Here is a 115,343-nt window from a genome sequence, read left to right as displayed (position 1 = left end):
GGCGGCCTCGATGGACAGCCGTCCGGGCTTGTCCTGGCACTGGTACAGCTTCTGGCCGTCGTACGGCGGCGCCGCCGGGTAGCCGGTCGCCTCGATGCTCTCGACCTCGGGCACCGCGGGCGCCCCGAAGTCCACCGGCAGCGCGGCGCCGACGGTCTCCTCCAGCGACTTGCCGCCGCCGCCCTTCTCCGGCGTCACGTGGATCACGGCGTAGTCGTACGGAGCGCCGTCACCGCCCGTCGCACCGCCCTGCTCGATCCACTGGTCGGAGGTCTGCGCCCAGTCGCCCCACCAGACGCCGTAGGGAGCGAGCTCCTCCTTGGTGGCGTCCTGGAGCTCCGCGGCCGACTTGCCGGCGTCGTTGTACGAGGGAACGAAGGCGATGTTGCGGTACCAGCCGCCCTTCTTGCCGGCGTGCACGCAGTGGCCGGCCGTCCACACCAGGTTGGACTTGCCGGGGTTGGCCGGGTCCTCGACCACGGTCGCCGAGCAGACCATCGAGCCCTCGGGCGAGTCGAAGAGCACCTTGCCCGCCGTGGCGGCGCTGTCGTGGTACTTGGGAGCGACGGGCCGGGCCTCGACGGGTGCCGGCTCCGGGTCGGTGACGCCCTGGTCGCCCGAGAGGTCGCTGTCGTCGACCTCCTTGCCCGGCTCCTCGGCGTCCCGCATCCGGTCCGGGTCCCACAGGCCGGCGATGATCGGGTTGACGAAGTCCTGCGCCTCGCGCAGCCAGTCGTCCTTGCTCCAGTCCCGCCAGGCGCCGTTCTTCCAGTCGTCGACGTCGATCCCGCGTTCCTTGAGCTTGTCCTTGATGTGCTCCGGGATGCGGATGCCGCCGTTGCCGTCGTCCGCGGCGGTCGCGGAGGCCGACGCCTCGCCGCCCGCCTCGGGGTCGCCGGACTCGCACGCGGTGGCGGTGAGCGCGAGCGCCGAGACGAGCGCCACCGCGGCCGCGGACGAGCCCCCGCGCCGTCCGCGCCCCTTTCCGCGCATGCTGAACGACGGACGTATGGATCGCATGGTGTCGACTCCCCCTGCTGTGAACGAACGTGGTGCGGCGCCGGCCGCTCCGCCTCCCCGGTCCGGCCTGCCGGCCGTCCCGGACTTCGCGGGGCGGCGGCGACCTGGAACGGGACCACACACTATGCGCCGCCTGTGGGGGAGTTCCGACGGAACGGCAACGGTTCGGACACAGCCGCCCCGACGGCAATGATCTTCGGGCAACCCGTAACCCCTGGCACGCGCACCGGTTGCTAGCGGTGGGGGTCGCTGCCGGGTGACCAGGGGAGGTGGGGGAGCCGTGGTGGAGTCCGCGTACGAGGTGATCACGGCCGCGGCCGGGAGCGCCGGGCCCGGAGGTGCCGGCACGGAGGGTGAGCGGGCGGAGTTCGGGGACTCCGCCGCTGCCGGGCCGGGGGGCGCGGTGAGGCGCCGGCAGGCGCGCGAGAGCGCGGCGCGTACCTACGCGCGCGCCCTGCCGGTCGTGCCGGTGCGGGCCCGCGGGCTCACCATCGAGGACGCCGACGGCCGCCGCTACCTCGACTGCTCGTCGGGAGCGGGGTCCCTGGCGCTCGGACACAACCACCCGGTGGTGCTGGAGGCGATCCGCAGGGTGCTCGACTCCGGCGCGCCCTTGCAGGTCACCGGCCTCACCACGCCGGTCGAGGACGCCTTCGTCGCCGAGCTGCTGCGCACCCTGCCGCCGGGTCTCGCCGGCCACGCGCGCGTGCGGTTCTGCGGACCGGGCGGCACCGAGCCGGTGGCCACCGCCGTCGCCCTGGTCCGCGCCGCGACCGGCCGGGCCCGGGTCGTCACCCCCACCGACGCCCAGTACGCGGCGGACCCGGCGACGTGCTGGCCGGAGGCCGGTGAGGCGCCCGCCGGGGTGCTGGTCGAAGCGGTGCGCGGCGAGTGCGGCCCGCGGCCCGTTCCCGGCACCTGGCTGCGCGGCCTGCGCCGGATCACGGAGCGGCGGTCCGTGCCCCTCGTCGCGGACGAGACCGAGACGGGCGTGGGGCGGACCGGGGCCTTCTGGGCGGTCGAGCACAGCGGCGTCACCCCCGACGTGCTGGTCCTCTCCAAGGCGATCGGCGGCAGCCTCCCCCTGGCCGCGGTGGTCCACCGCACCGATCTGGACGACGGACGGGCCTCGGGCGCCGCCGCCTTCCGCGGCAACCAACTCGCCCTGGCCGCCGGCACGGCCACCCTGGCCTACGTCCGCGCCCACCGCCTCGCCGAGCACGCCGCCCGCGTGGGGGCCCGGATACTGGCCCGACTGCGCGACCTGTCGGGGGAGTTCGCCTGCGTCGGGGCGGTGCGCGGGTGCGGCCTGGCGATCGCCATGGAGCTGACGACTCCGGACGGCGGGCCGGGCGGGGGCACCGCGGGGGAACTCGCCGCCGCCGTCCAACGGGAGTGCCTGCGGCGCGGGTTGATCGTGGACCTGACCGGCCCCGCCGGGAACGTGCTGCGACTGCTGCCGCCCCTCATCGTCACCGAGGAGCAGACGTCGGCGGTCCTGGACCGCCTCGCCGACGCCGTGCAGGCGGCGGAGCGAAGCCGCGCCGACCACGGCCCACCCCCGGGGGCGCGCACCGCGCGTTGAGCCCCGCCGCCCCGCTCCAGCACGTCACGAGGACCCCGTTGCACAGCAGCCCCACGCCCGAGCCGGGCACCGCCGAGCAGACCTTCACCGAACCGGCCGGACCCCGGCCGTCCGCCACTCCGCCGACCGCACCCGCCCTGATGTCCGTCCCGTCCCCCAGACCGTCGCCGCCCGCCGCCCCGGTGTCCGGCCACCACGCCGCGGCACAGGCGGCCACCGTCGGGAACCTGCTCCGCTGCTGGGTCCGCGAGAGAGGCGTCGACGTTCCGCACAGCGGCGTCCTGCACATCCCGCTCCCGGCCTCCGGTACGGCCCTGGCGGTGCCCGTCCGCTACCGGTCCGCGACGGGCCGGCACCGCTTCGGCCTCCCGCGCCTCTCCGGCACCCCGTCCTCGGCGCCTCCCGTGGACGCGGTCGCGCTCGCCGCCCTGCTCGCGCGTGAGTCGCCCGGCGATCCCGGCCCCGACGGAACCGACCTCCTCGCGCGCGTGGCCGATTCGGTCCGCCGCACCGCCGTGTTCCTCCGCGACCGCGCGGAGCGCCCCGACGGTCCTCCCGCCACCGAAGCCGGCACCGACCTGTTCCTCACCGCCGAACAGGCGCTCCTCCTCGGACATCCGCTGCATCCCACCCCCAAGAGCCGGGAAGGCCTCACGGAGGCGGAGGGGCGCCGGTACTCACCCGAACTGCGCGGGTCCTTCGCCCTGCACTGGGTGGCCGTCGCCCCGTCCGTCCTCGCCGCCGACTCGGCCTGGACCGAGCGCGGCCGCCGGGTGGCCGCCCCCGACCTCGTCGCGCGCCTGGCCGCGGACGGGCCCGCGCCGCCCGACGGGTACGCGCTCCTGCCGCTCCACCCCTGGCAGTTCCGCGCCGTCCAGCAGCGGCCCGGGACCGCCGCGCTGCTGGACGCCGGGCTGCTCAGGGACCTCGGCGCCGGGGGCGCCCCGTGGCACCCCACCTCCTCGCTGCGGACCGTGTACCGCACCGGCGCCCCGGCCATGCTGAAGCTCTCGCTCGCCCTGTCCATCACCAACTCCCGGCGCGAGAACCTCCGCAAGGAACTCCACCGCGGTGTCGAGGTCCACCGCCTGCTGCGCGCCGGGCTGTCCCGCGAGTGGCAGGCGGCCCACCCGGACTTCGACGTCGTCCGCGATCCCGCCTGGCTGGCCGTCGACGGCCCGGACGGCGACCCGGTGCCGGGGCTCGACGTGGTCCTCCGGCACAACCCCTTCCGCCCCTCGGACGACGTCTCCTGCGTGGCCGGCCTCGTCGCGCCGCCGCCCCACGCGCGGGAGGACGCTTCCGAGGGGCCGGAGGCCGACCGGGCGGACCTTCCCTCCTCCCGGCTGGCCGCGGTCGTCACCCGGCTCGCCCGGCGGACCGGCCGCCCGCGCGGGGCCGTCGCCGCCGAGTGGTTCCTGCGCTACCTCCACCACGTCGTACGGCCCGTCCTGTGGCTGGACGCCCACGCGGGGATCGCCCTGGAGGCGCATCAGCAGAACACGCTGCTGATGCTGGACACCGACGGCTGGCCCGCGGGCGGCCGCTACCGCGACAACCAGGGCTACTACTTCCGCGAGTCCCACCGCGCGGCACTCGACGCCCGGCTGCCCGGCATCGGTGAGCGCAGCGACACCTTCGTCGCCGACGACGTCACCGACGAGCGCTTCGCGTACTACCTCGGCGTCAACAACGTGTTCGGGCTCATCGGAGCCTTCGGTTCCCAGGGCCTCGCCGACGAAGGGCTGCTGCTCTCCGCGTTCCGCCGCTTCCTGGCCGCGCGGGCGAGGGGCTCCGGCGAGCCGTGCGGATCACTCCCGGCACACTTCCTCGAATCGCCCGTCCTGCGCTGCAAGGCGAACCTGCTGACCCGGCTCCGCGGCCTCGACGAACTCGTCGGCCCGGTGGACACCCAGTCCGTCTACGTCACCGTCGCCAACCCCCTGCGTGCCTGACCGGCCCGCTCCCGACCCCGGCCCGCCCACCCCTCCGTCCCGAAAGAGCGAACCCTTGGCTTCCACCGACGCGAGTGCCGACGACACCCTCGACCTGCACCTGCCCGCGGAGTTCATCGCCCTCTACGGCAGCGCGGGGAACGACCCCGGCACCGGCGGGGACGGCCTGCTCGGCCGGGTCGCCGACTGGGGCCCGGCCGACACCCCCGTGGGCGTGTTCCACCTGGCGCCCGTGGACCTCGACCGGGACCTTCCACTCATCGCCCGCTGGATGAACGACCCCGCCGTCGCCGCCTACTGGGAGCTGACCGGACCGCCGAGCGTGACGGAGGACCACGTCAAGGCCCAGCTCACCGGAGACGGCCGCAGCGTCCCCTGCCTCGGACTGCTCGACGGGGCCCCGATGAGCTACTGGGAGATCTACCGGGCCGACCTCGACCCCTTGGCCCGGTACTGTCCCGTCCGGCCGCAGGACACCGGCCTCCACCTCCTGATCGGCGAGGACGCCGACCGCGGGCAGGGCCTCGGGACCGTGCTGATCCGCGCCGTCACCGACCTGGTCCTCTCCTCCCGGCCCGCCTGCACCCGGCTTCTCGCCGAACCCGACGTACGCAACGCCCCCTCCGTCGCGGCGTTCCGCGCCGCCGGGTACCGGTACGCCGCGGAGGTCGACCTGCCCAGCAAGCGGGCCGCCCTCATGGTCCGCGAGCGGGCGCCGCGTACGTGACCGCGGAGTGCGGCGGGCCGCTGCCCGCGCGGGCGGCCGTCTTGCCCGCACACCGCACCCCGAGGGCCGCGCACTCCACGCCGTTCACCGACCCGTTCACCGACCGGATCCGCGTCGCGGGTCGCCGTTCCGCCCCGGAGACTCCCTTGCCCCACCCGGCCCGCCGGCCCCTCGCCTCGCCCCTCCCGCCCCAGCGGTCCCTCGAACCCGCCTTGCCCGCCCGATTGTCAGTGCCGGGTCGTAGGGTGGTCGCGCTATGACGAAGCCCTCACTCCCCGAACTCCTGCACGCCGCCGTCACCGCCGTCGGCGGCACGGAGCGTCCCGGCCAGGTGGCCATGGCCGAAGCCGTCGAGGAAGCCATCGACGGCGGCTCCCATCTGCTGGTCCAGGCCGGCACCGGCACCGGAAAGTCGCTCGGCTACCTGGTGCCCGCGCTGGCGCACGGGGAGAGGGTCGTCGTCGCCACCGCGACGCTGGCCCTCCAGCGCCAGCTGGTCGAGCGGGACCTGCCCCGCACGGTCGACGCGCTCCACCCCCAGCTGCGCCGGCGCCCGGAGTTCGCGATGCTCAAGGGCCGGTCGAACTACCTGTGCCTGCACCGGCTGCACGAGGGCGTCCCGCAGGACGAGGAGGAAGGCCTGTTCGACCAGTTCGAGGCGGCGGCCCCCACCAGCAAGCTTGGCCAGGACCTGCTCCGGATGCGCGACTGGGCGGACGAGACCGAGACCGGCGACCGCGACAACCTCACGCCGGGCGTCTCCGACCGGGCGTGGGCGCAGGTCTCCGTGTCCTCGCGGGAGTGTCTGGGGGCCACGAAGTGCGCCTACGGCGCCGAGTGCTTCGCCGAGATGGCCCGCGAGCGCGCCAAGCTCTCCGACGTCGTCGTCACCAATCACGCCCTGCTCGCCATCGACGCCATCGAGGGCGCCCCCGTCCTGCCGCAGCACGAGGTGCTGATCGTCGACGAGGCGCACGAGCTGGTCTCCCGCGTCACCGGCGTGGCCACCGGCGAGCTGACCCCCGGCCAGGTCAACCGGGCGGTGCGCCGTGCCGCGAAGCTGGCCAACGAGAAGGCCGCCGACCAGCTCCAGACGGCCGCCGAGGGCTTCGAGCGCCTGATGGAGCTGGCGCTGCCGGGCCGCCTGGAGGAGATCCCGGAGGACCTCGGCTACGCGCTGATGGCACTGCGGGACGCCTGCCGCACGGTCATCTCCGCCATCGGCGCCACCCGCGACAAGTCCGTCCAGGACGAGGACGCGGTCCGCAAGCAGGCCCTGGCCTCCGTCGAGTCGGTGCACGACGTGGCGGAGCGCATCACGAACGGCTCCGAGTGGGACGTCGTCTGGTACGAGCGGCACGATCGCTTCGGCGCCTCGCTGCGGGTCGCCCCGATGTCCGTCGCGGGCCTGCTGCGCGAGAAGCTCTTCACCGACCGCTCGGTCGTCCTGACCTCGGCGACCCTGAAGCTGGGCGGCGACTTCAACGGCGTCGGGGCCTCGCTCGGCCTCGCCCCCGAGGGCACCGAGGGCGACGAAGTGCCCCAGTGGAAGGGCGTCGACGTAGGCTCGCCCTTCGACTACCGCAAGCAGGGCATCCTCTACGTCGCCAAGCACCTGGCCCGCCCCGCCCGCGACGGCGACCGCGGTGACATGCTCGACGAGCTGACAGAGCTGATCCAGGCCGCGGGCGGCCGCACCCTGGGGCTCTTCTCCTCGATGCGCGCGGCCCAGCTGGCCGCCGAGGAGCTGCGCTCGCGCATCCCGGAGTACCCGATCCTCCTCCAGGGCGAGGAGACCCTGGGCGAGCTGATCAAGAACTTCGCGGCCGACCCCGCGACCTGCCTCTTCGGCACGCTGTCGCTGTGGCAGGGCGTCGACGTTCCCGGGCCGAGCTGCCAGCTGGTCGTGATGGACAAGATCCCCTTCCCGCGTCCGGACGACCCGCTGATGAGCGCGCGCCAGAAGGCGGTGGAGGAGGCCGGGGGGAACGGCTTCATGGCCGTCGCGGCCACGCACGCCGCCCTGCTGATGGCGCAGGGCGCGGGCCGGCTCGTGCGGGCCTCGGGCGACCGCGGGGTGGTCGCCGTACTGGATCAGCGGCTGGCGACGGCCCGCTACGGCAGCTATCTGAAGGCGTCCCTGCCCGACTTCTGGTTCACCACCGACCGCAATCAGGTCCGCCGCTCCCTGGCCGCCATCGACGCGAAGGCACGGGAGACGGAAGACGCCTCCTGAGGTCTCCGGGGCGATGGCTCCCTCGGCCTGGGCCTCCGAGGAGCGGCCGCGCCGGGCGGGGCTCCGCACAGCGCAGGGCCCCGGAACCGGCGCAGAGGTTCCGGGGCCCGGTCGGGTCGGCGGGCCACCGTCCCGGTGTGCCCGCCCGCCGTGGCGCTCAGACGCGGCGCAGTACGGCCACCACCTTGCCGAGGATGGTCGCGTCGTCACCGGGGATCGGCTCGTAGGCCGAGTTGTGCGGGAGCAGCCAGACGTGGCCGTCCTCGCGCTTGAAGCGCTTGACGGTGGCCTCGCCCTCGAGCATCGCGGCGACGATGTCGCCGTTCTCGGCGACCGGCTGGCGGCGCACCGTGACCCAGTCGCCGTCGCAGATCGCGGCCTCGATCATCGAGTCGCCGACGACCTTGAGCACGAACAGCTCGCCGTCGCCGACCAGCTGCCGGGGGAGCGGGAAGACGTCCTCGACCGACTCCTCGGCGAGGATCGGACCACCGGCGGCGATCCGGCCGACGAGGGGGACGTACGAAGCGGCGGGCTTCCCGGCGGTGTCCGTGGGCTGCACGGTGGCGGCCTGGTCGGAGCCGCGCACCTCGTAGGCGCGCGGGCGGTGCGGGTCGCGGCGAAGGAAGCCCTTGCGCTCCAGCGCCATCAGCTGGTGCGCGACGGAGGAGGTGCTGGAGAGGCCGACGGCCTGCCCGATCTCCCGCATCGACGGCGGGTACCCCCGGCGCTGCACGGAGTCGCGGATGACCTCGATCACCCGGCGCTGCCGGTCGGTGAGTCCGGAGCTGTCCGCCCGGATGCCGGGAGGTCGGCCCGGCAGGGAGCGCTTGTGCCCCTCGGGATTCGCGGCGTCGCTCGTCGCGTGCACCGGCTCAGGTCGGCCCTGGGGGCGGTCCTGGGCAGTGATGGTGGCACTGTCGGCGGTGGTGGTCACGTCGGCCCCTCTCGATGGTCTCCCTGCTGCACAACGGTAGTAGCTTTCGAAAGGTTGCGCCAAACACACGTTCGAGTGAAAAAACGCGAATCGCTCGCTCGTACTGCATGTCTGGGTGTATGGCTACCGTGACGCCCGGCGGACAAAAGCGCACATTGCTGTACTCTTCACCGCCGTGGTGACAACCTCGGGGATGTCGCCCCAGTCTGCCATCCGGCAGCCCGTTCGACGGGGTGGGATTGTCATCTGTTCTCATCTGTTGCGGTAGTCCCACCTCCCCTCCGCGACGCGCCCACGCTATCTCCGCATGCGCATGGGCGATACGGCCGTCCGGGTGCCGGGGTGCGGGGCCGTGTGCGTGCGCTCCGCTGTCGCCCGTGCGCGTGTCGCGACCGGGTGCGCGGGTGCGCGACACGCCGACGCCGCCGCGCGGACCTGTGCGTACGGAGACGACTTGCTTGCGAGGCGTGTTTGTATGCGCCAATCCCCACATCTAGTGGTTGGATTGCACGAGCAGCCCACAAGTTGTGGTCCCCCGGGTCTTCGGGTCCGCCGAGATCGCCTATGCTGGGGGCTGCTTCGAGGGGCCTGAGTGCTCTTTCGAGGCTATTGAGTCTGCTGTGAGGAGGGTTCGGAAGCCATGCACTGTCCCTTCTGCCGGCACCCCGACAGTCGCGTCGTCGACAGCCGTACGACCGACGACGGCACGTCGATCCGCAGGCGCCGCCAGTGCCCCGACTGTTCCCGCCGGTTCACGACCGTCGAGACGTGCTCGCTGATGGTGGTGAAGCGGTCCGGGGTCACCGAACCGTTCAGCCGGACGAAGATCATCAACGGTGTGCGCAAGGCCTGCCAGGGCCGCCCCGTCACCGAGGACGCCCTCGCCCAGCTCGGCCAGCGGGTCGAGGAGGCGGTGCGGGCCACCGGAAGCGCCGAGCTGACCACCCACGACGTGGGCCTGGCCATACTCGGCCCGTTGCAGGAGCTCGACCTCGTCGCCTATCTGCGATTCGCCTCCGTCTACCGGGCGTTCAATTCGCTCGACGACTTCGAGGCCGCGATCGCGGAGCTCAGGGAGGCGACGGGGAATCCCGGCGACGACGGCGACGGGGCCGTCGAGGGGAGCCGGGACGCAGGAAACGAACGCGGGTCCGCGGGGGCGGCACAGGTCCCCGAGCCCGCCGGCGCCGCCGACTGACCGGCGGCCGGACCCGGCCTCGGCGCCCGGGCCCGGCCGGACGGCGGCGAGCCACCAAGACCTGTCGCGGACGCAGTGAGAGATGTCCGCGGCACCAGACAGAAACACCGTGCCATGGGAACAAACGTGGCACTTCAGGGCGTTTTCGCCCGTACAGGGAGGCGGCATGACAGAGACGGCGAGCGGTCCGGCACGGAGTTCCCGCGCCAAGGCCACCAAGGCGGGCAAGGGACTCCGCGTCGAGCGCGTCCACACCACTCCCGGCGTCCACCCCTACGACGAGGTGGCCTGGGAGCGTCGTGACGTCGTCATGACCAACTGGCGCGACGGCTCGGTCAACTTCGAGCAGCGTGGCGTCGAGTTCCCCGAGTTCTGGTCGGTGAACGCGGTCAACATCGTCACCAGCAAGTACTTCCGCGGTGCCGTCGGCACCCCGCAGCGCGAGGTGAGCCTCAAGCAGCTCATCGACCGCATCGTGAAGACGTACCGGAAGGCCGGTGAGGACCACAAGTACTTCGCCTCGCCCGCCGACGCCGAGATCTTCGAGCACGAGCTGGCCTACGCCCTCCTGCACCAGATCTTCAGCTTCAACAGCCCCGTGTGGTTCAACGTGGGCACGCCCCAGCCGCAGCAGGTCTCCGCCTGCTTCATCCTGTCCGTCGACGACTCCATGGAGTCGATCCTCGACTGGTACAAGGAAGAGGGCATGATCTTCAAGGGCGGCTCGGGCGCCGGCCTGAACCTCTCCCGGATCCGCTCCTCGAAGGAACTCCTCTCCTCCGGCGGCAACGCCTCGGGACCGGTCTCCTTCATGCGCGGCGCCGACGCCTCCGCCGGCACCATCAAGTCGGGCGGTGCCACCCGCCGTGCCGCCAAGATGGTCATCCTCGACGTCGACCACCCCGACATCGAGGACTTCATCCAGACCAAGGTGAAGGAAGAGGAGAAGATCCGCGCCCTGCGCGACGCGGGCTTCGACATGGACCTGGGCGGCGACGACATCACGTCCGTCCAGTACCAGAACGCCAACAACTCGGTCCGCGTGAACGACACGTTCATGAAGGCCGTCCAGGACGGCGGCAAGTTCGGCCTGACGTCCCGCATGACCGGTGAGGTCATCGAGGAGGTCGACGCCAAGTCGCTCTTCCGCAAGATGGCCGAGGCCGCCTGGGCCTGCGCCGACCCGGGCATCCAGTACGACGACACCATCAACCAGTGGCACACGTGCCCGGAGTCGGGCCGCATCAACGGCTCGAACCCGTGCAGCGAGTACATGCACCTGGACAACACGTCCTGCAACCTCGCCTCGCTGAACCTGATGAAGTTCCTGAAGGACGACGGCAAGGGCAACCAGTCCTTCGACGCCGAGCGCTTCTCCAAGGTCGTCGAGCTGGTCATCACCGCGATGGACATCTCCATCTGCTTCGCGGACTTCCCGACCCAGAAGATCGGCGAGAACACCCGCGCCTTCCGCCAGCTCGGCATCGGCTACGCCAACCTCGGCGCCCTGCTGATGGCGACCGGCCACGCGTACGACTCCGACGGCGGCCGCGCCCTGGCCGGTGCCATCACCTCCCTGATGACCGGCACGTCGTACCGCCGCTCCGCCGAGCTGGCCGCGATCGTCGGCCCGTACGACGGCTACGCCCGCAACGCCGAGCCGCACCTGCGGGTCATGAAGCAGCACTCCGACGAGAACGGCAAGGCCGTCCGCATGGACGACCTCGACACGCCGATCTGGGCCGCCGCCACCGAGGCTTGGCAGGACGTGCTGCGCCTCGGCGAGAAGAACGGTTTCCGTAACTCCCAGGCGTCCGTCATCGCCCCGACCGGCACCATCGGCCTGGCGATGTCCTGCGACACCACCGGCCTGGAGCCCGACCTCGCGCTGGTCAAGTTCAAGAAGCTGGTCGGCGGCGGCTCGATGCAGATCGTCAACGGCACCGTCCCGCAGGCCCTGCGCCGCCTGGGCTACCAGGAGGAGCAGATCGAGGCGATCGTCGCCCACATCGCCGAGAACGGCAATGTGATCGACGCCCCCGGTCTCGCGCACGAGCACTACGAGGTGTTCGACTGCGCCATGGGCGAGCGCTCCATCTCCGCGATGGGCCACGTCCGCATGATGGCGGCCATCCAGCCGTGGATCTCCGGCGCGCTCTCCAAGACGGTGAACCTGCCCGAGTCGGCGACCGTCGAGGACGTCGAGGAGGTCTACTTCGAGGCCTGGCGCATGGGCGTCAAGGCGCTCGCCATCTACCGCGACAACTGCAAGGTCGGCCAGCCCCTCTCCGCCAAGACCAAGGAGAAGGAGAAGACCGAGACCGACGCCGTCGCGGACAAGACGGAGGCGGCGATCCGCGAGACCGTCGAGAAGGTCATCGAGTACCGCCCGGTCCGCAAGCGTCTGCCGAAGGGGCGTCCCGGCATCACCACCTCCTTCACGGTCGGCGGCGCCGAGGGCTACATGACTGCCAACTCCTACCCGGACGACGGCCTGGGCGAGGTCTTCCTGAAGATGTCCAAGCAGGGCTCGACCCTCGCGGGCATGATGGACGCCTTCTCCATCGCGGTCTCCGTCGGCCTCCAGTACGGGGTGCCGCTGGAGACGTACGTCTCGAAGTTCACCAACATGCGCTTCGAGCCGGCCGGCATGACGGACGACCCGGACGTGCGGATGGCGCAGTCGATCGTCGACTACATCTTCCGCCGCCTGGCGCTGGACTTCCTGCCCTTCGAGACGCGCTCCGCCCTCGGCATCCACTCCGCCGAGGAGCGCCAGCGTCACCTGGAGACGGGGTCGTACGAGCCCTCGGACGACGAGGTCGACGTCGAGGGCCTGGCGCAGTCCGCGCCGCTCGCCCAGGAGCTGAAGGCCGTCGCGACGCCGAAGGCCGAGGCAGAGGCGGCCAAGCCCGCCCCGCAGCAGGCGCACACCAGCGCCGAGCTGGTGGAGATGCAGCTGGGCATCCAGGCGGACGCCCCGCTCTGCTTCTCCTGCGGTACGAAGATGCAGCGGGCCGGTTCCTGCTACATCTGCGAGGGCTGCGGCTCCACCAGCGGCTGCAGCTGAGCCGGATCGCGGCTGAACAGCACGGCTGAGTAGAGGTAAGGGGCGTCCGCCATGGCGGACGCCCCTTACTCGTGCCCGTGTGGTCAGGAACGCCGGGCCGCGCCCATGGCGCGGGTGAACGTCGCCGGGTCGTCCTCGAAGCCGTGCACCCCGGCCCGGAACTGCCAGGCGCCGGTCTCGTCCCGGACGAACTCCGCGACCGTCGCCGCGGTGGCGCCGAGGACTCCGGAGAAATCGTCCGTGGCCAGGTCCGTGTAGCCCTCCCGGATCCGCAGCCCCGGACTGGGCACGTCCGCGAAGGTCCGGTCCTCGGCGCGCTGCTGTATCGCGACGCCCACGACCACGCGCGCGTACCGGGCGTCGAGCCGCTCCAGTTCGAGGGTCATGACCTCGTCGAACCCGAAGCCCTTGCCGTCGGTGCTGTCCCGGTTGAGATAGATGGTGCCGTCGGGGGAGCGGCTGTCGAAGTGCACGACGTAGGCGGGATCGCCGTACGGATCGTCCGCCGCGTACGTACCGGCGACGAGGTCCAGGTCGACGGGGGGCTCCCCCGCCGGACCCGGGTCCCACCGCAGCGCGATCTCGACCTTGCCCGTCCCCTTGCTGAGGCCGTTCACAGACTTCCCCTTCCCAGGTCCCCCGCCCTGCCCGGCGACCTGAACTGCCGGGCGGTGACGGCCGGTTGTCCATCCTCCCACGCACAGCGACCCGCATGGTAAGGGCGGTCCGCCGGAGGGTGGCCGGTGCCATGCCCTCCGGGGCCCGTGGCCTTACCATGGCGCGGTGCTGGTCAAGTGGATTCGCTGCACCGTGGTGGACCGCCGCGGTTTCGAGCGGGGGCAGCGGAAGTGGGCGGGGCTTCCGGGGGAGCCGGGTTTTCGGGGACAGGGGGGTGGCTGGAGCCGGCGGCGGCCGGACGTGGCACACGTCTTCGCGTTCTGGGAGAGCCGCGCCTTCTACGACTCCTTCATGGCCAGGTCCCACGACCGGCTCGCCGCCGCCCAGGTGGGCACCTTCAAGGACGCCCGGGTCAGGCTCTTCGACCACCGCTTCGACGTGAAGACGGGCTTCGAACCGCGCTTCACCGACGCCGACCTGCTGCGGGTGGCGCTGTGCCGGGTGCACGAGGAACGGGCCGAGCACTACGTCCTCATGCAGGAGAAGGTCTGGAATCCCGCCATGGCCGGCTCACCCGGCATGGTCCGCGGCCTGTTCGGCGAGGCGCCGGGCCACGAGTACCTCGTGCTGTCCATGTGGCGGGCCGCGGCCGAGCACGGCAAGTACCGCACCGAGCGGATCGAACGGCTCGCCCTGCGCGCCCGGACGGAGGCCGACATCGCCGCCCTGACCGGGGACATCGTGGAGATGGAACCCACCTGGACCGTATGACCCGGGGCCCCGCCCTGCCGCCGCCGGGTGTGGAGACCGTGTGACGTACGCCGTACGGAGCTCGCGGGAGTGCCTGGTTTTGGCGGTATCGATCTAGGGTGCTGGCATGGCACGACCACGGCGCATCGTTCTTGTCCGGCACGGCGAGTCGACCGGCAACGCCGATGACACCGTGTACGAGCGCGAGCCCGACCACGCGCTGGCCCTCACCGACCGGGGCCGGGTGCAGGCCGAGGAGACCGGCAAGGAACTGCGCGACGTCTTCGGCCGCGAGCGGGTCAGCGTCTACGTCTCCCCGTACCGCCGGACCCACGAGACGCTCCGCGCCTTCCACCTGGACCCGGAGCTGATACGGATACGGGAGGAGCCCAGGCTGCGCGAGCAGGACTGGGGCAACTGGCAGGACCGCGACGACGTACGCCTCCAGAAGGCCTACCGCGACGCCTACGGGCACTTCTTCTACCGCTTCGCCCAGGGGGAGTCCGGCGCCGACGTGTACGACCGGGTCGGCGGCTTCCTGGAGAGCCTCTTCCGCAGCTTCGAGGACCCCGACCATCCGCCGAACGTGCTGCTGGTGACCCACGGGCTGGCCATGCGGCTGTTCTGCATGCGGTGGTTCCACTGGACGGTCGCGGAGTTCGAGTCCCTGTCGAATCCGGGGAACGCCGAGATGCGGATGCTCGTTCTCGGGGAGGACGGCAAGTACACCCTTGACCGGCCCTTCGAACGCTGGCGAGATCCGGAACCGTACGGGATCACCGGATAGAGTGGCAGGGCGATGACCGCTCATTCATCCCCCGACGGGCGCCTGGACCGGGCCCTGTCCAGCCTGCGCGGACTGTCCGTGGGCGACGCGCTCGGTTCCCAGTTCTTCGTGCCCGAGAACTATCCGCTGCTGAAACGCCGCGAGCTGCCGCCCGGCACCTGGCAGTGGACGGACGACACGGAGATGGCCTGCTCCGTGGTCTCCGTCCTCGCCACCCACCTGCGCGTCGACCAGGACGCGCTGGCCCTCTCCTTCGCCCGCCACCACGACTTCGACCGCGGCTACGGCCCGGCGGTCAACCGACTGCTGCGGCTGGTCCGCGAGGGCGGCGACTGGCGCGAGCTGGCCGCGGCCCTGTTCAACGGCCAGGGTTCCTGGGGCAACGGCGCCGCGATGCGCATCGCCCCGCTGGGCGCCTGGTACGCGGACGACCCGGAGCAGGCGACCCACCAGGCCGAGATCTCCGCCTACCCCACGCACCAGCACCGCGAGGCGGTGGTCGGCGCCATGGCGGTCGCCGCGGCCGCGGCACTGGCCGCGGACCCGGCCGGCCCGCCGAAGGCGCACGCCCTCCTCGACGGGGTGATCGCACTGGTGCCGAAGAGCGCGGTGGGCGCCGGACTCCGCCGGGCCCGGGACATGCTGGACTACGGCGACGCCGCCACGGTCGCGGCGGTCCTCGGCTGCGGCAGGCGTACGACCGCGCACGACACGGTGCCCTTCGCCCTCTGGTCCGCCGCCCGCGCCCTCGGGGACTACGAGACGGCCTTCTGGACCACCGCCCAGGTGGGCGGCGACGTGGACACGACCTGCGCGATCGTGGGCGGCGTGATCGCGGCCGGCCGGACGGGCGCGCCCCCTGCCGAGTGGGCGGGGCGGGTCGAGGAACTGCCGGAGTGGCTGGCGACGGCGTCCTAGCCCCCTCCGCGTTCTGAGTTCTGCCCCACCCTGCGCTTCCCGCGGGACTCTCCGTGCCTTACGGAAACTCTCCGTGCACCATGGGAACTCTCCGTGACGATTCATGCGTTCTCATGACAACCGCTGTGAGAAGTGGCCGCCGGGACGGGGCCAGTGGTGTCGTGAGGGGGTGGGGCGTGGACGCTTTCGAGTCGCCGGCCGGACGCGGACGGGGCGGGCAGGAGGAGCCGTCGCGGACGGATCCCCGTGCCCGCCCCGGCGGGACCGCCCGGTCAGCCGATGCCGGGACCGGCCGAGCCGGACAGGGCCTCCAGGTCGCTCTTGCGGACCCGGATGAGCAGCCATGCCGTGAGCAGGGCCAGGACGGCCATGGCCGCCGCGGGGATGAAGGCCGCAGAGATGCCCTGCGCCAGTACGTCGTGGCCCCAGGGCGCCGGCAGCTGCTGCGTCTGCGCGAACTCGGCCTTCTGCTCCGGCGAGCCGTTGGCGAGGAAGTCCGGCACCTGCTTCTCCGCCTCGTCCCGGCTGGCCGTCCCGAAGACCGTGGTCAGGATCGCCAGACCGATCGATCCGCCCACCTGCTGCATCGCGTTGAGCAGACCGGACGCCGCGCCCGCCTCGTGCTGGGCCACTCCGGAGACCGCGGTCAGCGTCAGTGTCACGAAGTTCAGTCCCATGCCGAAGCCGAAGATCAGCATCGGACCCAGCACACCGCCGACATAGGAGCTGTCGGAGCTGATGAGGGCCTGCCAGCCGAGTCCGACCGCGGCGAGCGCCGAACCCGCGATCATGAACGGCTTCGGTCCGAAGACCGGCAGGAACCGCTGCGAGATCCCCGCGCCGAGCGCGATCACGACTGTGACCGGCAGGAAGGCGAGGCCCGCTTCGATGGGCGTGTAGCCCAGCACGTTCTGGACGAACAGCACGATGTAGAAGAACATGCCGAACATCGCGGCGGCCAGGCTGAGCATGATCACGTACGTTCCCGACCGGTTGCGGTCGGCGAACATCCGCAGCGGGGTGATCGGCTCCTTGGCCCGCGACTCGATGAAGGCGAAGGACAGCAGGAGCACCACGGCCGCCGCGAAGGAACCGATGGTCAGGCCGTCCCGCCAGCCCTCGTCCGCGGCGCGGATGAAGCCGTAGACGAGGGACGCCATGCCCGCCGTCGAGGTCACCGCGCCGGCGATGTCGAAGCGGCCGGAGTGCCGTTCGGACTCGCTGATGTACATCGGGGTGAGCACCGCGATCAGCACGCCGATCGGCACGTTGACGAAGAGCACCCAGCGCCAGTCCAGCCACTCGGTGAGCATGCCGCCGGCCAGCAGCCCGATGGCGCCGCCACCCGCGGACACGGCCGCGAAGACGCCGAAGGCCCGGTTGCGTTCCGGGCCCTCGGGGAAAGTGGTGGTTATGAGGGCGAGCGAGGTGGGCGAGGCGATCGCGCCTCCCACACCCTGCAGGACGCGTGCCGCCAGCAGCTGCCAGGGTTCCTGGGCGAAGCCGCCGAGCAGCGAGGCGAAGGTGAACAGGAGGATGCCGGTCATGAAGACCCGGCGCCTGCCGAGGATGTCACCGGCTCGGCCGCCGAGCAGGAGCAGGCCGCCGAAGGTCAGCGTGTAGGCGCTGACGACCCAGGTGAGGTCGGTGGTGCTGAAGCTGAGCGCTTCTTGAATGTGCGGGAGCGCGATGTTCACAATCGTCGCGTCGAGTACCACCATGAGCTGGCAGGCCGCGATGACGGTGAGCGCGATGCCGGGATGCCCCTCCCGGCGGGCCGCTCCCGGCTTCTGGTCTCGGATCAGAGAAGAGGTTGTCACTGTGAATCCCCCACGAATCACTTAGTGAACGACAGCGTTCACTGTTGCCGCAACGTTAGTGACTCCCGCACAGTGAACGCAACCGTTCACTTTCGGCGTCGTCGTGTGTCCCGTCCCCCTTGTGGCCGCGCGGCGCCCCCTCCCGTCCCCGAAACCCGCTGCACCCGCTAACTGGAGACCCGCGACATGGTTGCTTCGAACTGGGTGGCCGCCTCCGCCCAGACGTCCTCGCGGCGGCGCGGAGCCGTCCTCGAACGCGCGATCCTCGACGCCGCGCTGGAGCAACTCGGCACCGTCGGCTGGAACGGCCTCACGATGGAGGGCGTCGCCGCCGGCGCCCAGACCGGCAAGGCGGCGGTGTACCGGCGCTGGCCCTCCAAGGAGGACCTCGTCGCGGACGCCCTGCGGTCCGGGCTGCCGCGCTTCGACACGGTGCCGGACCTCGGCGGCGTGCGCGAGGACTTGCTGGCGCTGTGCCGCCGGGCGCGCGACGCGATGTTCTCCCGGCCGGGGCTCGCCCTTCGCTCAGTGGTTCACGAATGCGACAACGTCCAGGCCGAACGCTTTCACGGCGTGATCGTCAAGGGTGTCGTCGAGCCGACCCTCGAGATGCTTCGTGAGGTCATCAACCGCGGAATAGAGCGGGGTGAGGTCCGCCGCGACGCGGCCAACGCCTACGTCTTCGACTGCATCCCGGCGATGATGATGTACCGGTCAAAGATTTGTGCCAGTGAATGGGCGGATCGCGAGATCGAGGAAATGATCGACCAGTTGATGGTCCCGCTGCTGCGGCCGGACGGAGCCTGATCCGCGTCGGTCCGCGTCGGCGGGCGTCCCCGATCGACCACCGTGAGTGCTTCGGCGCTCTTCGGGGCCCGGGGTGTCGCCGGGGGTTGGCGTCGGCGTAGGCTGGGTGCGCCATGCCGTACGAACCACCCACTCACACCGTCGAGCGCTCCCTTCGCGCCACGACCGGAGCGAAGATCATTGCCGGTGTCGACGAGGTGGGGCGGGGTGCGTGGGCCGGTCCCGTGACCGTCTGCGCCGCGATCACCGGACTGCGCCGGCCGCCGGCCGGTCTCACCGACTCCAAGCTGCTCACCATCAAGCGACGCACCGAGCTCGCCCTCGAGTTGCGGACCTGGGTGACGTCCCATGCCCTCGGGCACGCGTCTCCCGAGGAGATCGACGCCATGGGCATGACCGCCGCGCTGCGACTGGCGGCGGTGCGTGCGCTGGAAGCCCTGCCGGTCCGCCCCGAAGCCGTCATCCTCGACGGCAAGCACGACTATCTCGGGGCGCCTTGGCGGGTGCGTACGGTGATCAAGGGTGACCAGTCCTGCGTGGCCGTGGCGGCGGCTTCGGTCCTGGCCAAGGTCCAGCGCGACAAAATGATGGCCGAACTGGGTGTCGACCATGCAGACTTCGCCTTCGCGGACAACGCCGGGTATCCGTCGCCCGTGCACCGGGCCGCACTGGAGGAGCGGGGGCCCACCCCGTACCACCGGTTGTCCTGGGCGTATCTTGATGCGCTGCCCCAGTGGCGGCATCTCAAGAAGGTCCGCAGTTGGGTGGACGGAAGCGTTCCGGAAATCGAGGGTCAGCTCGGCTTCGATTTCTGACTGTTCCGCTCGCAGACAGGTGCCACCCGCCGACGCGAGCCGCACCAACGTTTGATAGATATCAGCTCATGCCTCTCATTCCCGAGGAGCCTCAGATTCACGAGAAGGCCCAGGGTCCCCGCGCCACTCCGGCCAGCGGCCGTACCGCGTCGACCCCTCGCCCCGTACCCGGCCCCCGTCCCGCGGCTCCGCCGCGCCCCGGTCGCCCCGGCCCGGTGCGGCCGACCGCTCCGGCGCAACGCACGCCGCGCGACACGGCCGCCGTCAAGCCCGGACCCCCGGGCCCCGCCACGCCGTCCGCCCCGGCAGTCGCTCCGGCTGCTCCGGCAGCGGATGCGGCCACCGTCACGACTCCGCAGATCCAGCTGATCCCGGCCACGCCCGACGGTGCGCTCGACGCCGCCGAAGAGGCCGTGGACCTCCTGCTGGACTCGGGCCGCACCCCCGGTGACGTGCTGGTGATCACCACCGGCGAACCGCACCCGTGGGCCGCCCACGAACTGTCCTTCGGCGATGCCGCCTACTGGGCTCAGCACGACGCGGGCGACGACGTCTTCTACGCGGACGCCGCCGTCGCGGAACGCGCCAAGTCGCGGGCCGTGGTCGTGGTCGCGGTCAACGGCGGACCCGAAGCGGCCGCCGCCACCGCGCTCGCCGCGGCTCACACCCGGGCCGGCGCCCTGCTGATCGTCTGCGGGGAACCGCAGCGGATCAACTTGGTGCTGGGCGCGGGAGTCTGAGCGGTCCCGTCGCACGCGGGGGCCGCCGGTCACTCCGGTGACGCGGCGGCGCCGGTGCGGATGCCCGGTGCCTGTCCCGGGCGCGCCCGATGGGTGGCGGGCCGGGGACGCCGTTCCCGGTCTCGACGCTCGGCGTGCCCGCGGCTGTCATCGCGGCGGCGTGCGCTTCCGGGCGCGACGTGCGCCTACGGACGCGGCGTACGGCCGGGCGTCCGTCGTCCCTCGCACGGTGGTCTCGTCAGCGTGCGCAGGGGGTTTCGGCCTTGAGGTGATCAAGGTCGTGCCGGACTGCGTGCCTTGCCGCGCCGTGCCGGGGGTCAGGCGTGTCTGCGGCGGTCGCACCTCTGCGAGGCGCGGGTTCTGTGCCCGCACCGGTGCGGGGCACGGTGCGTCTGCCTGCCGGAGCCACTCGTGCGGTGGCCCTTGCGGCCACCATGGGGCTCGCCGAGGGTCAGCGGGCCGCCGCCCTGCGAAGTACGTCCGACGCGACCCCGCCCGTGCGGGGTGGCGGAGGCGGCGTCTCCGACGTGGCGAAGGGCTCCGGCGTCGAGGCCGCGCTGGGCCGACGCCCGCCGCGGCCCTCGCCGAGTACCTGCCACCCGTCGCGGGTCAGCGTGATGTACGCGCCGCAGCGCAGCCCGTGCAGTGTGCAGGCGTCGCGCAGCCCCCACATCCACGCGCCGTCCTCCTCCGTCCAACGCGTGTCGCCTTCACGGCAGTAGAGCAGCACGGCGGTGCGCACCGGCGTGCGGCGCCGCAGGTCGTGCGGGATGACGCGGCGCAACTGCGAGAGCAGCGCGTTCCGGAACATCCACCCGTCCGCCGGGGAACGCCGACTGGTGAACGAGGCGCTGGCGCGAAGCCGTTCGTCGGGATCCAGTACGGCCACGATCGCGGTCGCCGGCCTGGGACGGTGCCGGGAGTGCAGGCCGCTGACGACCTCCCGCGGATTGCGCAGCAGCGGGATTCCGGCGGCGGACCACTCCGCCGGTTCGAGCAGGCGAGTGGCGGAAGCCGCGGACGACGAAAACGAGGCGGCCGAGGACGGAGCGAATCCGAAGGTCACGTTCCTCCCTTCGGCTACGCGCCCACACTGCGGGCAGGGGTCGGATTCGGGGAGCGCGCACCGCAGTGAAGCCCTGCCGGATCACGGACGGGCCGTGCGGGGAGCGGACTTCAATTCTTCCTGCCGAACTTGGATGCGGCAACGAGCAATTGGGACCGACGACCGATATCGGCTGAAGCGCGTCCTATATCCCTACCCGGAGTGTCGCCCGGTGACGCCTGGGACTCGGAACGTGCGAGGCCGGAGGCGGCACGAAGGCAGGCCCCGGCCTCGACCTCGGCTCGCCGGCGTGGGCATCCCGCCGGGCGGTGTCGGCACCTTCGTACGCCTCGGCGTCAGCCGCCGGTCCCGCGGAGGCTGGACGCGCGGGCCGGCCGTGGGGGCGTGTCGCGCCCGCGGGCGTGTCCCGTTGGGGTCCGTGTCCCACCCGCGCGGCCTGTCGGCGTCCGCGTCGCACGCGCGTCACCCCTGCACCGCCAGGACCAGCGGCAGCACCCCCTGGGCGCCGGCGCGGCGGAGCAGGCGGGCGGTCACCGCGAGGGTCCACCCGGTCTCGGTGCAGTCGTCCACGAGGAACACCGGCCCGTCCAGTCCGGCGAGGGCCGACGCGAGGGCGTCAGGCACAGTCAGCGCGCCGTCCAGCGCCTTGAGCCGCTGCGCGCTGTTGCTGCGGGAACCGCCCGGCGCCTCACCCGCGTACTCGACCCTACCGAGCAGCGGAAGCCTGCCGATCTCGGCGATCCGGGTACCGAGGGAGTGGATCAGCTGCGGCCGGGTGCTCGAGGCGACGGTCACCACGCCGACGGGCCGCGGCGGGGCTTCGGCTGCGCCCTGGGCCCAGCCGCCGGGGCCCTTCGCCCAGTCGGCCAGTACCGTCACCACGGCCTTGGCGACGTCGTCCGGCACGGGGCCGTCCGGTGCCTGGGCCGCGAGCATCGGCCGCAGCCGGTTGCCCCAGCCGATGTCGGAGAGCCTGCCCAGCGCTCTGCCCGGCGCGGCCTGTTCCTTCGCGGGAATGCGGCCCTTGAGGTCGACGCCGATCGCCGGGAGCCCGGTGGGCCACATGCGTCGCGGCTCCACCTCGACGCCGGCCCGCCCCAGGTCGTCCCGAGCGGCGTCGAGGGAGTCGGCGGAGGTGTCGGCCGTGAAACGGGCTCCCGCGCAGTTGTCGCACTGGCCGCAGGGCTTCGCGCCCTCGTCGTCCAGCTGCCGTTGCAGGAACTCCATCCGGCATTCCGACGTCGCCGCGTAGTCGCGCATCGACTGCTGCTCGGCGTCCCGCTGGCGCGCGACCCAGTCGTACCGCTCCGCGTCGTACGTCCACGGCTGTCCGGTCGCGATCCAGCCCCCCTTGACCCGCTTGACGGCCCCGTCCACGTCGAGGACCTTCAGCATGGTCTCCAGTCGGGAGCGGCGCAGCTCCACCAGCGGTTCCAGCGCCGGCAGCGACAGCGGACGCTCCGCCCGCCCGAGGATGTCCAGGGTGCGGCGCACCAACTCCTCCGACGGGAAGGCCAGCGAGGCGAAGTACTGCCAGATCGCCTCGTCCTCCTTGCCGGGCAGCAGCAGGACCTCGGCGTGCTCGACACCGCGTCCGGCGCGGCCGACCTGCTGGTAGTAGGCGATGGGGGAGGACGGGGAGCCCAGGTGCACCACGAAACCCAGGTCGGGTTTGTCGAAACCCATCCCCAGCGCCGACGTGGCGACCAGCGCCTTGACCCGGTTGGCCAGCAGGTCGTCCTCGGCCTGCTGCCGGTCCGCGTTCTCCGTCTTGCCGGTGTAGGAGGCCACGGTGTGGCCGCGCTGGCGCAGGAACGCCGTGACCTCCTCGGCGGCGGCCACGGTGAGCGTGTAGATGATCCCGGAACCCGGGAGCCGGTCGAGGTGGTCCGCGAGCCAGGCCATCCGGTGCGCCGCGTCCGGCAGTCGCAGCACCCCCAGACTCAGGCTCTCCCGGTCCAGCGGACCGCGCAGCACCAGGGCGTCGGACGTACCGCCCGTACCGAGCTGCTCCGCCACGTCGGCCGTCACGCGCGCGTTGGCCGTGGCCGTGGTCGCCAGGACGGGGACTCCCGGGGGGAGGTCGGTGAGCATGGTGCGCAGCCGCCGGTAGTCGGGGCGGAAGTCGTGGCCCCAGTCGGAGATGCAGTGGGCCTCGTCGACCACCAGCAGTCCGGTCGCGGCGGAGAGCTTGGGCAGTACCTGGTCGCGGAAGTCCGGGTTGTTGAGCCGCTCAGGACTCACCAGCAGGACGTCGACCTCACCGGCCGCGATCTCGTCCTGAACCGTGTCCCACTCCTCGGTGTTGGAGGAGTTGATGGTCCGGGCACGGATGCCGGCCCGGGCCGCGGCCTCGACCTGGTTGCGCATGAGCGCGAGCAGTGGGGACACGATGACCGTCGGACCGGCGCCCCGGTCCCGCAGCAGGGCGGTCGCCACGAAGTACACCGCGGACTTGCCCCACCCCGTGCGCTGGACGACCAGGGCCCGGCGCCGCTCGGCGACCAGCGCCTCGATGGCCCGCCACTGGTCCTCCCGCAGCTTGGCCTCGCCGGAGGCGTCGCCGACGAGGCGGGCGAGGACCGTGTCGGCCGCTGTCCGGAGATCCGGGTTGCTCGTGTGCTCCATGCATTCCATACAACAGGACGGGACCGACAATCGGGCGGGCTGTGGACGAGCGGACGGTGCCGGGGCCGCCGCCGCGCCCGTAGTGACGCGTCCCTGATCGAAGTTATCCACAGGGCAAAGCGGAACTTCTCGATCCGCGAGATCGTCGGGCCATGACGAACCACAGCGAAACAACCGGATCCTCTGAGAACGGGGACATCCCGCGCCCCACGCAGCCGATCGGAAAGGCCCTGGTCCCGGGCGTCCCCGGCGGGGACGAACACCAGGTCACCCTGCGCACCCCGGCCGAGCTGGCCGACGCCCTGCCCTATCTCCTGGGGTACCGGCCGGAGGACAGCATCGTCCTGGCCGCTCTCCGGGACAGGGAGGGCCGCGGGCGCTTCGGCGGCCGCGCGCGGCTCGGCATTCCCGCGAGCGCGGACGACTGGACGCCCGCAGCGCGACAGTTGGTGCATGGCTTGGTCACCGGCAGTGAACGCCGGGGTGTCCGGCCCGAGCAGATGGTCGCCTACCTCTGCCAGGAGCCGGCGCCCGGGGAGACCGGCCGGGAGGTGATGGAGCGACTGCGGCCGCTCGCCCAGCGGTTGCGAGTGGAGTGCGGTGCTCTCGACGTGCCCGTGGTCGAGGCGCTGTGCATCTCGGCCGGCCGCTTCTGGTCGTACTGCTGCGACGATCAGACCTGCTGCCCGGCCGAAGGCCTGCCCATGGGTCTGCCGGGGACCTCGGTGCTCGCGGCGGCGGCCACCTACGCCGGCATCCAGGTGCGCGGCTCGCTGAGCGACCTGCGGGCGCGGCTGCTGCCCGGGGAGAACGCGTCGTCTGCTGCGCAGACCGCCGCCCTGGACGCCGCCGCCACGACCCTGGTCGCGCGGATCCTCGACGCCGAGGGCCGTTCGGAGGTGGCCCGGGAGACGCTGGAGACGGCGGAGCGGGTCCTGCGCCGCCTCGCCGGAGCCCCGCCGGTGTCAGGTGTACCGGCCGAGGACCTCCGCGACGACCACCTGCTGGGACACGACGAAGCGGCAGCCCTGATCCTCGGCCTCCAGGACCGCACGACCCGCGACCGGGCGGCCGGGTGGATGGAGGGCGACGAGGCGGCACCGGCGCTGCGCCTGTGGCGGGCCCTCGCCCGCCGCTGCGTCGGTCCGTACGGCGAGCACGCGGCCGCGCCGCTCACTCTCGCGGGCTGGGTCGCCTGGTCGACCGGTGACGAACTGGAGGCGCGAGAGGCCCTGGCCATGGCGCTCGGCGCTGACCCCGACTACCTCTTCGCCCGGCTCCTGCACCAGGCGTGCAACGAGGGCCTGGACCCCGAGTCGATCCGCCGCTGCCTGCGCGCCGAACGCGAGGATCGCGCGGGCGCGGGCCATGGCGGAGAGGGGGAGTCCGTGTCGGGCGAGGAAGGCGGACGCGGGGGAGGTGCCGGCCCAGGGGGAGGCGCCAGTCAGGGCGGAGGCGCCGGGGTCGACGGGGACGGGCAGACCGGCGTCACCGGGCTCCGCGAGCCGTGTGAGCGAGGCGAGCCGTCACTGGCTCCTCAGCAGCAGCCCTCCGGTCGCCGGCGCCGCACACGCGGGCCCAACTCGGCGGACGCTGCCCGGCGCCGGGCGCAGACGGCGAGCCGCGAACCGAGGGCGGACGTCGTGCGCCCACGCTCCTCGGCGGGCACCGACCGTCCCGGAGTCCCGCATGCGGGCCGGTCGCGTCCGCGCACCCCGGGGTCGTCCGCAGCGGGGCGAAGCGGCAGCCGCTCCGAGGAGGCGCGCGCCAGGGGACACCGGAGCTGAGGAGGTGGGGAGTAGCGAGGCGGTGGAGGCCAAGGGTGCATCCCACCTGGGCTGAGGTGCTCTTACCCCGCCCCTGCGAGGGGTCGGCGGGCCCCTTGCGGACTGAAGTGGATCAGGGTGCGAAGCGTCCGAGAAGGGAGTGCTTATCGTCAGGCAGACGACTATGATCGCCGCATGCCCTACGACCCGTCAGCCTTTCCGCCTTTCGCCGTCACCGTGGACCTGGTCGTGCTGACCGTGCGCCGCCACTCCCTGTGCGCGCTGGCGGTGCGCAGGGGAGAGACGCCGTTCCAGGGGCGCTGGGCCCTGCCCGGAGGCTTCGTACGGGAGGACGAGGACCTGGCCCAGGCGGCGGCGCGCGAGCTGGCCGAGGAGACGGGGCTGTGCGTCCACGACCCGGCCGCGCCCGCCCAGGACGACGGCGCTCACCTGGAGCAGCTCGCGACCTACGGCGACCCGGACCGGGACCCGCGGATGCGTGTGGTCAGCGTCGCCCACCTGGCGCTCGCCCCCGACCTGCCCGCACCCCGCGCGGGCGGCGACGCGAGCAACGCGCGCTGGGCCCCGGTCGAGGAACTGCTGGAACAGAGCGGCTACGGGCGCACCGGTGAGCCGCCCGCGCCCCTCGCCTTCGACCACGCCCAGATCCTGGCGGACGGTGTGGAGCGGGCCCGTTCCAAGATCGAGTACTCCTCCCTGGCGACCGCGTTCTGCCCTCCGGAGTTCACCGTCGGCGAGCTGCGCCGCGTCTACGAGGCGGTGTGGAGCGTGGCCCTGGACCCGCGCAACTTCCACCGCAAGGTGACGGGTACGCCCGGATTCCTCGTCCCCACCGGCGGCACGACCACCCGCCAGGGCGGCCGTCCCGCCCAGCTCTTCCGGGCCGGCGGCGCGACACTCCTCAACCCCCCGATGCTGCGTCCCGAGGTGTGAGGGCTCCTCGCCCCCGTTAGGCCCTGCGGTGCCCGAAAAACCGGATATGGCGCGCTATCTTGCTGCGGGTGATCCAGGCCTTCGGACTGACCAGCAATCCCCGCAAGGAGCTTCCGCCCGCCGTCGACGACGTCTCCTTCGAAGTGCGTGCGGGCCGCGTCACGGCACTGCTCGGAGCGTCCGGTGCCGGTAAGACGACCGTGCTCAGACTCATGCTCGAGCTGCAACACGGGCGTGGCCTCACCCACTTCAGAGGCCGCCCCCTGCACCGCATCGCCCACCCCTCGCGCGAGGTAGGCGTCCTCCTCGGAGACGTCCCCGGGCATCCCGGCCGCACCGTGCGCGGCCACCTCCGCATGCTGTGCGCGGCGGCGGGGGTCCCCGTCCAACGGGCCGACGAAGTCATGGAGTCCGTCGAACTCCTCAGCCTGCGCGACGAGCGGCTCGGCACCCTCTCCCGGGGGATGGACCGTCGCCTGGGACTGGCCTGCGCGCTCGTCGCCGACCCGCACACCCTGGTGTTCGACGACCCCGTGGGCGCCCTCTCCGTGCGCGAGGCGCGCCGGCTCCACAGAGCTTTGCGTGCGCACGCCGTCCAGGGCGGCACGGTCCTGTTCAGCACCGCTGACCCCAAGGAGGCCGCGCGGGCCGCCGACCACGTCGTCACGCTGGAGCAGGGCAGAGTCGTCGCCGACCAGGAAGCGGTGGACTTCGCCCGTACCCGGCTGCGCCCGCGCGTGGCGGTCCGCACCCCGCACGCCGCGCGCCTCGGTGCCCTGCTGGCCCAAGAGGCACGCTCGGCACGCCGTTCCGTCGAAGTCGTACGCGAGGGCGGCAACCGGCTCGCGGTGTACGGCAGTACGTGCGCGGACATCGGCGAGGCCGCGTTCCGGCACAGGATCCTCGTACATCAACTGGCTGACGAGGTGGGGGACATGGGGCCCGGCGCGGGCGTCGGAGACGAAGCCTGGGCCGGTGACGGTGGGAGTGCCGGCGTCCCCTCGGCTCGGCAGCGGGCGGCGGACGGTGAGCGTGCGCCGGCTCCCCGCAGGCCGACGGTCGCCCGCCCCTCACCCACCGGGCCACCGCGCCCCACGGCGACGGATCCTCCGTCGGCCGGTTCCGCGGAGGCCGACGAAAGAGCCCTCGATGCCGGCCGCGGTGCCGGTGCGGCAGTGCCGCAAGCTTCCGCGGCCGGTACCGACCAACCCGCCGCCCCCGGAAATCCACACCCTCCGGTGGCCGAGCGCACCCCGCACGAAGCCGCCGAGGTGCCCGGCTCCATCGCCCGGCGCGGGTCGACGCAACGCACGCACGCCACCCTCGCCCCCGGAACGACGGCGTCCACCCTTCCGCCGCCCATCTCGGTACGCTCCGCCCCCAGCCCGCTCCGCCCGCTGCGCTACGAGATCCGCCGTGCCCTGGGCATCAGTACCGGGTTCGTCGTCGGCGCCGTCGTGCTCGTCGTGTCCGCGGTGATGGCCGTGATTTTGGCCAGGATCGGTCACACTCCGCAGGCCCGGCTCCTTGCCGCGTGGCCACGGGAGCTGCCCCTGCCGCCCGCGGCGCTCGGCGCGGGGCTGCTCGGCGCGCTCTCCTTCGGCGACGAGTTCCGCCACCCCGCCCTGGCCGCGGACCGGGGCACCGTGCCGCGCAGGCTTGGGCTGCTGACCGCGAAACTTCTCGTGTCCGCCGCCGTGGCACTCGTACTGGCGGCTCTGGCGGCAGGTACCAACGCCGAAGTGCTGCATCTGTTCTACGGGCGAGAACTCGCGCGAATCCCCTCCGACTGGTCCGCACTGGGCGCCGGTTGGGCCGCGCTCGTCGTCGGGTGTGCCTGGGCCGGCGTGCTGGCCGCCGGTCTCTTCCGTTCCACCACCGCCGGACTCGCCGCGGTGGTCGCCGTTCCGGTCGTCGTGGTGCCCCTCGTACAGAAGGTCTGGGAGGGTCCGGACGTACGGACCGCGGCCGGGTTTCCGCTGCGGGTGCGCGAGGTGCTTCTGACGCAGTGGCCGTTCGGAGGGGAGCGCTACGTGGCAGAGGTGCTGCGGGTCGTCGTCCAACCGGTGGGTGGCGCAATGACGTTGTCGCTGACCACGCTGCTCTGCGCCTACCTGCTCACGACCCTGCGCAGCAGGACGCGGTGACGGTCGTCTCACCCTTCCGGTCCGACCCTGCGCGCAACTCCCCGAGGAAAGCCCATTTCTTTCCGATAAGGCGTCAATTGCGACGGGGTGAGCGATCACCCTTTCGTGTGCTTTTCACCAAAGACCTCAAGGGAGTTGGGAACTGCGCCGACAAAGGATGCGTGAGTACCCTTGCGCACACCATGATGACCGCCGCCCGTTCCGCCGACTCAGGCCTCGTGAACCCGGGCGAACTCGACCGCTACCCCTACGCGGAGACGCCCGGCGTCGACCGCGTCGGGACCCCTTCCTGGGAAGGGGTGGAACCGGAACTGGGGCGCGTGGGCCGGCGCACCGCGGGCAACCGCGGCCGCGGACTGCACGGGCAACTCGTCCAGCAGCTTGGCCAGATGATCGTTTCGGGTGACCTCGGTGCCGACCGTCCCCTGGTGCCCGAGGAGATCGGCCAGCGTTTCGAGGTGTCCCGCACCGTTGTCCGGGAGTCGCTCCGGGTACTGGAGGCCAAGGGCCTCGTCAGCGCGCGCCCGAACGTGGGCACGCGTGTGCGCCCCGTGAGCGACTGGAACCTGCTCGACCCCGACATCATCGAATGGCGTGCCTTCGGCCCGCAGCGAGACGACCAGCGCCGCGAGCTGAGCGAGCTGCGCTGGACGATCGAGCCGCTCGCCGCGCGACTGGCGGCCGGCCACGGCCGCGAGGATGTGCAGCAGCGCCTGTCGGACATGGTCGGGATCATGGGCCACGCCATGGGCCAGGGTGACGCGCTCACCTTCTCCCGGGCCGACGCCGAGTTCCACTCGCTCCTCATCCAGGTCGCGGGCAACCGCATGCTGGACCACCTCTCGGGCATCGTCTCCGCCGCCCTCCACGTCTCCGGGGGCCCGGTCACGGGCTGTGACCGGCCGAACGACGTGTCGCTGGCCCAGCACGGCAGGATCGTCGACGCCCTCGCCGCCGGCGACGGCTCGGCGGCCGAGACGGCCATGCGCCAGCTTCTGACCGTCCACCCCGAGGTGGAACGCGTGGTGCCCGCTCCGCGCGAGCACTGACCGCGTTCCGCCGGCGCGGTCGGCCGGGCACGCCAAACCCCTCCTGTGGCAGTGCCCGGCCGGACCCCGCCACCGTCGGACCCCGTGGCGTCCCCCGTGGCGCCACGGGGTCCGGTCGTGTGATGAGAGGCTGAGACTCCGGCCTCCCTCGCGTGGCCGGGCGGGGTGAGTTGGTGATCCTCTTTATTCGTGTCTGACCGGTTTTGATCGCTTACGGGGTGTGACTCGGGCCACGCGGATTGGGCGTAACGCTCCCGGGAACAACACGATGACCTAAGAGGTGACAGCCGCGGAGGGAATACGGGCGCCGTTCACGGCGCTGTGCATCTCCCCCGGCGACGCCCGCACCGTCGGCCCATCCCCAAGCCGGTGGTCGGTTCCAGTCCGTCGTGGACGGAGCCGGAAGCCGTTTTCCAACCATCCGAGAGGTTGTTCGTGTCGGCCAGCACATCCCGTACGCTCCCGCCGGAGATCGCCGAGTCCGTCTCTGTCATGGCGCTCATTGAGCGGGGAAAGGCTGAGGGGCAGATCGCCGGCGACGACGTGCGTCGGGCCTTCGAAGCTGACCAGATTCCGGCCACTCAGTGGAAGAACGTACTGCGCAGCCTCAACCAGATCCTCGAGGAAGAGGGTGTGACGCTGATGGTCAGTGCCGCAGAGCCCAAGCGCACCCGAAAGAGCGTCGCAGCGAAGAGCCCCGCCAAGCGCACCGCCACGAAGACGGTCGCGTCCAAGGCGGTGCCCGGCAGGAAGGCCGCCGCTCCCGCCACCCCGACGGCGCCCGCCCCCGAGCCCGCCGCCGAGGAAGAGTCGGAGGCACCCGCCAAGAAGGCGGCGGCCAAGAAGACCACCGCCAAGAAGGCGGCGGTCAAGAAGACGACCGCCAAGAAGACGGCGGCCAAGAAGACCGCCGCGAAGAAGGAAGACGGCGAGCTTCCCGAGGACGAGGCGATCGAGGAGCCGAAGGCCGCGACGGAGGAGCCCGAGGGCACCGAGAACGCGGGCTTCGTGCTGTCCGACGACGACGAGGACGACGCCCCGGCCCAGCAGGTCGCGGCCGCCGGCGCCACCGCCGACCCGGTCAAGGACTACCTGAAGCAGATCGGCAAGGTCCCGCTGCTCAACGCCGAGCAGGAGGTCGAACTCGCCAAGCGCATCGAGGCGGGCCTGTTCGCCGAGGACAAGCTGGCGAACTCCGACAAGCTCGCGCCCAAGCTCAAGCGCGAGCTGGAGATCATCGCCGAGGACGGGCGCCGCGCCAAGAACCACCTCCTGGAGGCCAACCTCCGCCTGGTGGTCTCCCTGGCCAAGCGCTACACGGGTCGCGGCATGCTGTTCCTGGACCTCATCCAGGAGGGCAACCTCGGCCTGATCCGCGCGGTGGAGAAGTTCGACTACACCAAGGGCTACAAGTTCTCCACGTACGCCACCTGGTGGATCCGCCAGGCGATCACCCGCGCGATGGCCGACCAGGCGCGCACCATCCGCATCCCGGTGCACATGGTCGAGGTCATCAACAAGCTGGCCCGTGTACAGCGCCAGATGCTCCAGGACCTGGGCCGCGAGCCCACCCCGGAGGAGCTGGCCAAGGAACTCGACATGACCCCCGAGAAGGTCATCGAGGTCCAGAAGTACGGCCGCGAGCCGATCTCCCTGCACACTCCGCTGGGCGAGGACGGCGACAGCGAGTTCGGTGACCTCATCGAGGACTCCGAGGCGGTCGTCCCGGCCGACGCGGTCAGCTTCACCCTCCTGCAGGAGCAACTGCACTCCGTTCTCGACACCCTCTCCGAGCGCGAGGCCGGCGTCGTCTCCATGCGCTTCGGCCTCACCGACGGGCAGCCGAAGACCCTCGACGAGATCGGCAAGGTGTACGGCGTCACGCGCGAGCGGATCCGTCAGATCGAGTCCAAGACCATGTCGAAGCTGCGTCACCCGTCGCGCTCCCAGGTGCTTCGGGACTACCTCGACTAGGTCCTCTCCGCATCAGGCAAGGCCCGGTTCCGCTGCGGCGGAGCCGGGCCTTCGCGTTGATCAGCGGGTGCGTGCCACGGCGTACTGGATCACTCTGGGTGTCCCATGAGCACCTAGGAGTGAGGAGCCTGCATGCGTCGCCTTTCTGCCCGGGCACTGGCCCGGCCGCTGGTCCTGGCGGCCGCGGCGACCGCGATACCGCTGGGATCCGCCGCCCCCGCGTCCGCCGACAGCGTCGTCGTCGGCGGATTTCCGGTCGAAGTCGCCGACAGCCCCTGGACCGTCGCCCTGTCCAGCCGTGACCGGTTCGGGGGTACCCGGGCGGGGCAGTTCTGCGGGGGCGTGGCCGTCGGCCGGACGACCGTACTCACCGCGGCCCACTGCCTGGGCGAGGAGGTGCTCGGTTCGCCACCCGACCAGGTGGAGGACCTCAAGGTCATCGCCGGACGGACGGACCTGCTGTCCGACGAGGGCCAGGAGGTCCGCGTCAGCGCGGTCTGGGTCAACCCGGCGCACGACGACGCCGACAACTCCGGCGACTTCGCGGTGCTCACCCTCTCCGAAGCCCTTCCCGCCGGCTCGGTCGTGGGGATGGCCGCGGAGGGTGATCCCGCCTACACGCCGGACACGCAGGCGCTCGTGTACGGCTGGGGCGACGCCTCGGGGGCCGGGGACTACGCGAACGGACTGAGGGCGGCACGCGTGCGCGTGCTCCCGGACGCGAGCTGCGAGCGGGCGTACCCGGGCAGTGACGAAGGGCGCTATCTCGCGAGCAGCATGCTCTGCGCGGGCGAGGACGCCGGCGGGCGCGACGCCTGCCAGGGAGACAGCGGCGGGCCGCTGGTCGCCCAGGGCAGGCTCATCGGTCTGGTGTCCTGGGGGAGCGGCTGCGGGCGCCCCGGCAGCCCCGGGGTCTACACACGCGTCTCCTCGCTGCTGCGGACGCTGGGATGGGACGCTCCGACCGCTGCCACCAAAGGGCAGCGAGAGGGCGTCTGACGCCCTCTGAGGGGCCTTGCGGACACGAGCACGGGCGGCTGCCTCCGGGTAATACCGGAGGCAGCCGCCCGTTTCATCGGCCTTGCGCCGATTCGGCTCGTCGTCGGGCGCGTAGTGTCAGCGCTCTTCCTCGGCGGAAGAAGCCGGAACGGCCGTGAGGCGCTCCGTCTCGTCCTGTATCTCAGCGGCGATCTTCTTGAGTTCCGGCTCGAACTTGCGCCCGTGGTGGGCGCAGAAGAGCAGTTCTCCGCCGCTCAGCAGGACGACGCGCAGGTATGCCTGGGCGCCGCAGCGGTCGCAGCGATCGGCGGCCGTCAGCGGGCTTGCGGAAGTCAGAACAGTAGTCACGTCGCCTCTTCTCTAGCTCGACGAGCTGTCGTACCAGGGTCAACATCCAACCAGCCCCAAAACGTTCCCGCTCGTGGCTTTTCCTCGAAAAAACTTTCCGAGGGGCCGGCTGTTGCCGATTGGCGGCGAATGTGCCGTATTGCGTGTCTCTGTGTCGTACGGGTTCGCGCTGTCGGTCAGTGTCGGTCCGGCCGGCTGGGTTGCCGGTTTGTTCATGAGGACGTGCCCGGAGCCTAAATGGTTCATGCCTCGAAGGGAACGTGATGTGTACTTCACCCCATCGAGGGATCGAACAGGCATGCGACTCTCGACTAGGGTGAGCCGGGGACGAGGGTGGCGTTACAACGGCTCTACCAGGCCTCGGTACCCTCTGACCGGTGAACCGAGCCGCGCCCTTACCCAGCGGGGCCCCATCTGAAATTCAGCGAGGAGCGAACCGCGTGACCGCCGAGACATCCGTGCCGTCCACTGCGCTGCTGGCAGGAGCAGACCGGGACGGATCCAACTACACCGCGCGGCACCTGCTCGTCCTCGAGGGGCTCGAGGCCGTACGCAAGCGCCCGGGCATGTACATCGGATCCACCGACAGCCGCGGCCTGATGCACTGCCTGTGGGAGATCATCGACAATTCCGTCGACGAAGCCCTGGGCGGATACTGCGACCACATCGAGGTGATCCTCCACGACGACGCCTCGGTGGAGGTCAGGGACAACGGGCGGGGCATCCCCGTCGACGTCGAGCCCAAGACCGGTCTGTCGGGCGTCGAGGTCGTCATGACCAAGCTGCACGCCGGCGGCAAGTTCGGCGGCGGCTCCTACGCAGCCTCCGGCGGCCTGCACGGCGTGGGCGCCTCCGTGGTGAACGCGCTGTCCGCCCGCCTGGACATCGAGGTCGACCGCAACGGGCACACCAACGCCATCAGCTTCCGGCGCGGTGTCCCCGGCGCGTTCGCCGGGAGGGGACCGGAGGGGAAGTTCGAGGCCGGCAGCGGGCTGCGCAAGGCCAAGAAGATCCCCAAGAGCCGCACCGGCACGCGCGTGCGGTACTGGGCGGACCGCCAGATCTTCCTCAAGGACGCCAAGCTCTCCCTGGACACGCTGCACCAGCGGGCCCGCCAGACCGCCTTCCTGGTGCCCGGGCTGACCATCGTCGTGCGCGACGAGTTCGGCCTCGGCGACGGCGGCAGCAAGGGTGAGGAGTCCTTCCGCTTCGACGGGGGAATCAGCGAGTTCTGCGAGTTCCTGGCCAGTGACCGGCCCGTCTGCGACGTCCTCCGCTTCAGCGGACAGGGCAGCTTCAAGGAGACCGTCCCGGTCCTCGACGAGCACGGTCAGATGACGCCCACCGAGGTCACCCGCGACCTCGGTGTCGACGTCGCGATGCGCTGGGGCACCGGGTACGACACCACCCTCAAGTCGTTCGTGAACATCATCGCCACGCCCAAGGGCGGCACCCACGTCGCCGGCTTCGAGCAGGCGGTGGCCAAGACGATGAACGAGGTGCTGCGGACCAAGAAGATGCTCCGCGTCGCCGAGGACGACATCGTCAAGGACGACGCCCTGGAGGGGCTCACGGCGGTTGTCACCGTGCGCCTCGCCGAGCCCCAGTTCGAGGGGCAGACCAAGGAGGTGCTCGGCACCTCGGCGGCCCGCCGGATCGTGAACAATGTGATCACCAAGGAACTCAAGGCGTTCCTGACCTCCACCAAGCGGGACGCCGCCCAGCAGGCCCGTGTGGTGATGGAGAAGGCCGTCGCCGCCGCGCGCACGCGGATCGCGGCCCGCCAGCACAAGGACGCGCAGCGCCGCAAGACGGCCCTTGAGTCGTCCTCGCTCCCGGCGAAGCTCGCCGACTGCCGCAGCGACGACGTCGACCGCAGCGAACTGTTCATCGTCGAGGGAGACTCCGCGCTGGGAACGGCCAAGCTCGCCCGGAACTCGGAGTTCCAGGCGCTGCTGCCGATCCGCGGCAAGATCCTCAACGTGCAGAAGTCGTCCGTGACCGACATGCTCAAGAACGCCGAGTGCGGTGCGATCATCCAGGTCATAGGAGCGGGCTCGGGCCGCACCTTCGACATCGACACGGCCCGCTACGGCAAGATCATCATGATGACCGACGCCGATGTGGACGGCTCCCACATCCGCACCCTGCTGCTCACCCTGTTCCACCGCTACATGCGGCCCATGGTGGAGGCCGGCCGGGTCTTCGCCGCGGTGCCCCCTCTGCACCGCATCGAGCTGGTCCAGCCGAAGAAGGGGCAGGACAAGTACGTCTACACGTACTCGGACCGCGAGCTGCGCGACAAGCTCATGGAGTTCCAGAGCAAGAACATCCGGTACAAGGACTCGATCCAGCGCTACAAGGGCCTCGGTGAGATGGACGCCGACCAGCTGGCCGAGACGACCATGGACCCGCGCCGCCGCACCCTGCGCCGGATCAACCTGACCGACCTGGAGTCCGCCGAGCAGGTCTTCGACCTGCTGATGGGCAACGACGTCGCCCCCCGCAAGGAGTTCATCTCCAACTCGGCGGCGACCCTGGACCGGTCGCGCATCGACGCGTGACCGCCTGCATCCGCCGAGCCGGGCCCGGGAGCGAATCCGGGCCCGGCTCGGCCGTGTGGGGATGCCGGTCCTGCCCGGGCCCCCACCGAGGAGCCGCGCGACGCCATGAACGGGGCGGGCCCGCGCAGGCCGGTGCCCGTCCGCGGAGCACCGACCGGGCCCGCACGGGCCGTCCCCCGCCCTCTCCACCTCCGGGTGGAGACGCGCAAGGCGCCAGCCTCCACCCATGATCCACCCCGGGTCCGATCCCGTGACCAGGCGATTTCCGTAACGTCGAAGGCGCCGGCGGGATCCGCCGCCGGCATCATCCCTTTGCACGCTCACGGAGGCACGATGTCCGCGCTCGTCGACGCGTTGGTGATCACGGCGGTGGCCGGTCTGGTGATCGCCCGCCAGTTCCGCCTCAGCCGCGTCGACACGGGCCGGCGCTGGTGGGTGCTGCCCGCGGTGCTGGCCGTCCTCGCCCTGCGCGAACCCGGCATGATCGACGCCCATCACCGGACCGCCTCCGTACTGCTCCTCGCCGCCGAAATGGTCGTCGCCCTGGCCACCGGGGCCGCCTGGGCCTGGACCACCCGCACGTGGAAGGAGCCGGACGGCGCCGTGTGGAGCCGGGGCACCCGGGCGAGCGTCGCGGTGTGGGCCGGCGGCATCGGGCTACGCGCCGTCCTCTTCGCCCTCGGCACCGTCCTCGGAGTCCGTCAGGACAGCTCCGCCCTGCTCCTCGCCCTCGCCGGCACCCTGCTGGTCCGCTCCGGCGTACTGGCCTGGCGCGTCCGGACCCCGAGCCCCACCGTGCCCGCGTACGGTGCCGCAGTGTCCCGGCCCGCCTGGAAGGAGCCCGCGTGACGGAGAACGTCTGGACGAGGTGGCCCTCCAAGGAAGCGCTCCGCCACGAGGGCGTCTCGACCCCCCGCCGCCTGCTGGCCCGGACCGTGCGCCTCGTGGTGCTCGGGGCACTGCTCTGGGGGGCCTTCACGAGCAGCCGTGTGCACGGCTGGGGCGCGATCGCGGCCGTCGCCGGACTGCTGACGGCGGTGTCCCTCGCCTGGGCCTTTTCCCGCACCACGCTCGCGCACCGGATGGGGCCCTCCCTGGTGCTCCTGGCCGCCCTGCTGGGGGTCGCCTTCGCGGCGCAGAGCACCGGCTTCCGGGTGCCGGCCCTGGTCATCTGGTGCGCGGGCTCCGTCGCGGCGCTGGAGAGGCTGCCCCTTGCGGCGGCACTGCCCATGACCGCGGTGGGGCTGACCTCGTACGCCGTCGCCACGGACGACCCGTGGCTGCCCACCCTGGCGACGACGGCGGGGCTGGCCCTCGCCGGCTACGTGCTGAGGCTGGACGCCGAGGCCAGAGGCGGGGCGATACGCCTGCTGGCGCAGGAGCGCGCCGCGCGGGCGGCCGAGGCGGAGTCCGCGGCGCTCGCCGAGCGGGCCCGCATCGCCCGGGAGATCCACGACGTACTGGCGCACAGCCTCTCCGCTCAACTCGTGCACCTGGAGGCGGCCCGGCTGCTGATCGAGCGGGATGCGGACCGGCAGCAGATTCTCGACCGGGTGGTGGCGGCGCGCGGCATGGCCCGCGACGGGCTGGCGGAGACCCGGCAGGCGCTCTCCGCCCTGCGCGGTGAGCTGACGCCGCTGGAGGACTTCCTGTCCCACCTCGTCCGGACGACCGAGACCGACGCCGAGGTCACCATTACGGGGGACCGCAGGGCCCTTCCGGCGGAGGCGTCGCAGGCCGTGCGCCGGGTGGCCCAGGAAGCGCTGACCAACGCCCGCAAGCACGCCCCGGGCGCCAGGGTGCGGGTGCGCCTGGACTACGGCGTCCATGAGGTGATGCTGGACGTGCGGGACTCGGGCGGACCGGCCGGCGAGCTCACCACCACCGGAGGTGGGTACGGTCTGCTCGGCATGCGGGAGCGTGCCGAGCTGCTGGGTGGCTCGCTGAGGGCGGGCCCGGGCGAGGAGGGGTTCGTGGTGACCTTGAAGGTGCCGGTATGACGGAGGAGGGCGGGGAGGCGCCCGCGCGCGTGGTCGTCGCGGACGACCAGACCGTGGTGCGGGAGGGGATCGTGATGCTCCTCGGACTGTTGCCCGGCGTCGAGGTGGTCGGCGCGGCGGGGGACGGCGAGGAGGCGGTGCGCCTGGTCGCGGAACTCGCCCCGGACGTCGTGCTGATGGACCTGCGCATGCCTCGCTGCGACGGTGTCGAGGCGACCCGCAGAATCCGCGCCGAGCACCCCGGGACCCAGGTCGTCGTGCTCACCACGTACGCGGACGACGAGTCGCTGTTCCCGGCGCTGACGGCGGGTGCCCGCGGCTATCTCACCAAGGACGCGGGCGGGGACGAGATCGTCCGGGCGGTGCGCAGTGTGCTGTCCGGGGACGCGGGGCTCTCGCCGAGCATCCAGCGGCGCCTGCTGGAGCGCCTCTCCGAGTCCGAGCCCCGGCCGGGCGGGCCGCAAGAGCCGCCGGACGGTCTCACCACCCGGGAGACCGAGGTCCTGGTCCTGATCGCGGAAGGGCTCAACAACCAGCAGATCGCGAGCAGACTGCACGTCTCCACGGCGACCGTGAAGACCCACATCAACAATCTGTTCGCCAAGACGGGGCTCAAGGACCGGGCACAGGCCGTGCGTTACGCCTACGGGAAGGGACTGGTGCCACCACCAAGGGGTTGAATCACCTGATGGGGTGAAGTGCGAGGGGAAGAAGAGTCGGGGATCTTCCCGTTCTGTCCATCCTTGGGCATGCAGTCAAGCAATGACCGTTCCCGCGGCGCCGGGAGTGGTTCCGAAAGCGTGGTCGACCCCCGTGTCGTGCCGGACCGGGCGTACGTCCAGGCGCCACAGGACCCGCGGTACGACGATCCGCGGTACGACGACCCCTGGTACGACGCGCTGGCCTCCGGCTGGGGTGAGACGGCGGACGCGGGGCCGCCCGAGCCGGCGCTGCCGCGGATGCGAGGCGAGTCGGTCGACCCTTCCCGGGACGCGGCGGAGGTGTACCTGGAGGTGCAGCGAAGCCCGGCCTTCCAGGAAGTGCGCAGCAGGTACCGGAGGTTCGTCGTGCCGGCCGTCGTCGCCTTCTTCGTCTGGTACGTCGCCTACGTGGTCGCCGCCACCACCGCACCCGAGCTGATGGCCCGGCCGGTGGCGGGAGCGGTGAACGTGGCGATGGTCGCCGGGCTGGGGCAGTTCGTCACCACGTTCGTGCTCACCTGGGCGTACGCCCGGCATGCTCGGCTGCGCAGGGACCGACCGGCGCTCGAACTGCGGTGGGACACCCAGGAACTGACCCGCGGCGCAAGAGGCGGAGTGTCATGAGCGGCGACCACCAGACGCTGGCGCTGCTGCTGTTCAGCACGTTCGTCGCCGTCACCCTGGGGATCACCACGTGGGTGAGCCGCCATCGGCAGGGGTCGGCGGAGGAGTTCTACGCCGGCGGCCGTCTCTTCTCGCCGATGGAGAATGGTTTTGCCATCGCGGGCGACTACATGTCGGCCGCGTCGTTCCTCGGCATCTCGGGGCTCATCGCGCTCTACGGGTACGACGGGATGCTGTACTCGGTGGGCTTTCTGGTGGCCTGGCTCGTCGTGCTGTTCCTCGTCGCCGAACTGGTGCGCAACTGCGGGCGGTTCACCCTGGCCGACGTCGTCGCCGCCCGGATGCGGGAGCGGCCGGTGCGGATCGCGGCCGGAACCTCCTCGGTCACGGTGTCCGTGCTGTACCTGGTGGCGCAGATGGTCGGCGCCGGCAGCCTGGTCGCGCTGCTGCTGGGCGGGACGACCGAGGCCGCGCGCACCTGGACCGTCATCGGGGTGGGCGCCCTCATGGTCGTCTACGTGTCGCTGGGCGGCATGCGCGCCACCACGTGGATTCAGATCGTGAAGGCGGTGCTGCTGCTCGGTGGCACCGTGGCCCTGACCACGCTCGTCCTGGTGCGCTTCCACGGCGACTTCGACCGGCTGCTCCGCACGGCGGCCGAGCGCAGTGGCCACGGCGAGGCGTTCCTGGCGCCGGGGCTGGCCTACGGCGGTGACTGGACCTCCCGCCTCGACTTCATAAGCCTCGGGCTGGCCCTGGTGCTGGGCACGGCCGGACTGCCGCACATCCTGTCCCGCTTCTACACGGTGCCCACGGCGCGCGCCGCCCGCCGGTCCGTCGTCTGGTCGATCGGACTCATCGGCGGTTTCTACCTGATGACGATCGTCCTCGGCTTCGGCGCGGCCGCCCTCGTCGGACCGGACGCCGTACGCGCGTCGAACGCGGCCGGCAACACGGCGGTCCCGCTGCTCGCCCTCGACCTGGGCGGCGGCGCGGGCTCCACCGGCGGAACGGTGCTGTTCGCGGTCGTCGCCGCCATCGCCTTCGCCACCATCCTCGCGGTGGTCGCCGGCATCACCCTCGCCTCCTCGGCGTCCGTGGCCCACGACCTGTACGCGTCCCTGCGGCGTCGCCGGGCCGAGCCGCGCAGCGAGGTCGCCGTGGCCAGGGTCGCCGCCGTGGGAATCGGTGCCGTCGCGATCGGACTGGGCCTCCTGGCCCGTGACCTCAACGTCGCCTTCCTGGTGGGCCTCGCCTTCGCCGTCGCCGCCTCCGCGAACCTGCCGGTGCTGCTCTACTCGTTGTTCTGGCGGGGCTTCACCACGCGCGGAGCGGTGTGGTCCGTGTACGGCGGTCTGGTCCCCGCCGTCGTACTCGTGCTGCTGTCCCCGGTGGTGTCGGGCAGCCCGCAGTCGCTCTTCCCGGACGTCGACTTCCAGTACTTCCCGCTGCAGAACCCGGGACTGGTCTCGGTCCCCCTGGGCTTCCTCGCCGGCTGGCTGGGCACGGTCACCTCGCCGGAGCTCCCGGACGAGGCGAAGCACGCCGAGACGGAGGTGCGGTCGCTGACCGGGGCGGGAGCCGTGTAGCGGGCGGCCGTGCGGCCCCGGCGCGGGCTCAGGTGCGGGTCGCCCACGCGTAGCGGTGCTCGGGGCGGCCCGCGTCACCGTACTTGAGCGTCAGGGTGGCTCGTCCCGTGCGCTCCAGGAGCTTGAGATAGCGCTGTGCGGTCTGACGGCTCACCCCGGTCCGTTCGGCGATCTCCTGGGCGGAGAGCGGCCCGTCGGACCGCAGCAGGCACTGGCGCACCAGCTCGGCGGTGGTGGGGGAGTGCCCCTTGGGCAGCCCCGGGTCGGACGGCGCCGACAGGGCGCCGAAGATGCGGTCCACCTCCGCCTGCTCCGCCTCACCGCCGCCTTCGAGGGTGCGCCGCAGCTCGGCGTAGGCCGCCAGCTTGGCGCGGAGCCCCGCGAATGCGAACGGTTTCACCAAGTACTGGAGCGCGCCCTGCCGCATCGCCGCCTGCACGGTCGACACGTCCCGGGCGGCCGTCACCATGATCACGTCCGTCTGGAGGCCGCGCCGCCGCATCTCCTGGACGACCTCCAGACCGGTCCGGTCGGGCAGGTAGTGGTCGAGCAGGATCAGATCGACGCGGGGCAGCCGTTCCACGCCGCGCAGCGCCTCCTCGGCGCTGTGCGCCTCGCCGGCGACGTGGAAGCCCGGCACCTTCTCGACGTAGGCGGCGTTGACCCGCGCCACGCGCGTGTCGTCGTCCACGACCAGGACCTCGATCATCGGGACTCCTCCTCGGCGGCGGGGTTCGCGCCGGCGGCGTTCGCGGTGACGGTCACCGCGTGGTCGGGCTTCGGGCCGGCTTCCGCGAGCGCCTCGGGCAGCACGACGACGAACTCCGCGCCCCCGCCGTACGCCGCGTCGACCGTGGCGCTGCCGCCCTGCCTCTCGGCCAGCCTGCGCACCAGCGACAGCCCGATACCCCGCTGACGGTGCGCGGGCGGCTCCTTGGTGGACCAGCCCGCCGTGAACACCAGCTCGCGGTCCTCCACCGGAACCCCGGGGCCCGTGTCGCGGACGCGGAGGGTCACGGTGCGTCCCTCCGCGCGCAGTTCGACCTCCACGCGCGCGTGCGGTCCACCCGCGGCGGCGTCCAGGGCGTTGTCCACCAGATTTCCGACGACGGTGACCAGCCCCCGGGGATCGACCAGCCGGTCCGGCAGCCGCGTCCGGTCGGACACCCGCAGGGCCACGCCGCGCTCCGCCGCGACGGTCGCCTTGCCGACCAGCATGGCGGCGAGCAGCGGGTCCTGGATCCGCTCCGTGATCTGCTCCGCCGTCACCCGGTGATCGCCGACCACCTCTCCGACGAACTCCACTGCGTCGTCGTACATCTCCAGTTCGAGCAGTCCGAGCAAGGTGTGCATGCGGTTGGCGTGCTCGTGGTCCTGCGCGCGCAGCGCGTCGATCAGGCCGCGCGTCGAGTCCAGCTCCCGGCCGAGCTGCTCCAGCTCCGTGCGGTCGCGCAGCGTGGCCACGGCACCGCCGTCGTCGGTGGGCATCCGGTTCGCGACCAGGACCCGCCGGCCGCGGACGGTCAGCAGGTCGGTGCCGGTCACCCGGCCCGCCAGGACGTCGGCCGTGCGCCCCGTGCCGAGGGCCTCGTCGGGAGACCGGCCGACCGCCTCGGCGCCGACGCCGAGCAACCGCTGCGCCTCGTCGTTGAGCAGCCGCACCCTGCCGCCGCGGTCCAGCGCGACCACGCCTTCCCGGATGCCGTGCAGCATCGCCTCCCGCTCCGCGAGCAGCCCCGCGATGTCCGAGAAGGCCAGGTCACGGGTCTGCCGCTGCACCCGGCGGGAGATGAGCCAGGCCGCGAGCGCACCCACGGCGAGCGCGCCGCCCGCGTAGGCGAAGAGCCCGGGAACGGCGTGGATCAGCCGGGCCCGGACGCTGTCGTACGCGATGCCGACCGAGACCGCGCCCACGATGTCGCCGTCGGCGTCGCGCAGGGGCACCTTGCCGCGGGCGGAGCGGCCGAGGGTGCCGTCGTCGATCTCCATCACGTCCCGTCCGGCCAGCGCCTGACCGGGGTCGGTCGAGACGACCTCACCGATCCGCTCCGGGTCGGTGTGCGACCAGCGCACGCCCTGCCGGTCCATCACCACGACGTACTCCGCCCGCGTGGCCTTGCGGATGCGCTCCGCCTCCGTCTGCACCGGCCCGTCGGCCGCCGGACGGGTGCTCCGCAGCTCCTCCGCGACCTGCGGACGCGCGGTGGTCTGCGCGATCGCCAGCGCCCGGCGCATCGCCTGGTCGTCGAGCTGGTCGCCGAGCGGGGCCAGGAAGAGCCCGGTCGCGAGCACCGCGACCCCCGCGGCGATCGCCAGCTGCATGAGCAGGACCTGCGAGAACACCCGCCGCGGCAGGCCGAGGCGCCTGCGGCGTACGGGGGGAGTGGAGCGCATACCCAAGACCGTACGTGGGAGGCGGGGGCGTGCCGTAGGGGGATGTGGCGCGGATCTCCCGCACGGAGCCCCGGGTGGTGCGCCGGGTCAGCTCGCGAGCGCCGCCGTCACCGTCAGGGCGCGCACCGCCGCGATCTCCATCCGGGCCGGCGATCCCAGGACCGCCGCCCCGCAGCTCTCCGGGCGTGGTGGTGACGACGCGCCCTGTGCGACGGTGACCCGCCAGTGCCGCCCGTCCGTGTGGGCCAGGGTCACCTCCCAGCGCGGTGCCGACCCGTCCGTCCGTACGACGCTCAGCGCCCCGGCGGCGTCCTCGCCCAGGGCCGAACGCACGGCCAGCTCGGCCGCCTGCCCGGGGCGGTCCCAGGCCGAGTTGCCACGGCAGCCGCCGGCGACGATCCGGCCCTCGCGCGCGCCGTGCAGGATCTCCTTGACGTCGTGGGCCTGGACGCGGCCGTAGACGTACCCGTGGGGCAGGACGAGCACCGTCGGCGAGAAGCGGTGGCCTCCCAGGTGGGTGACCTCCCAGACGCCCGCCGCGCCGGAGGCGGCGAGTTCGGCGGCCAGTGGGCGGCCCAGGAGTGCGCAGCAGCGGTCGCGCTTGCCGTTGGTGCAGACGAGGGCCAGAGGATCGCCCAGGTGGGGGCCGCCGCCGAGGGCCGCGTCGAAGCCGCGGTGGTCGCCCCGGCCGAGCGCCGCGAGATCGAGGTCGAGCAACCGACGGGGGTCCCGGATCGTGGCACCGCGCACCCATACGTTGCCCGGAACGGTGTGGGCCGCGTACACCCTTCGTTCCACCGGAGTGCCGCGGTCGGCATGCCGTCCGGGGCGGCGGATGAGCGCGACGCGCACGCCGGTGCCCTTTGCCGCGGCTTCCAGGGCGCGGCCGAGCGCGGGGTCCAGGTGGCTCGACGTGAGCGCCTTGGCGCCCCACGGGCCGGGCTGTTCGAGCAGCAGCCAGGTCCTCGCGACGGGTGCGGTGCCCGAAACGGGCTCGTCGAGGTCCCAGGAGACGGTTGAGCACGTACTCACAGAGGTGAGCCTAACCTGACTTGCCGCGGGGTGGCCTCCCACCGCGCCCGAACGCTACTCCGGCAGTGGCCGCGGCGGCCGCGGGCCCGTGTAGAGCCCGCTCGGACGCATCCGCAGGGGGCGTTCGCCGTACTCCTCCAGCGCGTGTGCGATCCAGCCCGCGGTACGCGCCACCGCGAAGATCGTCTCGGCCGCGGTGGAGCGCATGCCGGACGAGGCGGTGAGGACGGCGAGGGCCAGGTCGACATTGGCGTGCAGGGGGGTGTGCCGGGCGGCGGTGGCCTGGACGTCACGGGCCGCCGCGAGGGCGGGCGCGGCCCGCGGGATGTCCTCCAGGAGCGTGAAGAGGGCACGCGCGCGTGGGTCCTCGCCCGGGTAGAGGCGGTGGCCAAGACCGGGAACGCGGCGGCCGGCCCGCAGCTCCTCGGCGACCACGGGCGCGGCGCGGCCCTGGTCCAGCACCTCCAGCAGCATCCGGTGGGCGAGGCCGCCCGCGGCGCCGTGCAGCGGCCCCTCGATCACGCCGAGCCCGGCGGAGACCACCGCGTACGCGTGTGCCCGGGCCGACGCCGCCAGGCGGACGGCGAGCGTGGAGGCGGCCAGATCGTGGTCGACGAGCAGGGAGAGCGCGGTGTCGAGGGCGCGCAGCGTCGGTCCGTCGGCGGGGCGTCCGCTCAGCCGGGTCCAGAGGCGGTGGGCGAGGGGGGCGCGGTCGTCGCCGGCGCGGGCCACGGGCGGAAGCGCGGCGACCAGGGTGGGGATGAGGGTGCGCGCGGTGCCCAGCACCGCGTCCTCGGTCAGGTCGTAGCGCAGGGGGTCGGCGACCGCGGCGGCGACCGCGGCGACCCGCAACCGGTCGGTGGGAGCCGCGTGTTCGGGCAGGGCGTCGACGGCCCGGCGGGCGGCGGTCACGGAGGGCTCGGGCGCGGAGAACGTGGCGCCGGGGCGCAGTTCCCCGGTCCAGAGCCACTCGGCGACCTCTTCGTAGCTGTGGCGGGAGGCGAGTTCGACCGCGTCGACGCCCCGGTAGTAGAGCCGGTCGCCCTCGATGAGCGTGAGGCGGGTGTGCACCGCCGTCTCGTGGCCGGCGGTCGCGGAAGTGCCGCCGTCGCGCCGGTTGCGGCGGGCGAGGGCCCGCACCTCCTGCGCGTCGAAGGTGCTGCCGCGGCCGTCGTGGGTGCGCCGGCTGCCGAGTCGGCCGCGGCTGACGTACGCGTACACGGTCTCGGGTTTCACCCCGAGGAGTTCGGCCGCTTCCTTGGTGGTCAGACGCCGTTCGGCGTCGTCCGGGCGGCCGGGGTCCTGATCGCGCATGAGGTCACCGTATCGATCCTGGGGGTTCCTTCTGAGCCTTATGTTGATTCAGTCAATATTGACAGTGAGATGGTCAAGTGTAGACAGTTGAATCAAGTTCGAGGAGGTAATCATGTCCGTCAACAGGCACGTGACCGGCCCGTCGGGCCCGTCGCCCGTCGATGTGCCGCGAGGGCTCGCGGGTGTCGTCGTGGCCGAGACCGAGGTGGGCGATGTGCGGGGGCTCGAGGGCTTCTACCACTACCGCCAGTACTCGGCCGTCGAACTGGCCCGCAGCCGCAGTTTCGAGGACGTCTGGCATCTCCTGGTCCACGGAGAACTCCCGGACGCGCGCCGCGGAGCCGCCTTCACCGCCGAGACCGCGGCCATGCGACGCCTTCCCGACGCGGTGAGCGCGGCGCTGCCCGCCGTCGCGGCGGCCGGCGGGCACTCGGGTCCGTTCGCCGGCCTGCGCACGGCCCTGTCGCTGCTCGGTGCGGCCCGGGGGTTCCGGCCGGTGTACGACCTCTCGGCGGAACAGCGCCGCCAGGACACCCTCGTGGCCGCGGCCGCCGTGCCGACGCTGCTGACGGCGCTGCACCGGCTGGGCCGCGGACTGGATCCCGTCCAGCCGCGCGAGGACCTGTCCTTCGCGGCGAACTACCTGTACATGCTGACCGGCGCGGAGCCGGACGCCCGGCGCACGCGGGCGGTGGAGCAGTACTTGATCTCCACCATTGACCACGGCTTCAACGCGTCAACGTTCACCGCGCGGGTCATCGCCTCGACGGGTGCCGACGTCGCCGCGGCGCTCACGGGAGCCCTTGCGGCGCTGTCCGGTCCCCTGCACGGAGGGGCGCCCAGCCGGGCGCTGGACACCCTGGACGCCATCGGCACCCCCGAACGCATCGACACGTGGATCCGCGAGCGTGTGCTCTCCGGTGAGCGCATCATGGGCTTCGGCCACGCCGTCTACCGCACGGAGGACCCGCGCTCCAGGATGCTCCGGGAGGTGGCGCAGGGGTTCGGTGGTCCGCGCGTGGAGTTCGCCGTCGAGGTGGAGCGCCGGGTCGAGGCGATCCTCGCGGAGCTGAAGCCGGGGCGGGAGCTGCACACCAACGTCGAGTTCTACGCGGGCGTGGTCATGGAACTGTGCGGGCTGCCGCGGGAGATGTTCACCCCGACGTTCGCGGCGGCGCGGACGGTGGGCTGGAGCGCGAACATCCTGGAGCAGGCGCGGGACTCGAAGATCATCCGGCCTGCGGCCCGGTACGTGGGACCGGGGGCGCCGGTCGGAGTGCCGGCGGTGGCCTGAGAGACGAGCGGCCTGGTGCCGTTCGGGCGCCAGGCCTGGTCGAGAGGGCGCCGGGCATGGACGGTGTGCCGGATGCCTCGACGGTGGGGTGTCCGGCACGGGCGGCGGTGGGCGCGGCGGCGGACACGGACTGCCGTCAGGCGTCGGGGATGTCCGCCTTGGCCCGGATGAGGGTTTCCCTGCTCACGACCACGATGCGTTCGTAGTCGGCACGGGCGGCGTCGGCGGGCAGTTCACGCTCCAGCGCTTCCGTGGCCTCGGTGCCGATGACGGCGAAGTTGCCGTCGCTCAGCTCGAAGAGGTCCGGGCAGGTGGAACCCGAGTTGCTGCCCCGGGCGCTGGGCGGCACACCAATGCGGCGCACGATCTTCAAAGGTACCGGTCCTTATGAGTTACCAAAGTGATGGCGAGCACACGCTACTGGGGTTGATGAGGTCCACGTGACCAGCGGCCGAAAGTCACCCGGTCGTGTCGCGTCGCCATGCCCGCCGGAAGGCCGACGTCAGTCCGTCGGCGGGTTACCCACGACCCACCATTCGTCGGTGTCCGCCTCGTCGAGATCCCGTACGAGCCCGTCGACCATCTGACCCAGCCGAGCCTCCTCGGACGTGTCGTTCAGCGAGGCGCGCATGTGACCGGACGCCTCCCAGTACTCCCGGAACACGGGGCTCTGCAGGAATTCCCGCAGGTGCCGGTAGAGCTCCTCCAGGTCCAGAAGCCCCGCTCGATGGGTGTGGAACAGATACGTGTACCAGGCGTTGGCGTAGAGGAACTGCCGCCGCCGCTCGGCCGGGATGCTCTGGTCGTACGTGTCGATGACCTCGGCGAGAGTCGGGTCGTCGATCGCCCGGGTCAGCAACTCCCAGTGCATGCGCTGCTGGTGCTGGAGTGTGTTGCGGCGGAGCGCAAGCTCCTCCAGCTCCAGTTGCCGCTCATGCAGACGAGCCTTTTCCAGCCACCGCTGCCGTGCGGCGAGGGATATCCCCGCCGTGGCGAGCAGCAGCCCGGTCGCCGCAGAGCCGAACCTCCCCGTGATCTTCTTCCGTGTGGCCATGTCAACCCCCGAATCAGGCGACCGCCCGCCGGTCGTCGAGTGCGGGTCGGCTGACGGGGACCGGCGAGCGATGGGCGGCGCGTGCCACCTCCAGAGTGCCGAGCTGCGCTGATCGACGGGGAGGCGGAGAGGAGGCGCACGGAGGGAAGCGAGGGTCGCACACTCCGGCGCCTTGCCAGACGTCTGCCCCGCCGACGCTGCTAACAATCGTTCACTCCACGCTGCCTGTGGCGACTCGTATCCTGAGCAGGGCATTCCGCGCGCGGTGCACGACGTGCCGTGAGACGGCGTACGCGTAGGTGAGAGAGAGGTCGCACGGTGGGGCAGCGCCCGACTCCGCAGCAGATCCCGGTCGTGGTCCTCGCCGGATTCCTCGGCTCCGGGAAAACCACACTCCTCAACCACCTCCTGCACCGCAGCGGAGGCAGCCGGATCGGCGCCGTCGTCAACGACTTCGGGTCGATCGAGATCGACGCCATGGCCGTGGCGGGCGCCCTCGGCGACTCCACCGTCTCGCTCGGCAACGGCTGCCTGTGCTGCGCCGTCGACGTGAGCGAACTCGACGGGTACCTCGCGCGGCTCGCCCGGCCCGAGGCCGGCATCGACGTCATCGTCATCGAGGCGAGCGGCCTGGCCGAGCCCCAGGAACTGGTGCGCATGGTGCTCGCCAGCGAGCAGCCGGAGGTCGTCTACGGCGGGCTCGTCGAGGTCGTCGACGCCGCCGAGTTCGACGCGACACGGGCGCGGCACCCGGAGATCGACCGGCACCTGGCGCTCGCCGATCTGATCGTCGTCAACAAGACCGACCGAGCTCAGGACGCCGAGCGCGTGCTCGCCCTCGCCCGCTCGCTGGGCGAGGGCGCGGCCGTGGTGCCGGCGACCTACGGCCGTATCGACCCGGCGTTCCTCTACGAGTGCCGGCCGAGCGAGGAACGCGTCGGCCAGCTGTCCTTCGACGACCTCCACGACCTCCACGACCACCCGGCCGGCGACGCGGCCGACGCGAGCGGCGCGCCCGACACGCGCGGCGCCCACTCCGAGCATCTGCACGCGGCCTACGACACCTTGTCGTTCGCCTCCGACCTGCCGCTCGACCCGCGCCGGCTCATGCGGTTCCTCGACAGCCGCCCCGAAGGCCTCTACCGGATCAAGGGCTACGTCGACTTCGGCCCCCACGATCCGCGCAACCGGTACGCCGTGCACGCCGTGGGACGCTTCCTCCGCTTCTACCCGGAGCCCTGGCCCGCCGCGGCCGACCGCCGCACCCAGCTCGTCCTGATCGGCGCGGGCATCGACGCTTCCGCCCTGGACAAGGAACTCGACGCCTGCCGCAGCGAAGCCCCGCACGCCGACGAGCACGGCATGTGGGGCGTCCTGCGCTACGTACCGTCCCCCGACGGCGGGACCCCGGACGGCGACGAGCCGCCCACCGCCTAGGGCCTGATCCAGACGACAGGCCCTAGACCGGCCCCGCCACCACCGACACGGTCTTCGGCAGGGACACGCCCGAACCGTCGCGGCGCGGGTCGATGTCCGGGAGCTGAGCCGGTGTGCCGTTCTTCTGGGCGGCCAGGGCCGGGGTCGGCCCCGCCCAGGCGAAGGCCAGGCAGTCCTCGCCCTTCAGGAACCGCTGGCAGCGCACGCCACCCGTGGCGCGGCCCTTGCGCGGATACTGGTCGAACGGGGTGAGTTTGGCCGTGGTCTGCACGGAGTCGTCCAGGGTGCCCCGCGAACCGGCCACCGTGAAGACCACCGCCTCCGCCGCCGGGTCCACCGCCGTGAAGGAGATGACCTTGGCGCCGTCGGCGAGCTTGATGCCCGCCACACCGCCCGCCGGACGGCCCTGCGCACGCACCTGGGAGGCCTGGTAGCGCAGGAGCTGGGCGTCGTCCGTGATGAAGACCAGGTCCTCCTCGCCGGAGCGCAGCTCGGCGCCGCCGACGATGCGGTCGCCCTCCTTGAGGGTGATGACCTCCAACTCGTCCTTGTGGGACGGGTAGTCGGGCACCACCCGCTTGACCACGCCCTGTTCCGTGCCGAGCGCCAGCCCCGGCGAGGACTCGTCCAGGGTGGTCAGGCAGACGACGTTCTCGTCGTCCTCCAGGGACACGAACTCCGCCAGCGGCGCGCCGCCCGACAGGTTCGGCGCCGGCATGGACTCGGGGAGCTGGGGGAGGTCCACCACATTCACCCGCAGCAGGCGGCCGCCGGACGTCACCACGCCGACCTCGCCCCGCGCCGTGGCCGCCACCGCCGAGACGATCAGGTCGTGCTTGGCGCGCTTGGCGCCGGCCTCCACGACCAGCGGCTCGGCGTTCGCGGTGCGGGCCAGCAGGCCTGTGGAGGAGAGCAGCACCCGGCACGGGTCGTCCGCCACCTGCAACGGCACGGCGGCGACCGGGACACCGCCGGACTCCAGCAGCGTCGTACGGCGGTCGGTGCCGAACTTCTTGGCGACCGCGGCCAGTTCGTTGGAGACGAGCTTGCGCAGCTCCGCGTCCGAGTCGAGGATCCGGGACAGCTCCTCGATCTCCGCGTTCAGCCGCTCCTTCTCCGACTCCAGCTCGATGCGGTCGTACTTGGTGAGCCGGCGCAGCGGCGTGTCCAGGATGTACTGGGTCTGCACGTCGCTCAGCGAGAACTGGTCCATCAGGCGCTGCTTGGCCTGCGCGGAGTTCTCGCTGGAGCGGATGAGGCGGATGACCTCGTCGATGTCGACCAGCGCGGTGAGCAGGCCCTCCACCAGGTGCAGCCGGTCGCGCTTCTTGCTCCGGCGGAACTCGCTGCGCCGCCGTACGACGGTGAAGCGGTGGTCGAGATAGACCTCCAGCAGCTCCTTGAGGCCGAGGGTGAGGGGCTGCCCGTCCACCAGGGCGACGTTGTTGATGCCGAAGGACTCCTCCATCGGCGTCAGCTTGTAGAGCTGCTCCAGGACGGCCTCGGGCACGAAGCCGTTCTTGATCTCGATGACCAGACGCAGTCCGTGCTCGCGGTCGGTGAGGTCCTTGACGTCCGCGATGCCCTGGAGCTTCTTCGAGCCCACCAGGTCCTTGATCTTCGCGATGACCTTCTCGGGGCCGACCGCGAAGGGCAGCTCGGTGACGACGAGGCCCTTGCGCCGCGCCGTCACGGTCTCCACGGACACCGTCGCGCGGATCTTGAACGTGCCGCGGCCCGTCTCGTACGCGTCCCGGATGCCGGGCAGGCCGACGATCCGGCCGCCGGTGGGCAGGTCGGGGCCCGGCACGTGCTTCATCAGGGCTTCGAGATCGGCGTTCGGGTGCCGGATCAGGTGCCGGGCGGCGGCGATGACCTCGCGCAGGTTGTGCGGCGGCATGTTCGTGGCCATGCCGACCGCGATGCCGGAGGCGCCGTTGACCAGGAGGTTCGGGAAGGCGGCGGGCAGGGCCACCGGCTCCCGCTCCTGGCCGTCGTAGTTGGGGCCGAAGTCGACGGTGTCCTCGTCGATGGAGTCCGTCATCAGGCTGGTGGCCTCGGCCATCCGGCACTCGGTGTACCGCATGGCGGCCGGCGGATCGTCGTTGCCCAGCGAGCCGAAGTTGCCGTGGCCGTCCACCAGGGGCACGCGCATCGAGAAGGACTGGGCCATGCGCACCAGCGCGTCGTAGATGGACGCGTCACCGTGCGGATGCAGCTTGCCCATCACCTCGCCGACGACGCGGGCGCACTTCACGTAGCCGCGCTCCGGCCTGAGGCCCATCTCGCTCATCTGGTACACGATCCGGCGGTGCACCGGCTTGAGGCCGTCGCGGGCGTCCGGGAGCGCACGGGAGTAGATGACCGAGTACGCGTACTCGAGGAAGGAGCCCTGCATCTCGTCGACGACGTCGATGTCGAGGATCTTCTCCTCGTACGAGTCGTCGGGCGGCGGGGTCTTCGTACTACGGCGGGCCATCGCTGCCGGCTCCTTGCTGAAGCGTGAACGGTGATCTGACGCCGTCCATTGTGGACTGCGGCACTGACAGCCACCGACCAGGACCCGACACGGGCTGCCCGGCCCGGCGCTGCCCGCAGGGTACGCCCTCGCCCCGCCTCCCCGTCCCCGGCGGGCCGCCAACCCCGTTCTCGCTCTCGGCGTACGCGGCCCGGGAACTCCACCGGGGCCCCGCACGCTTGCATACAGTGGCAGGATCGGCGGAATTCCGCAGTTCCGCCCAATGATTCCGCCAAGTATTCCGCGATCGAAGGGACGTACATGCCCATGGGTCACACGGCCACAGCCCAGGCAGGCTCCGGCGGCCTGACAGCGACCGAGCACCGCCTGGCCAACGGCCTGCGCGTGGTGCTCTCCGAGGACCACCTGACCCCGGTCGCCGCAGTGTGCCTCTGGTACGACGTCGGCTCCCGCCACGAGGTCAAGGGACGCACCGGCCTGGCTCACCTCTTCGAGCACCTCATGTTCCAGGGCTCCGCCCAGGTCAAGGGCAACGGCCACTTCGAGCTGGTGCAGGGCGCCGGCGGCTCCCTCAACGGCACCACCAGCTTCGAGCGGACCAACTACTTCGAGACCATGCCCGCCCACCAGCTGGAGCTCGCCCTCTGGCTCGAGGCCGACCGCATGGGTTCCCTGCTGTCCGCCCTGGACGAGGAGTCCATGGAGAACCAGCGGGACGTCGTCAAGAACGAGCGCCGCCAGCGCTACGACAACGTCCCCTACGGCACGGCCTTCGAGAAGCTGACCGCCCTCGCCTACCCGGAGGGCCACCCCTACCACCACACGCCGATCGGTTCCATGGCCGACCTGGACGCGGCCACCCTGGAGGACGCCCGCGCCTTCTTCCGCACCTACTACGCGCCGAACAACGCGGTGCTGTCGGTCGTCGGCGACATCGACCCCGAGCAGACGCTCGCCTGGATCGAGAAGTACTTCGGCTCCATCGCCTCGCACGACGGCAAGCAGCCTCCCCGGGACGGCTCCCTGCCCGACGTCATGGGGGCGCAGTTGCGCGAGGTCGTCGAGGAGGAGGTCCCGGCCCGCGCCCTGATGGCGGCCTACCGGCTCCCGGAGGACGGCACGCGTGCGTGCGACGCGGCCGACCTGGCGCTCACCGTCCTGGGCGGCGGCGAGTCCTCCCGCCTCTACAACCGGCTGGTGCGCCGCGACCGCACCGCCGTCGCCGCCGGCTTCGGCCTGCTGCGGCTCGCCGGGGCGCCCTCCCTGGGCTGGCTGGACGTCAAGACCTCCGGCGACGTGGAGGTCCCGGTCATCGAGACCGCCATCGACGAGGAGCTGGCCCGGTTCGCCGAGGAGGGCCCCACCGCCGAGGAGATGGAGCGCGCCCAGGCACAGCTGGAGCGCGAGTGGCTGGACCGGCTCGGCACGGTCGCCGGCCGGGCCGACGAACTGTGCCGGTACGCCGTGCTGTTCGGCGACCCGCAGCTCGCCCTCACCGCCGTGCAGCGCGTGCTCGAAGTGACGGCCGAGGAGGTCCAGGAGGTCGCCAAGGCCCGCCTGCGCCCCGACAACCGCGCGGTGCTCGTCTACGAGCCCACCGCCCCCACCGACGCCGACGCCACCGACGAGAACGAGGAGGCGGCCAAGTGACCGAGCTCGCCACGATGGACTTCCACTCCCAGCCGCAGGCCGGCGAGCCCAAGCCGTGGGCGTTCCCGGAGCCCGGCCGCGGCAGCCTCGACAACGGGCTGACGGTACTGCGGTGCCATCGCCCCGGCCAGCAGGTCGTCGCCGTGGAGGTGCTCCTCGACGCGCCCCTGGACGCCGAGCCCGCCGGTCTCGACGGCGTCGCCACGATCATGGCGCGCGCCTTCTCCGAGGGCACCGACAAGCACTCCGCCGAGGACTTCGCCGCCGAGCTGGAGCGCTGCGGTGCCACCCTGGACGCCCACGCCGACCACCCCGGCGTCCGGCTCAGCCTGGAGGTGCCCGCCTCGCGCCTCGCCAAGGCCCTCGGCCTTCTCGCCGACGCCCTCAGGGCACCCGCCTTCGCGGACGGTGAGGTCGAGCGGCTGGTCCGCAACCGCCTCGACGAGATCCCGCACGAGCTGGCCAACCCGGCCCGCCGCGCGGCCAAGGAACTCTCCAGGGAGCTGTTCCCGGCCGGCACGCGCATGTCCCGCCCGCGCCAGGGCACCGAGGAGACGGTCGCGGCCATCGACTCCGGTTCCGTACGCGCCTTCTACGAGAAGCACGTCCGCCCCGCCACGGCCACCGCCGTGGTCGTCGGCGACCTCACCGGCCTCGACCTGGACGCCCTGCTCGGCGACACCCTGGGCGCGTGGACCGGCTCCGCGGCCGAGCCGCGCCCCGTGCCGCCGGTCACCGCCGACGACCGCGGCCGGGTCGTCATCGTGGACCGTCCCGGCGCCGTGCAGACGCAGTTGCTGATCGGCCGCACCGGTTCCGACCGGCACGACCGGGTGTGGCCGGCGCAGGTGCTCGGCACCTACTGCCTCGGCGGCACCCTCACCTCCCGCCTGGACCGCGTCCTGCGCGAGGAGAAGGGCTACACCTACGGCGTACGGGCGTTCGGCCAGGTGCTGCGGTCCGCGCCGGACGGCACCGGTGCCGCCATGCTCGCCATCAGCGGCTCCGTCGACACGCCCAACACCGGTCCCGCCCTCGACGACCTGTGGACGGTGCTGCGCAAGCTCGCCGCGGAGGGGCTCACCGACGCCGAGCGCGACGTGGCCGTGCAGAACCTGGTGGGGGTGGCGCCGCTGAAGTACGAGACGGCCGCGGCCGTGGCGAGCACCCTGGCCGACCAGGTCGAGCAGCACCTGCCCGACGACTACCAGGCCACGCTCTACCGTCAACTGGCCGCCACGGGCACCGTGGAGGCCACCGCGGCGGTCGTGAACGCCTTCCCGGTGGACCGCCTGGTGACCGTCCTCGTCGGCGACGCGTCGCAGATCAAGGAGCCCGTCGAGGCCCTCGGCATCGGTGAAGTCACCGTGGTGGCCGCCGAGTAGCGGCACGCGCGTGAAGAGGCCCCGGTGACCGGAGTGTCACCGGGGCCGCCGTTTGTCCGAATTGAGGGAGTGCTGCCCGTCTGCCCTGTGGCATGCGCTACAAAAGACCTGTTGCGTTTGAGAATTGAACACAGTCGCGTTTAGCGTCATCCGGGCTGTTCGTCAGGCAGTGCGCCGCACCCGCGGCACCGGACAGTCATCGCCGAGTCCCCGCATGGCGCGAGCCAGGGGAGCCGGGGACCCACCGCAGTCCCTGGGGTGAATCGGACGCCCGCGCGTGTCGCGAGGGGGCCCGTAGGAGACCTTCCTGCTCCGAACCCGTCAGCTAACCCGGTAGGCGAGAGGGAAGGAAAGGACCAGCCTCTACATGGCGTTCACGCGCGCCACCGGGAAGCACCGGCGTCCCGGCAGGATGCACCGCAGCACCGCCCGCGCGGCGGGTGTCGCGGCCCTCGCCACCACCGGCGTCGTCGGCAGCCTCGCCGCTCCGGCGCTCGCCGCCGAGCCCGAGGTGGAGCGGAGCGGCATCACCCCGGTCGTCAGCATCGGCGACTCCATAGCAGAGGAGATCGACGCCCAGGCCCTCGCCCAGCGGCAGGCGGCCGCGGACGCCGCGGCCCGTGAGGCGGCCCAGGAGGCCGCCCGCGAGCGTGCCGCCGAGGCCGCCAAGGAGGCGCGCGAGGCCAAGGAGCGCGCCGCGCGGGAGGCGGAGCGCAAGCGCCTCAACACCTTCGTCCCGCCGATCACCGCGTCCTACGTCTCCACCGCGTACCAGGCCGGCAGCTCGCTGTGGTCCTCCGGCAGCCACACCGGCATCGACTTCCACGCCTCCAGCGGCACCACGGTGCACGCCGTCGGCGTCGGCACCGTCGTCGAGGCCGGCTGGGGCGGGGCGTACGGCAACCAGGTCGTGATCAAGATGCACGACGGCACGTACACGCAGTACGGGCACCTGTCCTCCGTCGGAGTCTCGGTCGGCCAGTCGGTCGAACCCGGTCAGCAGATCGGCCTCTCCGGCGCGACCGGCAACGTCACCGGGCCCCACCTGCACTTCGAGGCGCGCACGGGCCAGGAGTACGGCTCGGACATGGACCCCGTCGCCTACCTCCGCGCGCACGGCGTCGACGTCTGACGGCGGACGGCCCCACGGGCACCAGCCTCCTGAAAGGCCCCGGCTCACCGAGCCGGGGTCTTTTGGTTTCCGAGCGCACATGCGGCCCCCGCCGACGGCCAAAAAATATCCATGAAATCCGCCCCGCCGTCGGAATATCCGCCTGCTTGGCCTAGAGTCGCGGAAAGACGTCAAACGGCGGCGTTTCACGGGGATTAAGGCGGAGGTCGGTCATGCGAATTCCGGCGCATTCTGTGTGCACGGCCATCCGGGACGACATCGTCGCCGGCGTCCACGCGCGCGGGGGCCGGCTCACCGAGGAGATCCTCGCCCGCCGCTACGGCGTCTCCCGCGTCCCCGTCCGCGAGGCGCTGCGCACCCTGGAGGCCGAGGGCTTCGTGGTGACCCGGCGCCACGCGGGCGCGTGCGTCGCGGAACCGACGGAGCAGGAGGCCGCCGACCTGCTGGAGTCGCGCACGCTGCTGGAGCCCCTCGGTGCCGCCCGTGCCGCCCGGCGCCGGACCGACGCCCACCTCAAGGTGTTGCGGGGGCTGGTCCGGCTCGGGCAGGAACGCGCCAGGCAGGGCGGCGGCGAGGACCTGCGCTCCCTGGGCGGCTGGTTCCACGAGACGCTCGCCCAGGCGGCCGGCAGCCCCTCCCTGACGGCCCTGCTGACCCAGCTGCGCCACAAGATCGCCTGGATGTACGACGTGGACGCGCCGGCCGGGCCCGTGGAGTACTGGGCCGAGCACGGGGCGATCCTCGACGCGGTGGCCCGGGGGGACGGTGAACGCGCGCGGGCGCTCATGGCGCTGCACGCCGAGCGCTCGGCGCCCGGACACCGGCTGCGATTCACCTCCGGCGCGGAGAGGACTGAGCGTGTGAGGAACTCGCAACGTCCCGTAAACACGGCGAGCCTGCGTCATTAACACGGGCGCCGTATACAAAGAGGGGGAAATTCCGAGGGGTTGTTTTCCGCTGCTCGAATTCCAGGCGCCAGAAAGAGAAAAGGCCCGTCCGGCGGTCCCGGCGGGCCTTTTCTCGTGCTGCTGTCCGTCAGACGGTCTCGGGAAGCTCCTCGAGCCCCTCGGCGACCAGCTTCGCCAGCCGGTCCAGGGCGACGTCCGCGCCCTCGGCGTCGGAGGCGAGGACGATCTCCTCGCCGCCCTGGGCGCCGAGGCCGAGGACGGCCAGCATGGAGGCCGCGTTGACGGGGGAGCCGTCGGCCTTGGCGATCGTGACCGGGACGCCGGTGGCCGTGGCGGCTCGGACGAAGATGGAGGCGGGGCGGGCGTGGAGACCCTCGGCCCAGCCGACGTTGACGCGGCGCTCAGCCATGTGATGCTGCCCTTCAGGTGTTCAGAGGCGTTGAGGTTGTCTAGACCAGTGTTGTCTAGACCAGTTTCCCACATCGTGAAGCATGCCGGGACGACCGTGAGCCGTCCCCGCGGTGGCCGGACCGCGGCCTCGGTCCGGTGTGTGTGTCCCCCACAGACTGCCCCGCGCCGTTGTCATACGCGAGCCGTAGTCTGGGGCCCATGCAGACCTCGTCGGACCGGCACGAGTACCCCGCCCACTGGGAAGCCGACGTGGTGCTGCGCGACGGCGGCACCGCGCGCGTCCGCCCCATCACCGTCGATGACGCCGAGCGCCTGGTCAGCTTCTACGAGCAGGTGTCCGACGAGTCGAAGTACTACCGCTTCTTCGCGCCGTACCCTCGCCTGTCCGCCAAGGACGTCCACCGCTTCACCCACCACGACTTCGTGGACCGGGTGGGACTCGCGGCCACCATCGGCGGCGAGTTCATCGCCACCGTACGCTACGACCGCATCGGCCCCGGTGGAACGCCTGCCTCCGCCCCGGCCGACGAGGCCGAGGTCGCCTTCCTCGTCCAGGACGCCCACCAGGGCCGGGGTGTCGCGTCGGCGCTCCTGGAGCACATCGCCGCCGTCGCCCGCGAGCGCGGGATCCGCCGCTTCGCCGCCGAGGTGCTGCCCGCCAACACCAAGATGATCAAGGTGTTCATGGACGCCGGCTACACCCAGAAGCGCAGCTTCGAGGACGGTGTGGTCCGGCTGGAGTTCGATCTCGAACCCACCGACCGCTCCCTCGCCGTGCAGTACGCGCGCGAGCACCGCGCGGAGGCCCGTTCCGTCCAGCGCCTGCTCCAGCCGGGCTCGGTCGCGGTCGTCGGCACCGGCCGCACCCCGGGCGGTGTCGGCCGCAGCGTCCTCGGCAACATCCGGGACGCGGGCTACACCGGCCGCCTCTACGCCGTGAACAAGGCGTTCGCCACCGGCCTGACCGACCTCGACGGGGTGCCCGCCCGCCGCTCGGTGCGGGACATCGAGGGCCCCGTCGACCTCGCGGTGGTCACCGTCCCGGCCGAGCAGGTCCCCGAGGTGGTGACCGAGTGCGGCGAGCACGGCGTGCAGGGACTGGTGGTGGTCTCCGCCGGATACGCCGACGGCGGAGCCGACGGACGCGAGCGCCAGCGGGCCCTGGTGCGCCAGGCCCGCACCTACGGCATGCGGATCATCGGCCCCAACGCCTTCGGCATCATCAACACCTCGCCCGAGGTCCGGCTCAACGCCTCCCTCGCCCCCGAGATGCCCCGGCCCGGACGGATCGGCCTCTTCGCCCAGTCCGGCGCCATCGGCATCGCCCTGCTGTCCCGCCTGCACCGGCGCGGCGGCGGGGTCACCGGCGTCACCGGCGTGTCGACCTTCGTCTCCTCCGGCAACCGGGCCGACGTGTCCGGCAACGACGTCCTCCAGTACTGGTACGACGACCCGCGGACCGACGTCGCGCTGATGTACTTGGAGTCCATCGGCAACCCGCGCAAGTTCACCCGCCTGGCGCGCCGCACGGCGGCGGCCAAGCCTCTGGTCGTGGTGCAGGGCGCCCGCCACGGCGGAGTGGCACCCCAGGGCCACGCCGTACGGGCGACACGCCTGCCGCACGCCACGGTCTCCGCACTGCTGCGGCAGGCCGGCGTCATCCGGGTCGACACGATCACCGACCTGGTGGACGTCGGGCTGCTGCTCGCCCGTCAGCCGCTGCCCGCCGGACCGCGGGTCGCCATCCTGGGGAACTCCGAATCACTCGGGCTCCTGACCTACGACGCGTGCCTCTCCGAGGGGCTGCGGCCGCACCCGCCGCGCGACCTCACCACGGCGGCCTCCGCGGACGACTTCCACGCCGCCCTCTCCCGGGCCCTCGCCGACGACACGTGCGACGCGGTCGTGGTGACCGCCATCCCGACGGTGGGGGAGGGGCCGTCCGGGGACGCCGCGCTGGCCGAGGCGCTGCGCTCGGCGGCGGCCGCGGTGCCCGCCAAGCCGGTCCTCGTGGTCCACGTGGAACTGGGCGGCCTCGCGGAAGCCCTCTCGGCCGCGGCCAGCACCGCGCCGCAGCCGCCCCCGGAGGCCCCCGGCACACCGCGGCCCGCGGACGCACCCCGCACACCGCCGCCCGCCGGCACCGGAGCGCCGACGGCACCCGAGCGGCCCGACGGCTCCGAACCCCGGGAAGCCTCCGCCGCCGGTCGGCGCCCCACCCCCGCGGGCACCGACTCCCCGCCTGTGGCCCCCGCTCCCGGCAGCGGCGACGGCACCCGCCTCATCCCGGCCTACCCCGCCGCCGAACGCGCGGTACGCGCCCTGGCCGAGGCCGTCTCCTACGCCCAGTGGCGCCGCGACGCCGCGGACCCCGGCAAGGTCCCGGAGTACGAGGACATCGACGAGAAGGGCGCCGCCGAGCAGATAGCCGGCCACCTCGCGCGCGGGCAGGGGCTCACCCTCGGCGCGGCGGAGACCTGCGAGCTGCTCGGCAGGTACGGCGTCGAGGTCCACCGCGCGCTGCCCGCCCCCGGCCCCGACGAGGCCGCCTCCGCCGCGCGAGCGATCGGCTACCCCGTCGCCCTCAAGGCCACCGCTCCCCACCTGCGCCACCGCGCCGACCTGGGCGGCGTCCGCCTCGACCTCGCGGACGAGGAGCAACTGCGCCGGGCGTACGCCGAGTTGACCGACCTGTTCGGCAAGCCCGCAGAGCTGCGCCCGGTGGTGCAGGGCATGGCCCCGCGCGGCGTCGACACCGTCGTACGGGCCGTCATCGACCCGGCGGCCGGCGCGGTGCTCTCCTTCGGGCTGGCCGGCGCCGCCACCCAGCTGCTCGGCGACACGGCCCACCGGCTGATTCCGGTCACCGACCGCGACGCAACCTCGCTGATCCGCTCGATCCGCACGGCACCCCTCCTCTTCGGCTGGCGCGGTTCGGCTCCGGTCGACGCACCCGCCCTGGAGGAGCTGCTGCTGCGGGTCTCCCGACTGGTGGACGACCACCCCGAGGTCGTCGCCGTCACCCTGGAACCGGTGGTGGTGGCGCCGCACGGCCTGAGCGTCCTCGGCGCCTCCGTCCGGCTCGCGCCCCCGCCCGCCAGGGACGACCTCGGACCGCGGACCCTCCCCGCGTACTGACCGCCCGCGGCCCGGTGCGGGTACCGCGGGAGCGTGCCGCGCAGTCAGTGGGCCCCCTTAGGATGGAGGGCATGGCCAAGACCAGTACGACGACCCAGGGGCTGCGAGCGGCGATCGAGCGCAGTGGCTACTACCCGGCCCTCGTGGCCGAGGCGGTGGAAGCCGCCGTCGGCGGCGAGCCGGTGCGGTCGTACGTGGTCCACCAGGAGACGACGTTCGACCAGAACGAGGTGCGCAGGCACGTGACCGTGCTCGTGCTCACCGGCAACCGCTTCATCGTCAGCCACACCGACGAGCAGGCCGCCGACGACACCTCCCCGACTCCGTACGCCACGACGTCCACCGAGTCCGTCAAGCTCGGCCGGATCTCGTCCATCGTCGTCAGTCGCGTCGTCGCCAACCCGGAGCAGTACAAGCCGGGCACCCTGCCCCGCGAGATCGTGCTCACCATCGGCTGGGGCGCCGTCTCCCGCCTCGACCTGGAGCCCGCCGCCTGCGGCGACCCCAACTGCGAGGCCGACCACGGCTACACGGGCAGCTCCACGGCCGACGACCTCAGCCTGCGCGTCAGCGAGGCGGGCGACGGCCCCGAGACGGTGCGCCAGGCGCTCACCTTCGCTCAGGCCCTCTCCGAGGCGACCGCGGAGACCGGCCGCTGATGGTGCAGCCGGCCCCCTGGGACACCGACCCGGAACCCCTCCCCGTCGACTCCGCCCCCGTCCCCGAGTACGGCAGGGGCTCCCTCGCCGACCTCCTGCCCACCCTGGCCGCCGGACTCGGCGTCCCCGGCATGACCGCGGGCATCACCGAACTGACCCCGGCCGACCGGAACTGCGTCTTCCTGATCGACGGACTCGGCTGGGAGCAGCTGCGCGCCCACCCGCAGGACGCCCCCTTCCTGTCCTCGCTGCTGGGCACCTCGCGCGGCGGCACCGGACGTCCGATCACCGCCGGCTACCCGGCGACCACGGCGACCTCCCTCGCCTCCGTCGGCACCGGACTCCCGCCGGGCGCCCACGGCCTGCCCGGATACACCGTGCGCGACCCGGCCACGGGCGCGCTGATGAACCAGCTGCGCTGGCAGCCGTGGACCGCGCCGGCCGCCTGGCAGCCGTACCCCACCGTCTTCCAGCTCGCCGAGCAGGCGGGCGTGCACGCGGCGCAGGTGTCGTCGCCGACGTTCGCGAACACCCCGCTGACCAAGGTCGCGCTCAGCGGCGGCACGTTCGTGGGACAGCTGTCCGGCGAGGACCGGATGGACAGCGCCGCCGCGCAGTTGGCCGGCGCCGACCGCGCCCTCGTGTACACGTACTACTCCGAGGTCGACGGCGCCGGACACCGCTTCGGCGTCGACTCCGACACCTGGCGCGGCCAGCTCGGGCACGTCGACCGGCTCGTCCAGCGCCTCGCCGAGCAGCTGCCGCCGCGCAGCGCCCTCTACGTCACCGCCGACCACGGCATGGTCGACGTGCCCTTCGACGAGGAGCACCGCGTCGACTTCGACGAGGACTGGGAGCTGAAGGCGGGCGTCGCCCTCCTCGGCGGCGAGGGCCGCGCCCGGCACGTGTACGCCGTCCCGGGTGCGCGGGGCGACGTGCTGGCCTGCTGGCGCGAGGTGCTGGGCGACCGATTCTGGGTGGCGTCCCGGGACGAGGCGATCGAGGCGGGCTGGTTCGGCCCCCGGATCGACGACCGCGTGTACGACCGCATCGGCGACGTGGTCGCCGCCGCGCGGGACGACGTCCTCCTCATCGCCTCCGAGCGGGAACCGAAGGAGTCGGCGATGGTCGGCAACCACGGTTCGATGACCCCTGCCGAGCAGTTCGTGCCCCTGCTCGAAGTACGTACCTGAAGCCCCCCGAGTCTCCGCCCCGTTGCCGAAAGGTGCCCAACCCCTCATGCCCGAGCTGGTGTTCTTCTCCGGAACGATGGACTGCGGGAAGTCGACACTGGCTCTCCAGATCGAGCACAACCGCTCGGCCCGCGGACTCGCCGGGATGATATTCACCCGGGACGACCGCGCGGGCCAGGGCAAGCTCTCCTCGCGTCTCGGCCTCGTCACCGACGCGACGGAGGTCGAGGACGGCCAGGACCTGTACGCCCACGTCGTCGACCACCTCTCGCGCGGCGGACGCGTGGACTACGTGATCGCGGACGAGGCGCAGTTCCTGTCGCCGGGCCAGATCGACCAGCTCGCGCGCGTGGTCGACGACCTGGAGCTGGACGTGTACGCGTTCGGCATCACCACCGACTTCCGCTCCAAGCTCTTCCCGGGCTCCCAGCGCCTGGTCGAACTCGCCGACCGGGTCGAGGTGCTCCAGGTGGAGGCCCTGTGCTGGTGCGGCGCCCGCGCCACGCACAACGCCCGCACCGTGGGCGGCGTCATGGTCGTCGAGGGCGCCCAGGTGGTGGTCGGCGACGTCGCCCAGTCACCCGACGAGATCGGCTACGAGGTCCTGTGCCGGCGCCACCACCGCCGCCGTGCGACCGCCGCGACGGCACGCGCGGGGGCGCTGTCGCCGGACGTGCTGCCGGTGTCACCCGCCTGAGGCGCCGGTGGGGGCGTGCGCCGGGTCCCGCGGGCTCTGGAGCAGCGCGAACCGCGCCCCCTCCGGATCCGTCACCATCGCCAGCCTGCCCCGGGCCGATTCCCGGACCGGCTCGACCGCATGGCCGCCGAGGCCCACGAGCCGTTCCAGCGAGGCGTCCGCGTCGGCCACCTCGAAGTACGTCACCCAGTGCGGTCCCCTGTCGCGGGGGAGCGCACTGCCCACACCGCGCAGGCCGGCGACCGGGCGGCCGTCGAGCCGCAGGGTCACGTAGTCGGAGCCGTCCGCTGCCTCCGGCTCCAGCTCGAAGCCGAAGACCGTTTGGTAGAACTTGGCGACGCCGGCCGTCTCGAAGGTGGTCAGCTCGTTCCACACCGGGGTGCCGGGCACTCCCGTGACGGCGGTGCCGAGGTGCGCCGCCGCCTGCCAGACACCGAAGACGGCGCCCGACGGGTCCGAGGCGATGGCCAGCCGGCCGGCCTCGCCCGCGTCCAGCGGGCCGACGCCGACCGTGCCGCCGCACAGCCGCACCGTCTCGGCGGTGCGGTTGACGTCGGCGGAGGCGAAGTAGGGCGTCCAGGCGATCGGAAGCTGGCGGTCCGGCGGCAGTTGGCCGATTCCCGCCACCTCGTACCCGTCGAGCAGGGCCCGGGCGTAAGGGCCCAGTTGCTGGGGCCCGGGCCGGAACTCCCAGCCGAACAGGGCCCCGTAGAAGTCGTGGGTCGCGGCCGGTCCGTGCACCATCAGACTCACCCAGCAGGGTGCGCCGGGTGTGCGCCGGGCGTTCGTCTCGCCGTTCCGGCCCTCCGACCCCCGTGCGTCCGTCATCGTCACTCTCTTCTCGGCCCCTCGCGGGCCGTGCGTCCGCTTCCGCTCCGACGGACCCCGCGCCGATGCCGTCACCGGTCCCGGCGCCGTGCGTCTCGGGTGCGCTCATGGGGCAGCCGGGCTGCCCGGGTGGTACAGCATGTGCCCGAACCCGCACGCCTCGTGATCGGTACTGTCCGGCGGGCAGAGTAGCCCGACATCGGCGCCTCGGCCACTCGGTACGCCAGGATGGGGCCATGAACGCCATCATCTCCGCATCCGACCTCCGCGAGGCGCTGGCGGGCGCCGAGCCGCCCGTCCTGCTCGACGTCCGCTGGCAGTTGAGCGCCGCCAAGGCCGCGGGCGCCCCGCACTTCGACGGCCGGGCCACGTACGCGGCCGGGCACCTGCCGGGCGCCGTCTACGTCGACCTGGACCGGGAACTCGCCTCGGCTCCGGGCGGGGGTGGCCGGCATCCGCTGCCCGACGTGGCCGAGTTCGGCGCCGCCATGCGCCGGGCGGGCGTGTCGTCCGGCCGGCCGGTCGTCGTCTACGACGGCGGTCAGGGGTGGGCGGCGGCCCGCGCGTGGTGGCTCCTGCGCTGGACGGGTCACCCGAACGTGCGGGTGCTCGACGGCGGGTTGCCGTCCTGGCCGGACCCGCTCGCGACGGACGTACCGGCGCCCGAGGAGGGCGACTTCGCGCCGGCGCCGGGCGCCGCGGGGCTGCTGGACGCGGACGGTGCCGCGGCGCTGGCCCTCTCCGGGGTGCTCCTCGACGCCCGCGCGGGGGAGCGGTACCGGGGCGAGACCGAGCCGATCGACCCCGTCGGCGGCCACATCCCGGGCGCGGTGTCCGCGCCGACGACGGACAACGTCGCCGCGGACGGCCGCTTCCTGCCCGCCGGTGAACTCCGGGCGCGTTTCAGGACACTCGGCGCCACGGAGGACGGCGAGGTGGGCGTGTACTGCGGCTCGGGCGTGTCGGGCGCCCACGAGGTGCTGGCCCTCGCGGTGGCCGGCATCCCGGCTGCGCTGTACGTGGGTTCGTGGTCGGAGTGGTCCTCGGACCCGACCCGGCCCGTCGCGGTGGGACCGGACCCGCAGTAGGGGGTACGGCACGGCACGGCGAGGGCCCCGGAGACGGCGGTGGGGCCGCACCCCCGTGGGCGCGGCCCCGCCGCCGTGGACGCGGTGAGCGCGAGAGAGCCTATTCCTGCTTCTTCCGGCGGGTGCCGAACACGATCTCGTCCCAGCTCGGCACGGCCGCGCGGCGCCCGGGCCGGACGCCGTCGGCCTCGGCCTGGCGGTCGGTGGACCCGGTGAGCCGGTCGCGGTGGCTGGCCACCGAGCGCGGCATCAGGACGTCGGCGTAGGCGGAACCGGCCGACGCGGCGGGCGCCGGGGGCTCCTCGACCTCGGGCTCCTCCACCGGTTCCTCGACCGGCTCGGGAGCACGCTCGGGGACGACCAGGTCGCCGCGGAAGCTCGGCACCGCCTCCAGGAGGCTGGTGAGCGAGTCCCGTTCGCGTTCCACCGACGCGGTGGCCGCGGTCTCCTCGGCCGGTTCGGACGGCGCCGGGGGCAGGCTCGGCCGCTCCCGCTGCTCCCGGTCGAGGGAGCGGTCCAGCGGCCGGTCGCGGGGCAGCCGGGCGATGCGCGGCACGAACGGGAAGCTGGGCTCGGCCGCGGCGAGGTCGTCGGACTCGCCGATCAGCGCGCGCGCCTCCGCGTCGACGGCCTGGACGAGCCGCCGGGGCGGGTCGTACGTCCAGCTCGCCGAGTGCGGTTCGCCCGCGACCACGTAGACCAGCAGCACTTCCCAGGTGCCGTCGTCGCGGCGCCAGGAGTCCCACTGGACGGTGTCCTTGTCGGCGCCACGCAGCAGCAGCCGCTCCTGCACGGCCTCGCCGAGGGGCGGCCCGGAGTTCTCGCCGGGGCGGCGGACCGGGGTCTTGCGGGCCCGCTCCGCCATGAAGGCGCGCTCGGCCAGCACCGGACCCTCGAAGCGCCGCACGCGGTCGACGGGGATGCCCGCCAGCTGGGCGACCTCTTCCGCGGTCGCGCCGGCACGTATACGGGCCTGGATGTCGCGGGGGCGGAGGTGGCTCTCGACCTCGATCTCGATCTGGCCGAGGCGGGGCCGGTCACCGCGCACGGCGACGCGGAGCCGTTCGTCGATCGGAAGCGTGTACTCCGTGCTGTCGGCAGCCTTCAGCACCAGCCGTGTGCCGTCATTCGAGACGGCCACGACACGCAGTTCGGGCATGGGGACCTCCCGGGTGGTGCCTGCCGACGTCACGTGCGTCGCTGCTTCCGCTCTGTCGAGTGTGGCCTGCCCGGGTGCAGCCTGCCACAACCTTGCCGAGTTGCCCGGCGTGTCGGGCTCGGGCCCTGGATCGCCGTTATGGCACGGTTACCTGTTCGCAACGCTAAGTGACCAACTCGGTCACCCTGTGCAACTAGCCCCCTCCTGGCGGTCCTTCAAGGCTCAGAACCCCCTGTCGGGAGACCGGGCCCAGGGCTCGCAACAGTACTCCATTCGGGCCACGTGCGTGGATTGGCACGCCGCCCAACTTCTGGCAAGAGGGCGCGCTTGGCCGTCCCCGTCGTGAAAGTCGCGATCTTGAACGTGGCGTACTTCACGCAATCACCAGAAACGGAACTAATGGTTTCGTCCGCACGTCCCTTTCTCGTGCAGTTGATCGCTCCCGTAGGGGAAAGGCAGGCAAGGTCAGAGGATGCGTGAAAAGTCCGATGGCGCAGGTGAGGCGGACGTGCGTACGGAGGGGGAGGCCAGGCGGATCGATCTGAGCCTGCCCCAGGTCGCGGGCAGCGCCCTGGCCGCGGTGGTGGCCGCCAAGCTCGCCTCTTCGTTCGGCGTCTACGGCACGATCCTCGGCGCCGGCGTGATCAGTGTGGTCGCCACCTGCGGAGGCTCGGTCCTCCAGCACTTCTTCAAGCGCACCGGGGAACAGCTCCGGGTGAAGCGCACGGCCGCCGTGACGCCGACGGCGGGCGCAGAGGCCGCGCCGGCGTGGGGCGAGTTCTCCCGGGGAACCGTCTACCGCGCGCGGACCACGGGCTGGAAGCGCCCGGTGATCGCGGCCGCCCTCGTCTTCGGCGTCGCCATGGCCGGGATCACCACGTACGAGCTGGCCTCCGGCGAGAACCTGAGCGGCGGCCACCGCACCACGGTGGGCAACGCCCTCTCCGGTCACAACAAGTCCGCGAGCGACTCGGGGAACTCCGACGACCCGGGTGGGCCCGACGGTTCCGGGAACCGGGAGGACGGCAAGGAGGACCCGGGCGGCTCCGGCACCTCCGGCGACGACGGTGCCGGGAGCGACACGCCGTCCGCGACCCCGTCCGGCACCCCGAGCGGCACCGGCGACGGCGAGTCCTCCGGCGGTGGCGCCGGGCAGGACGGCGGTACGGCGACCAGCCCCACGCCCACCCCGGAGGCCACCGGCGACGAGGGCGGCGACTCCGGCAGCCCGGCCCCGGACGACTCGGCTACGGCCCCAGCACCCGGCGCAAGTAGTCGTTCAGGAACAGACGGTCAGGGTCAAGGCGGTCCCGCAGCGCAGTGAACTCGACGAAGCGCGGGTAGACCCGGGAGAAGTACTCGGCGTCCCGGGTGTGCACCTTGCCCCAGTGCGGCCGCCCCTCGTGCGCCGTGAAGATGCGTTCGGCGGCGGTGAAGTAGGCCTGGTAGGGCGTGCCCCGGAACATGTGCACGGCGATGTAGGCGCTGTCCCGGCCCGAGGCGGTGGACAGCGTGATGTCGTCGGCCGGGGCCGTGCGCACCTCGACCGGGAAGCTGATCCTGAGCCGGGACCGGTCGACCATCGCCTTGAGTTCGCGCAGCGTCTCGACGACCGCCTCCCGCGGAACGGCGTACTCCATCTCCACGAACCGCACCCGGCGCGGCGAGGTGAAGACCTTGTGCGGGACGTCCGTGTACGTCCGCGCGGAGAGCGCCCTGCTGGAGAACCGGGCGATGGCCGGGATGGCGCCGGGGGCGGCGCGGCCGATCCAGTTGGCCGCCTGGAAGGCGCCGTTGGAGAGGAACTCGTCCTCGAACCAGCCCTGGACCCGGCCCACCGGCCGCTCCGGGCCGGCGCTGCGGTTGTTGCGCTTGGTGTTGGTGTTGCCGGTGTGCGGGAACCAGTAGAACTCGAAGTGCTCGTTCTCGGTCCACAGTTCGTCGAAGTCGCCGAGCACCCGCTCGAACGGCATCGGTTCCTCGCGGGCGGTGAGCAGGAAGATCGGCTCGACCGCGAAGGTGATCGCGGTGACGACGCCCAGCGCGCCCAGGCCGATCCGGGCGGCGGCGAACACCTCCGGCCGCTCCCGCTCGGAGCAGGTCAGGACCGAACCGTCCGCCGTGACCATCTCCAGGCCGCGGATCTGCGCGGCGATCGAGGCGGACTCGCGGCCCGTGCCGTGGGTGCCGGTACTGATCGCGCCGGAGACGGTCTGCTCCGTGATGTCGCCCATGTTGGTCAGCGAGAGGCCCTCACGCGCGAGGGCCAGGTTGAGCCGCTTGAGCGGGGTGCCCGCCTCCACCGTGACCGTCATGGCGTCCCGGTCGATGTCGCGGATGCCCGTCAACAGTTGAGGGCGGATCAACAGCCCGTCCGTCGCCGCTATGGAGGTGAACGAGTGCCCGGTGCCGACCGCCTTGACCCGCAGCCCGTCCCGGGCCGCCCCGCGGACGGCGTCCGCCAGCTCCTCGACGGAGGCCGGAGTGACCTCCCGCGCGGGGCGCGCGGAGACGTTTCCGCCCCAGTTACGCCATGTGCCGTTCCGGCCGTTCGTCCTGCCGCTCGCCGTGCGTGTGCTGCTCAACGGTGCCTCCCCGACGCGGATCCGGCCGCTTGAGCCGGCGGTACCCGAGGAAACCGACCGCGACCGCGACGGCCCCGGCCACCGCCGGGACCCAGTACCCCGCACGCGCCCCGGAGGCGTCGATCACCCAGCCGCCCCCCGAGGAGCCGAGCGCGACCCCGACCGCGAGTCCGGTGCTCACCCAGGTCATGCCCTCGGTCAGCTGCGCGCGTGGTACGTGCTCTTCGATGAGGGACATCGTCGTGATCATCGTCGGAGCGATGGACAGACCCGCAACGAACAGCGCCGCGGCCAGAAACAGCAGGTTTCCGACCAGTAGCAGGGGGATCATACTCACGGCCATCGCACACACGCCCAGCAGCCAGCGGCGCTCGGGCGGACCGGCGAAGCGCATCAGCCCGAAGATCATGGCCGCCGTGCACGACCCCGCCGCGTACAGCGCGAGGACGAGGCTGGCGGCGGCCTTGTGTCCCTCCTCCTCGGCGAACGCCACGGTGACGACGTCGATGGCCCCGAAGATCGTCCCCGTGGCCGCGAACGTGCCGACCAGGACCTGGAGTCCGCGCGAGCGCAGCGCGGTGCCGCCGCCCTTGTGCTCGCGCGGGTGCGGGACCGGCTCGGTGGCGCGCTGAGAGGTCAGCCAGAAGACGCCGGTCGCCAGGAAGCAGGCGGCGAGCAGCGGTCCGGCCTCCGGGAACCACGCGGTGGACAGCCCGATGGAGATGATCGGCCCGAAGATGAAGCAGACCTCGTCCACCACGGACTCGAAGGAGTACGCGGTGTGCAGCTGCGGAGTCCCCCGGTACAGGGCCGCCCAGCGGGCCCGGACCATCGCGCCGAGGCTCGGCACGCACCCGATGCCGACACAGGCCGCGAACAGCACCCAGTCCGGCCACCCGTAGTGCGCGGCGGGCAGCAGTACGGCCGCCGCGGTCAGCGACACCAGGGTCGCCGGGCGCAGCACCCGCCGCTGTCCGTACCGGTCCACCAGGCGCGACACCTGCGGTCCCGCGAAGGCGGCCGCGAGGGCGATCGTGGCCGACAGCGCCCCGGCCAGCCCGTAGCGCCCGGTGAGCTGCGAGATCATCGTCACCACGCCGATGCCCATCATCGACAGCGGCATCCGGCCGAGGAGTCCCGCGGCGGAGAAGCCCTTGGTGCCGGGGGCGGCGAACAGGGCGCGGTAGGGGCTGGCCAACTCGGTCTCCGGAAGCGGCTCGGCTCGGCAGAACACCTCAGTAAGGTGCGAACACAGTCGATACAGATTACTCGCCGGAACGCCCGGAAACACCCCCGCGGAGCAGCCGGAACACGCGGTCGGCACCCGCCGTTGCCCCGCTGTCAGTGCCGGGTGGCAGGATCGAGACATGCCAGACGTGCTCGATGTCAGTCCGTACGACGCCCTGCTCCTCCTCTCGTTCGGCGGCCCGGAGGGCCCGGACGACGTGGTCCCGTTCCTGGAGAACGTGACGCGTGGGCGCGGCATCCCGAAGGAACGCCTCAAGGAGGTCGGGCAGCACTACTTCCTCTTCGGCGGCGTCAGCCCGATCAACGACCAGAACCGGGCCCTGCTGGACGCCCTCCGCAAGGACTTCGCCGAGCACGGCCTGGACCTGCCGGTCTACTGGGGCAACCGCAACTGGGCGCCGTACCTGACGGACACCCTGCGCGAGATGGTCCGCGACGGCCGCCGCCGCGTCCTGGTCCTCGCGACCAGCGCCTACGCCTCGTACTCGGGCTGCCGTCAGTACCGGGAGAACCTCGCGGACGCGCTGGCGGCCCTGGAGTCCGAGGGTCTGGAGCCGCCCCGGGTCGACAAGCTGCGGCACTACTTCAACCACCCCGGGTTCGTGGAGCCCATGGTCGACGGGGTGGTCCAATCGCTGGCCGAGCTGCCCGACGAGGTCCGCGACGGCGCGCACCTCGCGTTCTCGACCCACTCGATCCCCACCTCGGCCGCGGACACCTCCGGGCCCGTCGAGGCGCACGGCGACGGCGGAGCCTACGTCCGCCAGCACCTCGACGTCGCGCAGGTGATCGCCGACGCCGTCCGCGACCGCACCGGCGTCGACCACCCCTGGCAGCTCGTCTACCAGTCGCGTTCCGGCGCCCCGCACATCCCGTGGCTGGAGCCCGACATCTGCGACCACCTGGAGGAGCGCCACGCGGCCGGCGCCCCGGCCGTGGTGATGGCCCCCATCGGATTCGTCTCCGACCACATGGAGGTCCTGTACGACCTCGACACCGAGGCCACCGCCAAGGCCGGCGAGCTGGGGCTGCCCGTGCGGCGCTCCGCGACCGTCGGCGCCGACCCGCGGTTCGCCGCGGCGGTCCGCGACCTCGTCGTGGAGCGGGCCGCCGGCGAGCGCGGCGAGGAGGCCGCCCCGTGCGTGCTCGGCGCGCTGGGCGCGAGCCACGACCTGTGCCCGGTCGGCTGCTGCCCCGCCCGCGCTCCCCGGCCCGCCGCCGCGGGTGCCGACAGCCCCTACGCCTGAGGAAGCCCGTGACCGACGTGACGACCGACCCGCTCCACACCGAGCTGTTGAAGATCGCCCTGGAGGCCGCCCACCGCGCGGGCGACCTGCTGCGGGACGGCCGCCCGGCCGACCTGGCGGTCGCCGCGACCAAGTCCAGCCCGATCGACGTGGTCACCGAGATGGACATCGCGGCGGAGAAGCTCATCACCGGGCTCATCGCGGACCGCCGCCCCGACGACGGCTTCCTCGGCGAGGAGGGCTCCGCCGTCGAGGGCACCAGCGGGATCCGCTGGGTCGTCGACCCGCTCGACGGCACGGTCAACTACCTGTACGGGCTGCCCACCTGGGCGGTCTCCATCGCCGCCGAGCAGGACGGCGAGCGGGTGGCGGCGGCGGTGGTGGCCCCGATGCGGGGCGAGACCTACCACGCGGTGCTGGGCGGTGGGGCGTGGGCGACCGGTGCCTGGGAGGGCGAGCGGGCGCTCACCTGCCGGGGTGCGGCCCCGCTGGACCAGGCGCTGGTCTCCACCGGGTTCAACTACGTCTCAGACGTCCGCGCGGAGCAGGCCGAGATCGCGCGGCGGCTCATCCCGCTGGTGCGCGACATCCGGCGCGGCGGCTCGGCCGCGATCGACCTGTGCGACGTGGCCGCCGGACGCCTGGACGGCTACTACGAGCGCGGGCTGCACCCGTGGGACCTGGCGGCGGGCGACCTGATCGCCCGTGAGGCGGGCGCGGTGACCGGTGGACGCCCGGGTGAGCGCCCCTCCGGCGCCCTGACGATCGCGGCCACCCCGGCCGTCTTCGAACCCCTCCAGCGGCTGCTGGCGGACTTCGGGGCGTAGGCCTCCGGCGGGGGAGCGGGGTGCGCGGTCGCTCCGCGAGGCGGACGCCGGCACCCCTGCGCGAACGCCGCTCTCTCCCGGCGGCCGGGGGCGGCACGCGCAGGCGCCCTCCCGCGGACCGGTCAGCGGGGCCGGTCGCCCGCCTCCCCGCGCGGCAGCGCCCGCGCACGGCGAAGCCCCGGCGCTGGATCGCCGGGGCTTCCTTCGTCATGGGGCCGGTCAGGCGTTGGTAGCCCTCACCTCCACGCCGTGCTCGGCGGCGAGGCGGCGGAGGTCGTCCAGCTCTCCCAGTTCCACGTCGACAAGGAACTCGTCGCCCTCGTCTCGGGCCCGGGACAGGTCGGACTCGGTCGTCTTTATGCGCTGCAGAAGTCCTGCGGTGAAAGCGTCCATGCTGCGCCCCCTCGTCCTGGGTCGTGGGTCGTTGGCACGGGGGTGTGCCGGTAGGAAGGGGCGATCACGTCTCCGGTGGAGTGCCCAGCGCTGCCCGGCCGGGCGGCGACGGTGCCGGACACCCACGCCCGCTCTGCGGAAGCGGACCGCGGAGTACCGCGCGGTAACGCGGTACAGGCAGAGCGTGATCGCGGGGTGTAAAGCCGTCCTCCCCGCGCTCCCCTTCGCGGAAACCTCAACCGCACGAGAAAATCCCGCATTCCCGTTTCAGCGGCTCACTTCCTCCGGGCGCCGCACCGCGCCCCGTCCCACGCCTCGGGCGCGACTCCGACGCGCTTCCCACCCGCTTCCCGTCCGCCTCCCCTCCCGTCTTACAGCCGACTTATGGCCGAAAAGGGCAGGATGGAGGCAACACACCCACCGGACCCCTGCCCTAGTGCGCCGCCAGGCGCTACGCGGGTGGACACAGGAAGGACAAGCGACGTGCGCGTACTCGTCGTCGAGGACGAGCAACTGCTCGCCGATGCGGTGGCCACCGGACTGCGCCGGGAGGCCATGGCCGTCGACGTCGTGTACGACGGTGCGGCCGCCCTGGAGCGCATCGGCGTCAACGACTACGACGTGGTCGTCCTCGACCGCGACCTCCCGCTCGTCCACGGCGACGACGTGTGCCGCAAGATCGTCGAACTCGGCATGCCCACGCGCGTGCTGATGCTCACGGCGTCCGGCGACGTCAGCGACCGCGTCGAGGGCCTGGAGATCGGCGCCGACGACTACCTTCCCAAGCCCTTCGCGTTCAGCGAGCTGATCGCCCGGGTGCGCGCCCTGGGCCGCCGCACCAGCGTGCCCCTGCCGCCCGTCCTGGAGCGCGCCGGGATCAAGCTCGACCCGAACCGCCGCGAGGTCTTCCGGGACGGCAACGAGGTGCAGCTCGCGCCCAAGGAGTTCGCCGTCCTGGAGGTCCTCATGCGCAGCGAGGGCGCCGTGGTCTCCGCCGAGCAGCTGCTGGAGAAGGCCTGGGACGAGAACACCGACCCGTTCACCAACGTCGTGCGCGTGACCGTCATGACCCTGCGCCGCAAGCTGGGCGAGCCGCCCGTCATCGTCACCGTCCCCGGCTCCGGGTACCGGATCTGATCGCCCGTGGCGACCACACCCGCGCCCCCCGGGGCGCCCCCGAAGCCCACCTGGGACCCGCGTTCGGCCACCCCGCTGCCGTGGCTGCGGCCCACCATCCGGATAAGGCTCACGCTGCTGTACGGCGGCATGTTCCTGATCGCCGGCATCCTGCTGCTGTCGATCATCTATCTGCTCGCCGCGCAGGCCGTGCGCACCGGCAACGAACCGCTGTACAAGATCGTCGACTTCACCGACCTCAGGGTCTCCAGCAGCGACTGCCCCGTCGTCGACAACGGCAACCTGTCCCTGTCCGCGTTCAACGCCGCGATCAGCGACTGCATAGACCACCAGCGCAAGGTAGCCCTGGACAACCTCCTCAGCCGGTCGCTGCTGGCGCTGCTCGGCCTCGCCGTGATCGCCTTCGCCTTCGGCTACGCCATGGCGGGGCGCGTCCTGTCGCCGCTCGGCCGGATCACCCGCACCGCGCGCGCGGTGGCCGGCTCCGACCTCTCCCGCCGGATCGAGCTGGACGGTCCGGACGACGAGCTGAAGGAGCTGGCCGACACCTTCGACGACATGCTGGAGCGCCTGCAGCGGGCCTTCACCGCCCAGCAGCGCTTCGTCGGCAACGCCTCCCACGAGCTGCGCACGCCCCTGGCGATCAACCGCACGCTCCTGGAGGTGCACCTGTCCGATCCGAACGCGCCGGTGGAGCTCCAGCAGCTCGGCAAGACGCTGCTGGCGACCAACGAGCGCAGCGAGCAGCTCGTCGAGGGCCTGCTGCTGCTCGCCCGCAGCGACAACCAGATCGTCGAACGCAAACCGGTGGACCTCGCGGAGGTGGCCGGCCAGGCCATCGACCAGGTGCACGCCGAGGCCGAGAGCAAGGGCGTCGTCGTCCGCGGCACCCGTGAGGCCGCCGTGGTCCAGGGCAACGGCGTCCTGCTGGAGCGCATCGCCCTGAACCTCGTCCAGAACGCGGTGCGCTACAACGTCGCCGAGGACGGCTGGGTGGAGGTCACCACGGCCGTCGAGGGCGGCCAGGCGGTCCTGGTGGTCACCAACACCGGCCCCGTCGTCCCGGCGTACGAGGTCGACAACCTCTTCGAGCCGTTCCGGCGGCTGCGCACCGAGCGCACGGGCAGCGACAAGGGCGTGGGCCTGGGTCTGTCCATCGCGCGGTCCGTGGCGCGGGCGCACGGCGGGCACATCTACGCTCAGCCGCGCGAGGGCGGGGGGCTCGTCATGCGCGTGACGCTGCCCATCTGAGATCATGACCCCGACATCTCACCGAACTCCGAGGATGTTCGCTTTGAGCGGAATTTCCAGGCCGGCGGCCCTGGAGGCGCGTGTGTGATCGATCACAGGAGAGGCTTTCGCGCCATCTACTCTCCGTGATCATGCACCCTGTCGGAAAGCCGGGAAAATCCTGGTTTTCAGGGGTCCTGATCACGGGAAGTACACGGTGGGACGCCTTTGAAGTGCGGTATTAGGACCGTGTACGGTCCCCATCGCCATCCAAGCCGATCACTCATGAGGGGTCCGGTTGGGTGTCGATTGAGTAACAGACCTTGATGTGAGGCAAAATCTCCGCCTCAGGTCGGGCACAAGTCCGGCCTCTCACGCGTTACGTGCGCTGGAGACACCGCAGACACCCAGAGGGGGAGAGCGACCATGGCAACCGATTACGACACTCCACGCAAGACCGACGACGACGTCGACTCGGACAGCCTCGAAGAGCTGAAGGCGAGGCGGAACGACAAATCCGCCTCGGCCGTCGACGTCGACGAATTCGAGGCCGCGGAAGGCCTCGAACTTCCCGGCGCCGACCTCTCGAACGAGGAACTGGCGGTCCGTGTACTGCCGAAGCAGCAGGACGAGTTCACCTGCATGAGCTGCTTCCTGGTGCACCACCGCAGCCAGCTGGCCCGGGAGAAGAACGGCCAGCCCATCTGCCGCGACTGCGACTGAGGCGGGGTCGGCCGTGACAGGCTCGACCCCTCCCTGGAAGCGCCGCTTCCCCAAGCGGGGAGCGGACCAAGGACCGCAGCAGCCGGGCGGTCCGTACAGCGCGCGTGACGACGAGCGGGGCACGACCGACACCGGTACGGCCTCGCTCGAAGCAGTGGACGGCCGGAGTGACCTCCCGGCGACCACCAGTACCCCGGCGCCCGCTGCCCGGCGCCGGGCAGCGGCGTTCCGGGAGAAGGCCGGACAGAGCGTCCGCAACGGCGGGACCCGCGCCAGGGCCGCCCTGGGGCACCTCGCCGACCGCATCATCGAGCTCGCCCCGCGCGTGCCCGTGCGGGATCTGGCGACGCTGCGCCGGCAGTTCCCCGGCCTCGGCCCCGAAGAGCTGGCCGACCGCCTCGTGGCGGGCGCGGCCAAGGGCACGGCGACCGTGGGAGCGGGGATCGGCGCCGCGGCGATGATGCCCGTACCACCCGCGATGCCCACCGAACTGGCCGCCGAGGTCACCGGCGTCGCCGCGATCGAGCTCAAGATGATCGCCGAACTCCACGAGGTCTACGGGGTGCGCCCGCCCGGTGGCCTCACCCAGCGCAGCACCGCGTACCTGAACTCGTGGTCGGACGAACGCGGTGTGGACGTGTCCAAGCCGTCGACCCTCGGCTCGGCGATGAACAGCCACATGAAGCGCCAGCTGCGCCAGCAGATCATGAAGCGGATGGTGCGCAACCTGCCGAACCTGATGCCCTTCATGGTGGGAGCGGCCGTGGGCGCCGTCATGAACCGCCGGGACACCAGGAAGCTCGCCGACCGGATCCGCGAGGACCTGCGCAGACGCCAGGTCCCGTGGAGCGCCCTCGGTGACCTCCCGGCGCTGGAGCGGCCCAGGGACGCCCTGGACATGAGCCACCTCGCCCGAGGGGTCGAGCCGGGCGAGCGCCCCGGCCACTGACCACGCGCGCGCCCCCGCGCGCGTGCGCCTCGTGTCAGGCGGCCGCCTTCGCCGCCGTCAGGGCCTCGATCAGCCGCTCGGGCTCGCGCGTCGACAGGTACAGGTACGGCGTCGGGTCCTCGGGGTCCGTGACCACCACGCGCACCGCGCGCGGGATGTAGGCGCGCAGCAGCAGGAACGCCCGGGTGTCGGCCTTGTACGTGCGCCAGGCGCGGGCCTCCTCCGGGTCGAGGATCTCCGCCTCGCCCAGCGCCGCCACGGGCACCCTCGCCTCACCCGCGATCAGCGAGTCGCCCACGACCCGGATGCGGACCGCGCCGTACGAGCTGGCCGCCACCGCCGCCACCGCGGTGCCGCCCGCGAGGCCGCCCAGCATCGGCAGCGTGCCGAAGGGCAGCAGGATCAGCGCGAACGCGAGGCCCACGAGGAAGGAGACCAGCCACCAGGAGCGGGGCGCGGTCAGGCGTTCTTCGTACGGCGCGGGGGAGGGCTGCATGGACCAAGCTTGGCACGGTGGCGGTGTTCGGCCGACGCGCGGGTAAGGTCTGCGCCTGTGAGTGGTACTTCCCCAGGTCTCCAGCCTCCCGCCGACGCCGTGAAGCCCGTACGGCACCCGGACGCGCCCGCCCCCGGCGAGCTGCTCGGCGCCCACTACGGCCAGTGCTTCGGCTGCGGCGGCGACCAGCCGCACGGGCTGCACCTCCAGGCGCGGGCCGGCGAGGGCGTGTCGATCACCGCCGAGTTCCTGGTCCGGCCCGCCCACCAGGGCGCCCCGGGGCTGGCCCACGGCGGAGTGCTCGCCACCGCGCTGGACGAGACCCTGGGCTCGCTGAACTGGCTGCTGCGGACGATCGCGGTGACCGGACGGCTGGAGACCGACTTCCGGCGGCCGGTGCCCGTGGACACCACGCTGTACCTGGAGGCCGAGGTCACCGCGGTGGCCGGGCGGAAGATCTACTCCACCGCCACCGGCCGGATCGGCGGACCGGACGGCCCCGTCGCCGTCCGCGCCGACGCCCTGTTCATCGAGGTCAAGGTCGACCACTTCGTGAACCACGGCCGCGAGGAGGAGATCCGCGCGGCCATGGACGACCCCGACCAGATCCGCCGCACCCGCGCCTTCGAGGTGAACCCGTGAGCCGCGCCGAGCTCGATGTACTGATCCGCCGCGTCGACCCCGACGTACCGCTCCCGACGTACGCGCAGCCCGGCGACGCGGGGGCCGACCTGCGCACCACCGTCGACTGCGAGCTGGCCCCCGGCGAGCGTGCCGTGCTGCCCACGGGCGTGTCTGTGTCGCTTCCCGACGGGTACGCGGGTTTTGTGCACCCACGTTCCGGACTGGCCGCGCGCTGCGGTGTCGCCCTCGTGAATGCCCCGGGGACGATTGATGCCGGGTACCGTGGGGAGATCAAGGTGATCGTGGTGAATCTCGATCCGCGCGAGACAGTGCGGTTCGAGCGCTTCGACCGGATTGCCCAACTGGTCGTCCAGCAGGTCGAGAAGGTCCGCTTCCGCGAGGTCGCGGAGCTTCCCGGCTCGGCGCGGGCCGAGGGGGGCTTCGGGTCCACCGGCGGCCACGCCGGGACGGACCGTGCAAGCGGCACAAGCGGTCAGGTCGCCGAGGGCGGCCCGACGGGTGGGAATCGATACGCTTCGGTCGTATCCGACCGGGAAGGACAGTGACGTGTTCGGACGTCGCAAGAAGAGGGATGCCGCCGAGGACGCGGCCGGCGAGACCGAGCAGGTCGTCGACAGCGTCGGCACCGAGGCGGACGAAGAGCGCGAGCGGGTGCGGCTCGACCCCGAGCCACGGCCCGACGGCCCCTGGGACAGCACCGAGGTCCGTGACCCCGCCGAGGGGCGCGTGGACCTGGGCGGCATGTTCATCCCCGGGGTCGAGGGCATGGAACTGCGGGTGGAGGTCGCCGGGGACGCCATCGTCGCCGCCACCGTCGTACTGCGCGACAGCGCCATCCAGCTCCAGGGCTTCGCAGCGCCCAAGCGCGAGGGCATCTGGGGCGAGGTGCGCGAGGAGATCGGCTCCGGCATCACCCAGCAGGGCGGGATCATCGACGAGGTCGAGGGTCCGCTGGGCTGGGAGCTGCGGGCCCAGGTGCCGGTGCAGCTGCCGGACGGCACGGGCGGCTTCCAGGTCGTGCGGTTCGTCGGCGTGGACGGCCCCCGCTGGTTCCTGCGGGGCGTGATCTCGGGCCAGGGCGCGGTGCAGCCGCAGGCCGCGGGTCTGCTGGAGCAGATCTTCCGGGACACGGTCGTGGTCCGCGGTGAGGGCCCGATGGCCCCCCGTGACCCGATCGTCCTCAAGCTGCCGAACGACGCGCAGATGGTCCCCGAGGGCATCCAGCAGGAAGAGGGCTCCCGCTTCTCCGGAGGCATGGGCCAGCTCCAGCGCGGACCAGAGATCACCGAGGTCCGCTAGGTAAGAACTTCGTGCGGTTTCTCCGTACGCGCGCCATCAGGGCCGCATCCCCGGGGGGGTGCGGCCCTTCGCGCTGCCGGACCGGCGGACCGTGGTGCCGGGCCGTTGAATCAGGCGGCCTCCGCTGGCGATACTGGCGCCCGGTCGTCCGGCGGGGGAGGGGCTCATGAGCCAGGTGGTGGTCACCGAGACCATGGTGCGCGTCGAGGGCGTACGGAAGTCCTATCAGCAGGGCACCGCCGTCGTGCACGCCCTGCGCGGCGTCTCCTTCGAGGTGCCGCGGGGAGAACTGGTCGCCCTCAAGGGGCGGTCGGGGTCCGGCAAGACCACGCTGCTCAACATCGTCGGCGGACTCGACGCGCCGGACGCCGGGCGCGTCGAGGTCGACGGCCGCGACCTGGCGGACCTGGACGAGGAGGGGCTGCTCGCCCTGCGCCGGGACCGCGTCGGCTTCGTCTTCCAGTCCTTCGGGCTCATCCCGATCCTCACCGCGGCCGAGAACGTGGGCGTGCCCATGCGGCTGCGCCGGACCGCGACCCGCGAGCGCGAGGACCGCGTCGCGCTGCTGCTCTCCCTGGTGGGCCTCGCCGACCACGCGGCGCAGCGGCCTGGGGAACTCTCCGGCGGCCAGCAGCAGCGCGTCGCCATCGCCCGCGCCCTCGCCAACAACCCCGCCCTGCTGATCGCCGACGAGCCCACCGGCCAGCTCGACGCCGAGACCGGGCACGCCGTGATGGAGCTGCTGCGCGCCGTCGTCCACAGCGAGCAGGTCACCGCCCTGGTCGCCACCCACGACGCCACCCTGCTCGACCTCGCGGACCGGGTCCTCGAACTGCGGGACGGGGAGATCGTCGGACAGTGAGGCGGAGGCGTCAGAGTTCCGTCAAAGACGCCGCTCAGCCGCACCCCGCCCCGTTATGTCGCGATTGTGGGCCGTAAGGTCGACGCTGCGCAGTCAGCGGTTGACCGGAAGACAATGAGGCCATGGGACGCGGCAAGCTTCGGATCTACCTCGGCGCGGCTCCGGGCGTCGGCAAGACGTACGCGATGCTCGCCGAGGCCCACCGGCGCGTCGAGCGCGGCACGGACTGCGTCGTCGCCTTCGTCGAGCACCACGGCCGGGCCCGCACCGAGGTCATGCTGCACGGCCTGGAGCAGGTGCCGCGCCGGGAGCTGGAGTACCGCGGCGGCACCTTCACGGAGCTGGACCTGGACGCCGTCCTCGCCCGCAGGCCGCAGGTCGCCCTGGTGGACGAACTGGCGCACACCAATGTCCCCGGGGTGCGCAACGCCAAGCGGTGGCAGGACGTCGAGGATCTGCTGGCCGCCGGGATCGACGTGATCTCGACCGTCAACATCCAGCACCTGGAGTCACTCGGCGACGTGGTGGAGTCGATCACCGGCGTGCGGCAGCGGGAGACCGTGCCCGACGAGGTGGTGCGCCGCGCGGACCAGACGGAACTGGTCGACATGTCGCCCCAGGCACTGCGCAGGCGCATGGCGCACGGCAACATCTACCAGCCGGACAAGGTCGACGCCGCCCTGTCCAACTACTTCCGGCCCGGCAACCTCACCGCCCTGCGGGAACTCGCCCTGCTCTGGGTCGCGGACCGGGCCGACGAGTACCTCCAGCAGTACCGCAGCGAGCACCGGGTCTCGAAGATCTGGGGCTCCCGCGAGCGCATCGTGGTCGGTCTGACCGGCGGTCCCGAGGGCCGCACGCTGATACGGCGGGCCGCGCGCCTCGCGGAGAAGGGCGCCGGCGGCGAGGTGCTGGCCGTCTACATCGCCCGCAGCGACGGGCTGACCTCGGCCTCGCCGAAGGAACTGGCACTCCAGCGCACCCTCGTCGAGGACCTCGGCGGCACCTTCCACCACGTCCTGGGCGACGACATACCCGCGGCCCTGCTCGACTTCGCGCGCGGCGTCAACGCCACCCAGATCGTCCTCGGCTCCTCGCGCCGCAAGACGTGGCAGTACGTCTTCGGCCCCGGCGTCGGCGCCACGGTCGCCCGCGAGTCCGGGCCCGACCTGGACGTCCACATCGTGACCCACGAGGAGGTCGCCAAGGGCCGCGGGCTGCCGGTGGCCAGGGGCGCACGCCTGGGGCGCTCCCGGAGCGCCTGGGGCTGGTTCGTGGGCCTGGTCGGCCCGGTGCTGCTGACCCTGCTGCTCAACGCCGTCAACCTCGGGCTCGCCAACGACGTCCTGCTCTACCTCGCGCTGACGGTGGCCGCCGCGCTGCTCGGCGGGCTGTACCCGGCGCTGGCCTCGGCCGCGGTCGGCTCGGTCCTGTTGAACTGGTTCTTCACGCCCCCCGTCAACCGGATCACCATCGCCGACCCCAGGAACATCCTTGCGCTCGCCATATTCGTCGGCGTCGCGCTCTCCGTGGCCTCCGTCGTCGACGTCGCGGCTCGCCGCACCCACCAGGCCGCCCGGCTGCGCGCCGAGTCCGAGATCCTCTCCTTCCTGGCCGGCGACGTCCTGCGCGGCGAGACCAGCCTGGAGACGCTCCTGGAGCGGGTGCGCGAGACCTTCGGCATGGAGTCCGCCGCGCTGCTGGAGCGGGAGAGCGACGTCGCCCCCTGGACCTGCGCCGGCCGCGCCGGGTCCGGGCCCCCGGTGGACCGGCCCGAGGACGCCGACGTGGACATGCCCGTCGGCGACCACATGGCGCTGGCGCTGACCGGCCGGGTGCTGCCCGCCGAGGACCGCCGGGTGCTCGCCGCCTTCGCCGCCCAGGCCGCCGTCGTACTCGACCGGCGCCGGCTGCGCGAGGAGGCCGACCGGGCCCGGGCGCTGGCCGAGGGCAACCGCATCCGCACCGCGCTGCTCGCCGCCGTCAGCCACGACCTGCGCACCCCGCTGGCCGGGATCAAGGCCGCCGTCACCAGTCTCAGGTCCGACGACGTGGCCTGGTCCGACGAGGACCAGGCGGAGTTGCTGGAGGGCATCGAGGCGGGCGCCGACCGGCTCGACCACCTCGTCGGCAACCTGCTCGACATGTCCCGCCTCCAGACCGGGACGGTGACCCCGCTCATCCGCGAGATCGACGTGGACGAGGTCGCGCCGATGGCGCTCGGCGGGGTGCCCGAGGGCAGCGCGGAGCTGGACATCCCGGAGACGCTGCCCATGGTCGCCGTGGACGCCGGGCTCCTGGAGCGGGCGCTCGCCAACCTCGTGGAGAACGCCGTCAAGTACAGCCCGGACGACCGGGGCGTCCTGGTCACCGCCAGCGCCCTCGCGGACCGCGTGGAGGTACGGATAGTCGACCGGGGTCCCGGGGTGCCGGACGAGGCCAAGGAACGCATCTTCGAGCCCTTCCAGCGCTACGGCGACGCCCCGCGCGGCGCGGGCGTCGGGCTGGGGCTCGCCGTCGCCCGGGGCTTCGCCGAGTCGATGGGCGGCACCCTGAACGCGGAGGACACCCCCGGCGGCGGCCTCACCATGGTCCTCACCCTCCGCGCGGCGGGCGCCCCCGCGGCGCCGTCGCGCCCCACGCCGGCAGAAAGGCAGGCCGCCCGATGACCCGGGTGCTCGTGATCGACGACGAACCGCAGATCGTGCGGGCCCTCGTGATCAACCTCAAGGCGCGCCACTACGAGGTCGACGCCGCCCACGACGGGGCGGGCGCCCTCCAGCTGGCCGCCGCCCGCCACCCCGACGTGGTCGTGCTGGACCTGGGCCTGCCCGACATGGACGGCGTCGAGGTGATCAGGGGCCTGCGCGGCTGGACCCGGGTGCCGATCCTGGTGCTCTCCGCCCGCCACTCCTCCGACGAGAAGGTCGAGGCCCTGGACGCGGGGGCGGACGACTACGTCACCAAGCCCTTCGGCATGGACGAGCTGCTGGCCCGGCTGCGGGCCGCCGTGCGCCGCGCCGAGCCGGTCCCCGGAGACGGGGACGACGTGATCGTGGAGACCGAGCGGTTCACCGTCGACCTGGCCGCGAAGAAGGTCAACCGGGACGGGAGGGACGTCCGCCTCACACCCACCGAGTGGCACCTCCTGGAGGTGCTGGTGCGCAACACGGGGCGCCTGGTGAGCCAGAAACAGCTGCTCCAGGAGGTGTGGGGGCCGTCGTACGGGACCGAGACGAACTACCTGCGGGTCTACATGGCCCAGCTCCGGCGCAAACTGGAGGCCGACCCCGCCCACCCGCGGCACTTCATCACCGAGCCCGGCATGGGATACCGCTTCGAGAAGTGAGCCCCGCCATCCCTCGGGCGGAGGGTGCGTGCCTGTCGGCGGGCCCCGGTACGCTTCACATATGAGTGCTGCTCCACGTTCCGACAAGCCGGTGGGCCGGTTCCGGCGCATGTTCGACCGGCTCTCCTCGTCGCAGGAGGACCTGGAGTCCGAGGAACTGCGCGAGGACGCCGACACCGCCGGCTGCACCCGCATCGGGGACTGCCAGGACCGTCAGATCGTGTCGGTTACTGGTACCTTGCGCACGGTCACCCTGCGGCCGCGCGCGGGCGTTCCGGCCCTGGAGGCCGAGCTGTTCGACGGTTCCGCCGCCTTGGACGTGGTGTGGCTGGGCAGACGCTCCATCGTGGGCATAGAGCCGGGGCGCAAGCTCATCGCATCGGGCCGGATCTCGATGAGCCGGGGCCGCCGGGTGCTCTTCAACCCGAAATACGAACTGAGACCCCTCGGACGGGAGTAGCCGGTGACGTCGCTCGACAAGCCGACCGAAGAGACAGAGGCGGACGACTCCCGGGCGGTGACCGAGGCCGCGCTGTTCGAGGCGTTCGGCGGTGTGCGGGGCATGGTCGAGACGGTCCTGCCGGGCCTGCTCTTCGTCACCATCTTCACGCTCAACAACGACCTGCACATGTCCGCGATCGCGGCGCTCGCCGTCTCGCTGGTGCTGGTCGTGGTCCGGCTGGTGATGAAGGACACCGTGAAGCACGCCTTCAGCGGCGTCTTCGGCGTCGCCTTCGGCGTGGTCTTCGCGATGATGACCGACAACGCCAAGAACTTCTATCTCCCGGGCATGCTCTACACCCTCGGCCTGGCGCTGGCGTACATCGTCACCTCGCTGGCCGGAGTCCCGCTGATCGGCCTGATCCTCGGCCCGGTCTTCAAGGAGAACCTCTCCTGGCGCACCCGCAACCCGGGCCGCAAGAAGGCCTACACCAAGGCCAGCTACGCCTGGGGCCTGATCCTGCTCGCCAAGTCCGCGATCCTCTTCCCGCTGTACTGGTGGGCGGACACCGAGCAGCTCGGCTGGGTCCTGGTCACCCTCAAGATCCCGCCCTTCCTGCTCGCCGTCTGGCTGACCTGGGTCTTCCTGGCCAAGGCGCCGGCCCCGATCGACGTCTTCGCGGAGATGGAGGCGGCCGAGGAGGCGGAGAAGGCCGAGAAGGAACGCGCGGAGCGCGAGAAGGCCGCCGTGTGGCAGCCGGGGGACGCCGGGGGCGACGCCGCCGACACCCACGGCGGCAGGCACCGCAAGAGCTGACGCCCCGGCCCCGGCCGCATCCGGGGCGGTACGACGGTGGGGGCGCCCGGAGATCTCCGGGCGCCCCCACCGTCGTACCGCGGGAACGTCAGCGCGCCGGATCCCCGCGCCGCGCCGACAGCAGGTCCTCCAGCTGCTCCTCGCGGGCCTGCGCCGCGACGAAGAGCAGTTCGTCGCCCGCCTCCAGCGAGTCCTCGCGGGACGGGGTCAGCACCCGGGTACCGCGGATGATGGTCACCAGCGAGGTGTCCTCCGGCCACTCGACGTCACCGACCTGGATGCCGGCCAGGGCCGACTCCTCGGGCAGCGTCAGCTCGACCAGGTTGGCGTCGCCGTGGCTGAAGCGCAGCAGCCGGACCAGGTCGCCGACGCTCACCGCCTCCTCCACCAGGGCCGACATCAGCCGCGGCGTGGAGACGGCGACGTCCACGCCCCAGGACTCGTTGAACAGCCACTCGTTCTTCGGGTTGTTCACCCGGGCGACGACGCGTGGAACGCCGTATTCCGTCTTGGCCAGCAACGAGACGACGAGGTTGACCTTGTCGTCGCCGGTCGCGGCGATGACGACGTTGCAGCGCTGGAGCGCCGCCTCGTCCAGGGACGTGATCTCGCACGCGTCGGCGAGCAGCCACTCCGCCATCGGCACGCGCTCGACCGAGATCGCGGTCGGCGCCTTGTCGATCAGCAGGACCTCGTGGCCGTTCTCCAGCAGTTCGCCCGCGATCGAGCGGCCGACCGCGCCGGCTCCGGCAATGGCGACCCTCATCAGTGACCGCCCTCCTCTTCGGGACCCTTGGCGAACGCCGCCTCGACCTTGTCGACCTCGTCGGTGCGCATCATGACGTGCACCAGGTCACCCTCTTGAAGCACGGTCTGCGAGGAGGGCAGGATCGCCTCCCCGAGCCGGGTGAGGAAGGCCACCCGCACGCCCGTCTCCTCCTGGAGCCGGCTGATCTTGTGCCCGACCCAGGACGGGGAGGTGTGCACCTCGGCGAGCTGCACCCCGCCCGTGGGGTCCCGCCACAGCGGCTCGGCGCCCGAGGGGAGCAGCCGGCGCAGCATCTGGTCGGCCGTCCAGCGGACCGTGGCCACGGTGGGGATGCCCAGGCGCTGGTAGACCTCGGCGCGGCGGGGGTCGTAGATGCGGGCGGCGACGTTCTCCACGCCGAACATCTCGCGGGCCACGCGGGCGGCGATGATGTTCGAGTTGTCCCCGCTGGAGACGGCGGCGAAGGCACCGGCGTCCTCGATGCCCGCCTCGCGCAGGGTGTCCTGGTCGAAGCCGATGCCGGTGACCCGGCGGCCGCCGAACGAGGAACCGAGACGTCGGAAGGCGGTGGGGTCCCGGTCGATCACGGCGACCGTGTGCCCCTGCTGTTCCAGGGTCTGGGCGAGGGCGGAGCCAACGCGCCCGCAGCCCATGATGACAATGTGCACGGCTCTACACCACTCTTCTTCCGAGCCCTCTGACGTTGGCGAACGTCCCGCTCATTTTCCTCTTTCGGCTCGACGGGCAACACGTGCGGCCCCTGTAGGGGGGCCGCCGGGCACCATCATGCCGGTCCGGCGCCACCGGCCCCCGTCCGGGTGGCCCCACGGCGCCCCGCCGGCCGTCCGAGCCTACTGACGCGGAGGGCCGGGTGCCCCGTCTCAGCCCTCCACCGACGACCCCCGGCGCCCGATGCTGCGGATGCTGGCAAAAGTGAGGATTCCGAGGCCGGCGAGTGAGAGAAGGCCGCCGATCAGCTCCGCGGACAGGTGCACGAGACCTCCAGGATGACAACGGCCGGGAATGAGGCGGTGTTTGCGCGGTGTTCGTCATATAGGCATGCCAGGCCCCGGACCTGCGGAATCCGCAGCACGACCGCCCGTCGAATTCACCCGTAGAGCAGACGGCGGGCGGCTCGGGGGTGGCGGGTGGGCGGGCGCCCGTTCGAACGCTTACGATCCTCTGTTGTGTCCAAACTGACCGACGTGCCCAAGCGGATCCTCATCGGGCGCGCACTGCGCAGCGACCGGCTGGGGGAAACGCTCCTGCCGAAGCGCATCGCCCTGCCCGTCTTCGCATCCGACCCGCTGTCCTCCGTGGCGTACGCGCCCGGCGAGGTGCTGCTCGTCCTGTCCATCGCGGGCGTGTCGGCGTACCACTTCAGCCCCTGGATCGCGGTCGCGGTCGTCGTTCTGATGTTCACGGTCGTCGCCTCCTACCGGCAGAACGTGCACGCCTACCCGAGCGGCGGCGGCGACTACGAGGTGGCCAACACCAACCTGGGGCCGAAGGCGGGCCTGACCGTCGCCAGCGCCCTGCTGGTCGACTACGTCCTGACCGTCGCCGTCTCGATCTCCTCCGGCATCGAGAACCTCGGCTCCGCCGTCCCCTTCGTGGTCGAGCACAAGGTCCTCTGCGCGGTCGCCGTGATCCTGCTGCTGACGCTGATGAACCTGCGCGGCGTCAAGGAGTCGGGCAAGCTCTTCGCGATCCCGACGTACGTCTTCGTCGGCGGCGTCTTCATCATGATCGCGTGGGGTGCCTTCCGGGGTCTGGTCCTCGGCGACACCATGCGGGCGCCCACGGCGGACTACGAGATCAAGCCGGAGCACGGCGGCCTCGCCGGCTTCGCCCTGATCTTCCTCCTGCTGCGCGCCTTCTCCTCCGGCTGCGCCGCGCTCACCGGCGTCGAGGCGATCTCCAACGGCGTCCCGGCCTTCCGCAAGCCCAAGTCGAAGAACGCGGGGAACACCCTCGCGATGATGGGCCTGCTCGCCGTCACCATGTTCTGCGGCATCATCGCGCTCGCCTCCGCCACGGACGTGCGCATGTCGGAGAACCCGGCCACCGACCTCTTCCACAACGGCGTCGCGGTCGGCGCGGACTACGTCCAGCACCCGGTGATCTCGCAGGTCGCGGAGGCCGTCTTCGGCGAGGGCAGCTTCCTGTTCATCGTGCTGGCCGCCGCCACCGCGCTGGTCCTCTTCCTTGCCGCGAACACCGCGTACAACGGCTTCCCGCTGCTCGGGTCGATCCTCGCCCAGGACCGCTACCTGCCGCGCCAGCTGCACACGCGCGGCGACCGCCTGGCCTTCTCCAACGGAATCGTCCTGCTGGCCGGCGCCGCCATACTCCTGGTCTTCGTCTACGGTGCCGACTCCACCCGGCTGATCCAGCTCTACATCGTCGGCGTCTTCGTCTCCTTCACGCTCAGCCAGATCGGCATGGTCCGGCACTGGAACCGCCACCTGGCCACGGAGAGGGACCAGGCCGCGCGCCGCCGCATGATCCGCTCCCGGGCCATCAACGCCTTCGGCGCCTTCTTCACCGGCCTGGTGCTGGTCGTCGTCCTCGCCACGAAGTTCACCCACGGCGCCTGGGTCGCCCTGCTCGGCATGTGCATCTTCTTCGCGACGATGACGGCCATCCGCAAGCACTACGACCGTGTCGCCGAGGAGATCGCCGCCCCCGAGGACCCCGAGGAGGCGCAGAACGACGACATGGTGCGCCCCTCCCGGGTCCACTCGGTCGTCCTCATCTCCAAGATCCACCGCCCCACCCTGCGCGCGCTCGCCTACGCCAAGCTGATGCGCTCGGACTCCCTGGAGGCGCTCAGCGTCAACGTCGACCCGGTGGAGACCAAGGCGCTGCGCGACGAGTGGGAGCGGCGCGGCATCGCCGTACCGCTGAAGGTGCTGGACTCGCCCTACCGCGAGATCACCCGGCCGGTCATGGAGTACGTCAAGAGCCTGCGCAAGGAGTCCCCGCGCGACGCGGTCTCGGTCATCATCCCCGAGTACGTGGTCGGCCACTGGTACGAGCACCTGCTGCACAACCAGAGCGCCCTGCGCCTCAAGGGCCGCCTGCTGTTCACGCCCGGCGTCATGGTCACGTCCGTCCCGTACCAGCTGCAGTCCTCCGAGGCCGCCAAGAAGCGGGCCCGCAAGCGGCAGGACTGGAACGCGCCCGGTGCGGTCCGGCGCGGCCCGCTCCACCACGACCGGGCGAAGGACCACTCGCAGCCGAAGTAGAGTGGACGGCTGCGGTCCCTACCCGCCGTCCCTCACACCCCCGTTCTCTGGAGCCACCCCGCCATGCAGGCAGAACCGAAGAAACCGCAGGCGGAGTCCCGAGCGGTCTCGCTCGTCGGCGAGGAGTACGAGGTCGAGATCGGCCCCGTCGCGCACGGCGGCCACTGCATCGCCCGTACGTCCGAGGGGCAGGTGCTGTTCGTCCGGCACACCCTGCCCGGCGAGCGCGTCGTGGCCCGGGTGACGGAGGGCGAGGAGGGCGCCCGCTTCCTGCGCGCGGACGCCGTCGAGATCCTGGACGCCTCCAAGGACCGCGTGGAGGCCCCGTGCCCCTTCTCCGGACCCGGGCGCTGCGGGGGCTGCGACTGGCAGCACGCCAAGCCGGGCGCCCAGCGGCGCCTGAAGGGCGAGGTCGTCGCCGAGCAGCTGGAGCGCCTGGCGGGCCTCACCCCCGAGGAGGCCGGCTGGGACGGCACGGTGATGCCGGCCGAGGGCGACAAGCTGCCGGCCGGGCAGGTCCCGTCGTGGCGCACTCGCGTGCAGTACGCGGTGGACGCGGAGGGCCGTGCCGGCCTGCGCAGGCACCGCTCGCACGAGGTCGAGCCGATCGACCACTGCATGATCGCCGCGGAGGGGGTCAGCGAGCTGGGCATCGAGGCGCGGGAGTGGCCCGGCATGGCGTCGATCGAGGCGATCGCGGCGACCGGCTCCCAGGACCGCCAGGTCATCCTGACCCCGCGCCCCGGCGCGAGGCTTCCCATCGTGGAACTGGACCGCCCGGTCTCGGTCATGCGGGTCGGCGAGAAGGACGGCGGCGTGCACCGCGTCCACGGCCGCCCCTTCGTCCGCGAACGCGCCGACGACCGCACCTACCGCGTCGGCAGCGGCGGCTTCTGGCAGGTCCACCCGCAGGCGGCCACCACGCTGGTGACGGCGGTCATGCAGGGCCTCCTCCCGCGCAAGGGCGACATGGCCCTCGACCTGTACTGCGGCGTGGGCCTCTTCGCCGGCGCGCTCGCCGACCGCGTCGGCGACCAGGGCGCGGTGCTCGGCATCGAGTCCGGCAAGCGCGCGGTCGAGGACGCGCGCCACAACCTCGCCGGCTTCGACCGCGTCCGCATCGAGCAGGGCAAGGTCGAGGCGGTCCTGCCCCGCACCGGCATCGACGAGGTCGACCTCATCGTCCTGGACCCGCCGCGCGCGGGCGCCGGCAAGAAGACGGTGGAACACCTCGCGTCACTGGGGGCGCGGAGGATCGCCTACGTGGCGTGCGATCCCGCTGCGCTGGCTCGGGACCTGGGGTACTTCCGGGGTGGGGGGTATCGGGTGCGGATGTTGCGGGTGTTTGATTTGTTTCCGATGACGCATCATGTGGAGTGCGTGGCGATTCTGGAGCCTGCCGAAAAAGCTGGCTGACCTGCCTTTTGGCGAGTGTGCGTTGTGTTCGGTGAGCCGCCAGGCGGGGATGTCTGCGAGCTTGAATTCGTGGCCGCTGTCGGTCTGCTGTCCACACAGTTCCTGTGAGTGCGGGATCTTGCCGGACTGGCGTGCGGCGCTGACTCGCGATGCCCAGTTCCCGGCGTTCCAATACCCACGCCGTTGGTGACTTGATCAGTCCTCGGTATTGCAAGGCCTGAGTGCTCACCTTGTACGTACTGTCCGGCCATAAGCCGGAGGGGCACCCTTGACTCACCCAGGAGAGTACGGCGGGCTGCCACTCGTTCAGTTTCCCTCGCACGCGGCCCTCCCGCGGTTGTGCACCTGCGCTGCCCCGCACACGACGCCCGTTCCCGTTGCGGGAATTCAGGCAGGCTGAGGGGCAGTGCTTCGTTCAGATGACATCTACGGGTGAGGGCCCGTGAGTTCGGCCAGTGCCGCGTACGGTGTCGGCGGCCGGGGCCGCTCGCCCGTGGAATTGGCTGGGCGGGCGGGCCTGTCACGGGCTCTTCGGCGGTCCTCAGCGCGCGGCTTCGCGCACCTGGACACTTCGTTACCTCTTAGCGGCCCCTGATTGGCAAGTGCGATCATGCCGGTATCCAGCATCGGAAGTGCCCTGGTCTTCCCCACCGAACATCAGGGTTACAGTCTCTGCGTTGCCGCGCAGACCCCACCGCGGGATCTCAAATTCCGTGTCGGAATCTCACGGTCGGTGTCGGGTGGAAGTCGGATCCGACACCATGCTGAGATTCGCAGGTCGCAGTAGGCAAGAGAGAGCGCGGTCAGTGGGTTGCTGCTTTTCTACGCTGGTGCCCACGTTCACTCGTTGGGGGACTCCGTTGCCAGCGGGATGCCGCACTGCAGGCAGCCGCTCGCGTGGTCGTCCCGGCAGACGTAGCCGATGGCACCATCCACGCACCATTCGGCGGCCTCCTCGGACAACAGGTCGGGCCCGGCATGGAGCAGCCGACGAAGTTCCGTGGTGTCTGCAATGTCGACCGGGCGGTTGGTGAACCACTCGTCGAACCAAGGCTTGTCTCGGTGCACGTGCCAGTGAGCATTCTCCCGGTCGTCGACAGCCGTAGTGAACCGATCGACGATGCGCCCCCAACTCGGTGTTCCGAACCAGCCGTTGTCGGACGCGCAGAAATATTGGATCAGGGTTCGCAGGCCGAACGTCTTCTCGCGAAGGCAGTACGCTCGCCCCCAAGCGATCGCGTCCTGTGTCATCTCCGCGAGTTCTTCGCGCGGATCAGCCTCGTGTGCCGGGTCGTCAGGGTTGTGGCAGGCCAGCCCGAGCTCGAGAACAGACTGCCCGGTCGGTAGAACCCGGGACGGGTTGACGATCGCGAGACCGAGACCGATCCAGTCGACATGGTCGAACGACAGCATTGAGCGCACGAGTCGGGTGGTTGCCGTGTTGATCCGCATCATTGTGCCGTCGTGGAGCGGACTCTTCCCGGCATGCCAGTTCTCGACGGGTGTGTTGCGCCACACGGCGAGCGTGATGCGGGTGGCAGCGAGCCACAGCAGGGCTTCGTCGTCGAGGTGCCCGAACCGCTTGGCGCACTCCTGGACACCGTAGGTGATCAACTCTTCCGGTTTCGGCCACCTGTGGCTGTCGGGCCCTACAGGCGCGTACTCGTAGCCGTCGGCGTACTCGTCGAGGATCGCTCTCAACTCGGCAGCGCTGTAAGCCTCGCTGTACTCGGAGCTGTCCGGCTCCTCGACGGTGTACATGTCGTGGTCCCAGGAGACGTACACGTCGCGCCAGAGCACTACGTCATCGCACTCGCCGGCGTTGTCCGTCACAACCGGCCTGATGGTGATCGGGGCAGTACGCCCGTCGGTTCGCTCGCCGTCCTTCTCGGCGGCCCATGCGGTAATGACCCCGAGCGGCTTCGGAAGGAGAGGACCGACCTCGGTGACGCTGAACGGCTCGTCGTCGTCATCGGTGTCGAACCGGCTGTTGACGAACGCGACCGCTTCGAAGGGCGTGCTGACGATGGACTGGCTACCACTCTCGTTGTCAACCACTCGCCACAACGGGCTGTTCGTCACCATGCTCTCCAATCGCGGTGAGTGGCGCCCGGGGCGGGTGCGATGCGCCGGGTCGCTCGGCACTGACTCCAATTATGGGCTGATCGACTGACGGGATTGAGTATCGCTGGCGGATCCGCAGGAAGCCCTCCTACGTGCAGGGCCTCTGCTGGACACCGCTGACCTATGCGGTTGAAGCGGTCAGTGGCAGCCAGCCGGGCACGACCTTGATCGTCCAGCGGTCAGGCCCATCCCAGTAACTGGGCGGGCGTCGAGGCGGAGCCCATTCGTCCGGTTCACGTTGATGCCAGCATTCGAGAGGCACGGGATCAAGGCTGGGATTCAACTCGGGCCGGTTCTCCTTTCAAGCTCGACCGATCCGCAGGAATCATCGCTCAGTCATGAGACAGAGCGGAGTAAAGAGGCGCCTCTGGCCCGGCATCATGGTCTCGTGACCGCATGGATGCGCTGCTACTGGGACGAGGAAGACACCTGGTTCTACTTCGAGGTCGACGCTGAAGGCTGGGTGATCCGGCAGGTCGAACTCGAAGGGCCAGAGCTGATCCCAATCGCAGCTGCTTCCCTCGCCGAGTGGCAGCGGGCCCGCGAAGCAGGTCGCCTCGGTGATTACGACAGCAGATTCGGGATCACCGCCGAGCTGCCCGTCTCGGAATGGGAAGGCCACGACCCCGAACAACTCACCTTCGAGGAGTTCGAGGACGTCTGGGGCCTTGCCCGTCAGCAGATCGCATCCCGGCCCAGCTGACCTCTCTGCGCCGCACTGGCTTCTTGGCATCATCGCGACGTGACCCCGACCCTTCCCCGCTCTCTCCGGGGTGGGTTTCGGGCCCCGCTATACACGTGGCGTGGGCTCCACCCCGGCTCCCCGACGACCTTGACGCGAAGCGCGCCAGGGGCTCGTCGGGAGGGGCGCAGCGGGGACGGACGTGCCATGGATTGGCCGTCCTCGACGGCCGGGATCGGGCGCCCGGTGCTACCGGCGATTCGCGCCGTCGACCCGATCCGCGTAGTAGGTCAGTCCTGCAACGGTGCCCGACTGGACGACGGGACCGTGCTGGACTCCGCCGTTGATGCGGTTGTCCACACTGCGGCTGCTGTCTGCCGTGGACGCCGAGAGTTGCAGTAACGAGGTCAGAAGCGCATGCAGGCGCTCGTCGCCGCCTTCCTCGGCTTCCGCGAGTCGGCACAGGCGGTCACCGTATCGTCGGCTGATCTCGTGGGCGGTTCGTGCACGTGCTGTGGCGTCGGCGGCGAGGAGGCGGGTCCTCGCGTCCTGCAGGTCGCCGAGGGTGTCGGGGTCCGTGCCCGTGCGGGTCAGGTACCGCCCGACGAGTTCCCGGGCGTGGGTCCAGGAGTCGGTCACCAGGAGGGAGACCAGTGTGGTGGCGCCCGACGCCGCGAGCACGGCCAGTTCGCTGTCCATCTGTCTTCTCCTATGCGAGAGGGGAGCCGGGTGCAGACGCGTCGTGGTCGTCCGGAGCGATGGAGGCCGGCGGATCGAAGTGGTGCTGGATGTCCTCGGCGGTCTCGTGGCGGTTCTGCTCCTTGATGAGTCCGGCGATCTGGGCCGCGAGCATCGGGCGGCGTACGTCTCCGTGAGTGAAACCGATGCTGTCGAGGAAGTCGGAGAGGTGCGTTGTGGCCGTCCCCCGTGGCTGCGGCGCTGCGGGAGGCTCTGTCCCGGGAAAGTCCGGCATCGGCGGCTCGCCGGCCTGTTGGGAGATCAGATCCTTGAGCCGTTCGGGAACCTCGGTGTCGTTGGCCGCCGACGTCAGCTGAGCGAGCAGGGCCAGGTCGGACACGGTACGTTCCACGTGCTCATCGTTCCTGGCGAGCCACCAAACGACGGCGCTGCCGGTGTCCTTGAGGACGTCCTCGCCCAAGTAACGGCGCCTGCTCTGCTCGTACTTCCGCTGGTGCACCCAGACCTCCTCGTCCTTGCGCACCTCGGCGAGCTTGTCGAGGCGCTCTTGGTCCTGCTGTCCCAGGACGAGGTGGACGTTCTCGGCCATCGCCTGGAGGTGTCCGGTGGGTTCGGGCGCCATCCGGGCCAGGGCGCCGGACAGTTCCTGCTCGACGAGTGACGCCCGGACCGGTTCCCGTTGCTCGGTTATGGCCCGGGCCCGCTTGAGGACCGTGTCGACGGCGAGTCCCGCCGGGTTGAGAACCGGAGCACTCGCGGGAGCGTCGAGGAGGCACCATCGCACCGTCGCGGAGAAGACGAAGTCGTAGTCGGCCCACATGCTGGGCAGCACTACCTTGCTGACGCGGTGTTCCGTGCGTTCCACGGGGGCGGCGGTGAACTGCTCCTCGAAAGTCACCGGTACCGTGCCGCGGCGCATCGCGGCGATGCGGAACACTGCCGCGGGGCCGGCGAGCAGCAGTACGGCCAGCAGCGGCCAGACCCATGCCGGCCATCGCTGCGTCAGACCGACGATGCTCAGCAGGAGACCGCTCAGAACGGTGAGGAAGAAGGTTGTGGTTTTCCGTGCGGTGGTCATGGTCGAGTCCCCCTGGGTGAGGTCTCCGGCCGTGTGGCCGGAGCGATGCCTTGAGCCGCGCTGATCTTGTGGAGCAGCAGGCCGGTGGTCTCCGCGGCCCGCGCCGCGCCCCCCGGCCCGGTGCGCTCGGCGTCGCGGGCGCACGCGTACATCAGAGCGAAAACCTCGCCCCGTTTCTCCGCGCACTGCTGTGCCGCACTGACGATGAGGTCGAGCAGGAGCCCGCCGTGCGATCCGGTGCCGGCGGACGCCCAGTGGAACCAGCGGCGCGCTTCGGCCTGCCACTGCCGAGGTGGCAACCCGGTCAGTGCCGCTTGCCAGCAGATGGTCAGGGAGCGCTGGGCGCTCTGCTCGTCGATCAGCGCGTGTGAGGTGCCGCGGCGGAACGTCAACAGTTCGGGGTCACTGGCCTGGAGGAAGATCCCGAGATGCGCGGGTGAGAGGTCGGAACGGGCGAGGCGGTCGAGCAGCATGCGGTGCAGCCTGCGGCTTCGCGCCACCAGATCGCACAGCGCCTGCCGGGCACGGGTCGTGCCGCGCTCACGCCGGGCCAGGTGGTAGAGCCTGACCAGGGCTTGATCGGGATGGCTGGTCGCGAGGACGTCGGCACAGACGCGGACCAGCACCTGCGCGAGCTCTCCCTTCAGGCTCCGGTTGGCGCACCACTGGTAGATCTGCTCGCGGAAGTCCCTGGCGTGGACCGGGTCCGCCAGCCCACGTGTGAGAGCGTGCACGGCCGCTTCCAGGAGGGGCCGGCTCGTCGTACCGGTGCTCCAGCCTTCGATAAGCGTCCCCAGCCCGTCCGCACGCCCGGTCCTCAGGTACTCACCGGCCACACGTTCCACCAGGCCGTCGCGCACGACGGTGACGACGTGGGGGTCGTTCAGCTCCACCACACTCGCGGCCCAAGCGCCCAGGTGAGGGCGGAGATCGGGCATGTGGTCCCAGAAATGGGTACGAACGGCGGAGTCGAAGTCCAGCCTCTGGAAACGGACCTGTCCGTTGGGGGCGGTAGTGGCCGAGATCTCGATGAGTCGCTCGGCGAGGTCTCGCTGCCGCAGAGGCGAGTCGCCCTCCGACGCAGGCCCGAGGGCGCTCAACAGGTACTCGGTCGCGCGGTGAATGACATCGGCGTGCGCCCCGTGCAGCATGGAGACGGAGATCAGCAGGGCTCGTTGCGGTGCCTCCCGCAGCTTGGTGACGAGCGCGGCGGCTTCTCGTCGACCGTCGTCGCGCGCCCGACCGGCCGCCTCGCACCACTGACCGAATCCGTCCCCGGGCTGACCGGCCTCGCGTGCCCGGCGCACCAGGTCGGCGAATTCCGCGATCTCGCGCATTGGTCTGTTCGCTCTGAGGAACCCGGTCACGGTGCCGTCGTGCCGGAGATATTCCTCTGGCGGCACGCCGTGCAGGCGCAGATGTCGCCGAAGAACACCGAGAGCGGGGGGCCGTTGGAGCACCACGCGGCAGTACTGCAGGTCCGGGTCGAGAACACCGAGATGCGGCATGACCACGACCAGGTGGGCACGCTGCTCGTGCACGGCTTTGCGCAGCGCCGGGAGGACGGCCTGGGCCGCGGCCCAGCGGCGGTCGTCCGCGGCGGACAGGTCCAGCAGCAACTGGTCACCGGTCCCTACGAGAGCCGGGTCCTCCAGGGGGAGCTCGCCCTCCTCGCCGGGCATAAGCTCGTGGAAGACACCACTGTCCCGGTGGTGTTCGTGCAGCAGCACGCGGGCCGCAGCCGACCGGCCGCTGCCGGGGACACCGTCCAGGACGACGGTGCCGGAGTCGGCGAGTACGGCACGAGCCTCGCCCATACCCGGCGGAGTGACCAGTATGTAGCGCAGTCGACGGAGTTGATCCTCGGCGACCCGGCGGAAAGCCGGCTTGTCGGAGTCTTGGAGCTGCGCGCCGATGTAGACGTGGCCAGGGCCCGTGACGGTGACGCCCGAGCCGCCGATCCACGTGCCGGTGTGCTGGTTCACCGGTCCTTGTCCTCGTGACCGTCCCGCTCACCGAAACGGTGTTGGATGGGGCCGTGGTGGTCGCCGTCGAAGTACGTCATCCCGTCACCCGAGAAGTGACGGTCGCCCGAGACATGACGTGAGTGCGAGTAGATGTTGCCGTTCCCGGTGTGGACGGGGCCGTGGGCACCCTTGACCACGGTGCCTACATCACCGGTGAAGTCACGACTCTGTACGGCTGTGCCGTTCACGGTTCCGATGGAATTCGTCACACTGCCCGGCTCGGGCGTCCCCGCCCCGGTCCCGGACGGGTCGTCGAGGCCGGGAATCAGGTCGGCCATCAGATCGCCGATGCGCGCTACACACACGTCGGTGTCTCCCGAGTCGAACGCGATGGACTGGAGATCGGCGAGCCGTCGCAGCGCGGGCGGAAGATCGGCCTTGGTCAGCCGGCTGGTCTTGCGCCCGTCCAGAACAGGGACGACGGGGACCTGGCACTCGAAAGCTTCCTCGATCTCCTTGCGTACCCAGTCCTCGGGATCCTCGAGCCGGGTACGGAAGTTCGTCCAGTCCGGCCCGATGACGGCCAGGAGTACGGAGCTGCGTCGGACCGCCGTCAGTAATCGTTCGGGCCAGCTCTCGCCGGGGACGATGGACTGTGACGCGTGAAACGCGTGTCCCGGGCCGAAGCGGTGCGACAGCCCTTGGCGGAGTAGGGCCGCGGTCCTCTCTCCGTCCCCGGTGCGGTAGTTGATGAAGATCTCGGTCATGATGGTGCCTCCTCATGAGGGAAGGTCGGGCGGGACAAGGTGCCGAGCCGCGGGGCCAGCCGGCGTACCGGTGGGTGGTCCGGGTAGCGGCCCAACGCCCGGACGAGCCGTCGGAGATCGGTCGTGACGGTCGCCGAGCGCACCGCCGTCACACCGTCGAGCAGTGGCTCCGTCAGCGCGCACGCGTGGTCGATCTCGCCGGCGGAGGCATAGGCGAGCGCGCGGCGTACGCCGTACCGCACCTGCGTGCGTATCGCGTCGGTGCCCACCTGGACAAGTTGGCGATCCAGTTCCTCACCCGCCTCGCGCGGACGCCCGAGATCCACGAGGCACCAGCCGGTGACCATGCCGACCGGATCGGGAAGATGCATCGAGCCGATCACTGGGTCGTCGGCGCCGTCGTTCCGGCCGGCGAGCAGATCACGCGCCCGGTCCAGGGCACGGAGGCAGGCGCCGACATCACCTGCGAGGGCGTGCCCCTGAGCTTCGCGCTGTGCGGCGAGACCGCGGACCCGTGCCGGCAGCACGCCGCTCTGCGCCCGGCGGGCCAGGGCGATCGTCTGCTCGGCGTCGTCCCGGTACAGCGTGACCAACGCCCTGCGTACCAGCGCGTAACCAGCCAGTGCCTGATCACCGCCGGCGGCGGCCAGGTCGACCGCACGCTGCGTCCACCACAGCGCCGCACGCTCGTCCCCGGTCTCCTGCACCAGCCAGCCCACGTACTCGGCGTACCGGGAACCGAGTGCGAGCAGGCGACGCCTGGTGCTGCTGTCGCTCTGTGCCGACAGCTCCCGCAGTGTGTGTGTCTGCGCGATCAGGACGGGCAGGAGGAGGCCGGGCTCCACGGACTGGCCCAGTCTGCGGTAGTGCGTGAACAGTGAGCGTGCGGCTTCCAGCAAGCCGGTGCCGGCGGCCGGAGAAGCCGGACTCGATCCGTCCGACCTCCAGGTCATCAGCGAGGCGACACCGGCACTCATCACCTCACGCCGCCCCACGGGCCCGAAAGAGCTCGGGCCGTCCGGTGACAACTGCATCATCCAGTTCTCCTCCTCGACCTGGCCCGGCGCCGACACGGCGGGCGAATCGACAGCGACAGGAGTGCTCAGGGCGATCAGCGCTCCGTCGGCACCGACCGCGGCGTCACACAGCCGTGCGAGATCACGGCTGGGTGTCTTGATGCCCCGCTCGACCTTGCTCAGCTGCGCCTTGCTGTAATGCACGAGGCCGGACAGGTCCGTAAGGCTCAGTCCGGCGTCCAGACGCCGCTTCCTCAGTTCCTCGCCGAACGGTGTGGACGGTTGTGGCACGGGGACCTCCCAAACCCGGTCGTCCGGGCCGAGGCGGTACTGCACGGAAGAGTGCGGCACCAACTCCCGGACGGACAAGGCGATCGACGCTGTTTCCCGTTTCCTTCTCCGACGGCGGGGTGCGCCAAGCCTCGTCAGCAAGCCGCGATCACACCGCGGGGGGGGGGGGGGACCCTGTTCCGAGGAATCAGAAAAGCCCGCCCGCGGTTGAACTGCGGGCGGGTCGATTCGGTCGCCGGTCGGCGTCGAGGCGTGGGCCGACAGGTTCCGAAATCAGATCTGTTGTTCGCCGTACTCGATTCCTGCCGGACTCGCTCACGGTGCCGGCGGTGACCGACGAGACGGGCTGGGGCAGATGCGGCCGATTTCCGCACCCGCGGTCGGCGACGTCAGCGCCTGAAGTCCCTCTCCTCGACCCGGGTCTGCACCGTCCTCCCCGTCTCCCACTGGTTCGCCCCCGGAGCGACGTCCGGTGTGGGGATGTCCGCGCGGTTGTGCCGTTTGCCGGAGGTGGACGTGCCGAGTTTCTCGTCGCGGGCCTGGACCAGTGCGTCCGCGGCCTGGCCGTCCTGCGTGAAGCCCATCATCAGTTGCGGGATGCCGTACGGGAAGTCGTCGCGGTCGTACTGCCAGGTGTGGAAGGTCTTGCCGTAGGTGGTCACGAGGTCCTCGAAGTAGGCGTGCTCGGCCAGGTCGGGGATGCCGGGCGCGACCAGGAGGCCCGACTTCACCTCGTAGTGGTGGCTGTGCCACAGCCGCTTCTCGTCGGCGGGCAGTGCGCGGAAGCGTTCCTCGCTGATGATGTACTCGATGCCGATCAGCCGGGCGTCGGGCGCGTTGCGGTCGAAGATCACGCACTGGTGCAGGTCGTGCTGGAGGTGGATGCAGAAGTGCGTGGCCTCCACCTGCCGCCCCATGTCGTCGGCGTACATGTGGAAGCCGTTGAGGTAGGTGCTCATCGCGTCGAGCGGGTACTTCGTCTGCAGGGCCCCGGCGGCCACGTCGAGCGCGCGGTGTTTCAGCGGATGGCCCTTGCCGATCTTGCTGATCGTCGCCGCCTTGCGGCCGAGCAGGAGACCGGCCGCGGCCGTCACGCCCGCCGCGGCACCGATGGCGATGGACGACGCCGTCCCCAGGCTGGAGCCGCTGGAACAGCGCTTTCGCTGGATGGATGCCATGGGGAGGCGGGTTCCCAAGGCGTGGTGGCCGTAACGGACCCGTCGGCTTCCCCTCCGGCGACGGGTCGCGACGGGCGCCCTGGAACCTACGGAGTGGACCTATCGGGTGGGCCTACGGGGTGCGGAAGCCCCGGAATGTCACCTGCCTGCGGGTTTTGAAGCCGAGGCGTTCGTACAGCGCGATGGCGCGCGTGTTCTTCTCGGCCACGTGGAGGAAGGGGCGGTCGCCACGCGCCGCGATGCGTGCGGCGAGCGCGCCGACGAGGCGGGCGGCGTGTCCTCGCCCCCGTGCCTCGGGGGCGGTGCAGACGGCGCTGATCTCCGTCCATCCCGGCGGTCGCAGGCGCTCTCCGGCCATCGCCACCAGGGTGCCGTCGACGCGGATTCCCACGTAGGTGCCGAGTTCGCGGGTGCGCGGCCAGAAGGGGCCCGGCTCGGTCCGCGCCACGAGGTCGAGCATGTCGGGCACGCTGTCCGGGCCCAGCTCGACCAGGCCGGTGCTCCCGGGCTCGGTGTCCGGCTCGGTCGGGTGGATTCCGCCGGGCCAGATCATCTGGCGGCCCTCCAGTGTGAAGACCGGCTCCCAGTCCGCCGGCGGGATCGCCGGGCAGCTGAACATGTCGGCGAATGCGCCCGGACCGAGCAGTTCGGCGAGGTCGGCCCAGTCCCGCGCGTCCGGCTCGGTGGACACGGCGGAGAAGGTCGCCACGCCCGCGCGGTAGGTGGCGGCCCGGCCGAGGCGGCGGGCGAGATGTGCGTGCCGCGTGCCGAGCGACTGACCCACCGGATCGTCGAGCACCGGGTCGTCGTCAGCGGGCATCATGCGGTTTCCTCCGTGGTGGGTGGGTGGTGGTGTCTACCGGCACCGCGTCAGTCTCACATCCGTGGCGGGCGGTGCGCTCGACTGGTGCTGTAGCGCCCGCGCCGGGGTTCCGGACGCCCACCGCGCCGTCGTCACCCGGGCCCGGCCCCGCGGCCCGCGCCGGCCACGACGAGGACCGGCACCGGGGCCGGCAGGCCTGCCGCCTCTCGGGGTAGACGACGGGCATGCCTGAGAGAAGACCGACGGACGCCGCGAGCAGAGGGTTCATGCGCTCGGTCGACCGGGTGTTGGTTTGGCTGGCCCCGGCGCTGGCGGTGGTGATGGTCGTGCTGGCCGTCGCCAACCTCGCCACGGGCGCGGCGGCGGGACGCGTCATGGTCCAGTTCGCGCTGGCCCTCGTGATGGTCATCACCGCGATGACGGCCCGGGCGCGGTTGCGTGCCGACGCGTTCCCGGAGGAGAGCGGGACGTGAGGGTAGGCGCGGCGAGGCCTCCGGCCGGCGGCGTCCCCCGATCGGGAAGACGCCGCCGCACCAGCACGCCGCCCCACCAGAGCGCCGCCCCACCAGAGCGCCGGCGCCCGACCCACCGCGTCGGCCGCCGACATCGTTGTCGGCGGCCGGCCGGTTGCCCGGCGCTGCTCTACGGCGTGTACACCGCGTCGCTCCCGTACAGCTCCCTCGTGAACGCCGAGACGTCCGCGGTGCGGTCGGAGCCGTCGAGGTTGTACGTCAGGTAGACGCCGTAGCCCTCGTCGACCGTGCGGCGGGCGAGGCTCGCGACCGTGCTCGGGGAGGTGCGGCCGATCTCGACGGCCGCCGGGGACAGGCGGGACTTGGGCAGGCCGATGCCGGGGACCTGCCAGGTGCCGTAGTACGGGTTCCAGGCGTAGTCGAACTTCGACGAGACGTCGACGCCGCCGTAGGAGAGCCGGGACGCCGCGGGGCCGATGTTGTAGAGGCTGATGATCTTGTTCGGCATGTTGGCGCGCAGTGCCGTCACCAGGTGGACGAAGGAGCTGTCGTTGGGCTGGGCGGTGCCGTTCTGGCCGTACTCGGCGTACTCGTCGTCGAAGTCGATGCCGTCGAGGCCGTACTTCGCCACGGCGTCCGACATCTCCTTGGCGAACGCCGAAGCCGTCTGCTGGGACCTGAAGTTGGCGAAGCCCGCCCCCTGGTGGTTGCCGAGCACCGACAGCACGACCTTGATGCCCTTCTGCTGCAACGGCCGTATCTCCGTGGCGGCGTTGTCGAGGACGCGCTGCACGTTCTCGTTGAAGTGCAGGTACGCCTTCTTGGCGCCGGTGTCGTAGTTGATGTTCGCCGCGAAGATCACGGCGACGTCGAAGGCGTTGCCGCCGCCGTCGGCCAGCGTGTACTTGCCGGCGTTGAGCATGCTGTGGTTGTTCACCTCGATGTACGCCACCGAGGTCGGCCCCTGCTTGGCGGCCGCGGACGCGGGCGCGGGGCCGGGTGCCGGGGCCGCCGTCGCGCCGGTCGTCGTGGTCGTGCCGAGGGCGAGGGCCGCGGCGGCCGAGAGGGCGAGCGCGGCCGTCCGTACTCTGGTCCGTACCGGATTGGACATCGTTGTCGGTCTCCCATCGCGTGGCGGCGCCCTACGTGTTCGAAGCGCCCGGTGAGGCTCCGAGTGTTCCGTCGGCGTGGCCGAGTGCCGGGAGCCGTGCGCCATTTCTTCACGACTTCCACGCATGCGCCCGCCCGGCTCAGGCCAACCGCGCCTCGAACTGGGCCAGCAGCAGGTCGAGCGTGTCGGGGAACGCCGAGTGCGCGCCCCCGGGCAGATGCGCGCGCACGGCGTGCACGTGCGGGTAGTCGTCCGCCGGCAGGTTGCCGTAGACGTCCCTCCAGGCCAGGCCCTCCTGGCCGCGCTGGGCCTCCGTGAGGTCGCGCACCCGGGCGTCCAGGGCGGCGTGGGCGAGGACGGTGTCGATGAAGGCGAAGTAGAGGCGCACCGCTTCCGGGGGAGCGAAGCCGGCCCCCAGCAGGATCCCGATGCCCGTGTCCACCGCCCGCCGCTCCGCCGGACCCGCGGTCACCCGGGCCGTGCTGATCGCGGCCAGCCGAGGATGGCTCAGGACCGACCGGTGCACCCGTGTCGCGAAGTCCCGGAGCGAGGCGACCCAGTCGTCGCCGGGGGTGAAGCCCTCGAGTGAGTCGCCGATCAGGCGGTCGGCGACCGCCAGGAGCACGGCGTCGGTGTTGGCGAAGTAGCGGTAGACCGCCGAGGGGTCGCACCCCAGCGCCTCGCCGAGCCGGCGCACCGTGAAGGCGCTGGTGCCCGGTGCTTCGACGAGTTCCAGGGCGGCCGAGACGATGCGCTCCTCGCTGAGCACGGTACCGGCCCGCGTCGGCCGTCTGCGCTTGCGTCCGACGGGGATGCGCTGTGACTCCACTTTCTCGTCCTCGCCCTCTCGTCCTCCGTGGGTGCGGGGCCGGGCCCGGACTCCCACGCGCTCTTACGACAACTTATTGACGTAAGTATGGCGCGGTTGTTTCATCGGCGCACCCCCCCTCGCCACGAGAAGGAGCGCACCATGGCCGTTGCCCCGCCGGGGACGAAACCGCCCGTCCCGCAGATGCGCCGCACGCTCGGTGTGCGCGACGGCATCGCCATCGCGGCGTCCAGTACGGCCGCGACGACCAGCATCGGCATAGGCATGGGTGCCCTCGCGCTGTACGCGGGCCGCCAGACACCGGCGCTGCTGATCGTCGCGGTTCTGCCCATCCTCGGCATCGCGCTGTCGTACGCGCGGCTGAACCGCACCGAACCGAACTGCGGCAACGGGTACACCTGGGTCGGGCGTTCCCTGGGTGCCTGGCCCGGCTTCCTCACCGGGTGGGTCGTACTCGTCGCCAGCGTCGTCTTCATGGCGTACACCGGTGCCGTCACGGGGTCGGTGATCCTCCAGTTCGCCAACAAGCTCGGTGCGCACGCCGTCTTCGGGATCGCGCTCGATCCGGGGTCCACCGGGGTGAGCACGGTGGTCGGCCTGGCGGCCCTCGTGGCCGTCACCGTGACGGCCGTGACCGGCGTGCGCTCGGCGACCCGGTTGCAGTGGGCCCTGCTGGTCTTCGAGTACGCGGTGCTGCTGGTGTTCTGCACCTGGGCGGTCGTGGCGGGGGACCAGCCGTTCTCGTGGTCGTGGCTGAACCCGTTCGCGATCGGCTCGGCCCACTCCTTGGCGCAGGGTCTGGTGCTCGCGGTCTTCGTCTTCTGGGGCTGGGACGCCGCCTTCACCGTGAACGAGGAGACCAGGAACGCGTCCGACGCCTCCCGCGGCGGGTTCATCGCCCTGCTGGCCATGCTCGGCCTGCTGGTGTTCGCCGCCCTCGCGTTCCAGCGGATGATGGACACCGGCGAACTGGTGGCCCAGGGGCCGCAGGCGCTGACCAGGCTGGGCGCCATGCTCGCCCCGGAGCCCTGGGCGTCGCTGCCGCTGGCCGCGCTGATGTGCTCCGCCTTCGCCTCCCTCCAGTCGTCGGTGATCCCCACCGCGCGCGGCGCCCTGGCCATGGGCAGGGACCAGACCCTGGGCCGCCTGTGGACCCGGATCCATCCCCGCTACGGCTCTCCCGCCGCCGGCACCGTCATGATCATGGCGTTGGCCGCGGCCGTGGCGGTCCTCGCCGTCGGCATCCCCAGGATCAACCTGATGATTCTCACCGCGGTCAACTCCATCGGCCTCGTCGTCTCCCTCTACTACGGCCTCACCGCGCTGGCGTGCGCGGTGCGCTTCCGGGGCGCACTGCGCGAAGGGCCGCTGGAAGCCCTGCGGAGTGTGATCGTCCCCGGCGCCGCCGCACTGGCCCTGTTCTGCCTCGGGCTGTTCCTGGCCTACCAGTACGCGACGGAGAGCGACCACTTCGAGGCGTCACCGGACAACGGCTGGTTCATGCTGCTGATCCCGGCCCTGTTCGTCCTCACCGGACTCGTCGCCGCGTCCGTCGCCAAATGGCGCCGCCGTTCCCCCTACTTCGGCACCGGCCGGGGCACCGACGCGGACGGCCTCGCCCTGCCGATGGACACGCCCTGATCCCCGCCCTCCCGTACACCACCTCAGCTGCCTGGAGTGTCACCGTGCCTGCCTCGATCGCCGCCGACCTGGTCTTCACCGGCGGCCCCGTCCACACCGTCGACTCCGTACGCCCCTACGCCACCTCGGTCGCGGTCCGGGGCGACCGGATCCTCGCCGTCGGGCACGACGAGGTCACCGAGCTGATCGGGCCCTCCACCGAGGTCGTGGACCTCCGCGGCCGCCTGCTCGTCCCCGGCTTCCAGGACGCTCACGTCCATCCGGTCGGGGCGGGAGTGGAGATGGGCCAGTGCGACCTGTCCGGTGCCGTCGGCGCCGAAGGCTGCGCGGCGGTGATCCGCGCCTACGCGGACGCGCGGCCCGAGCGCCCCTGGATCACGGGCGGCGGCTGGTCCATGGAGGCCTTCCCCGGCGGCCGGCCCGACCGGCGGCTGCTCGACTCCCTCGTACCCTCCCGGCCCGCCTACCTGGTCAACCGCGACCATCACGGTGCCTGGGCCAACAGCCGGGCCCTGGACATCGCCGGTGTCACCCGGGACACCCCCGACCCCGCCGACGGACGCGTCGAACGGGACGCGGACGGTCATCCCACCGGCATGCTCCAGGAGGGTGCGATGGGACTGGTCGCCCGGCACGTCCCTCCCGTCACCCCCGACGAGCAGTTGGAGGGGCTGCTGCGGGCCCAGTCCCTGCTGCACTCCCTCGGCGTCACCGCCTGGCAGGACGCCCTCCTGGGAGACCACGCGTCCACCGCCGACCCGGCACCCGCCTACCGCCGGGCCGTCGAGCGGGGCCTGCTGACCGCGCGGGTGCGCGGCGCCCTGTGGTGGGACCGCGCCCGCGGGATCGAGCAGCTTCCCGAACTCCTGGCACGCCGGGCCGAGTTCACTCTGGGCAGGCTCAACTGCCACAGCGTGAAGATCATGCAGGACGGCATCGCGGAGAACCACACCGCCGCGCTGCTCGCCCCCTACCTCACCGCGTGCGGCTGCGCGTCCGACAACTCCGGGATCTCCTTCGTGGATCCCCGGGAACTCGCCGGGATCGTCGAGCGCCTGGACGCCGAGGACTTCCAGGTGCACTTCCACGCCCTCGGCGACCGGGCCGTACGCGAGTCGCTCGACGCCGTCGAGGCCGCCCGCCGGGCCAACGGCCACCGGGACAACCGGCACCACCTGGCCCACCTGCAGGTGGTGGACGCCGCCGACGTCCCGCGGTTCCGCGAACTCGGCGCCGTCGGGACCGTGCAACCCCTGTGGGCCGCCCACGAGCCGCAGATGGACGAACTGACCATCCCGTTCCTCGGGAGCCGGCGGGCCGCGCGCCAGTATCCCTTCGCCGACCTCGTGCGCAGTGGCGCGCAACTGGCCTTCGGCAGTGACTGGCCGGTGTCCAGCCCCGACCCGATCGCCGCCCTCCACACCGCCGTCAACCGCCACCAGCCCGGATCCTCGCTCCCCGTCTTCCTCCCCGAGCAGCGCATCACCCTGGCCGCAGCCCTCGCCGCCCACACGGCGGGCAGCGCACACGTGAACCACCTCGACGACACCGGCACCATCGTGCCGGGCAGGCTCGCCGACCTCGTCGTCCTGGACCGCGACCCGTTCGCCCACCCGGTCGAGGAGATCGCCCTGACCGAGGTCGAGCAGACCTTCGTCGGGGGCCGGCGGGTGCACTCCTGAGACCGGCCGGCCCCGTGGGAGCCGGACCAGGCAGCCGCGTTCAGCGGGTCGCGCCGGTCGCGCGCGCTTCGGCCGGCTCCGCTGCCGGACGGTGCGAGAAGCCGCGGGAGGACGGGACGAGGGCGGCCGCGGCCGGCGCCGCGAAGCAGGTGAACGCGCACGCGACCAGGACCGGTGCGGCGCCGAACGCCTCGATGGCGGGGGCGATCAGGGCGAGTCCGAGCGGGGCGAGACCGTACGAGAGCAGGAAGTCCAGGGAGGAGACGCGGGCCAGTCTGTCCGGTGCCACCTCGCGCTGCGCGGCGGTGAACCACGGCACGTTGAACAGTTCGATGCCGACGCCCGCGACGGCGTAGGCGGCCATCACCACGGCCGGGTGCACGGGGAGGACGAGGCTGAGCGGGGCGAAGCCGTAGGCCGCGAGTCCGGCCAGGGCGGCCCGGCCGGGGGAGCGCGGGCGCCAGCGGGCGATGAGCAGGGCACCGGCCAGCGCCCCGGCCGTGTACGCGGTCGTCGCGCCCGCGAGGACCACCTCGGTGCCGTACTCGTCCCTGCTGACCAGGGGGAGCGCCACGCCGGTCGCCGAGTAGCCGGTGGCTATGACGGCCGTGAGCGCGCCCAGGCCCGCGATGAACCAGGGATGCCTGCGCGCCTCCCGGACGCCCTCCCCGAAGTCGGCGAGGAACGACGTGCCCGGGGCGTCCTTCGCACCGCCCGCACCGACCGCACCGCCCGCACCGCCCGCACCGCCCGTGACGCCGGGGCGTGCACCGCGGCCGGGTACGAACGCCGCGACCAGCCACAGCAGTCCGATGCCCACCAGCAGCGCCGCCGTGTCGAGGAACACGGCGAGCAGCGCGGCCAGCGAGGGACCCACCAGCGTGGTGACCCGTACCGCGAGGGTCATGGCGGCGTTCGCCTGCTGCCTGCGGCCGGCGTCCACCACCTCGGCGGTCAGCGCCTGGTACGCCGGCCGGCAGGCCCCCTGTCCGGCCCCGGCGACCGCCGCCGCCGCGGCCATCAGCGGCACCGAGCGGCCGAGCCCGGCCGCCAGCACCGGGGCCGCGGCTCCGGAGGCGAGCCCCGCCCAGAGGACGACCTTCCGGCGGGAGTGGCGGTCGGCCAGCACCCCGGCCACGGGCACCGCGGCGAGGAACCCGATCGTGCGGGCCGCGAGCAGCAGGCCGAGGTCGGTGGCGCCGAGGGTGCGGTCGAGCACGGCGAGGCCCAGTACGAACGGCAGGGCCCAGGTGGCCAGGCCCGAGGCGGTGGCGCCGGTCCAGAGTCGGAGGAACGCGACGTCGAGCAGGATGGGCCGTCGCCCTCCGGACCCGGCCCCTCGGGTGGTGGTCGGTGCGGGTGAGGTCGGCACGATGAAGCGCTCCTGTCCTGGTGAGGCGAAGTTGCGGGCGGTGCGGGGGAGTCGGGCGGCGGGGCCGCGTCGAGTCGCGCGGCCGGCCGAACCGGACGGAGGGTCCGGCCGGCCCCGGGGTGTCGGGGACGATCGCGGGGCCGGGCGGCAGCGGGGTGGCACCGAGCGGCCGGGCATCCCTCGGGCAGGCTATCGTAATGACAATCATTTCCGTTAGAGTCCCTGTCGGCCCCGCCGGGGCTCCCGGCACGGCCCCCGGACGGACACGTCCCCACCCCTGCCCACATCCCCCTTTCCCGCGAGCCCGAGGAGCCCACGTGGACCTGACCGCCACCGGACCCGCCCTCCTGGACCACCTGCCCCCGCCCCTGCCCGGCGAGCGGATCATCGCGCTCAACCAGCCCAGGGGCGACCTGCACACGACCCGGTCCTACGAGTGGAACGGCTGGGCCTTCGACGTCCCGCCCGGTGTCTTCATACCTGGCTGGACCAGCCGCCTGATCCACGAACGGCTGCTCGACGGACGGATCGAGACCCGCGGCCGCCGCTACGCCGCCATGGGCGCCGGGCTCGGCGTCGAGACGATCGCCGCCGCCGTCCGCGGGGCCCGGGAGGTCCACGCGATCGACGTGCACCCGGAGAGCGTCGCCGCCGCAACCCGCCACTACGCGCGCATCGTCGGCGAACGCCCGGGCACCGCCTTCCTGCCCGTGACCGGCGACCTCTTCGGCCACCTGCCCGGCGGCCCGCGGCTGGACGTCGTCACGTTCAACCCGTCCGCCGTCAGCCGGACCGTCAGCGACGACCCCGACGTCGTGCGCAACGTCTGCGTGGGCGCGCCGCTGCTCGCCGCCTTCTTCGCGCAGATCGCGGAGAAGGACCTGCTCGCCCCGGGCGGCGAGATCTTCGTCATCGTCTCCAACACCGCGGATCTGCGCGGCATCGTCCAGCACGCCCTGGACGGCGGATTCCACCCGGAGATCGCCCACTTCCACGACTGGGGGGACGGCGTACTGACCTTCCTGTTCCGCATCACCCGCGACGTTCCCGGCACCGGAGGCCAGGCGTGAAGAACACCGAGGACCTCCTGGCCGCCGTCCTGGCGGGCGGGTTCGGCCCGCGACCGGACGGGCTCGTGGCCACCAGCGTGTTCTGGATCCACCACGGCACCCGGCTGTCCGGCGGCGACACCACGTACCTCAACCAGTACGTCCTCGTCCGCGTCGGCGGCTCCTTCGGCGGATGCGCCTTCGAGGCCGGCGAGGTCGACCCCGCTCTGTGCCGCGACGCCTCCGGCTCGCCCCTCGGCTCCCTGCTGCGCGAGGCGCCGCGCCCGCTGCGGATCGCCGCGCTCGACGCCTACCTCTCCGAGACCGCCCCGCACCGCGAGGCGGCCGGGGCCGAACCGGTCGTGCTGCCCGCCGGGACGCCCGAGGTGCGGGCGCGGGCCCGGGACGCGGCGATCGCCGGACTGCTGGACACCGGGCCTGGGGCGCGCGTCGGGCTGATCGGCGTCGTCAACCCGCTCGTCGCCGCCATCCGCGAGCGCGGCGGCACCCCGCTGCTCTGCGACTTCAACCTCCGCACCACGCAGTGGGGCGACCCGGTCACCGACGACATGCACGAGGTCCTGGACACCGCCGAGGCCGTCGTCGCCACCGGCATGACCCTGAGCAACGGCACCTTCGACACCGTCCTGGCGCGCTGCCGTGAACGAGGCGTTCCGCTGGTGGTCTACGCGCAGACCGGCAGCGCCGTGGCCCGCGCGTTCCTCGGCGCGGGGGTGACCGCCCTGTCCGCGGAGCCGTTCCCCTTCTCCCAGTTCAGCGCGGAGCCCACGACCCTGTACCGCTACCGGGCGGCGGGCGGCGCATGACGGCGACCACCCCGCGGGCCCGCGACGCCCGGCCGCGCGAAGCCGCCGGCACCGGACACGCGGCCGGCCACCACGGCGAGATCCTCCAGGGGGTCTTCCGGGACGGACGGGGCCGCCCCTGCCAGGCGTTGGTCACCCTGCCGGTGAACGGGCCGGGCAGCACCGCCCACTTCACGCGCCGCCCCGGCACCCCGCCCGACGAGGTGGACGTGACGCCCGCCGGGCGGACCAAGGCGCGCGCGGCGGCCGTCCTCGCGCTGCGGGAGTGCGCCTCGCTGTCGGCGGCGGAGCCCTGCGGCGGAGTGCTGGCGCTGACCGGGGACCTCCCCGTGGGTCTCGGCATGGGCTCCTCCACGAGTGACGTCATCGCCACCGTCCGCGCGGTGGCCGACGCGTGGGGCGTCCGGCTGCCGCCCCGGACGGTCGCCCGGCTGGCGGTGCGGGCCGAGGGGGCGAGCGATCCGCTGATGCTCGGGCCGGGCCCGCTGCTCTTCGCGCACCGCGAGGGCCGCACCCTGGAGGCCCTCGGCCCGGCCCTGCCGCCCGCCGTCGTGCTGGGCTGCGTCCTCGGCGGCGGCGCCCCCGTGGACACCCTCGCCCTTCCCGCCCCGGCGTACGACGCCCGCGACCTCGACGCCTACGAGCACCTGCGCCGGATGCTGCGCCGGGCCGTGGCCGACGGCGACCCCGCCCTGCTGGGGAGGGTCGGCACCGCCAGCGCCCGGCTCGGCCAACGACGGCTCGCACACGCCGAGTTCCCGGTCCTCACCCGCGTCGCGGACCGGTGCGGCGCCGTCGGCGTGCAGGTCGCCCACAGCGGCAACGTGGCCGGTGTCCTCTTCGACCCCCGTGACCCCGGCCTCGACGCCCGCCTGCACCGCTGCGCGCGGGCGCTGGAGCGCGAAGGGGTCACGCCCACCCGCGTCTTCACCACCCGACCGGGCCCCACCATCCACCCCCCGACCCCGAGCGAGGACCCCTCCCGTGGACGCGCACATCTCGGAAGCCATCGGCCGGCCGGACCTGATACGTCTCGACGACGGACTCGTCTGCCTGCGGTTTGAGACGATGAAGGCGGTCTCCGCCCTGGCCGCCGTACGCCACCTGCTCGACACCGGTGCGGTGCGGCGCGGGGACACCCTCGTCGACAGCTCCAGCGGGATCTACGCCTACGCGCTCGCCCTCGCCTGCCACCGCTACGGCATGCGCTGTCACATCGTCGGCTCCACCACCGTCGACCACACCCTGCGCACCCAACTCGCCGTGCTGGGCGCGCGGCTGGAGCAGATGGAGCCCAGCGCGAACCTGAAGCTCGACCAGAGCCGCCGGGTGGCGCGGGTCCGGGAGATCCTGCGGGACCACCCCGAGTACCACTGGATGCGCCAGTACCACGACGACATCCACTACCTGGGCTACGAGGCGGTCGCCGAGAGGATCCATGCCGAGACGGGCACGGGGGCGCTGACCCTCGTGGGCGGCGTGGGGTCTGGGGCGTCCACCGGCGCCCTCGCCCAGTACCTGCGCAAGCGCGTCGCCGGCGTGCGGCTGGTCGGTGTCCAGCCCTACGGGAGCGTCACCTTCGGCAGCGACCACGTCCTGGACCCGGAGATCATCATCGCCGGCATCGGCAGCTCCATCCCGTTCGGCAACGTGCGCCACGACCTGTACGACACCGTCCACTGGCTCGCCTTCGACGCCGCCCGCGCGGGAAGCGTCGACCTGCTGCACCGGCACGCCGTCTTCGCCGGCCTGTCCACCGGCGCCGCGTATCTGGCCGCCCGCTGGGAACACCGTGCCGAGCCCGGGCGGACGACGGTGTTCATCGCCGCCGACACCGGGCACCGCTACGTCGACACGGTCTTCGCCCGCCCCGACGAGGCGCCCTCCGTGGAGGAGTTGACGCCCCGCCCGGTGACCTCCCCGGACGACCTCGCCATGCCCTGGTCCCGCATGGAGTGGAACGGCTCCCCGGCCCCGCGCAACGCCGTGGCCGGGGGTGGTCCGGCGTAACCGGACGCGCGCACCCCGCCGCCCCCCGTACGACGTGGATCGTCGTTTCTCGTAGTGGAAACGCTACGTTGCGTTTGTGGGGTGCGCAACCAGCATGTTGCGATGGATTGGAGAAAGGCTACTTGAAATAGACTAAAGCGTTGCAATGAATGTATAGGCGATGCGGCGTCATCTCACGGCGCGTTGCAATGGAAAGGTGGCGAACGCTACACTCCCCACGCGCCGTTGCACCGATCGCGAGGGAGGCCCCGATGCCGGGCGGCAGACTCACCCAGCAGGAACGTCAGCAGATCGCGCTGGGCCTGGCCGACGGTCTCGCCTACGCGGAGATCGCCAGGCGCCTGGACCGCCCCACCTCCACCGTCACCCGCGAGGTCATGCGCAACGGGGGCCCCACCGCCTACCGCGCCGACCTGGCCCACCGCGCCACCGAACGCCGGGCCCACCGCCGCAGGCAGACCGCGCCCCGCACGGTCGAGGCACCGGCGGTGGCCGACGGGCGGGACGCCGAGGCCGTGCGGGAGTTCGAGGAGGTCTTCACCACCGTCCTCATGCAGTCGGGGCTGGCCAAGATGATGTCCCGCGTGCTGGCCTGCCTCACCACCACCGACTCGGGCAGTCTCACCGCCGCCGAACTCGTCGAGCGCCTCCAGGTCAGCCCCGCCGCCGTGTCCAAGGCCGTGGCCTTCCTGGAGAGTCAGGGCCTCGTGCGCCGGGAGCGCGACGACCGCCGCCGCGAGCGGTACGTCGTCGACGACGACATCTGGTACCAGTCGATGATGGCCAGCGCCCGCGGCACCCTCCAGATCGTCGAGACCGCGCGCCAGGGAGTCGGCGTCCTCGGCTCCGCCACTCCCGCCGGGGTCCGCCTCGAGAACGTCGCCCGGTTCCTAGACTTCGTCTCCGAGAGCATCGCCCGCGCCGCCGAGCAGGCCCGCGAGATCCTCTACGTCAAGGCCGAGCCGCCCGCCGCCGAGGGCACCGAAGCGACCGGGGAGCGCTGACCGTCGGCGGCCACGCCGTCACCTCCGCCCACGTGCCAGAATGGAATCTCCGTCACCCCCTCCGACCCACAGCCCCCGAGGTTGCCGTGACCAAGCCCGTCGCCCGTGAGCCGCAGCGGCGCAACGCGCGGTCCAACCGGGCGCGCATCCTGGCCACCGCCCGCCGGGAGCTGGGGCGGAACCCGGACACCACCCTGGAGGAGCTGGCCCGGGCCGCCGGAGTCGTACGGCGCACCCTCTTCGGCCACTTCCCGGGACGCGCGGCGCTCCTGGAGGCCCTCGCCGAGGAGGCGTCCGAGGTGCTGCGCGGCGCGATGGCCGCCGGGGCGGACCGGGTCGGGCCCGACGAGCCCGCCGACCGGGCGCTCGCGCACTTCGTGCTGCTGATGTGGCCCGTGGGCGACCGCTACCGGATGCTCCTCGCACTCGCCCGGCACGACCTCGGTGTGGAGCGCGTCGCGGAGATCCTCGCCCCGGCCCGCGCCGAGGTCACCGCCATCCTCGAACGCGGCGGGCGGGACGGCGTGTTCCCCGCGCACCTGCCGCCCGCGGTGCTGAGCGCGGGCCTGGAGGCGATGATCGTGGCCCTTCTCGAACAGGTCAACACCGGTGCCCTGCGGGACGACGGCACCCGCGCCGCCGTCGCCACGCTGATCGCGGCCGGCGTACCCCAGCGGCGGGCCCGGACGGTGGTCGCCGAGGCCGGGCCGGCCGCCGTGCCCGCGGAGTCCGTCCCCGGCGAGTAGGGCGCCGCCTCCCCGGAGTCCGTTCCGGCGGCCGGTTCGCGGGGCCGCCACTCCTCTCGGCTCCCGCGCCGTGACACCTCACCCGACGACTTCCTCCGCACCCCCGACTCCCACTCCGGCCGCCACCAGCGCCGCCACCGCCGCGCCCCGGCCGTCGTCCTCCCAGGCTCCCGAGCGCGCGTGTCCCAGGAGAGTCAGGAGGTGTGCCTCCAGGGCGGCGCCCAGGACACCGGCCGGCACGGCGGTGTGGAAGGCTCCCGTCCGCTGCCCGCGGGCGACGATCGCGGCGACCGTGTCCCGGGCGGGGCCGAGCACGGCGTGCACCGGGTCCGGGTCGAGCCCCCGGCGGCGCGCGAGGGCGATGAGCGTGCCGTAGCGGTCGCCGACCGGCCAGAGGGTGCGGACGAAGCGGGCCAGCGCCCTCGCGGGGTCGTCGCCCGGAGCCGGTGCGCCGGGGCCGGACAGGGCGTGCCGCACCGCCTCCGCGGCCTCCTCCACCAGTCCCCTGACCAGCGCGTCACGGCCGGCGAAGTGGCCGTACACGGTGCGGCGCGCCACGCCGGCCGCCGCCGCGACCTCCGCGAGGCTGCAGTCGGGATCGCGGCCCAGCAGCCGTTCGGCCGCCCGCAGGATGCGGGCGCGGTTCGCCGTCGTCATACCGCCTCCGCTCGTCGTGCGCCTCCGGACCGGAGCGCCATATTTGCACGCCACTGTGCAACAAACTACTCTGACGTTGTCTGCACATCGATGGGCAATTAATCCGCCCGCGTTTCCACCCGCTTTCACGGGAGCCCTCATGCCCCTCCTGGCCACCACCCCCGTCGAGAAGATGAACGGGCCCTACCCACGGCGCTGGTGGGCCCTCCTCGTGCTGTGCCTGAGCCTGCTGATCGTCGTCATGGCCAACACGTCGCTGATCGTGGCGGCGCCCGACATGACCGCTGACCTGGGCCTGAGCAGCAGCGACCTCCAGTGGGTCATCGACGGCTACACCGTGCCGTACGCCGCGCTGATGCTGGTGCTCGGCGCGATCGGCGACAAGTACAGCCGCCGCGGTGCGCTGATCGCCGGTCTGGTGATCTTCGCGGGCGGTTCGGTGATGGGCAGCCTGGTCGAGGAGACGGGACTGGTCATCGCGGCCCGCGCGGTCATGGGCGTCGGCGCCGCCGTCGTCATGCCGGCGACGCTCTCCCTGCTGGTCGCGGTCTTCCCCAGGGGTGAGCGGGCCCGCGCCATCACGGCCTGGACCGCCACCTCCGGACTGGCCATCGCGGTCGGCCCGCTGGTCGCCGGCTGGCTCCTGGAGGACCACGCCTGGGGATCGACGTTCCTCGTCAACGTCCCCATCGCGGTGCTCGCCGTGGTCGGCGCGCTGGCCCTCGTACCACCGTCCCGGGCGGTCGGCATGGGCCGGATCGACTACGTCGGCGGACTGCTGTCCATCGTCTCCGTCGGCAGCCTGGTCTACGCGTCCATCGAGGGCCCGCACTTCGGCTGGGGCGCCGGCCCGGTCGCCGCCGCCGTCGTCGCGGCCGTCGGCCTGGTGGCCTTCGTCGCCTGGGAGCTGCGCCACCCGCACCCCATGCTGGACGTGCGCCGGTTCCTCCAGCGGCCGTTCAGCGGCTCGATGCTCGCCGTGCTGTTCTTCTTCTTCGGCACCTACGGCGCCATCTACTACGCCACGCAGTTCCTGCAGTTCGTGCTCGGCTTCGGCGCGCTGGAGACCGGCGTGCGCCTGCTGCCGCTGGCCGGCGCCGTGTTCGTCGGCGCCGCGGTGACCGGACGGCTCACCCCGCGGCTCGGCGTGAAGGCCATGGTCGGCTCCGGCATGGCGATCGGCACGGCCGGCGTCTTCCTGCTGGTCCTGATCGACCAGGGCTCCACCTACGCCGACTTCCTCGCCCCGATGCTGCTGCTCGGCCTGGCGATCGGCCTCAGCGTCTCCCCGGCGACGGACACCATCATGGGCACCTTCCCGGAGAGCGAACTGGGCGTCGGCGGCGGCGCCAACGACACCGCGCTGGAACTCGGCGGCTCGCTGGGCATCGCCGTCCTCGGCTCCCTGCTCGGCACCGCCTACCGCGACGAACTCGGCAGCCTGGTCGGCGACCGCCTCCCGGCCGCCGCGCTGGACACCGCCCAGGACTCCGTGGGCGGCGGGCTGGCGGTCGCCCAGCGGCTCGCCACCGACCCGGCCGCCGGGCCCGAGCAGGCCCAGGCGCTCACCGACGCGGTGGGCCGGGCCTTCGCCCACGGCGTCTCGACGACCAGCCTCGTCGGCGGCATCATCATGGCCGCCGGCACCCTGATCGTCCTCGCCGTGCTGCCCGGCCGGCGCCGGCACGCCGCCGGGGACGAGACCGCGCCGGCCGCCCCCGAGCCGGAGAGCGGCGACCCTGCGCGCTGACCACGCGCCGCCCGGGCCGGCACCCGCCTCAGTCGGCCAGGGCGGCCAGCTCCTCCGGAGTCCGCGGCCCCGCCGCGTCCCCCGCCAACAGGCCCCGCGCCCGCAGCAGTCCGGCCGCCGCCACGCCCCAGGGCAGCCGCAGCCCCGCCTGCCGCAGCAGGTCCGTGCGGGCCAGCGTGGCGGCCGTCGGGCCGGTGCGGACACCGTCCGGGGTGAGCAGCGCGGCGTCGTCCGACCAG

The 115,343-nt window shown here is 72.1% G+C and carries 99 protein-coding genes and 1 riboswitch (2 of these 100 only partly in view); of the genes, 63 read left to right on the top strand and 36 right to left on the bottom strand.

Annotation, left to right across the window (positions count from 1 at the left end):
- On the bottom strand, window positions 1–1,020 hold the 5' portion of the coding sequence (locus IE108_RS23480; RefSeq protein WP_064730181.1) for a trypsin-like serine peptidase. 207 nt of this gene lie to the left of the window's left edge; only the first 1,020 of its 1,227 coding nucleotides appear in the window; the start codon lies at window positions 1,018–1,020; its stop codon lies beyond the left edge, outside the window.
- Window positions 1,021–1,300: 280 nt separating this feature from the next.
- Between IE108_RS23480 and IE108_RS23475 the strand changes: the two genes are divergently transcribed.
- The 4 genes from IE108_RS23475 (at window position 1,301) to IE108_RS23460 (ending at window position 7,523) form a co-directional block, all read left to right on the top strand.
- Window positions 1,301–2,605, top strand: coding sequence for an aminotransferase class III-fold pyridoxal phosphate-dependent enzyme (locus tag IE108_RS23475; protein WP_107420301.1), 1,305 nt, complete (start codon window positions 1,301–1,303; stop codon window positions 2,603–2,605).
- A gap of 38 nt (window positions 2,606–2,643) precedes the next feature.
- Entirely contained in the window at window positions 2,644–4,560 is a 1,917-nt protein-coding gene (locus IE108_RS23470) for an IucA/IucC family protein (RefSeq protein ID WP_373297039.1), read from the top strand.
- 55 nt (window positions 4,561–4,615) lie between these two features.
- Entirely contained in the window at window positions 4,616–5,287 is a 672-nt protein-coding gene (locus IE108_RS23465; RefSeq protein WP_064730182.1) for a GNAT family N-acetyltransferase, read from the top strand.
- 256 nt (window positions 5,288–5,543) lie between these two features.
- Window positions 5,544–7,523, top strand: coding sequence for an ATP-dependent DNA helicase (locus IE108_RS23460; protein WP_064730183.1), 1,980 nt, complete (start codon window positions 5,544–5,546; stop codon window positions 7,521–7,523).
- Window positions 7,524–7,680: 157 nt separating this feature from the next.
- Here IE108_RS23460 and lexA read toward each other — a convergent pair whose 3' ends face one another.
- Entirely contained in the window at window positions 7,681–8,460 is a 780-nt protein-coding gene (gene lexA / locus IE108_RS23455; protein ID WP_064730184.1) for a transcriptional repressor LexA, read from the bottom strand.
- A 640-nt stretch (window positions 8,461–9,100) separates the two neighbouring features.
- Between lexA and nrdR the strand changes: the two genes are divergently transcribed.
- A complete protein-coding gene (gene nrdR, locus IE108_RS23450) occupies window positions 9,101–9,658 on the top strand; it encodes a transcriptional regulator NrdR (RefSeq protein WP_064730185.1) in 558 nt (185 codons plus the stop codon).
- 166 nt (window positions 9,659–9,824) lie between these two features.
- On the top strand, window positions 9,825–12,728 hold the full coding sequence (locus IE108_RS23445; RefSeq protein ID WP_064730186.1) for a vitamin B12-dependent ribonucleotide reductase: 2,904 nt from the start codon (window positions 9,825–9,827) through the stop codon (window positions 12,726–12,728).
- Window positions 12,729–12,811: 83 nt separating this feature from the next.
- Here the strand turns inward: IE108_RS23445 and IE108_RS23440 are convergent, their stop codons facing one another.
- On the bottom strand, window positions 12,812–13,345 hold the full coding sequence (locus tag IE108_RS23440) for a TerD family protein (RefSeq protein WP_064730187.1): 534 nt from the start codon (window positions 13,343–13,345) through the stop codon (window positions 12,812–12,814).
- 166 nt (window positions 13,346–13,511) lie between these two features.
- On the opposite strand from IE108_RS23440, the gene IE108_RS23435 reads away from it, so the two are divergent.
- The 3 genes from IE108_RS23435 (at window position 13,512) to IE108_RS23425 (ending at window position 15,801) form a co-directional block, all read left to right on the top strand.
- A complete protein-coding gene (locus tag IE108_RS23435) occupies window positions 13,512–14,117 on the top strand; it encodes a YdbC family protein (RefSeq protein ID WP_064730188.1) in 606 nt (201 codons plus the stop codon).
- Between the two features lie 106 nt (window positions 14,118–14,223).
- Window positions 14,224–14,883, top strand: a complete 660-nt coding sequence (locus tag IE108_RS23430) for a histidine phosphatase family protein (protein ID WP_064730189.1) — start codon at window positions 14,224–14,226, stop codon at window positions 14,881–14,883.
- Between the two features lie 12 nt (window positions 14,884–14,895).
- Entirely contained in the window at window positions 14,896–15,801 is a 906-nt protein-coding gene (locus IE108_RS23425) for an ADP-ribosylglycohydrolase family protein (RefSeq protein WP_064730190.1), read from the top strand.
- A gap of 272 nt (window positions 15,802–16,073) precedes the next feature.
- Here the strand turns inward: IE108_RS23425 and IE108_RS23420 are convergent, their stop codons facing one another.
- Window positions 16,074–17,621, bottom strand: coding sequence for an MFS transporter (locus tag IE108_RS23420; RefSeq protein ID WP_064730191.1), 1,548 nt, complete (start codon window positions 17,619–17,621; stop codon window positions 16,074–16,076).
- 186 nt (window positions 17,622–17,807) lie between these two features.
- On the opposite strand from IE108_RS23420, the gene IE108_RS23415 reads away from it, so the two are divergent.
- The 3 genes from IE108_RS23415 (at window position 17,808) to IE108_RS23405 (ending at window position 19,983) form a co-directional block, all read left to right on the top strand.
- Window positions 17,808–18,428 carry a TetR/AcrR family transcriptional regulator gene (locus IE108_RS23415; RefSeq protein ID WP_064730192.1) on the top strand — a complete coding sequence of 207 codons (621 nt, stop codon included), beginning with the start codon at window positions 17,808–17,810 and terminating at the stop codon, window positions 18,426–18,428.
- Between the two features lie 113 nt (window positions 18,429–18,541).
- Window positions 18,542–19,243 carry a ribonuclease HII gene (gene rnhB / locus IE108_RS23410; RefSeq protein ID WP_064730193.1) on the top strand — a complete coding sequence of 234 codons (702 nt, stop codon included), beginning with the start codon at window positions 18,542–18,544 and terminating at the stop codon, window positions 19,241–19,243.
- 68 nt (window positions 19,244–19,311) lie between these two features.
- Complete coding sequence (locus IE108_RS23405; RefSeq protein WP_079163688.1) at window positions 19,312–19,983, top strand: hypothetical protein; 672 nt, start codon at window positions 19,312–19,314, stop codon at window positions 19,981–19,983.
- A 451-nt stretch (window positions 19,984–20,434) separates the two neighbouring features.
- Here the strand turns inward: IE108_RS23405 and IE108_RS23400 are convergent, their stop codons facing one another.
- Together IE108_RS23400 and IE108_RS23395 are read right to left on the bottom strand one after the other, a co-directional pair.
- Window positions 20,435–21,049 (bottom strand): hypothetical protein, encoded by a 615-nt coding sequence (locus IE108_RS23400; RefSeq protein ID WP_064730195.1) that lies wholly within the window; start codon window positions 21,047–21,049, stop codon window positions 20,435–20,437.
- Between the two features lie 462 nt (window positions 21,050–21,511).
- A complete protein-coding gene (locus IE108_RS23395) occupies window positions 21,512–23,677 on the bottom strand; it encodes a RecQ family ATP-dependent DNA helicase (RefSeq protein ID WP_064730196.1) in 2,166 nt (721 codons plus the stop codon).
- A gap of 152 nt (window positions 23,678–23,829) precedes the next feature.
- On the opposite strand from IE108_RS23395, the gene IE108_RS23390 reads away from it, so the two are divergent.
- The 6 genes from IE108_RS23390 (at window position 23,830) to IE108_RS23365 (ending at window position 32,566) form a co-directional block, all read left to right on the top strand.
- A complete protein-coding gene (locus IE108_RS23390; RefSeq protein ID WP_064730197.1) occupies window positions 23,830–25,464 on the top strand; it encodes a DUF4192 domain-containing protein in 1,635 nt (544 codons plus the stop codon).
- A 174-nt stretch (window positions 25,465–25,638) separates the two neighbouring features.
- Window positions 25,639–26,397 (top strand): NUDIX hydrolase, encoded by a 759-nt coding sequence (locus IE108_RS23385; RefSeq protein ID WP_064730198.1) that lies wholly within the window; start codon window positions 25,639–25,641, stop codon window positions 26,395–26,397.
- Between the two features lie 68 nt (window positions 26,398–26,465).
- Window positions 26,466–28,544 (top strand): ABC transporter ATP-binding protein, encoded by a 2,079-nt coding sequence (locus IE108_RS23380; protein ID WP_064731995.1) that lies wholly within the window; start codon window positions 26,466–26,468, stop codon window positions 28,542–28,544.
- 161 nt (window positions 28,545–28,705) lie between these two features.
- Window positions 28,706–29,593: a sporulation transcriptional regulator WhiH gene (whiH, locus tag IE108_RS23375; RefSeq protein WP_064730199.1), complete on the top strand. Its 888-nt coding sequence runs from the start codon at window positions 28,706–28,708 to the stop codon at window positions 29,591–29,593.
- A 435-nt stretch (window positions 29,594–30,028) separates the two neighbouring features.
- A complete protein-coding gene (locus IE108_RS23370) occupies window positions 30,029–31,567 on the top strand; it encodes an RNA polymerase sigma factor (RefSeq protein ID WP_064731996.1) in 1,539 nt (512 codons plus the stop codon).
- A gap of 132 nt (window positions 31,568–31,699) precedes the next feature.
- Window positions 31,700–32,566 (top strand): S1 family peptidase, encoded by an 867-nt coding sequence (locus tag IE108_RS23365; RefSeq protein WP_064730200.1) that lies wholly within the window; start codon window positions 31,700–31,702, stop codon window positions 32,564–32,566.
- Window positions 32,567–32,683: 117 nt separating this feature from the next.
- On the opposite strand, the gene IE108_RS23360 is transcribed toward IE108_RS23365, so the two are convergent.
- On the bottom strand, window positions 32,684–32,914 hold the full coding sequence (locus tag IE108_RS23360; RefSeq protein ID WP_007445070.1) for a DUF7455 domain-containing protein: 231 nt from the start codon (window positions 32,912–32,914) through the stop codon (window positions 32,684–32,686).
- Window positions 32,915–33,354: 440 nt separating this feature from the next.
- Here IE108_RS23360 and IE108_RS23355 point away from each other — a divergent pair, with 440 nt between their 5' ends.
- The 6 genes from IE108_RS23355 to IE108_RS23330 all read left to right on the top strand — a co-directional run bounded on the left by IE108_RS23355 (window position 33,355) and on the right by IE108_RS23330 (window position 40,392).
- Window positions 33,355–35,478 carry a DNA gyrase/topoisomerase IV subunit B gene (locus IE108_RS23355; RefSeq protein WP_064730201.1) on the top strand — a complete coding sequence of 708 codons (2,124 nt, stop codon included), beginning with the start codon at window positions 33,355–33,357 and terminating at the stop codon, window positions 35,476–35,478.
- 333 nt (window positions 35,479–35,811) lie between these two features.
- Window positions 35,812–36,327, top strand: a complete 516-nt coding sequence (locus IE108_RS23350; RefSeq protein ID WP_064730202.1) for a hypothetical protein — start codon at window positions 35,812–35,814, stop codon at window positions 36,325–36,327.
- A complete protein-coding gene (locus IE108_RS23345) occupies window positions 36,324–37,478 on the top strand; it encodes a sensor histidine kinase (protein ID WP_064730203.1) in 1,155 nt (384 codons plus the stop codon). The genes IE108_RS23350 and IE108_RS23345 overlap by 4 nt, the downstream gene beginning before the upstream one ends.
- Entirely contained in the window at window positions 37,475–38,158 is a 684-nt protein-coding gene (locus IE108_RS23340; RefSeq protein WP_064730204.1) for a response regulator transcription factor, read from the top strand. Before IE108_RS23345 ends, IE108_RS23340 begins: the two co-directional genes overlap by 4 nt.
- A gap of 69 nt (window positions 38,159–38,227) precedes the next feature.
- On the top strand, window positions 38,228–38,803 hold the full coding sequence (locus IE108_RS23335; RefSeq protein WP_064730205.1) for a DUF485 domain-containing protein: 576 nt from the start codon (window positions 38,228–38,230) through the stop codon (window positions 38,801–38,803).
- Complete coding sequence (locus IE108_RS23330; protein ID WP_064730206.1) at window positions 38,800–40,392, top strand: monocarboxylic acid transporter; 1,593 nt, start codon at window positions 38,800–38,802, stop codon at window positions 40,390–40,392. The genes IE108_RS23335 and IE108_RS23330 overlap by 4 nt, the downstream gene beginning before the upstream one ends.
- A 28-nt stretch (window positions 40,393–40,420) precedes the next feature.
- On the opposite strand, the gene IE108_RS23325 is transcribed toward IE108_RS23330, so the two are convergent.
- The 4 genes from IE108_RS23325 to IE108_RS23310 all read right to left on the bottom strand — a co-directional run bounded on the left by IE108_RS23325 (window position 40,421) and on the right by IE108_RS23310 (window position 45,132).
- Window positions 40,421–41,101, bottom strand: a complete 681-nt coding sequence (locus tag IE108_RS23325; RefSeq protein WP_064730207.1) for a response regulator — start codon at window positions 41,099–41,101, stop codon at window positions 40,421–40,423.
- Window positions 41,098–42,786 (bottom strand): sensor histidine kinase, encoded by a 1,689-nt coding sequence (locus IE108_RS23320; protein WP_064730208.1) that lies wholly within the window; start codon window positions 42,784–42,786, stop codon window positions 41,098–41,100. The genes IE108_RS23325 and IE108_RS23320 overlap by 4 nt, the downstream gene beginning before the upstream one ends.
- Before the next feature lie 87 nt (window positions 42,787–42,873).
- Window positions 42,874–43,818 carry a ferredoxin family protein gene (locus IE108_RS23315; RefSeq protein ID WP_064730209.1) on the bottom strand — a complete coding sequence of 315 codons (945 nt, stop codon included), beginning with the start codon at window positions 43,816–43,818 and terminating at the stop codon, window positions 42,874–42,876.
- A 54-nt stretch (window positions 43,819–43,872) separates the two neighbouring features.
- Window positions 43,873–45,132 (bottom strand): citrate synthase, encoded by a 1,260-nt coding sequence (locus IE108_RS23310; RefSeq protein WP_064730210.1) that lies wholly within the window; start codon window positions 45,130–45,132, stop codon window positions 43,873–43,875.
- Between the two features lie 112 nt (window positions 45,133–45,244).
- Here IE108_RS23310 and IE108_RS23305 point away from each other — a divergent pair, with 112 nt between their 5' ends.
- Window positions 45,245–46,426, top strand: coding sequence for a citrate synthase/methylcitrate synthase (locus IE108_RS23305; RefSeq protein ID WP_064730211.1), 1,182 nt, complete (start codon window positions 45,245–45,247; stop codon window positions 46,424–46,426).
- A 136-nt stretch (window positions 46,427–46,562) separates the two neighbouring features.
- Here the strand turns inward: IE108_RS23305 and IE108_RS23300 are convergent, their stop codons facing one another.
- Both IE108_RS23300 and IE108_RS23295 read right to left on the bottom strand, forming a co-directional pair.
- Window positions 46,563–46,799: a hypothetical protein gene (locus tag IE108_RS23300; protein ID WP_030184469.1), complete on the bottom strand. Its 237-nt coding sequence runs from the start codon at window positions 46,797–46,799 to the stop codon at window positions 46,563–46,565.
- 129 nt (window positions 46,800–46,928) lie between these two features.
- On the bottom strand, window positions 46,929–47,480 hold the full coding sequence (locus IE108_RS23295; RefSeq protein WP_064730212.1) for a DUF6082 family protein: 552 nt from the start codon (window positions 47,478–47,480) through the stop codon (window positions 46,929–46,931).
- Window positions 47,481–47,798: 318 nt separating this feature from the next.
- On the opposite strand from IE108_RS23295, the gene IE108_RS23290 reads away from it, so the two are divergent.
- The gene (locus IE108_RS23290; protein WP_064730213.1) at window positions 47,799–48,917 is read left to right on the top strand and encodes a CobW family GTP-binding protein; all 1,119 of its coding nucleotides are present in this window, start codon (window positions 47,799–47,801) and stop codon (window positions 48,915–48,917) included.
- Window positions 48,918–48,939: 22 nt separating this feature from the next.
- On the opposite strand, the gene IE108_RS23285 is transcribed toward IE108_RS23290, so the two are convergent.
- A complete protein-coding gene (locus tag IE108_RS23285; protein WP_064730214.1) occupies window positions 48,940–51,396 on the bottom strand; it encodes a DNA gyrase/topoisomerase IV subunit A in 2,457 nt (818 codons plus the stop codon).
- 300 nt (window positions 51,397–51,696) lie between these two features.
- Here IE108_RS23285 and IE108_RS23280 point away from each other — a divergent pair, with 300 nt between their 5' ends.
- The 4 genes from IE108_RS23280 to IE108_RS23265 all read left to right on the top strand — a co-directional run bounded on the left by IE108_RS23280 (window position 51,697) and on the right by IE108_RS23265 (window position 56,471).
- Window positions 51,697–53,046, top strand: a complete 1,350-nt coding sequence (locus IE108_RS23280; RefSeq protein WP_064730215.1) for a M16 family metallopeptidase — start codon at window positions 51,697–51,699, stop codon at window positions 53,044–53,046.
- Entirely contained in the window at window positions 53,043–54,431 is a 1,389-nt protein-coding gene (locus IE108_RS23275) for a M16 family metallopeptidase (protein ID WP_064730216.1), read from the top strand. Before IE108_RS23280 ends, IE108_RS23275 begins: the two co-directional genes overlap by 4 nt.
- A gap of 190 nt (window positions 54,432–54,621) precedes the next feature.
- Window positions 54,622–54,786: riboswitch (cyclic di-AMP (ydaO/yuaA leader) on the top strand.
- Between the two features lie 12 nt (window positions 54,787–54,798).
- The gene (locus tag IE108_RS23270) at window positions 54,799–55,563 is read left to right on the top strand and encodes a M23 family metallopeptidase (RefSeq protein ID WP_064730217.1); all 765 of its coding nucleotides are present in this window, start codon (window positions 54,799–54,801) and stop codon (window positions 55,561–55,563) included.
- Between the two features lie 212 nt (window positions 55,564–55,775).
- Window positions 55,776–56,471: a GntR family transcriptional regulator gene (locus tag IE108_RS23265; protein ID WP_064730218.1), complete on the top strand. Its 696-nt coding sequence runs from the start codon at window positions 55,776–55,778 to the stop codon at window positions 56,469–56,471.
- A gap of 127 nt (window positions 56,472–56,598) precedes the next feature.
- Here the strand turns inward: IE108_RS23265 and IE108_RS23260 are convergent, their stop codons facing one another.
- Window positions 56,599–56,880, bottom strand: a complete 282-nt coding sequence (locus tag IE108_RS23260; RefSeq protein WP_064730219.1) for an HPr family phosphocarrier protein — start codon at window positions 56,878–56,880, stop codon at window positions 56,599–56,601.
- A 200-nt stretch (window positions 56,881–57,080) separates the two neighbouring features.
- Between IE108_RS23260 and IE108_RS23255 the strand changes: the two genes are divergently transcribed.
- The 4 genes from IE108_RS23255 to IE108_RS23240 all read left to right on the top strand — a co-directional run bounded on the left by IE108_RS23255 (window position 57,081) and on the right by IE108_RS23240 (window position 62,569).
- On the top strand, window positions 57,081–60,020 hold the full coding sequence (locus IE108_RS23255) for a bifunctional acetate--CoA ligase family protein/GNAT family N-acetyltransferase (protein ID WP_064730220.1): 2,940 nt from the start codon (window positions 57,081–57,083) through the stop codon (window positions 60,018–60,020).
- A gap of 62 nt (window positions 60,021–60,082) precedes the next feature.
- On the top strand, window positions 60,083–60,679 hold the full coding sequence (locus IE108_RS23250) for a DUF5998 family protein (protein WP_064730221.1): 597 nt from the start codon (window positions 60,083–60,085) through the stop codon (window positions 60,677–60,679).
- Window positions 60,679–61,872 carry an alkaline phosphatase family protein gene (locus IE108_RS23245; protein WP_064730222.1) on the top strand — a complete coding sequence of 398 codons (1,194 nt, stop codon included), beginning with the start codon at window positions 60,679–60,681 and terminating at the stop codon, window positions 61,870–61,872. Before IE108_RS23250 ends, IE108_RS23245 begins: the two co-directional genes overlap by 1 nt.
- 46 nt (window positions 61,873–61,918) lie before the next feature.
- A complete protein-coding gene (locus IE108_RS23240) occupies window positions 61,919–62,569 on the top strand; it encodes a thymidine kinase (protein WP_064730223.1) in 651 nt (216 codons plus the stop codon).
- On the opposite strand, the gene IE108_RS23235 is transcribed toward IE108_RS23240, so the two are convergent.
- Window positions 62,558–63,397: a VOC family protein gene (locus tag IE108_RS23235; protein WP_064731998.1), complete on the bottom strand. Its 840-nt coding sequence runs from the start codon at window positions 63,395–63,397 to the stop codon at window positions 62,558–62,560. The genes IE108_RS23240 and IE108_RS23235 overlap by 12 nt on opposite strands.
- A 236-nt stretch (window positions 63,398–63,633) precedes the next feature.
- Between IE108_RS23235 and IE108_RS23230 the strand changes: the two genes are divergently transcribed.
- Window positions 63,634–64,485 carry a sulfurtransferase gene (locus tag IE108_RS23230; protein WP_064730224.1) on the top strand — a complete coding sequence of 284 codons (852 nt, stop codon included), beginning with the start codon at window positions 63,634–63,636 and terminating at the stop codon, window positions 64,483–64,485.
- A gap of 100 nt (window positions 64,486–64,585) precedes the next feature.
- On the opposite strand, the gene sepH is transcribed toward IE108_RS23230, so the two are convergent.
- Window positions 64,586–65,644 carry a septation protein SepH gene (sepH, locus tag IE108_RS23225; protein WP_064730225.1) on the bottom strand — a complete coding sequence of 353 codons (1,059 nt, stop codon included), beginning with the start codon at window positions 65,642–65,644 and terminating at the stop codon, window positions 64,586–64,588.
- Window positions 65,645–66,116: 472 nt separating this feature from the next.
- Here sepH and IE108_RS23220 point away from each other — a divergent pair, with 472 nt between their 5' ends.
- Window positions 66,117–66,968 carry a hypothetical protein gene (locus IE108_RS23220; protein WP_064730226.1) on the top strand — a complete coding sequence of 284 codons (852 nt, stop codon included), beginning with the start codon at window positions 66,117–66,119 and terminating at the stop codon, window positions 66,966–66,968.
- On the opposite strand, the gene IE108_RS23215 is transcribed toward IE108_RS23220, so the two are convergent.
- Window positions 66,892–68,229: a D-arabinono-1,4-lactone oxidase gene (locus IE108_RS23215; protein WP_064730227.1), complete on the bottom strand. Its 1,338-nt coding sequence runs from the start codon at window positions 68,227–68,229 to the stop codon at window positions 66,892–66,894. The genes IE108_RS23220 and IE108_RS23215 overlap by 77 nt on opposite strands.
- Window positions 68,171–69,427, bottom strand: coding sequence for an MFS transporter (locus IE108_RS23210; RefSeq protein ID WP_064730228.1), 1,257 nt, complete (start codon window positions 69,425–69,427; stop codon window positions 68,171–68,173). Before IE108_RS23210 ends, IE108_RS23215 begins: the two co-directional genes overlap by 59 nt.
- 169 nt (window positions 69,428–69,596) lie before the next feature.
- Here IE108_RS23210 and IE108_RS23205 point away from each other — a divergent pair, with 169 nt between their 5' ends.
- Window positions 69,597–70,724 (top strand): ferrochelatase, encoded by a 1,128-nt coding sequence (locus tag IE108_RS23205; RefSeq protein WP_064730229.1) that lies wholly within the window; start codon window positions 69,597–69,599, stop codon window positions 70,722–70,724.
- Window positions 70,725–70,732: 8 nt separating this feature from the next.
- Entirely contained in the window at window positions 70,733–71,551 is an 819-nt protein-coding gene (locus IE108_RS23200) for an inositol monophosphatase family protein (RefSeq protein WP_064730230.1), read from the top strand.
- 219 nt (window positions 71,552–71,770) lie between these two features.
- Here the strand turns inward: IE108_RS23200 and IE108_RS23195 are convergent, their stop codons facing one another.
- Window positions 71,771–71,944, bottom strand: a complete 174-nt coding sequence (locus tag IE108_RS23195) for a hypothetical protein (RefSeq protein WP_181849328.1) — start codon at window positions 71,942–71,944, stop codon at window positions 71,771–71,773.
- Window positions 71,945–72,427: 483 nt separating this feature from the next.
- Between IE108_RS23195 and IE108_RS23190 the strand changes: the two genes are divergently transcribed.
- The 4 genes from IE108_RS23190 (at window position 72,428) to IE108_RS23175 (ending at window position 75,983) form a co-directional block, all read left to right on the top strand.
- Window positions 72,428–73,081, top strand: a complete 654-nt coding sequence (locus IE108_RS23190; RefSeq protein ID WP_064730231.1) for a response regulator transcription factor — start codon at window positions 72,428–72,430, stop codon at window positions 73,079–73,081.
- 6 nt (window positions 73,082–73,087) lie between these two features.
- Window positions 73,088–74,332: a sensor histidine kinase gene (locus IE108_RS23185; protein ID WP_064730232.1), complete on the top strand. Its 1,245-nt coding sequence runs from the start codon at window positions 73,088–73,090 to the stop codon at window positions 74,330–74,332.
- A gap of 405 nt (window positions 74,333–74,737) precedes the next feature.
- Window positions 74,738–75,034, top strand: coding sequence for a DUF4193 domain-containing protein (locus IE108_RS23180; RefSeq protein ID WP_003993510.1), 297 nt, complete (start codon window positions 74,738–74,740; stop codon window positions 75,032–75,034).
- A 13-nt stretch (window positions 75,035–75,047) separates the two neighbouring features.
- The gene (locus tag IE108_RS23175) at window positions 75,048–75,983 is read left to right on the top strand and encodes a hypothetical protein (protein ID WP_064730233.1); all 936 of its coding nucleotides are present in this window, start codon (window positions 75,048–75,050) and stop codon (window positions 75,981–75,983) included.
- A 34-nt stretch (window positions 75,984–76,017) separates the two neighbouring features.
- On the opposite strand, the gene IE108_RS23170 is transcribed toward IE108_RS23175, so the two are convergent.
- Complete coding sequence (locus IE108_RS23170) at window positions 76,018–76,479, bottom strand: DUF3093 domain-containing protein (RefSeq protein ID WP_064730234.1); 462 nt, start codon at window positions 76,477–76,479, stop codon at window positions 76,018–76,020.
- A 57-nt stretch (window positions 76,480–76,536) separates the two neighbouring features.
- On the opposite strand from IE108_RS23170, the gene IE108_RS23165 reads away from it, so the two are divergent.
- The 8 genes from IE108_RS23165 (at window position 76,537) to IE108_RS23130 (ending at window position 83,892) form a co-directional block, all read left to right on the top strand.
- Window positions 76,537–77,121 carry a PaaI family thioesterase gene (locus tag IE108_RS23165; protein ID WP_064730235.1) on the top strand — a complete coding sequence of 195 codons (585 nt, stop codon included), beginning with the start codon at window positions 76,537–76,539 and terminating at the stop codon, window positions 77,119–77,121.
- On the top strand, window positions 77,118–77,669 hold the full coding sequence (dut, locus tag IE108_RS23160; RefSeq protein WP_064730236.1) for a dUTP diphosphatase: 552 nt from the start codon (window positions 77,118–77,120) through the stop codon (window positions 77,667–77,669). The genes IE108_RS23165 and dut overlap by 4 nt, the downstream gene beginning before the upstream one ends.
- 1 nt (window position 77,670) lies before the next feature.
- A complete protein-coding gene (locus IE108_RS23155) occupies window positions 77,671–78,423 on the top strand; it encodes a DUF3710 domain-containing protein (protein ID WP_161344460.1) in 753 nt (250 codons plus the stop codon).
- A gap of 166 nt (window positions 78,424–78,589) precedes the next feature.
- Complete coding sequence (locus tag IE108_RS23150; protein WP_064730238.1) at window positions 78,590–79,285, top strand: ABC transporter ATP-binding protein; 696 nt, start codon at window positions 78,590–78,592, stop codon at window positions 79,283–79,285.
- Between the two features lie 122 nt (window positions 79,286–79,407).
- Window positions 79,408–81,954: an ATP-binding protein gene (locus IE108_RS23145; protein ID WP_064730239.1), complete on the top strand. Its 2,547-nt coding sequence runs from the start codon at window positions 79,408–79,410 to the stop codon at window positions 81,952–81,954.
- Window positions 81,951–82,634 (top strand): response regulator, encoded by a 684-nt coding sequence (locus tag IE108_RS23140; protein ID WP_064730240.1) that lies wholly within the window; start codon window positions 81,951–81,953, stop codon window positions 82,632–82,634. The genes IE108_RS23145 and IE108_RS23140 overlap by 4 nt, the downstream gene beginning before the upstream one ends.
- Window positions 82,635–82,695: 61 nt before the next feature.
- The gene (locus IE108_RS23135; RefSeq protein WP_071528847.1) at window positions 82,696–83,094 is read left to right on the top strand and encodes an OB-fold nucleic acid binding domain-containing protein; all 399 of its coding nucleotides are present in this window, start codon (window positions 82,696–82,698) and stop codon (window positions 83,092–83,094) included.
- A gap of 3 nt (window positions 83,095–83,097) precedes the next feature.
- Entirely contained in the window at window positions 83,098–83,892 is a 795-nt protein-coding gene (locus tag IE108_RS23130; RefSeq protein ID WP_064730241.1) for a DUF3159 domain-containing protein, read from the top strand.
- A gap of 88 nt (window positions 83,893–83,980) precedes the next feature.
- Here IE108_RS23130 and IE108_RS23125 read toward each other — a convergent pair whose 3' ends face one another.
- Together IE108_RS23125 and IE108_RS23120 are read right to left on the bottom strand one after the other, a co-directional pair.
- A complete protein-coding gene (locus IE108_RS23125; RefSeq protein WP_064730242.1) occupies window positions 83,981–84,658 on the bottom strand; it encodes a potassium channel family protein in 678 nt (225 codons plus the stop codon).
- Window positions 84,658–85,329 carry a potassium channel family protein gene (locus IE108_RS23120; RefSeq protein WP_064730243.1) on the bottom strand — a complete coding sequence of 224 codons (672 nt, stop codon included), beginning with the start codon at window positions 85,327–85,329 and terminating at the stop codon, window positions 84,658–84,660. Before IE108_RS23120 ends, IE108_RS23125 begins: the two co-directional genes overlap by 1 nt.
- Before the next feature lie 519 nt (window positions 85,330–85,848).
- Between IE108_RS23120 and IE108_RS23115 the strand changes: the two genes are divergently transcribed.
- Together IE108_RS23115 and IE108_RS23110 are read left to right on the top strand one after the other, a co-directional pair.
- Window positions 85,849–87,912, top strand: a complete 2,064-nt coding sequence (locus tag IE108_RS23115; RefSeq protein ID WP_064730244.1) for an APC family permease — start codon at window positions 85,849–85,851, stop codon at window positions 87,910–87,912.
- Between the two features lie 63 nt (window positions 87,913–87,975).
- A complete protein-coding gene (locus IE108_RS23110) occupies window positions 87,976–89,328 on the top strand; it encodes a class I SAM-dependent RNA methyltransferase (RefSeq protein WP_064730245.1) in 1,353 nt (450 codons plus the stop codon).
- Window positions 89,329–90,168: 840 nt separating this feature from the next.
- Here IE108_RS23110 and IE108_RS23105 read toward each other — a convergent pair.
- Complete coding sequence (locus IE108_RS23105; protein ID WP_229852290.1) at window positions 90,169–91,413, bottom strand: hypothetical protein; 1,245 nt, start codon at window positions 91,411–91,413, stop codon at window positions 90,169–90,171.
- Between the two features lie 439 nt (window positions 91,414–91,852).
- On the opposite strand from IE108_RS23105, the gene IE108_RS23100 reads away from it, so the two are divergent.
- Complete coding sequence (locus IE108_RS23100) at window positions 91,853–92,155, top strand: hypothetical protein (protein ID WP_064732000.1); 303 nt, start codon at window positions 91,853–91,855, stop codon at window positions 92,153–92,155.
- A gap of 228 nt (window positions 92,156–92,383) precedes the next feature.
- Here the strand turns inward: IE108_RS23100 and IE108_RS23095 are convergent, their stop codons facing one another.
- The 7 genes from IE108_RS23095 to IE108_RS23065 form a co-directional block, all read right to left on the bottom strand.
- On the bottom strand, window positions 92,384–92,833 hold the full coding sequence (locus IE108_RS23095) for a hypothetical protein (RefSeq protein WP_064730246.1): 450 nt from the start codon (window positions 92,831–92,833) through the stop codon (window positions 92,384–92,386).
- Window positions 92,834–92,843: 10 nt separating this feature from the next.
- Window positions 92,844–93,911: a hypothetical protein gene (locus IE108_RS34855; RefSeq protein ID WP_229852289.1), complete on the bottom strand. Its 1,068-nt coding sequence runs from the start codon at window positions 93,909–93,911 to the stop codon at window positions 92,844–92,846.
- Window positions 93,908–95,896, bottom strand: coding sequence for a hypothetical protein (locus tag IE108_RS23085; RefSeq protein ID WP_159394630.1), 1,989 nt, complete (start codon window positions 95,894–95,896; stop codon window positions 93,908–93,910). The genes IE108_RS34855 and IE108_RS23085 overlap by 4 nt, the downstream gene beginning before the upstream one ends.
- A complete protein-coding gene (locus tag IE108_RS23080) occupies window positions 95,893–96,645 on the bottom strand; it encodes a toll/interleukin-1 receptor domain-containing protein (protein ID WP_064730249.1) in 753 nt (250 codons plus the stop codon). The genes IE108_RS23085 and IE108_RS23080 overlap by 4 nt, the downstream gene beginning before the upstream one ends.
- Window positions 96,642–97,952, bottom strand: coding sequence for a helix-turn-helix domain-containing protein (locus IE108_RS23075; RefSeq protein ID WP_064732002.1), 1,311 nt, complete (start codon window positions 97,950–97,952; stop codon window positions 96,642–96,644). Before IE108_RS23075 ends, IE108_RS23080 begins: the two co-directional genes overlap by 4 nt.
- 389 nt (window positions 97,953–98,341) lie before the next feature.
- A complete protein-coding gene (locus IE108_RS23070) occupies window positions 98,342–99,130 on the bottom strand; it encodes an OBAP family protein (RefSeq protein WP_064730250.1) in 789 nt (262 codons plus the stop codon).
- A 112-nt stretch (window positions 99,131–99,242) separates the two neighbouring features.
- Entirely contained in the window at window positions 99,243–99,950 is a 708-nt protein-coding gene (locus IE108_RS23065; RefSeq protein ID WP_064732003.1) for a GNAT family N-acetyltransferase, read from the bottom strand.
- Window positions 99,951–100,177: 227 nt separating this feature from the next.
- Here IE108_RS23065 and IE108_RS23060 point away from each other — a divergent pair, with 227 nt between their 5' ends.
- A complete protein-coding gene (locus tag IE108_RS23060; protein ID WP_159394631.1) occupies window positions 100,178–100,426 on the top strand; it encodes a hypothetical protein in 249 nt (82 codons plus the stop codon).
- 169 nt (window positions 100,427–100,595) lie between these two features.
- On the opposite strand, the gene IE108_RS23055 is transcribed toward IE108_RS23060, so the two are convergent.
- Entirely contained in the window at window positions 100,596–101,537 is a 942-nt protein-coding gene (locus IE108_RS23055) for an endo-beta-N-acetylglucosaminidase H (RefSeq protein WP_064730253.1), read from the bottom strand.
- A 139-nt stretch (window positions 101,538–101,676) separates the two neighbouring features.
- Entirely contained in the window at window positions 101,677–102,366 is a 690-nt protein-coding gene (locus IE108_RS23050; protein WP_064730255.1) for a TetR/AcrR family transcriptional regulator, read from the bottom strand.
- A 141-nt stretch (window positions 102,367–102,507) separates the two neighbouring features.
- On the opposite strand from IE108_RS23050, the gene IE108_RS23045 reads away from it, so the two are divergent.
- Window positions 102,508–104,007, top strand: coding sequence for an APC family permease (locus IE108_RS23045; protein WP_064730256.1), 1,500 nt, complete (start codon window positions 102,508–102,510; stop codon window positions 104,005–104,007).
- Between the two features lie 44 nt (window positions 104,008–104,051).
- Complete coding sequence (locus tag IE108_RS23040; RefSeq protein ID WP_064730258.1) at window positions 104,052–105,689, top strand: amidohydrolase; 1,638 nt, start codon at window positions 104,052–104,054, stop codon at window positions 105,687–105,689.
- Window positions 105,690–105,729: 40 nt separating this feature from the next.
- Here the strand turns inward: IE108_RS23040 and IE108_RS23035 are convergent, their stop codons facing one another.
- Window positions 105,730–107,061: an MFS transporter gene (locus tag IE108_RS23035; RefSeq protein WP_064730260.1), complete on the bottom strand. Its 1,332-nt coding sequence runs from the start codon at window positions 107,059–107,061 to the stop codon at window positions 105,730–105,732.
- Between the two features lie 317 nt (window positions 107,062–107,378).
- Between IE108_RS23035 and IE108_RS23030 the strand changes: the two genes are divergently transcribed.
- From IE108_RS23030 to IE108_RS23005, 6 genes are all read left to right on the top strand, one after another.
- Window positions 107,379–108,131: a class I SAM-dependent methyltransferase gene (locus IE108_RS23030; protein WP_107420303.1), complete on the top strand. Its 753-nt coding sequence runs from the start codon at window positions 107,379–107,381 to the stop codon at window positions 108,129–108,131.
- Window positions 108,128–108,937, top strand: a complete 810-nt coding sequence (locus IE108_RS23025; RefSeq protein WP_064730262.1) for a Rossmann-like domain-containing protein — start codon at window positions 108,128–108,130, stop codon at window positions 108,935–108,937. Before IE108_RS23030 ends, IE108_RS23025 begins: the two co-directional genes overlap by 4 nt.
- A complete protein-coding gene (locus tag IE108_RS23020) occupies window positions 108,934–110,001 on the top strand; it encodes a GHMP family kinase ATP-binding protein (RefSeq protein WP_064730263.1) in 1,068 nt (355 codons plus the stop codon). The genes IE108_RS23025 and IE108_RS23020 overlap by 4 nt, the downstream gene beginning before the upstream one ends.
- Complete coding sequence (locus tag IE108_RS23015) at window positions 109,922–110,947, top strand: pyridoxal-phosphate dependent enzyme (RefSeq protein ID WP_064730264.1); 1,026 nt, start codon at window positions 109,922–109,924, stop codon at window positions 110,945–110,947. Before IE108_RS23020 ends, IE108_RS23015 begins: the two co-directional genes overlap by 80 nt.
- A 251-nt stretch (window positions 110,948–111,198) precedes the next feature.
- Complete coding sequence (locus tag IE108_RS23010) at window positions 111,199–111,951, top strand: GbsR/MarR family transcriptional regulator (RefSeq protein ID WP_064730265.1); 753 nt, start codon at window positions 111,199–111,201, stop codon at window positions 111,949–111,951.
- 86 nt (window positions 111,952–112,037) lie between these two features.
- Complete coding sequence (locus tag IE108_RS23005) at window positions 112,038–112,697, top strand: TetR/AcrR family transcriptional regulator (RefSeq protein ID WP_064730266.1); 660 nt, start codon at window positions 112,038–112,040, stop codon at window positions 112,695–112,697.
- 78 nt (window positions 112,698–112,775) lie between these two features.
- Here the strand turns inward: IE108_RS23005 and IE108_RS23000 are convergent, their stop codons facing one another.
- Window positions 112,776–113,354: a TetR/AcrR family transcriptional regulator gene (locus IE108_RS23000; RefSeq protein WP_064730267.1), complete on the bottom strand. Its 579-nt coding sequence runs from the start codon at window positions 113,352–113,354 to the stop codon at window positions 112,776–112,778.
- A 139-nt stretch (window positions 113,355–113,493) separates the two neighbouring features.
- Here IE108_RS23000 and IE108_RS22995 point away from each other — a divergent pair, with 139 nt between their 5' ends.
- A complete protein-coding gene (locus IE108_RS22995) occupies window positions 113,494–115,104 on the top strand; it encodes an MFS transporter (RefSeq protein ID WP_064730268.1) in 1,611 nt (536 codons plus the stop codon).
- Between the two features lie 28 nt (window positions 115,105–115,132).
- On the opposite strand, the gene IE108_RS22990 is transcribed toward IE108_RS22995, so the two are convergent.
- A protein-coding gene (locus tag IE108_RS22990; RefSeq protein ID WP_064730269.1) for an ATP-binding cassette domain-containing protein crosses the window boundary here: on the bottom strand, window positions 115,133–115,343 show its end. It continues 644 nt past the right edge of the window; the window shows 211 of its 855 coding nt (coding positions 645–855); the start codon falls outside the window, past its right edge; its stop codon occupies window positions 115,133–115,135.

It is taken from the genome of Streptomyces parvulus (assembly GCF_014648855.1).
GTDB lineage: Bacteria > Actinomycetota > Actinomycetes > Streptomycetales > Streptomycetaceae > Streptomyces > Streptomyces parvulus.
Note: the sequence above shows the minus strand (reverse complement) of the source record. Positions and strands in the feature narration are given on the sequence as shown.

Excerpts from the sequence above, each read along its gene's own strand:
- IE108_RS23460 (WP_064730183.1), top strand. The coding sequence starts at position 5,544 with ATGACGAAGCCCTCACTCCCCGAACTCCTGCACGCCGCCGTCACCGCC.
- nrdR (WP_064730185.1), top strand. The coding sequence starts at position 9,101 with ATGCACTGTCCCTTCTGCCGGCACCCCGACAGTCGCGTCGTCGACAGC.
- IE108_RS23445 (WP_064730186.1), top strand. The coding sequence starts at position 9,825 with ATGACAGAGACGGCGAGCGGTCCGGCACGGAGTTCCCGCGCCAAGGCC.
- IE108_RS23430 (WP_064730189.1), top strand. The coding sequence starts at position 14,224 with ATGGCACGACCACGGCGCATCGTTCTTGTCCGGCACGGCGAGTCGACC.
- IE108_RS23425 (WP_064730190.1), top strand. The coding sequence starts at position 14,896 with ATGACCGCTCATTCATCCCCCGACGGGCGCCTGGACCGGGCCCTGTCC.
- IE108_RS23415 (WP_064730192.1), top strand. The coding sequence starts at position 17,808 with ATGGTTGCTTCGAACTGGGTGGCCGCCTCCGCCCAGACGTCCTCGCGG.
- rnhB (WP_064730193.1), top strand. The coding sequence starts at position 18,542 with ATGCCGTACGAACCACCCACTCACACCGTCGAGCGCTCCCTTCGCGCC.
- IE108_RS23405 (WP_079163688.1), top strand. The coding sequence starts at position 19,312 with ATGCCTCTCATTCCCGAGGAGCCTCAGATTCACGAGAAGGCCCAGGGT.
- IE108_RS23395 (WP_064730196.1), bottom strand. The coding sequence starts at position 23,677 with ATGGAGCACACGAGCAACCCGGATCTCCGGACAGCGGCCGACACGGTC.
- IE108_RS23390 (WP_064730197.1), top strand. The coding sequence starts at position 23,830 with ATGACGAACCACAGCGAAACAACCGGATCCTCTGAGAACGGGGACATC.
- IE108_RS23385 (WP_064730198.1), top strand. The coding sequence starts at position 25,639 with ATGCCCTACGACCCGTCAGCCTTTCCGCCTTTCGCCGTCACCGTGGAC.
- IE108_RS23365 (WP_064730200.1), top strand. The coding sequence starts at position 31,700 with ATGCGTCGCCTTTCTGCCCGGGCACTGGCCCGGCCGCTGGTCCTGGCG.
- IE108_RS23350 (WP_064730202.1), top strand. The coding sequence starts at position 35,812 with ATGTCCGCGCTCGTCGACGCGTTGGTGATCACGGCGGTGGCCGGTCTG.
- IE108_RS23340 (WP_064730204.1), top strand. The coding sequence starts at position 37,475 with ATGACGGAGGAGGGCGGGGAGGCGCCCGCGCGCGTGGTCGTCGCGGAC.
- IE108_RS23335 (WP_064730205.1), top strand. The coding sequence starts at position 38,228 with ATGCAGTCAAGCAATGACCGTTCCCGCGGCGCCGGGAGTGGTTCCGAA.
- IE108_RS23330 (WP_064730206.1), top strand. The coding sequence starts at position 38,800 with ATGAGCGGCGACCACCAGACGCTGGCGCTGCTGCTGTTCAGCACGTTC.
- IE108_RS23325 (WP_064730207.1), bottom strand. The coding sequence starts at position 41,101 with ATGATCGAGGTCCTGGTCGTGGACGACGACACGCGCGTGGCGCGGGTC.
- IE108_RS23320 (WP_064730208.1), bottom strand. The coding sequence starts at position 42,786 with ATGCGCTCCACTCCCCCCGTACGCCGCAGGCGCCTCGGCCTGCCGCGG.
- IE108_RS23310 (WP_064730210.1), bottom strand. The coding sequence starts at position 45,132 with ATGCGCGATCAGGACCCCGGCCGCCCGGACGACGCCGAACGGCGTCTG.
- IE108_RS23305 (WP_064730211.1), top strand. The coding sequence starts at position 45,245 with ATGTCCGTCAACAGGCACGTGACCGGCCCGTCGGGCCCGTCGCCCGTC.
- IE108_RS23295 (WP_064730212.1), bottom strand. The coding sequence starts at position 47,480 with ATGGCCACACGGAAGAAGATCACGGGGAGGTTCGGCTCTGCGGCGACC.
- IE108_RS23285 (WP_064730214.1), bottom strand. The coding sequence starts at position 51,396 with ATGGCCCGCCGTAGTACGAAGACCCCGCCGCCCGACGACTCGTACGAG.
- IE108_RS23280 (WP_064730215.1), top strand. The coding sequence starts at position 51,697 with ATGCCCATGGGTCACACGGCCACAGCCCAGGCAGGCTCCGGCGGCCTG.
- IE108_RS23270 (WP_064730217.1), top strand. The coding sequence starts at position 54,799 with ATGGCGTTCACGCGCGCCACCGGGAAGCACCGGCGTCCCGGCAGGATG.
- IE108_RS23265 (WP_064730218.1), top strand. The coding sequence starts at position 55,776 with ATGCGAATTCCGGCGCATTCTGTGTGCACGGCCATCCGGGACGACATC.
- IE108_RS23260 (WP_064730219.1), bottom strand. The coding sequence starts at position 56,880 with ATGGCTGAGCGCCGCGTCAACGTCGGCTGGGCCGAGGGTCTCCACGCC.
- IE108_RS23255 (WP_064730220.1), top strand. The coding sequence starts at position 57,081 with ATGCAGACCTCGTCGGACCGGCACGAGTACCCCGCCCACTGGGAAGCC.
- IE108_RS23250 (WP_064730221.1), top strand. The coding sequence starts at position 60,083 with ATGGAGGGCATGGCCAAGACCAGTACGACGACCCAGGGGCTGCGAGCG.
- IE108_RS23245 (WP_064730222.1), top strand. The coding sequence starts at position 60,679 with ATGGTGCAGCCGGCCCCCTGGGACACCGACCCGGAACCCCTCCCCGTC.
- IE108_RS23240 (WP_064730223.1), top strand. The coding sequence starts at position 61,919 with ATGCCCGAGCTGGTGTTCTTCTCCGGAACGATGGACTGCGGGAAGTCG.
- IE108_RS23235 (WP_064731998.1), bottom strand. The coding sequence starts at position 63,397 with ATGACGGACGCACGGGGGTCGGAGGGCCGGAACGGCGAGACGAACGCC.
- IE108_RS23230 (WP_064730224.1), top strand. The coding sequence starts at position 63,634 with ATGAACGCCATCATCTCCGCATCCGACCTCCGCGAGGCGCTGGCGGGC.
- sepH (WP_064730225.1), bottom strand. The coding sequence starts at position 65,644 with ATGCCCGAACTGCGTGTCGTGGCCGTCTCGAATGACGGCACACGGCTG.
- IE108_RS23220 (WP_064730226.1), top strand. The coding sequence starts at position 66,117 with ATGCGTGAAAAGTCCGATGGCGCAGGTGAGGCGGACGTGCGTACGGAG.
- IE108_RS23205 (WP_064730229.1), top strand. The coding sequence starts at position 69,597 with ATGCCAGACGTGCTCGATGTCAGTCCGTACGACGCCCTGCTCCTCCTC.
- IE108_RS23195 (WP_181849328.1), bottom strand. The coding sequence starts at position 71,944 with ATGGACGCTTTCACCGCAGGACTTCTGCAGCGCATAAAGACGACCGAG.
- IE108_RS23180 (WP_003993510.1), top strand. The coding sequence starts at position 74,738 with ATGGCAACCGATTACGACACTCCACGCAAGACCGACGACGACGTCGAC.
- IE108_RS23170 (WP_064730234.1), bottom strand. The coding sequence starts at position 76,479 with ATGCAGCCCTCCCCCGCGCCGTACGAAGAACGCCTGACCGCGCCCCGC.
- IE108_RS23150 (WP_064730238.1), top strand. The coding sequence starts at position 78,590 with ATGAGCCAGGTGGTGGTCACCGAGACCATGGTGCGCGTCGAGGGCGTA.
- IE108_RS23145 (WP_064730239.1), top strand. The coding sequence starts at position 79,408 with ATGGGACGCGGCAAGCTTCGGATCTACCTCGGCGCGGCTCCGGGCGTC.
- IE108_RS23140 (WP_064730240.1), top strand. The coding sequence starts at position 81,951 with ATGACCCGGGTGCTCGTGATCGACGACGAACCGCAGATCGTGCGGGCC.
- IE108_RS23135 (WP_071528847.1), top strand. The coding sequence starts at position 82,696 with ATGAGTGCTGCTCCACGTTCCGACAAGCCGGTGGGCCGGTTCCGGCGC.
- IE108_RS23125 (WP_064730242.1), bottom strand. The coding sequence starts at position 84,658 with ATGAGGGTCGCCATTGCCGGAGCCGGCGCGGTCGGCCGCTCGATCGCG.
- IE108_RS23110 (WP_064730245.1), top strand. The coding sequence starts at position 87,976 with ATGCAGGCAGAACCGAAGAAACCGCAGGCGGAGTCCCGAGCGGTCTCG.
- IE108_RS23105 (WP_229852290.1), bottom strand. The coding sequence starts at position 91,413 with ATGGTGACGAACAGCCCGTTGTGGCGAGTGGTTGACAACGAGAGTGGT.
- IE108_RS23100 (WP_064732000.1), top strand. The coding sequence starts at position 91,853 with ATGCGCTGCTACTGGGACGAGGAAGACACCTGGTTCTACTTCGAGGTC.
- IE108_RS23095 (WP_064730246.1), bottom strand. The coding sequence starts at position 92,833 with ATGGACAGCGAACTGGCCGTGCTCGCGGCGTCGGGCGCCACCACACTG.
- IE108_RS34855 (WP_229852289.1), bottom strand. The coding sequence starts at position 93,911 with ATGACCACCGCACGGAAAACCACAACCTTCTTCCTCACCGTTCTGAGC.
- IE108_RS23080 (WP_064730249.1), bottom strand. The coding sequence starts at position 96,645 with ATGACCGAGATCTTCATCAACTACCGCACCGGGGACGGAGAGAGGACC.
- IE108_RS23070 (WP_064730250.1), bottom strand. The coding sequence starts at position 99,130 with ATGGCATCCATCCAGCGAAAGCGCTGTTCCAGCGGCTCCAGCCTGGGG.
- IE108_RS23065 (WP_064732003.1), bottom strand. The coding sequence starts at position 99,950 with ATGCCCGCTGACGACGACCCGGTGCTCGACGATCCGGTGGGTCAGTCG.
- IE108_RS23060 (WP_159394631.1), top strand. The coding sequence starts at position 100,178 with ATGCCTGAGAGAAGACCGACGGACGCCGCGAGCAGAGGGTTCATGCGC.
- IE108_RS23055 (WP_064730253.1), bottom strand. The coding sequence starts at position 101,537 with ATGTCCAATCCGGTACGGACCAGAGTACGGACGGCCGCGCTCGCCCTC.
- IE108_RS23045 (WP_064730256.1), top strand. The coding sequence starts at position 102,508 with ATGGCCGTTGCCCCGCCGGGGACGAAACCGCCCGTCCCGCAGATGCGC.
- IE108_RS23020 (WP_064730263.1), top strand. The coding sequence starts at position 108,934 with ATGACGGCGACCACCCCGCGGGCCCGCGACGCCCGGCCGCGCGAAGCC.
- IE108_RS23010 (WP_064730265.1), top strand. The coding sequence starts at position 111,199 with ATGCCGGGCGGCAGACTCACCCAGCAGGAACGTCAGCAGATCGCGCTG.
- IE108_RS23000 (WP_064730267.1), bottom strand. The coding sequence starts at position 113,354 with ATGACGACGGCGAACCGCGCCCGCATCCTGCGGGCGGCCGAACGGCTG.
- IE108_RS22995 (WP_064730268.1), top strand. The coding sequence starts at position 113,494 with ATGCCCCTCCTGGCCACCACCCCCGTCGAGAAGATGAACGGGCCCTAC.